General features: G+C 65.5%; 109 protein-coding genes, 2 tRNA genes, 3 pseudogenes and 1 riboswitch (2 of these 115 only partly in view). Of the genes and pseudogenes, 41 read left to right on the forward strand and 73 right to left on the reverse strand.

Going from position 1 to position 115,343, the window contains the following annotated elements; translation table 11 throughout:
• The 7 genes from LWC34_RS38310 to LWC34_RS38340 all read left to right on the forward strand — a co-directional run.
• A protein-coding gene (locus LWC34_RS38310) for a polysaccharide deacetylase family protein (protein ID WP_233730110.1) crosses the window boundary here: on the forward strand, positions 1-489 show its final stretch. It extends 597 nt beyond the left edge of the window; the window shows 489 of its 1,086 coding nt (coding positions 598-1,086); its start codon lies beyond the left edge, outside the window; it ends in the stop codon at positions 487-489.
• A 183-nt stretch (positions 490-672) separates the two neighbouring features.
• Positions 673-1,038, forward strand: coding sequence for a sigma-70 family RNA polymerase sigma factor (locus LWC34_RS38315; RefSeq protein ID WP_372496714.1), 366 nt, complete (start codon positions 673-675; stop codon positions 1,036-1,038).
• A 69-nt stretch (positions 1,039-1,107) separates the two neighbouring features.
• Positions 1,108-1,839, forward strand: a complete 732-nt coding sequence (locus LWC34_RS38320; RefSeq protein ID WP_233730112.1) for a hypothetical protein — start codon at positions 1,108-1,110, stop codon at positions 1,837-1,839.
• A gap of 76 nt (positions 1,840-1,915) precedes the next feature.
• A complete protein-coding gene (locus LWC34_RS38325; protein WP_233730113.1) occupies positions 1,916-2,893 on the forward strand; it encodes an ATP-binding protein in 978 nt (325 codons plus the stop codon).
• A gap of 28 nt (positions 2,894-2,921) precedes the next feature.
• Positions 2,922-3,314, forward strand: a complete 393-nt coding sequence (locus LWC34_RS38330) for an SCO5389 family protein (protein ID WP_233730114.1) — start codon at positions 2,922-2,924, stop codon at positions 3,312-3,314.
• A gap of 56 nt (positions 3,315-3,370) precedes the next feature.
• A complete protein-coding gene (locus LWC34_RS38335; RefSeq protein WP_233730115.1) occupies positions 3,371-5,359 on the forward strand; it encodes an SDR family oxidoreductase in 1,989 nt (662 codons plus the stop codon).
• Positions 5,360-5,388: 29 nt separating this feature from the next.
• Positions 5,389-6,219, forward strand: a complete 831-nt coding sequence (locus LWC34_RS38340) for a coiled-coil domain-containing protein (protein ID WP_233730116.1) — start codon at positions 5,389-5,391, stop codon at positions 6,217-6,219.
• Between the two features lie 32 nt (positions 6,220-6,251).
• Here the strand turns inward: LWC34_RS38340 and LWC34_RS38345 are convergent, their stop codons facing one another.
• The 3 genes from LWC34_RS38345 to LWC34_RS38355 form a co-directional block, all read right to left on the reverse strand.
• Complete coding sequence (locus tag LWC34_RS38345) at positions 6,252-7,043, reverse strand: alpha/beta fold hydrolase (protein WP_233730117.1); 792 nt, start codon at positions 7,041-7,043, stop codon at positions 6,252-6,254.
• Positions 7,040-8,692 carry an SDR family oxidoreductase gene (locus LWC34_RS38350; protein ID WP_233730118.1) on the reverse strand — a complete coding sequence of 551 codons (1,653 nt, stop codon included), beginning with the start codon at positions 8,690-8,692 and terminating at the stop codon, positions 7,040-7,042. Before LWC34_RS38350 ends, LWC34_RS38345 begins: the two co-directional genes overlap by 4 nt.
• Positions 8,693-8,775: 83 nt before the next feature.
• A complete protein-coding gene (locus LWC34_RS38355) occupies positions 8,776-9,534 on the reverse strand; it encodes a MerR family transcriptional regulator (RefSeq protein WP_233730119.1) in 759 nt (252 codons plus the stop codon).
• A 19-nt stretch (positions 9,535-9,553) separates the two neighbouring features.
• On the opposite strand from LWC34_RS38355, the gene LWC34_RS38360 reads away from it, so the two are divergent.
• Together LWC34_RS38360 and LWC34_RS38365 are read left to right on the forward strand one after the other, a co-directional pair.
• Entirely contained in the window at positions 9,554-9,946 is a 393-nt protein-coding gene (locus tag LWC34_RS38360) for a hypothetical protein (protein WP_233730120.1), read from the forward strand.
• Between the two features lie 83 nt (positions 9,947-10,029).
• Positions 10,030-12,369 carry an HAD-IC family P-type ATPase gene (locus LWC34_RS38365; RefSeq protein ID WP_233730121.1) on the forward strand — a complete coding sequence of 780 codons (2,340 nt, stop codon included), beginning with the start codon at positions 10,030-10,032 and terminating at the stop codon, positions 12,367-12,369.
• 389 nt (positions 12,370-12,758) lie between these two features.
• Here LWC34_RS38365 and LWC34_RS38370 read toward each other — a convergent pair whose 3' ends face one another.
• The 10 genes from LWC34_RS38370 to LWC34_RS38415 all read right to left on the reverse strand — a co-directional run bounded on the left by LWC34_RS38370 (position 12,759) and on the right by LWC34_RS38415 (position 21,041).
• Positions 12,759-13,472: a zf-HC2 domain-containing protein gene (locus tag LWC34_RS38370; RefSeq protein WP_233730122.1), complete on the reverse strand. Its 714-nt coding sequence runs from the start codon at positions 13,470-13,472 to the stop codon at positions 12,759-12,761.
• 37 nt (positions 13,473-13,509) lie between these two features.
• The gene (locus tag LWC34_RS38375; protein ID WP_308200198.1) at positions 13,510-13,878 is read right to left on the reverse strand and encodes an ankyrin repeat domain-containing protein; all 369 of its coding nucleotides are present in this window, start codon (positions 13,876-13,878) and stop codon (positions 13,510-13,512) included.
• Between the two features lie 240 nt (positions 13,879-14,118).
• Positions 14,119-14,192: transfer RNA gene (locus LWC34_RS38380), tRNA-Leu, on the reverse strand.
• 81 nt (positions 14,193-14,273) lie between these two features.
• Positions 14,274-15,602, reverse strand: coding sequence for an NAD(P)/FAD-dependent oxidoreductase (locus LWC34_RS38385; protein ID WP_233730123.1), 1,329 nt, complete (start codon positions 15,600-15,602; stop codon positions 14,274-14,276).
• Positions 15,603-15,685: 83 nt separating this feature from the next.
• Positions 15,686-16,189 (reverse strand): hypothetical protein, encoded by a 504-nt coding sequence (locus LWC34_RS38390; protein WP_233730124.1) that lies wholly within the window; start codon positions 16,187-16,189, stop codon positions 15,686-15,688.
• Positions 16,186-17,526: a DUF58 domain-containing protein gene (locus LWC34_RS38395; protein WP_233730125.1), complete on the reverse strand. Its 1,341-nt coding sequence runs from the start codon at positions 17,524-17,526 to the stop codon at positions 16,186-16,188. Before LWC34_RS38395 ends, LWC34_RS38390 begins: the two co-directional genes overlap by 4 nt.
• Positions 17,523-18,503, reverse strand: coding sequence for an AAA family ATPase (locus tag LWC34_RS38400; RefSeq protein WP_233730126.1), 981 nt, complete (start codon positions 18,501-18,503; stop codon positions 17,523-17,525). Before LWC34_RS38400 ends, LWC34_RS38395 begins: the two co-directional genes overlap by 4 nt.
• Positions 18,500-18,958, reverse strand: coding sequence for a DUF7269 family protein (locus LWC34_RS38405; RefSeq protein WP_233730127.1), 459 nt, complete (start codon positions 18,956-18,958; stop codon positions 18,500-18,502). The genes LWC34_RS38400 and LWC34_RS38405 overlap by 4 nt, the downstream gene beginning before the upstream one ends.
• A complete protein-coding gene (locus tag LWC34_RS38410; protein ID WP_233730128.1) occupies positions 18,955-19,590 on the reverse strand; it encodes a DUF4129 domain-containing protein in 636 nt (211 codons plus the stop codon). The genes LWC34_RS38405 and LWC34_RS38410 overlap by 4 nt, the downstream gene beginning before the upstream one ends.
• A gap of 755 nt (positions 19,591-20,345) precedes the next feature.
• Positions 20,346-21,041 carry a uracil-DNA glycosylase gene (locus LWC34_RS38415; RefSeq protein ID WP_233730129.1) on the reverse strand — a complete coding sequence of 232 codons (696 nt, stop codon included), beginning with the start codon at positions 21,039-21,041 and terminating at the stop codon, positions 20,346-20,348.
• 32 nt (positions 21,042-21,073) lie between these two features.
• Between LWC34_RS38415 and LWC34_RS38420 the strand changes: the two genes are divergently transcribed.
• The gene (locus LWC34_RS38420) at positions 21,074-22,498 is read left to right on the forward strand and encodes a S10 family peptidase (protein ID WP_233730130.1); all 1,425 of its coding nucleotides are present in this window, start codon (positions 21,074-21,076) and stop codon (positions 22,496-22,498) included.
• An 899-nt stretch (positions 22,499-23,397) separates the two neighbouring features.
• On the opposite strand, the gene LWC34_RS38425 is transcribed toward LWC34_RS38420, so the two are convergent.
• The 12 genes from LWC34_RS38425 to eno all read right to left on the reverse strand — a co-directional run bounded on the left by LWC34_RS38425 (position 23,398) and on the right by eno (position 37,726).
• Positions 23,398-25,098 carry a S8 family peptidase gene (locus tag LWC34_RS38425; protein WP_233730131.1) on the reverse strand — a complete coding sequence of 567 codons (1,701 nt, stop codon included), beginning with the start codon at positions 25,096-25,098 and terminating at the stop codon, positions 23,398-23,400.
• On the reverse strand, positions 25,095-26,870 hold the full coding sequence (locus tag LWC34_RS38430) for a S8 family serine peptidase (protein WP_233730132.1): 1,776 nt from the start codon (positions 26,868-26,870) through the stop codon (positions 25,095-25,097). The genes LWC34_RS38425 and LWC34_RS38430 overlap by 4 nt, the downstream gene beginning before the upstream one ends.
• On the reverse strand, positions 26,867-27,883 hold the full coding sequence (locus LWC34_RS38435; protein ID WP_233730133.1) for an ABC transporter ATP-binding protein: 1,017 nt from the start codon (positions 27,881-27,883) through the stop codon (positions 26,867-26,869). Before LWC34_RS38435 ends, LWC34_RS38430 begins: the two co-directional genes overlap by 4 nt.
• Positions 27,880-28,980: an ABC transporter ATP-binding protein gene (locus tag LWC34_RS38440; RefSeq protein WP_233730134.1), complete on the reverse strand. Its 1,101-nt coding sequence runs from the start codon at positions 28,978-28,980 to the stop codon at positions 27,880-27,882. Before LWC34_RS38440 ends, LWC34_RS38435 begins: the two co-directional genes overlap by 4 nt.
• 5 nt (positions 28,981-28,985) lie before the next feature.
• Positions 28,986-29,960 (reverse strand): ABC transporter permease, encoded by a 975-nt coding sequence (locus tag LWC34_RS38445; RefSeq protein ID WP_233730135.1) that lies wholly within the window; start codon positions 29,958-29,960, stop codon positions 28,986-28,988.
• On the reverse strand, positions 29,953-30,882 hold the full coding sequence (locus tag LWC34_RS38450; RefSeq protein WP_233730136.1) for an ABC transporter permease: 930 nt from the start codon (positions 30,880-30,882) through the stop codon (positions 29,953-29,955). Before LWC34_RS38450 ends, LWC34_RS38445 begins: the two co-directional genes overlap by 8 nt.
• An 85-nt stretch (positions 30,883-30,967) precedes the next feature.
• Entirely contained in the window at positions 30,968-32,617 is a 1,650-nt protein-coding gene (locus LWC34_RS38455) for a peptide ABC transporter substrate-binding protein (protein WP_233730137.1), read from the reverse strand.
• Positions 32,618-32,774: 157 nt separating this feature from the next.
• A complete protein-coding gene (locus tag LWC34_RS38460) occupies positions 32,775-33,719 on the reverse strand; it encodes a Ppx/GppA phosphatase family protein (RefSeq protein ID WP_233730138.1) in 945 nt (314 codons plus the stop codon).
• 9 nt (positions 33,720-33,728) lie between these two features.
• Complete coding sequence (locus LWC34_RS38465) at positions 33,729-34,943, reverse strand: lytic transglycosylase domain-containing protein (RefSeq protein ID WP_233730139.1); 1,215 nt, start codon at positions 34,941-34,943, stop codon at positions 33,729-33,731.
• A gap of 340 nt (positions 34,944-35,283) precedes the next feature.
• Positions 35,284-35,781 (reverse strand): DUF501 domain-containing protein, encoded by a 498-nt coding sequence (locus LWC34_RS38470; RefSeq protein WP_233730140.1) that lies wholly within the window; start codon positions 35,779-35,781, stop codon positions 35,284-35,286.
• Positions 35,781-36,440: an FtsB family cell division protein gene (locus LWC34_RS38475; protein ID WP_233730141.1), complete on the reverse strand. Its 660-nt coding sequence runs from the start codon at positions 36,438-36,440 to the stop codon at positions 35,781-35,783. The genes LWC34_RS38470 and LWC34_RS38475 overlap by 1 nt, the downstream gene beginning before the upstream one ends.
• Positions 36,440-37,726, reverse strand: a complete 1,287-nt coding sequence (gene eno, locus LWC34_RS38480) for a phosphopyruvate hydratase (RefSeq protein ID WP_233730142.1) — start codon at positions 37,724-37,726, stop codon at positions 36,440-36,442. Before eno ends, LWC34_RS38475 begins: the two co-directional genes overlap by 1 nt.
• A 270-nt stretch (positions 37,727-37,996) precedes the next feature.
• On the opposite strand from eno, the gene LWC34_RS38485 reads away from it, so the two are divergent.
• Positions 37,997-38,374 (forward strand): tetratricopeptide repeat protein, encoded by a 378-nt coding sequence (locus LWC34_RS38485; RefSeq protein ID WP_233730143.1) that lies wholly within the window; start codon positions 37,997-37,999, stop codon positions 38,372-38,374.
• Here LWC34_RS38485 and LWC34_RS38490 read toward each other — a convergent pair whose 3' ends face one another.
• Positions 38,375-39,160 carry a lytic transglycosylase domain-containing protein gene (locus LWC34_RS38490; protein ID WP_233730144.1) on the reverse strand — a complete coding sequence of 262 codons (786 nt, stop codon included), beginning with the start codon at positions 39,158-39,160 and terminating at the stop codon, positions 38,375-38,377.
• Between the two features lie 120 nt (positions 39,161-39,280).
• Between LWC34_RS38490 and LWC34_RS38495 the strand changes: the two genes are divergently transcribed.
• Positions 39,281-39,979 (forward strand): transporter substrate-binding domain-containing protein, encoded by a 699-nt coding sequence (locus LWC34_RS38495; RefSeq protein ID WP_233730145.1) that lies wholly within the window; start codon positions 39,281-39,283, stop codon positions 39,977-39,979.
• Positions 39,980-40,211: 232 nt separating this feature from the next.
• On the opposite strand, the gene LWC34_RS38500 is transcribed toward LWC34_RS38495, so the two are convergent.
• On the reverse strand, positions 40,212-43,379 hold the full coding sequence (locus tag LWC34_RS38500) for a S41 family peptidase (RefSeq protein ID WP_233730146.1): 3,168 nt from the start codon (positions 43,377-43,379) through the stop codon (positions 40,212-40,214).
• 36 nt (positions 43,380-43,415) lie between these two features.
• Here LWC34_RS38500 and LWC34_RS38505 point away from each other — a divergent pair, with 36 nt between their 5' ends.
• Complete coding sequence (locus LWC34_RS38505) at positions 43,416-44,249, forward strand: class I SAM-dependent methyltransferase (protein WP_233730147.1); 834 nt, start codon at positions 43,416-43,418, stop codon at positions 44,247-44,249.
• Positions 44,250-44,557: 308 nt separating this feature from the next.
• Here the strand turns inward: LWC34_RS38505 and LWC34_RS38510 are convergent.
• The 3 genes and pseudogenes from LWC34_RS38510 to mfd form a co-directional block, all read right to left on the reverse strand.
• Positions 44,558-45,247 (reverse strand): annotated as a pseudogene (locus tag LWC34_RS38510) (nucleoside triphosphate pyrophosphohydrolase); the annotation flags it as partial.
• A gap of 2 nt (positions 45,248-45,249) precedes the next feature.
• A complete protein-coding gene (locus LWC34_RS38515) occupies positions 45,250-46,212 on the reverse strand; it encodes a hypothetical protein (protein ID WP_233730148.1) in 963 nt (320 codons plus the stop codon).
• Between the two features lie 28 nt (positions 46,213-46,240).
• On the reverse strand, positions 46,241-49,741 hold the full coding sequence (gene mfd, locus LWC34_RS38520; protein WP_233730981.1) for a transcription-repair coupling factor: 3,501 nt from the start codon (positions 49,739-49,741) through the stop codon (positions 46,241-46,243).
• A 356-nt stretch (positions 49,742-50,097) separates the two neighbouring features.
• Between mfd and LWC34_RS59055 the strand changes: the two are divergent.
• Positions 50,098-50,676, forward strand: a pseudogene (locus LWC34_RS59055) (transposase family protein); the annotation flags it as partial.
• A gap of 40 nt (positions 50,677-50,716) precedes the next feature.
• Here LWC34_RS59055 and LWC34_RS38530 read toward each other — a convergent pair.
• On the reverse strand, positions 50,717-50,899 hold the full coding sequence (locus LWC34_RS38530) for a hypothetical protein (RefSeq protein WP_233722972.1): 183 nt from the start codon (positions 50,897-50,899) through the stop codon (positions 50,717-50,719).
• Between the two features lie 99 nt (positions 50,900-50,998).
• Between LWC34_RS38530 and LWC34_RS38535 the strand changes: the two genes are divergently transcribed.
• From LWC34_RS38535 to LWC34_RS38555, 5 genes are all read left to right on the forward strand, one after another.
• Complete coding sequence (locus tag LWC34_RS38535; RefSeq protein ID WP_233730149.1) at positions 50,999-51,478, forward strand: transposase; 480 nt, start codon at positions 50,999-51,001, stop codon at positions 51,476-51,478.
• A gap of 362 nt (positions 51,479-51,840) precedes the next feature.
• The gene (locus LWC34_RS38540) at positions 51,841-52,851 is read left to right on the forward strand and encodes a hypothetical protein (protein WP_233730150.1); all 1,011 of its coding nucleotides are present in this window, start codon (positions 51,841-51,843) and stop codon (positions 52,849-52,851) included.
• A gap of 65 nt (positions 52,852-52,916) precedes the next feature.
• Positions 52,917-55,037, forward strand: coding sequence for an AbfB domain-containing protein (locus tag LWC34_RS38545; RefSeq protein WP_233730151.1), 2,121 nt, complete (start codon positions 52,917-52,919; stop codon positions 55,035-55,037).
• 83 nt (positions 55,038-55,120) lie between these two features.
• Complete coding sequence (locus tag LWC34_RS38550; protein WP_233730152.1) at positions 55,121-58,861, forward strand: EndoU domain-containing protein; 3,741 nt, start codon at positions 55,121-55,123, stop codon at positions 58,859-58,861.
• The gene (locus tag LWC34_RS38555; RefSeq protein ID WP_233730153.1) at positions 58,858-59,316 is read left to right on the forward strand and encodes a hypothetical protein; all 459 of its coding nucleotides are present in this window, start codon (positions 58,858-58,860) and stop codon (positions 59,314-59,316) included. The genes LWC34_RS38550 and LWC34_RS38555 overlap by 4 nt, the downstream gene beginning before the upstream one ends.
• Positions 59,317-59,359: 43 nt before the next feature.
• Here LWC34_RS38555 and LWC34_RS38560 read toward each other — a convergent pair whose 3' ends face one another.
• Together LWC34_RS38560 and LWC34_RS38565 are read right to left on the reverse strand one after the other, a co-directional pair.
• A complete protein-coding gene (locus tag LWC34_RS38560; RefSeq protein ID WP_233730154.1) occupies positions 59,360-60,154 on the reverse strand; it encodes an alpha/beta fold hydrolase in 795 nt (264 codons plus the stop codon).
• Between the two features lie 61 nt (positions 60,155-60,215).
• The gene (locus tag LWC34_RS38565; RefSeq protein ID WP_233730155.1) at positions 60,216-60,968 is read right to left on the reverse strand and encodes an enoyl-CoA hydratase/isomerase family protein; all 753 of its coding nucleotides are present in this window, start codon (positions 60,966-60,968) and stop codon (positions 60,216-60,218) included.
• Positions 60,969-61,021: 53 nt separating this feature from the next.
• Between LWC34_RS38565 and LWC34_RS38570 the strand changes: the two genes are divergently transcribed.
• The 3 genes from LWC34_RS38570 to LWC34_RS38580 all read left to right on the forward strand — a co-directional run bounded on the left by LWC34_RS38570 (position 61,022) and on the right by LWC34_RS38580 (position 63,953).
• Positions 61,022-62,230 (forward strand): PQQ-dependent sugar dehydrogenase, encoded by a 1,209-nt coding sequence (locus LWC34_RS38570; protein WP_233730156.1) that lies wholly within the window; start codon positions 61,022-61,024, stop codon positions 62,228-62,230.
• Positions 62,231-62,234: 4 nt separating this feature from the next.
• On the forward strand, positions 62,235-63,599 hold the full coding sequence (locus tag LWC34_RS38575) for a class I adenylate-forming enzyme family protein (protein WP_233730157.1): 1,365 nt from the start codon (positions 62,235-62,237) through the stop codon (positions 63,597-63,599).
• A gap of 201 nt (positions 63,600-63,800) precedes the next feature.
• Entirely contained in the window at positions 63,801-63,953 is a 153-nt protein-coding gene (locus tag LWC34_RS38580) for a hypothetical protein (protein ID WP_233730158.1), read from the forward strand.
• 66 nt (positions 63,954-64,019) lie between these two features.
• On the opposite strand, the gene LWC34_RS38585 is transcribed toward LWC34_RS38580, so the two are convergent.
• From LWC34_RS38585 to LWC34_RS38595, 3 genes are all read right to left on the reverse strand, one after another.
• Positions 64,020-64,601: a Uma2 family endonuclease gene (locus LWC34_RS38585; protein WP_233730159.1), complete on the reverse strand. Its 582-nt coding sequence runs from the start codon at positions 64,599-64,601 to the stop codon at positions 64,020-64,022.
• A gap of 60 nt (positions 64,602-64,661) precedes the next feature.
• Entirely contained in the window at positions 64,662-65,255 is a 594-nt protein-coding gene (locus LWC34_RS38590) for a TetR/AcrR family transcriptional regulator (RefSeq protein WP_233730982.1), read from the reverse strand.
• A gap of 222 nt (positions 65,256-65,477) precedes the next feature.
• The gene (locus LWC34_RS38595; protein ID WP_233730160.1) at positions 65,478-66,437 is read right to left on the reverse strand and encodes an acyl-CoA desaturase; all 960 of its coding nucleotides are present in this window, start codon (positions 66,435-66,437) and stop codon (positions 65,478-65,480) included.
• Between the two features lie 255 nt (positions 66,438-66,692).
• On the opposite strand from LWC34_RS38595, the gene LWC34_RS38600 reads away from it, so the two are divergent.
• The 4 genes from LWC34_RS38600 (at position 66,693) to LWC34_RS38615 (ending at position 71,028) form a co-directional block, all read left to right on the forward strand.
• Positions 66,693-66,763 (forward strand) — tRNA-Gln (locus tag LWC34_RS38600).
• 196 nt (positions 66,764-66,959) lie between these two features.
• A complete protein-coding gene (locus LWC34_RS38605) occupies positions 66,960-68,537 on the forward strand; it encodes a GGDEF domain-containing protein (RefSeq protein WP_233730161.1) in 1,578 nt (525 codons plus the stop codon).
• A gap of 47 nt (positions 68,538-68,584) precedes the next feature.
• Positions 68,585-70,048 (forward strand): bifunctional UDP-N-acetylglucosamine diphosphorylase/glucosamine-1-phosphate N-acetyltransferase GlmU, encoded by a 1,464-nt coding sequence (gene glmU, locus LWC34_RS38610; RefSeq protein WP_233730162.1) that lies wholly within the window; start codon positions 68,585-68,587, stop codon positions 70,046-70,048.
• Positions 70,045-71,028: a ribose-phosphate diphosphokinase gene (locus LWC34_RS38615; protein WP_233730163.1), complete on the forward strand. Its 984-nt coding sequence runs from the start codon at positions 70,045-70,047 to the stop codon at positions 71,026-71,028. Before glmU ends, LWC34_RS38615 begins: the two co-directional genes overlap by 4 nt.
• A 26-nt stretch (positions 71,029-71,054) precedes the next feature.
• On the opposite strand, the gene LWC34_RS38620 is transcribed toward LWC34_RS38615, so the two are convergent.
• A complete protein-coding gene (locus LWC34_RS38620) occupies positions 71,055-71,393 on the reverse strand; it encodes a hypothetical protein (protein ID WP_233730164.1) in 339 nt (112 codons plus the stop codon).
• A gap of 197 nt (positions 71,394-71,590) precedes the next feature.
• Between LWC34_RS38620 and LWC34_RS38625 the strand changes: the two genes are divergently transcribed.
• Both LWC34_RS38625 and pth read left to right on the forward strand, forming a co-directional pair.
• Positions 71,591-72,199, forward strand: a complete 609-nt coding sequence (locus LWC34_RS38625) for a 50S ribosomal protein L25/general stress protein Ctc (RefSeq protein ID WP_233730983.1) — start codon at positions 71,591-71,593, stop codon at positions 72,197-72,199.
• Positions 72,200-72,205: 6 nt separating this feature from the next.
• Complete coding sequence (gene pth, locus LWC34_RS38630; RefSeq protein WP_233730165.1) at positions 72,206-72,790, forward strand: aminoacyl-tRNA hydrolase; 585 nt, start codon at positions 72,206-72,208, stop codon at positions 72,788-72,790.
• On the opposite strand, the gene LWC34_RS38635 is transcribed toward pth, so the two are convergent.
• The 4 genes from LWC34_RS38635 to LWC34_RS38650 all read right to left on the reverse strand — a co-directional run bounded on the left by LWC34_RS38635 (position 72,787) and on the right by LWC34_RS38650 (position 77,614).
• Positions 72,787-73,182: a Dabb family protein gene (locus LWC34_RS38635; RefSeq protein ID WP_233730166.1), complete on the reverse strand. Its 396-nt coding sequence runs from the start codon at positions 73,180-73,182 to the stop codon at positions 72,787-72,789. The two genes, pth and LWC34_RS38635, sit on opposite strands and share 4 nt — an antisense overlap.
• A 73-nt stretch (positions 73,183-73,255) precedes the next feature.
• Positions 73,256-74,026 carry a maleylpyruvate isomerase family mycothiol-dependent enzyme gene (locus LWC34_RS38640; protein ID WP_233730167.1) on the reverse strand — a complete coding sequence of 257 codons (771 nt, stop codon included), beginning with the start codon at positions 74,024-74,026 and terminating at the stop codon, positions 73,256-73,258.
• Between the two features lie 105 nt (positions 74,027-74,131).
• Positions 74,132-75,796 (reverse strand): fatty acyl-AMP ligase, encoded by a 1,665-nt coding sequence (locus LWC34_RS38645; protein ID WP_233730168.1) that lies wholly within the window; start codon positions 75,794-75,796, stop codon positions 74,132-74,134.
• Between the two features lie 48 nt (positions 75,797-75,844).
• Entirely contained in the window at positions 75,845-77,614 is a 1,770-nt protein-coding gene (locus LWC34_RS38650; RefSeq protein ID WP_233730169.1) for an ABC-F family ATP-binding cassette domain-containing protein, read from the reverse strand.
• 185 nt (positions 77,615-77,799) lie between these two features.
• On the opposite strand from LWC34_RS38650, the gene LWC34_RS38655 reads away from it, so the two are divergent.
• Positions 77,800-78,213: a DUF4234 domain-containing protein gene (locus LWC34_RS38655; protein WP_233730170.1), complete on the forward strand. Its 414-nt coding sequence runs from the start codon at positions 77,800-77,802 to the stop codon at positions 78,211-78,213.
• 1 nt (position 78,214) lies between these two features.
• Here LWC34_RS38655 and LWC34_RS38660 read toward each other — a convergent pair whose 3' ends face one another.
• The 6 genes from LWC34_RS38660 to LWC34_RS38690 all read right to left on the reverse strand — a co-directional run bounded on the left by LWC34_RS38660 (position 78,215) and on the right by LWC34_RS38690 (position 84,733).
• Complete coding sequence (locus LWC34_RS38660; RefSeq protein WP_233730171.1) at positions 78,215-79,180, reverse strand: 4-(cytidine 5'-diphospho)-2-C-methyl-D-erythritol kinase; 966 nt, start codon at positions 79,178-79,180, stop codon at positions 78,215-78,217.
• Between the two features lie 46 nt (positions 79,181-79,226).
• Positions 79,227-80,234, reverse strand: coding sequence for a methionine ABC transporter ATP-binding protein (locus tag LWC34_RS38665; RefSeq protein ID WP_233730172.1), 1,008 nt, complete (start codon positions 80,232-80,234; stop codon positions 79,227-79,229).
• 194 nt (positions 80,235-80,428) lie between these two features.
• Positions 80,429-80,517: riboswitch (SAM riboswitch) on the reverse strand.
• Between the two features lie 87 nt (positions 80,518-80,604).
• Positions 80,605-81,447: a 16S rRNA (adenine(1518)-N(6)/adenine(1519)-N(6))-dimethyltransferase RsmA gene (gene rsmA, locus LWC34_RS38670; protein WP_233730173.1), complete on the reverse strand. Its 843-nt coding sequence runs from the start codon at positions 81,445-81,447 to the stop codon at positions 80,605-80,607.
• Positions 81,444-81,986 (reverse strand): SMI1/KNR4 family protein, encoded by a 543-nt coding sequence (locus tag LWC34_RS38675; protein ID WP_233730174.1) that lies wholly within the window; start codon positions 81,984-81,986, stop codon positions 81,444-81,446. Before LWC34_RS38675 ends, rsmA begins: the two co-directional genes overlap by 4 nt.
• A gap of 80 nt (positions 81,987-82,066) precedes the next feature.
• Positions 82,067-83,545, reverse strand: a complete 1,479-nt coding sequence (locus tag LWC34_RS57320) for a resuscitation-promoting factor (protein WP_308200199.1) — start codon at positions 83,543-83,545, stop codon at positions 82,067-82,069.
• 336 nt (positions 83,546-83,881) lie between these two features.
• A complete protein-coding gene (locus LWC34_RS38690; protein WP_233730175.1) occupies positions 83,882-84,733 on the reverse strand; it encodes a TatD family hydrolase in 852 nt (283 codons plus the stop codon).
• 19 nt (positions 84,734-84,752) lie between these two features.
• On the opposite strand from LWC34_RS38690, the gene LWC34_RS38695 reads away from it, so the two are divergent.
• From LWC34_RS38695 to LWC34_RS38705, 3 genes are all read left to right on the forward strand, one after another.
• Positions 84,753-85,367, forward strand: coding sequence for a PadR family transcriptional regulator (locus LWC34_RS38695; RefSeq protein WP_233730176.1), 615 nt, complete (start codon positions 84,753-84,755; stop codon positions 85,365-85,367).
• Between the two features lie 154 nt (positions 85,368-85,521).
• Positions 85,522-86,469 (forward strand): ATP-binding cassette domain-containing protein, encoded by a 948-nt coding sequence (locus tag LWC34_RS38700; protein WP_233730177.1) that lies wholly within the window; start codon positions 85,522-85,524, stop codon positions 86,467-86,469.
• Positions 86,462-87,181 carry an ABC transporter permease gene (locus tag LWC34_RS38705; protein WP_233730178.1) on the forward strand — a complete coding sequence of 240 codons (720 nt, stop codon included), beginning with the start codon at positions 86,462-86,464 and terminating at the stop codon, positions 87,179-87,181. Before LWC34_RS38700 ends, LWC34_RS38705 begins: the two co-directional genes overlap by 8 nt.
• Before the next feature lie 331 nt (positions 87,182-87,512).
• Here the strand turns inward: LWC34_RS38705 and rsgA are convergent, their stop codons facing one another.
• The 3 genes from rsgA to rsmI all read right to left on the reverse strand — a co-directional run bounded on the left by rsgA (position 87,513) and on the right by rsmI (position 90,947).
• Positions 87,513-88,622, reverse strand: coding sequence for a ribosome small subunit-dependent GTPase A (gene rsgA / locus LWC34_RS38710; protein WP_233730179.1), 1,110 nt, complete (start codon positions 88,620-88,622; stop codon positions 87,513-87,515).
• Positions 88,623-88,655: 33 nt separating this feature from the next.
• Entirely contained in the window at positions 88,656-89,654 is a 999-nt protein-coding gene (locus tag LWC34_RS38715) for a glycoside hydrolase family 183 protein (RefSeq protein ID WP_233730180.1), read from the reverse strand.
• Between the two features lie 459 nt (positions 89,655-90,113).
• Positions 90,114-90,947 (reverse strand): 16S rRNA (cytidine(1402)-2'-O)-methyltransferase, encoded by an 834-nt coding sequence (gene rsmI, locus LWC34_RS38720; protein ID WP_233730181.1) that lies wholly within the window; start codon positions 90,945-90,947, stop codon positions 90,114-90,116.
• A 24-nt stretch (positions 90,948-90,971) separates the two neighbouring features.
• Between rsmI and LWC34_RS38725 the strand changes: the two genes are divergently transcribed.
• Positions 90,972-92,525: a dolichyl-phosphate-mannose--protein mannosyltransferase gene (locus LWC34_RS38725; protein WP_372496717.1), complete on the forward strand. Its 1,554-nt coding sequence runs from the start codon at positions 90,972-90,974 to the stop codon at positions 92,523-92,525.
• 66 nt (positions 92,526-92,591) lie between these two features.
• Here LWC34_RS38725 and LWC34_RS38730 read toward each other — a convergent pair whose 3' ends face one another.
• Positions 92,592-94,757, reverse strand: a complete 2,166-nt coding sequence (locus LWC34_RS38730; protein WP_308200200.1) for a serine/threonine-protein kinase — start codon at positions 94,755-94,757, stop codon at positions 92,592-92,594.
• Positions 94,758-94,907: 150 nt separating this feature from the next.
• Between LWC34_RS38730 and LWC34_RS38735 the strand changes: the two are divergent.
• Positions 94,908-95,825, forward strand: a pseudogene (locus tag LWC34_RS38735) (AMP-binding protein); the annotation flags it as partial.
• Positions 95,826-96,145: 320 nt separating this feature from the next.
• Positions 96,146-97,399 (forward strand): helix-turn-helix domain-containing protein, encoded by a 1,254-nt coding sequence (locus LWC34_RS38740; RefSeq protein WP_284051796.1) that lies wholly within the window; start codon positions 96,146-96,148, stop codon positions 97,397-97,399.
• Between the two features lie 556 nt (positions 97,400-97,955).
• Here LWC34_RS38740 and LWC34_RS38745 read toward each other — a convergent pair.
• The gene (locus LWC34_RS38745) at positions 97,956-98,405 is read right to left on the reverse strand and encodes a hypothetical protein (RefSeq protein ID WP_233730183.1); all 450 of its coding nucleotides are present in this window, start codon (positions 98,403-98,405) and stop codon (positions 97,956-97,958) included.
• Positions 98,406-98,495: 90 nt separating this feature from the next.
• On the opposite strand from LWC34_RS38745, the gene LWC34_RS38750 reads away from it, so the two are divergent.
• The 6 genes from LWC34_RS38750 (at position 98,496) to LWC34_RS38775 (ending at position 100,541) form a co-directional block, all read left to right on the forward strand.
• Positions 98,496-98,660: a hypothetical protein gene (locus LWC34_RS38750; RefSeq protein ID WP_233730184.1), complete on the forward strand. Its 165-nt coding sequence runs from the start codon at positions 98,496-98,498 to the stop codon at positions 98,658-98,660.
• Entirely contained in the window at positions 98,650-98,913 is a 264-nt protein-coding gene (locus LWC34_RS38755; RefSeq protein ID WP_233730185.1) for a hypothetical protein, read from the forward strand. The genes LWC34_RS38750 and LWC34_RS38755 overlap by 11 nt, the downstream gene beginning before the upstream one ends.
• On the forward strand, positions 98,910-99,179 hold the full coding sequence (locus LWC34_RS38760; protein WP_233730186.1) for a hypothetical protein: 270 nt from the start codon (positions 98,910-98,912) through the stop codon (positions 99,177-99,179). The genes LWC34_RS38755 and LWC34_RS38760 overlap by 4 nt, the downstream gene beginning before the upstream one ends.
• Complete coding sequence (locus LWC34_RS38765) at positions 99,179-99,541, forward strand: hypothetical protein (protein ID WP_233730187.1); 363 nt, start codon at positions 99,179-99,181, stop codon at positions 99,539-99,541. Before LWC34_RS38760 ends, LWC34_RS38765 begins: the two co-directional genes overlap by 1 nt.
• Before the next feature lie 89 nt (positions 99,542-99,630).
• Positions 99,631-99,852, forward strand: a complete 222-nt coding sequence (locus tag LWC34_RS38770; protein ID WP_233730188.1) for a DUF397 domain-containing protein — start codon at positions 99,631-99,633, stop codon at positions 99,850-99,852.
• Between the two features lie 161 nt (positions 99,853-100,013).
• Entirely contained in the window at positions 100,014-100,541 is a 528-nt protein-coding gene (locus LWC34_RS38775; RefSeq protein WP_233730189.1) for a hypothetical protein, read from the forward strand.
• A gap of 63 nt (positions 100,542-100,604) precedes the next feature.
• Here LWC34_RS38775 and LWC34_RS38780 read toward each other — a convergent pair whose 3' ends face one another.
• From LWC34_RS38780 to LWC34_RS38880, 21 genes are all read right to left on the reverse strand, one after another.
• The gene (locus LWC34_RS38780; protein WP_233730190.1) at positions 100,605-101,339 is read right to left on the reverse strand and encodes a DNA-methyltransferase; all 735 of its coding nucleotides are present in this window, start codon (positions 101,337-101,339) and stop codon (positions 100,605-100,607) included.
• Positions 101,340-101,476: 137 nt separating this feature from the next.
• Positions 101,477-101,779, reverse strand: a complete 303-nt coding sequence (locus LWC34_RS38785) for a hypothetical protein (protein ID WP_233730191.1) — start codon at positions 101,777-101,779, stop codon at positions 101,477-101,479.
• Between the two features lie 2 nt (positions 101,780-101,781).
• A complete protein-coding gene (locus LWC34_RS38790; RefSeq protein ID WP_233730192.1) occupies positions 101,782-102,663 on the reverse strand; it encodes an N-acetylmuramoyl-L-alanine amidase in 882 nt (293 codons plus the stop codon).
• A 57-nt stretch (positions 102,664-102,720) separates the two neighbouring features.
• Positions 102,721-102,933, reverse strand: coding sequence for a hypothetical protein (locus LWC34_RS38795; RefSeq protein WP_233730193.1), 213 nt, complete (start codon positions 102,931-102,933; stop codon positions 102,721-102,723).
• 39 nt (positions 102,934-102,972) lie between these two features.
• Positions 102,973-103,479 carry a hypothetical protein gene (locus LWC34_RS38800; protein WP_233730194.1) on the reverse strand — a complete coding sequence of 169 codons (507 nt, stop codon included), beginning with the start codon at positions 103,477-103,479 and terminating at the stop codon, positions 102,973-102,975.
• A 4-nt stretch (positions 103,480-103,483) separates the two neighbouring features.
• Entirely contained in the window at positions 103,484-106,228 is a 2,745-nt protein-coding gene (locus tag LWC34_RS38805) for a hypothetical protein (RefSeq protein ID WP_233730195.1), read from the reverse strand.
• A complete protein-coding gene (locus LWC34_RS38810) occupies positions 106,228-107,976 on the reverse strand; it encodes a hypothetical protein (protein ID WP_233730196.1) in 1,749 nt (582 codons plus the stop codon). The genes LWC34_RS38805 and LWC34_RS38810 overlap by 1 nt, the downstream gene beginning before the upstream one ends.
• Positions 107,976-108,179, reverse strand: a complete 204-nt coding sequence (locus tag LWC34_RS38815) for a hypothetical protein (RefSeq protein ID WP_233730197.1) — start codon at positions 108,177-108,179, stop codon at positions 107,976-107,978. The genes LWC34_RS38810 and LWC34_RS38815 overlap by 1 nt, the downstream gene beginning before the upstream one ends.
• Entirely contained in the window at positions 108,172-108,591 is a 420-nt protein-coding gene (locus LWC34_RS38820) for a hypothetical protein (RefSeq protein WP_233730198.1), read from the reverse strand. Before LWC34_RS38820 ends, LWC34_RS38815 begins: the two co-directional genes overlap by 8 nt.
• Before the next feature lie 6 nt (positions 108,592-108,597).
• The gene (locus LWC34_RS38825) at positions 108,598-108,756 is read right to left on the reverse strand and encodes a hypothetical protein (RefSeq protein WP_233730199.1); all 159 of its coding nucleotides are present in this window, start codon (positions 108,754-108,756) and stop codon (positions 108,598-108,600) included.
• Positions 108,734-109,069, reverse strand: coding sequence for a hypothetical protein (locus LWC34_RS38830; protein ID WP_233730200.1), 336 nt, complete (start codon positions 109,067-109,069; stop codon positions 108,734-108,736). Before LWC34_RS38830 ends, LWC34_RS38825 begins: the two co-directional genes overlap by 23 nt.
• A 10-nt stretch (positions 109,070-109,079) precedes the next feature.
• Positions 109,080-109,436 carry a hypothetical protein gene (locus LWC34_RS38835; RefSeq protein WP_233730201.1) on the reverse strand — a complete coding sequence of 119 codons (357 nt, stop codon included), beginning with the start codon at positions 109,434-109,436 and terminating at the stop codon, positions 109,080-109,082.
• A 13-nt stretch (positions 109,437-109,449) separates the two neighbouring features.
• Positions 109,450-109,851, reverse strand: a complete 402-nt coding sequence (locus tag LWC34_RS38840; RefSeq protein ID WP_233730202.1) for a hypothetical protein — start codon at positions 109,849-109,851, stop codon at positions 109,450-109,452.
• A gap of 2 nt (positions 109,852-109,853) precedes the next feature.
• Positions 109,854-110,264, reverse strand: coding sequence for a hypothetical protein (locus tag LWC34_RS38845; RefSeq protein WP_233730203.1), 411 nt, complete (start codon positions 110,262-110,264; stop codon positions 109,854-109,856).
• A 28-nt stretch (positions 110,265-110,292) separates the two neighbouring features.
• Positions 110,293-110,889, reverse strand: a complete 597-nt coding sequence (locus LWC34_RS38850) for a phage head-tail connector protein (RefSeq protein ID WP_233730204.1) — start codon at positions 110,887-110,889, stop codon at positions 110,293-110,295.
• Between the two features lie 20 nt (positions 110,890-110,909).
• On the reverse strand, positions 110,910-111,113 hold the full coding sequence (locus tag LWC34_RS38855; protein ID WP_233730205.1) for a hypothetical protein: 204 nt from the start codon (positions 111,111-111,113) through the stop codon (positions 110,910-110,912).
• A 72-nt stretch (positions 111,114-111,185) separates the two neighbouring features.
• The gene (locus LWC34_RS38860; RefSeq protein ID WP_233730206.1) at positions 111,186-112,616 is read right to left on the reverse strand and encodes a phage major capsid protein; all 1,431 of its coding nucleotides are present in this window, start codon (positions 112,614-112,616) and stop codon (positions 111,186-111,188) included.
• A 138-nt stretch (positions 112,617-112,754) separates the two neighbouring features.
• Positions 112,755-113,531 (reverse strand): HK97 family phage prohead protease, encoded by a 777-nt coding sequence (locus LWC34_RS38865; protein WP_233730207.1) that lies wholly within the window; start codon positions 113,529-113,531, stop codon positions 112,755-112,757.
• On the reverse strand, positions 113,528-114,661 hold the full coding sequence (locus LWC34_RS38870) for a phage portal protein (RefSeq protein ID WP_233730208.1): 1,134 nt from the start codon (positions 114,659-114,661) through the stop codon (positions 113,528-113,530). The genes LWC34_RS38865 and LWC34_RS38870 overlap by 4 nt, the downstream gene beginning before the upstream one ends.
• A gap of 26 nt (positions 114,662-114,687) precedes the next feature.
• Positions 114,688-114,903: a hypothetical protein gene (locus LWC34_RS38875; protein ID WP_233730209.1), complete on the reverse strand. Its 216-nt coding sequence runs from the start codon at positions 114,901-114,903 to the stop codon at positions 114,688-114,690.
• 14 nt (positions 114,904-114,917) lie between these two features.
• A protein-coding gene (locus LWC34_RS38880; protein ID WP_233730210.1) for a terminase large subunit domain-containing protein crosses the window boundary here: on the reverse strand, positions 114,918-115,343 show its 3' portion. It continues 1,167 nt past the right edge of the window; only the last 426 of its 1,593 coding nucleotides appear in the window; the start codon falls outside the window, past its right edge — the gene reads right to left on this strand; its stop codon occupies positions 114,918-114,920.

Genomic DNA, 115,343 nt, shown 5'->3' on the forward strand with positions numbered 1-115,343 from the left:
GGCAAGTTCGACGCGGTCTTCGACGCGATGAAAAGCCGCGGCCTGACCTACGACTCCAGCCAGGTCTCCGACGGCGTGCTGTGGCCAGCCAAGGAGCGCGACATCTGGGAGTTCGCCCTGCCGATGGTCCGGATGCCGGCCGTGAACAACAAAAAGGTCACAATGGTCGACTACCAGATCTGGGAGGCGCTCAACCGCTCGAAGGACGACAAGTCCAAGCGCGACGAGTACGCCAGGGCGACGCTGGAGGTCTACCGCGCGGCCTACGACGCCACGCTGCGCGGAAACCGCGCGCCGCTGTTGATCGGCAACCACTTCCTCGACTGGGCGGGCGGCGGCTTCGGTGTGGCCGCCGAGCAGTTCATGGCCGAGGTGTGCGGCAAGCCGGAGACCGTGTGCACGACGTTCTCCGACGTCATCAAGTGGATGGACGCGCAGGACCCGGCCGTGCTCGAACAGTTGCGGAAGCTGCCCGCCGCGCAAACGTAAAGGCAACTTTTCCCTGCTGCCACCTCGTCACCTTGGGCAGGAGACGAAAAGGGAGGCAGCGATGGGGGATCGCGACCAGGAGTTCGCGCAGTTCGTCGACGCGAACGCCGCCGGGCTCAGACGCACGGCTTCCTGTTGTGCGGTGATTGGCACCGTGCCGAGGACCTGATCCAGGTCGCGTTCTTGAAGGTCTACAAGTCGTGGTCGAAGGTCTCGGCCTCGCCGCTCGGCTACGCAAGGCAGACGTTGACCAACACGGTCACCGACGAGTCACGGCGGTTCTGGCGCAGGGAACGGCCGACGTACCCGTTGCCGGACGCCACGGCGGCGAGCGACGACCGGGACATGTCCATCGATTTGCACCGGGCCATGTCCGCGCTGCCACCGAAACAACGCGCCGCTGTCGTGCTGCGCTACTGGGACGACCTGCCAATCGCCGAGGTGGCGCGGCTGCTGGGCTGCACGGAGGGAACCGTGAAAAGCCAGTGCGCCAAGGGGTTGGCCTCGCTGCGGGCAATGGTCGCGGACAAACTGGAGGGACACCGATGATCGACAATGAAAAGACGGAGGCCCGGCACCTGCTCGGCACGCTGCTGCACGACGAGCCCCCAGCCCCCGGTGAGCGTGGATGCGAAGGCGCTGATCCACAAAGGCCGCCGCCACACGATGATCGCGCGGTCGAGCGTGATTGGTGGCGTGAGCCTGGCGGTGGTGGGTGTGGTCTTCGGCGCCACGCTCACTCGGCCAGAACCTGCGGAGATCCCGGTCGCCACGTCGTCGCCGCCCGTCCCCTGCCGGGTCGGCTCACCCGAGTGTCCGCCGGTCCACGTGTTCACGGAGGATCTTCGCGTTCGTACCCTGCTCGATGCCTTGCGCGCAGGCCGGTACCCCCCAGCGGGCATGACCGCGCAGGACCAGTGGACGGTGTACAGATTTGATGGTCCGACGGCGTACCAAGGCGGCGTGGCCGTCGGCGACAAGGACGGATTCGGCACCCTCAGCCTGTACATCAACAATGTCGGCGGGAACGGCACGTGCGCGACCCTCGACCGGATCGTGGACGAACGGCTGGGCGGCGGTCAGGCCATCAAGGACCTGTGGTTCGTCGACTGCCGCGACGTAACCCTCGACGACGGCGCGGCCGCCGCGATCAGCAGGTACGAGGGCCGTGACACGGGCTATCAGAAAATCGCGGTGGACGCCGCGAAACCGGACGGCACCCGGGTCCGCTTCACCATCGACAACTTCGGGCCCGCCGTCATCAAGCCTGGGAGCACCCCGACCAGGCCCACGCCCCCACTGACCGGCGATGACCTGCTCAAGCTCGTCAAACAGCTTGGTGTCAAGTAGTAAGCGGCACACCGACCGGGTGACAGCGACACACCCGACTTGCGCGTAGATAATGAAAACCGATATCAATGTCGGGGTGAAGATCGCTTTCGTCGGAAAGGGAGGCAGCGGCAAGACCACGCTCGCCTCGCTGTTCCTCCGCCACCTCGGCGCCGCCGGGCGGCCGCTCTTGGCCGTGGACGCCGACATCAACCAGCATCTGGCAGGCGCGCTCGGCGCCTCTGAGCCGGAAACCGTCGCATTGCCGACGCTCGGCGAGAACCTGCCACTGATCAAGAACTATTTGCGCGGTGACAACCCGCGAATCGCGTCGGCCGACGAGATGGTCAAGACCACCCCGGCTGGCCGCGGTTCGCGGGTTCTGCGCGTGGTCGAGGACAACCCGATCTACGACGCGTGCGTGCGCGAGATCGACGGCGTGCGGCTGGCTGTGACCGGCCCGTTCGGTGAGGATGACCTCGGCGTTGCCTGCTACCACTCGAAGGTTGGCGCGGTCGAGCTGATGCTCAACCACATGGCCGACGGTCCCGGCGAGTACGTCGTGGTCGACATGACCGCTGGCGCCGATTCCTTCGCGTCCGGCCTGTTCACCCGGTTCGATGTGACGTTCCTGGTCTGCGAGCCGACCGTGCGCAGCATCGGCGTGTACCGCCAGTATCTGGGCTACGCCAAGGACTTCGGCGTCAAGGTCGCTGTGGTCGGCAACAAGATCTCCGATGAGGACGACCTCGCGTTCCTGCGTGACCAGGTCGGCGAGGACCTGCTGACCTGGGTGTCGCGGTCGGGGCACGTCCGCGCGGCCGAACGTGGCGAAGTCCGGCCAATCGATGCCTTCGAGCCGGAGAACCGCGAGGCGCTGCGCACGATTCAGGCACTTGTCGACGCGACCGGCAAGGACTGGCAGCGGTATCAGGACCAGGCCGTGGAATTCCACCTGCGCAACGCGCACGCGTGGGCCAACGAACGTGCCGGCCGGGATCTCGCCGAGCAGATCGACCCCGAGTTCACCCTTGGGGCGGTCGCGTTGGCGGGCTCGGGCGTCAACGCTGGATAACACCAAACCGCAGAACACGGAGGTATTCATGTCCTTGGACGTGCCAACCGCGTTGCTGGAAAAGGCTGAGCGTGGCGATGTCACCGACGCCGAGTTCGTCGACTGCGTCCGTGTGTCCCTGCCATACGCGTGGGATCTGATCAGCGACGTGGCCGCGAGGGCCAAGGAGGGCACCGCGGAGTTCGCCGACAACACCACGCCGCCGCCGAGCGAGGCCGAGCGTGGCCAGCTGCTGCGCGCGCTGGCGTCCGACGCGATCCGCGGCGGGCTCGAGCGGCACTTCGGGGTGAAGCTCAGCTTCCAGAACTGCCACCGGGTCGCGGCGTTCCTTCCGTCCGCTGTGGACGGTGAACGGTACCGCAAGTTCATCTCGCCGCGTGGCCAGCTGCTCAACCAGAGCCCTGAGCTGCGCGACTGCTGACGCACGCCCCCTATGCGGCTGCCGACGCGGCCGCATAGGGGGTTTACTTACCGGTCATGGCGACCTATCTGGTGACGGGTGCGACCGGGCTGATCGGCAGGCATTTCACGCGACGCCTGCTGGAAACGGCCGACATCGAGCGGGTGTGGCTGGTCGTGCGGGCTTCGTCGCAGGACAAGCTGGCCAAACTGGTGCGCTCGTGGCCGACGCCGAACCTGGTGACCATGGTTGTCGGCGACATCTCGCAACCGAGCCTGGGCATTTCCGAACGTGACCTGACCACGTTGCGCGGGCGCGTGGACAACGTCGTACACCTCGCGGCGCTGTATGACGTGACCGCAGATGACGAGGAAAGCACCGCGGCCAACGTCGACGGAACGCGTCACGTGATCGAGCTGGCTGAGGACATCGAGGCCGGGTGTTTGCACCACGTCTCCTCTGTCGCGGTCGCCGGGGATTACGCGGGCTCGTTCTCCGAGGACATGTTCGACGTCGGGCAACGCCTGGTCACGCCGTATCACCGGACAAAGTTCGAATCCGAGCGTCTGGTGCGCGAGCAGGACGCCGTGCCGTGGCGCGTGTACCGGCCCGCGATCGTGGTCGGGCACTCGCAGACCGGCGAGATGGACAAGGTCGACGGCCCCTATTACTTCTTCCCCGCGCTGTCGCGCCTCGCGGCTTTGCCGAGCGTTCCCGTTGTCGCACCGGACATTGGCAGCACGAACATCGTTCCCGTCGACTATGTAGCGGACGCGTTGGCCCATCTCGTCGCGCAGCCTGGTTTGGACGGGCGGACGTTCCACCTGGTCAACCCGTCGCCGCAGTCGGGAAAGTCCGTCTACAACGCCTTCGCGCGCGCCGCTGGCGCGCCGACGGTCGATTTCGCACTGGGTGCTGGGCTGAGCAAGCCTTTGGTCGAGTTGGCGAAGCTCAGCGAGTATCTGCCCGGGTTCACGCTTGCCCGTGACGCGGTACTCGATCGGCTGGGCATTCCCCCGGTCGTGTTGTCGGCGCTGACGTTCGAGTCAACGTTCGAATCGGCCGAGACCCGTGCGCACCTGCCGGGACTCGAGGTTCCCGAACTGGCGTCGTACGCGGATGTGCTCTGGCGTTATTGGCGGGAACACCTTGATCCGTTCCGGGCGAGGCGATCCGGGAGGCACGGGGAACTCGACGGCAGGCGAATCGTGATCACGGGCGCGTCATCCGGAATCGGCCGGGCGACGGCGTTGAAAGTCGCGGCGGCGGGTGGAATTCCGTTGCTGGTGGCGCGGCGGGCGGCCGAATTGGACGAGTTGCGTGCCGAGATCGTGGCAACGGGCGGTCGCGCGTACAGCTATCCATGCGATTTGACTGACGCGGAGTCCGTGACCAAGACCGTCGCGCTGATGCTGGAGGAACACCCGGCCGTCGACATGCTCGTGAACAATGCCGGGCGTTCGATTCGCCGGTCGATCAGGCTGTCGTACGACCGTTTCCATGACTACGAGCGGGCGATGGCGATCAATTACTTCGGCGCGGTCCGGCTGATTCTGGCGCTTTTGCCGCATATGACCGAAAGGCGTTTCGGGCATATCGTGAACGTGTCCTCGATCGGTGTCCAGGGAATCGCGCCCCGGTTCTCGGCATATGTCGCGTCCAAGGCCGCGCTCGACTACTTCAGCAAGATCGCGGCGACCGAGACACACGGCGCCGGAGTGACGTTCACGACCGTGCATATGCCGCTGGTGCGCACCCCGATGATCCGACCTACGAAGCTCTACGACGCCTTCCCGGCGAAATCACCCGATCAGGCGGCGGACATGGTGTTGGAAGCGTTGCGTGACCGTCCGAAGCACATCGGTACGCCGACCGGTTACGTCATCCAAACCGCCTACACGCTGGCCCCAGCCCTGGTCGACGCCATCGCCTACCAGGGCTATCGGGTGTTCCCGGACTCGACGGCCGCAGGCGGCGAAGGCCGTGTCAAGTTCGGCAAGGGTGAACGAAAATTGTCCGCCGCGGCCGCCGCACTGGTCAGATTGGCCAGAGGGTTCCACTGGTAGATCTGGACACGGCGGGTAGCCTCGCGGGCATGGCTCCCGCCGATGCCCCTATACCGCTCGGTTTCGACGTGGTCCGCCACGGATACGACCGCGCGCAAGTGCAACAGCACGTCACCAATCTGGAGTCCAACCTGCGGCGGCTGACTGCGGACCGGGACAACGCCCGCGCCCAGTCGGCCGAGTTGAGCAGACAAATGGAAGCCATGCGTGCGGAACTGACCAAGTTGCACGCGCAGGTCAACGGCGCGACCCAGCCGATGAAGCAAGCCGACGAGGTGCACAAGCAGCTGCGGGTAATGCTGGAGGTGACCCGTGCGGAAGCACTGGAAATCACGGCACGGGCGCAAGCGGCGGCTGAGCAGACGTTCGCGACCGCGCAGCAGGCCTCATCGGCGTTGCGCAGCCGCTATGAGTTCCTGGTCGCCGACCTGGAAGCGCAACAAGTCCAGATGCAGGCCGAGCACAAAGCGGCGCTGGAGAAAACCCGCGCGCAACTGACGCAGATGTCGGCCGAGGCGGAGCAACGCCGGAGCACATTCGGCGAGCAGGCGGACGCGCAGCACCGTCAGGTCGAGCAGGAATTCGAGTCGGCGATGGCGGCGCGAAGGGCGGCGTTGGACCAGGAAATCGCGGACCGCCGAATTTCCAGCAAGCGCGAAGCGGACAAGCTGGTCGCGGACGCGACTTCGGAAGCTGACCGCCGCACAACGGAAGCGCAGCAGAAAATCGACCAGCTGACCGGTTTGCGGCAACGGGTTTCGGAGCGGCTGCGGGAAACCGGCCAGCTGCTCAGCCAAAGCTCGAACCTGCTCGAGCCCTTGGACACCGAAGCCGACATCATCACAGGTAAAAGCTCGTGAGTGGTTAGTCGTGTTAGAACACGACTAACCACTCACGAGACCTGAGCTGCGCGGATGCAGGTTTCCAGGATCGTGCGGGCCACGAGTTCCGGCTCGTCGTGCATGGGCACGTGCCCGCAGCGCGGCAATGTGACGTGCCGTGCCTCGGGAAGAAGCTGAGCGGCCCGGCGCGCCTGTGTGGGCCACAGGATCCGGTCGCGCGTGCCCCAGGCGACCGTGACCGGCACGGTCGGCGCGACGCTGCGGAAGAAGTACTCACGCCCGGCCCGCGCCACCGCGTCGAACCCTGGCGCAGCGGCCATGGAAGCCAGGTCCGCCAGCATGACCTCGACCGGAACCCGTGACGGGTGCCCGAAAAGCAAGCTTCCGCTCGCCATTCGCAGGGATTTACGGGACATCACGGCTACCCGGGTCCGTTCGGGCCACCGCGCGGTCGCCCGGATCATGGTGAGCAGCCCCAATGCCCATGACCTCGCGCGCGGCGTGGTCCAGAAACCCGCTGGCGCCAAGGCAGTCACCGAACTGGCATGCCCCGCGGACGCCAGTTCCAGTGCGAGCATGCCGCCAAGCGAGTTGCCTGCGATGTGCGGCTTGTCTATCCCCAGGGTTTTGAACTTATCCACAGCCGCATCCACAGCCGCGGCGACCGTGTACGGCTCCGGCAAAGACGGCGAAAGACCGAATCCGGGCAGGTCCATCGCGATCACGTCGTGCGACGCGGCCAGCCGGTCCATCACCGGTTCCCATGCCTGCCAGCGGTGTCCGATGCCGTGCAGGAGCACCAACGGGCTTCCTGAGCCACGGCGTTCGTAGGAAATAGTCATCCGTCCACCCCGATTCGTGCCAAGCGCCGGATGATTCCCGGCGCGAACCGCGAAAGGAACAGCCCGAACTTGGCCTCTGTCGTCACCGGGACGACCGCCTTGTTCGACCGCACTGAGGCCACGATCGCCGTGGCGACGCGAGACGGCGGAAACCCTCGCCGCTTGTAGAGCCGCGTGCTCTGTTGCCGCAAAGCGTCCTGTGTAGACGAATCAACGCCAACGAACGTCGTCGCGTTCGTGATGGGCGTATGCACAAGGCCAGGGCAGATCGCGGAAACGCCGATCCCGGCGGACTCGAAATCGGCGCGCAGCGAACCTGACAACGCGAGCACCGCGGCCTTTGTGGCGGAATACGCGGGCAATGCGCGGGAAGGCAAGTACGCGGCAGCCGAGGCGACGTTGACGATATGCCCGCCTTCGCCGGTCTCGGCCATGAGCGCGCCGAACACGCGGCAGCCGTTGACAACCCCGATCAGGTTCACGTCCACAATCCGCTGCCAGTCCTTTGTGGACGTATCAAGGAACGGCCCGGCGATCGCGATTCCCGCGTTGTTCACCACCACATCGGGTACGCCATGCTCGGCCACGATCGTGTCGGCGAGTTGCCGCATCGCCGATTCGTCTGTGACGTCGAGCTGATAAGCCGTAGCTCCTATCATGGCCGCGGTTTCCTTGGCGGACACCACATCTATGTCGGTCACGAGAACTTCGTCGCCTTCACGCGCGAAAGCGCGAGACGTTTCCCGCCCGATTCCACTGCCCGCCCCGGTAACCAGAACCAGGCGCTTTCCAAAGGCGCGCCGCACAGGCGTGCCTTCGACGTGCGTGATGAACTCCTCGGCCATTCGCGCGATCACCGCAGGCCGCTTGGCAGGCACCCAGTGACCGCCGATCACCTTGCGGCGCCACAGGTTCGGCACCCATTGGGGCACGTCGTCGAGCAGGTGACGGGACACGAACCGATCACGCGTCGGCATGATCATCTGAACCGGGATGCCGGTCCGCTGCTCAGTAGCCGACTTCATCCGCTGGAAGATGTTGGCGCGGTAGAGCTTCATCCCATGGACCGCGTCAGCGACGACCGGAGCCCGGTCAAGGCCTTCGATCCGGGCGAGGACCTTGCCAAAACCCAGCCGCCAGACCAAAGTCGAGACGACGGGCGTGTGAAAGACCAGCATGTACCAGGAGTGCAGCTGTTGCGCCACGACCTGTGCCACGTTGCGCGGCGTCGGACGGGCCAGCCTGCGACGCATCCAGAACGCCACGTGATCGAGACACGGCCCGGAAATCGTGGTGAACGAAGCGATCCGCGAAGTCCCGGACGTCACCGCATACCAGGCCTGCATCGAGCCCCAGTCGTGCGCGAGGACGTGCACGGGCCTGGCGGGGCTGACCGCGTCCGCGACCGCGAACAGGTCCTCTACCAGGCATGGGATCTGGTAGTCAGCGGTCGCACGCGGCCGCGTCGAAGCCCCGGCGCCGCGAACGTCGTAGGACACGACATGGAACTTGACGGCGAGCCGCGAGGCGACGCCGTCCCACATCGTGTGGTTGTCCGGGTAGCCGTGGACGAGCAGAACAGTCGGATTGACCGGGTCGCCCTGCTCGTACACCGCAAGGGACACGTCACCCGATTTGACCGTCCGCATGGCCGCTCCCGTCGCCGCTGACAACAAGGAACGTTACAACGGTCATTGACACGATTGCAACGACGAACCAATGTTTTCGCAGGTCAAATGGGGTTACTGGGAGTAGATTTACCGGATTTGATCAACGCTTCGAGCCGGTCACCGACCATGTCCGGGATGACTCGCGCGGTCGACCGTGCGACGGCCGCGGTCAGCGCCGAGATCACGACCGGCGGCAGCCGACGCAGCACGTCGGCGTAGTACGGCACCTCATCGCCGCTGGGCAGCCAGTCCTCGCCCTTCGGATCGAGCACGTACTGGCGCACCAGACCGACCATCAGCCCAGCGACATGATCGACTTCCCGCTGCAGAACCCCGGCGAGTTCGATCACCTCGTCCAGGGGCACACCCAGCTTGACCAGCTCATATCCGGCTTCAAGCAGCTGCGGGCTCGGCACGACGAACCCCATCCCCTGCCGCCGCAACAGCCCGAGCTCCAGTGCCTTACGCGTGTTCGAGGGCGTCAACTGGTTGCCGAACATGCGACGCAGCTCGCGGACCGTGATCGGCGTCGGCAGCTCGGACGACCAGGGCACTCCCATGGCCTCTTCCAGGCCGAGTACGTCGGCGAGGCTGCGTCCGGCCTCCCAGGCCGCCAGCATCTCGGCGATCTGGGCGAACGCGTATCCACGGCCGAGCATGTTGGTCACCAGCCGTAGCCGGGACAGGTGCGCGTCGGTGTAAATCGCGGTCCGGCCTCGGCGAATGGGTGGCGGCAGCAGCCCGCGATCCTGGTAGACCCGGATATTGCGCACGGTCGTGCCACTCACCCTGGCCAGGTCGTCGATCCGGTAATCCGCCACGCTGGCATGCTAGGTGGTCATGCGGATGTTGATCGCGATACTCGCCACCGTGGCCGGGGCCGCCGCGGTCGTCTACAGCCAGTTCCTGCCCTGGTACCGCGACCGGCAAGGCCGGCAGATACCACTGAACGAGCTGTGGAACGGGGTCACGACCACCACCACGGACATGGTCAACTCGCTGTTCGTGCCGATCGTGATCGCGGTCGTGCTCGCGTTGCTCGGGCTGTTCATCGGCAAGCGGTGGATGATGGCGCTCGGCGCGTTTCTCGCGGTCGTCGTGTTCGCGGTGTTCCTCGGCCAGCAGATGCAGGTCGAGGCGCTGGCGTCGCAGTTCATGCAAGGCTTCTGGAACACCGCGGGTGGTTGCGTTCTGCTGCTGATCGGCGCGATCACCCGGCCATCGCGGGCATAGAGTCCACAAAGGACCATTCCCCTTGGGGTGGTCCTACCCTGGGGTGACGCGGTCGCACGACAGGTAGGCCTACTGTCGGACCCATGTCGATTGACAACACCGCACTCGGCACCATCGACGGTGGCTTGACCTCCGCCGAAGTCGCCGAGCGTGTGGCGGCGGGCAAGACCAACGACGTACCGGCGCGGGCCAGCCGAACGGTCGGCCAGATCGTCCGGGCGAACGTGCTCACCCGGATCAACGCGATCTACGGTGTGTTGTTCGCGATCATCATGTCCACCGGGTACTTCCTTGACGGCATGTTCGGCCTGTTGATCATCTTCAACAGCGGCATCGGCATGATCCAGGAGCTGCGCGCCAAGCGGACCCTGGAGAAACTGGCGATCGTCGGCCAGGCGCGGCCGACCGTCCGGCGTGACGGGGCGACGGTCGAGCTGGCGCCCAGCGAGATCGTGCTCGACGACGTGATCGAACTCGGTCCTGGCGACAAGATCGTGGTCGACGGTGTGGTGCTGGCGGCCGACTCGCTCGAGATCGACGAGTCGCTGCTCACCGGCGAGTCCGACCCGGTCGTCAAACACCCCGGTGACCAGGTGTTGTCCGGCAGTTTCGTGGTCGCGGGCGGCGGCGCCTACCGCGCGACCAAGGTCGGCAGGGACGCGTACGCCGCCAAGCTGGCCGAGGAAGCCAGCAAGTTCACCCTGGTCAAGTCCGAACTGCGGTCCGGTATCGACAAGATTCTCAAGTTCATCACGTTCCTGCTGATCCCAGCGGGCGCGCTGACCATCTACAACCAGCTGTTCAACGTCAACGAGTCCCTCGCCGACGCCCTGCGCGGGATGGTCGCCGCACTCGTGCCGATGGTCCCCGAGGGCCTCATCCTGATGACCAGCGTCGCGTTCGCCGTCGGTGTGGTCCGGCTCGGCCAGCGCCAATGCCTCGTCCAGGAGCTGCCCGCGATCGAAGGCCTCGCCCGCGTGGACGTGGTGTGCGCGGACAAAACCGGCACGCTGACCGAGAACGGTATGCGGCTGTCCGAAGTCCGTAGCACGAACGGCGACGCTTCGGTGTCGCTCGCGTTGGCTGCGCTGGCCCGTACCGAAGCTCGGCCCAACGCGAGCCTGCTGGCGATCGCCGAGGCGTACCCCGACGATCCCGGCTGGCACACCACCGCCGTCGCGCCGTTCTCGTCCGCCCGCAAATGGAGCGGCGCGAGCTTCACCGACCACGGCCACTGGGTCCTTGGCGCCCCGGACGTCCTGCTTTCCTTCGACGACCCAGTACGCGCCGAAGCTGAGCAAATCGGCTCGAAGGGCCTGCGCGTACTGTTGCTCGGCCAGACCGATTCGCTTGAGCCGCTGGGCAGTGCGCGTGCCGCCGCGCTTGTGGTGCTGGAACAGAAGGTTCGCCCGGACGCCAAGGACACATTGGACTATTTCGCGTCCCAGAACGTGACCGTGAAGGTCATTTCCGGCGACAACGCGCTGTCCGTCGGCGCGGTCGCATCCTCGTTGAGCCTACCGAACTCCGCGAACCCCATCGACGCCCGAAACCTCCCTTCGGACAACGAAGAACTCGCTTCGGTGCTGCAAGAGCGTGCCGTGTTCGGCCGCGTCACTCCTGCTCAGAAGCGGTCGATGGTCAGCGCCTTGCAGTCGCGTGAGCACACCGTCGCGATGACCGGCGACGGCGTGAACGATGTCTTGGCGTTGAAGGATGCTGACATTGGTGTCGCCATGGGCTCCGGCAGTCCCGCTACCCGTGCTGTGGCTCAGATAGTCTTGCTGGACAACAAGTTCGCCACGCTGCCGTACGTTGTCGGCGAAGGCCGCAGGGTGATCGGCAACATCGAACGCGTCTCGAACCTGTTCCTGACCAAAACGGTCTACTCGGTGCTGCTCGCTTTGATGGTCGGGATAGCGCAGGTCAACTATCCGTTCCTGCCTCGGCATGTGACAGTGATCGCCTGGTTCACGATCGGCATCCCGGCTTTCGTCCTGTCGCTGGCACCCAACAACGAACGTGCCCGGTCAGGGTTCGTGGCACGGGTCATGCGCATGGCGATTCCGTCTGGCGCGGTCATCGCGACGGCTACTTTCATCTCGTACATGCTGGTGCACACCAAGGCCAGCAGCGAGCAGTCGGGTACGACCGCGTTGATCACCTTGATGATCGTTGCCTTGTGGGTGCTCGCGATCGTGGCGCGACCGTACAAGTGGTGGAAGGTCGCTCTGATCACCTTGATGTCGGCGGCGTCTTTGCTGTTGTTCGTGCTGCCGTTCACGCAACGGTTCTTCGCGCTCGACCCCAGCAACAACGACTACACCGCACGGGCCATCGGGATCGCGGCCGTCGGCATCGTGCTGGTGGAGATCGTGTGGTGGGTTCAGCGCAAACTCATGCCTCCGTCGGTCGAGGGCTGAACTTTCGGTGGATGTCTTGAGCGCACCGATCCTTTTCGGGTCATGCGTTGCTGACGGACCCGGCTCTTTGCTGCCTTTGACGTCCAGCCGGGTTGGCTGGGGTGATCTTCCGCGTGTCCGCCCCACCGGCACGGCGAGTCAAACTGCTCGACTCGCCACCAGCCTGGTTGCTCGCCGCCGTGCGCCGCTCGCGTTCAACACGCCATGCCGGAGCGGCAGACACGCGCGTGCACCCGTCACCGACTCCCCGCCTGCTCGCTTCGCTCACGGCGATACGTCATTGTGCTACCGGGTGCACGCCGCACATTCCAGGGCAAGCCCTCTATCCCCTCGACCAAGGCGAGGTAAACCGCCCAACCCTCGCGCGAGGTGGGCGAGCCTTCTCTTGCTTAGGCTGCTCTTCGGTCGTGGCTGGCTGGGCGGAGCCAGGGCCTGGTGGGGCCTGCTCGGCGGTCGTCTTCAGGCTTCGAATTCACCTGCGATGGGTCTTTGTCGTCTTGGCGAATCGTGGGCGCGGGGTTGTCTCCTCGCTTGTGCTCTCGTTGCACGAGGTAGAGCAATGCCACCCCCGCCACCAATGGGATGTGGGAGAGCAGGCGCGAGGCCGGGACCCCTATCGTCGCCAGGTCGATCACTGAGAACACGACCAACGCCGCCACGAACACACCCACTGCTGGCAGCAATCCGATGGCTCGTTTGGTTTGCCAGGCCGCGGCCAGCATTGCGAGCCCCAAGGCAAGGTTCCACGCCGCACCTTCGCTGATCAGGTGCGGAGTCAAGGTGGCCCCGTGCGCCGCGTGCGTGTCTGTGCCGAACAGTTGGGCCATTGCGAGGAGCAACTGGATCAGCCCGACGCCGGCCAAAGCAATCCGGGCCACGGGCCTACGTCGGGGAGCGGCCTCAGCCAGTACCGAGGACACCAGGTCCGGGGTGGGTACGAATGACCGCACCTTCACCCGGCGATTGAGGTTCGTTGCCGCCGTGTACCAGTCTTGGCAGGATGCGCATGTCTTCAGGTGCGCGTCCACCTCGGCTTCTGGCCACCCCAGGGATTCGCCGTCCAGCCGGGCGGACAGGGCCTCCGTGCACGTCCCACAGTCCATGCCTACATAGTCGCCCGTGACCGCCAGGTAGTTCCCGTCAGCCCTTGCGCTCGAACAACGCCAGCAGCTCCAGCCGCCCGAACATCCGGGCCGTGTCCACCGCAGACGGAGTTCCCGTGAACGGGTCCGCGCCGCCGTCCAGCAGCGCCGCGACCACGCCATCCTGGCCTTTGAACACTGCTCCGGCCAGTGGGGTCTGGCCTCTGTCGTTCGCTATGTTCGCGTCCGCGCCTAGTCTGACCAGCGTTGACACCGCGTTCGCGTGACCGTGGTACGCCGCCAGCATGATCAGGGTGTCGCCTGCTTCGTTGCTGAGGTTCACCGGCACGCCGCCGTCGATCAGGTCAGCCAGCTTCGATGCGTCGCCGTCCCTGGCCGCGGCGATCGCCGTCTCTTGGTCTCCCACAGTGATCAGCGTGGCACAGCGCGCTCACCGAGGCACAACGAGCGGACCGGAATGCGCAGATAACGTTTTGGAAATGTTTTGCACGGGATGAATACGACCAGTCGTCGATTGACCGCCGTAAGTGATATCAATACGGAGCGCTTTCGGATGATTGCGCGACGTGAATACGACCGACCCCGGACATGAGAACGGGTAGTCCACGTCCATCGCGTTTCATGGACATGAACTACCCGGTCAGCGTGCCCCCGACCGGATTCGAACCGGCACTCCAACCCTTTTAAGGGGCTTGCCTCTGCCTGTTGGGCTACGGGGGCGCGTGAAGCCTAAGCGTTCCGGCGCTCCCTTTGGAGCCACTTTTCGACAACTCATCCAGCTGGCCTATCGAATTGGTCCACTCAGCTCTTCGCCGCGCGGGTGAATTCGGTCTTCGGGTCGTGGATCTGCCCCATCGAGATGACCTCCCGGCGGAACACGAATGCGCCGAGCCAGTCGAACATGATGCGCACCTTCCGGTTGAAGGTAGGCATCCGCGACAAGTGATACGCCCTGTGCAGGCCCCACGCGAGGAAGCCCTTCAGCCGGATCACCCCGAGCACATCCGTAACACCTTTATACAGCCCCAGCGAGGCCACAGAGCCCTGGTACTTGTGCACGTAGGGTTTCTGCTTGCGCCCGCGCAGCGCGGCCAGCACGTTGGGCACCAGCCGCTTGGCCTGACGAACCGCGTGCTGCGCCGACGGGCTGCACGTGGCGGTCGGGTCCTCGGCGATACGCGACAGGTCCGGTACGGCGGCGTTGTCGCCTGCCGCCCACGCGTCCGCCAAGCCTTCGATCTGCAGTTCGGCCGTGCACCGGACCCGGCCGCGCGCGTCGAGCGGCAGGTCGGTGTTGGCCAGCATCGGGTTCGCCTTCACACCGGCGGTCCAGATGATCGTGTCGGCGTCGAACTCCGTGCCGTCGTCGAGCACCACGTGCCCGTCCTCCAACGACTTGGCGCGCGTGTCGAGGAAGACCTCGATGCCGCGCTTCTCGAGCACCTTCACGGTGTAGACGCCCATCTTGGCGCTCACCTCGGGCATGATCCGGTTGGACGCCTCGACAAGCACCCAGCGCATGTCCTTGGCGCTGATCGTGTCGTAGTAGCGCACCGCGTAGCGGGCCATGTCCTCGAGCTCGGCCAGCGCCTCGACACCGGCGTACCCACCGCCGATGACCACGAACGACAGCAGCTTGCGCCGCAGCTCCGGGTCGCTGGTCGACTCGGCGAGGTCGAGCCGGGACAACACGTGGTTACGGAGGTAGATCGCCTCACCGACGGTCTTGAAGCCGACGCCCCGCTCTTCGAGCCCGGCGATCGGCAGCAGCCGGGACACCGAGCCGAGCGCGCTGATCAAGAGGTCGTACTCGACCTGGTCGGTGTGCCCGTCGATGGACTCGACGGTCGCCGTCTTGGTGGCGTGGTCGATCTTGATGACGCGCCCGGTGAGGACGTGACAACGACGGAGGACTTTGCGCAGCGGCACCACGACGTGACGCGGCTCAATGGATCCGGCTGCCGCTTCCGGCAGGAACGGCTGATAAGTCATGTGCGGCTGGGGGTCGACGACCGTGACAGACGCTTCGAGCGACCGCAGTTTCTTCTGCAGGCCCAATGCGGTGTACAGCCCGACATACCCACCGCCGACGATGAGGATCCGCTTCGGCTGCTTCTTGCCCTTGGCCATGGCTCTATGGTCGCACCATCTCGCTGGCCCCGCGCGTCACCCCTGGTCAGGTGTGATCCCGGTCGCGAAGACGGCGCACCGGTTCACTGTGGACGCTTCATGATCAACCGCGTGGCGAGGACGGCGAGCGCCGTGGCGCCGAGCAACGCGGCGGCCTCCAATGCCGCTGGTGTAACGGTTTTCGGCACGAACGCGGCGGCAGCCGCCAAGCCGAAGACGATCAACTGCACGACACCGAAGCGAATCGCGGCCGGGCGCAACGCGACAACGTGAATCCGGGCAGTGCTGGGAATCACAGCGGCGAGCGCGCATCCGATGTGGACGAGATGGGTAACCGGAATCAGTGCGAGAACACCGATGTTCAAAGCATCATCGGTGATGAGGACCGCGGTAACGGCGGTGGCGACGATCAGGAACGCGGGCGCCGGAGTGCTGGGCGCCGCGGCGGACAAGAGGCCGAACAAAGCGATGATCCCCAACGGGAATCCGCCCGCGCCCTGACTGGCCAGCAAGATCAAAATCAGGACAACAGCGCACAAAACACCGGCGCGCAGCGTCCAAGCGGGCAGTCCGTTGGTGAGATTCATCGTCGTCCCCGCGCCAGCCTGCGCAGTGTGGCGGACGCCTCATCGCCCCACCGAAGCACTGGAATTCCGTGCTGCCGCAACGTTTCCAGCCGTACGGCGTGCTCGGCGCGCAATACCGTCAGCACGGCGTCACCCCACGGGTCGTCAGCGTCCGCGATGAGTGGATCCGGCAGTACATCCATTGCCAGCAAACGGGTTCCGCGCCGGACAACGGTCGCGGCGAGCTCCACCATGGCGTCGTCGAGGAACGGCGACAGCACCATCACCAGCGACCCGGCCGGTGCCTGTTGCGGACGTAACAGCGGCTTCGACGACCATCCCGCTGAGCGGGTACAGACCACCAGTTGATGCCGCAGCCTCAACAGCTGCCGCGGCCCACTGCCCGGCGCGAGGCTCAACTGTGGGCGCCCAAGATCCACGAGACCGACGCGATCGCCTTGCCGCAGATAGCTAGCGGCCAGCGAACACGCGGCCAGTACGGACGTGTCGAGCGAACCGCCCGGCCGTACGTTGTTGCCGGGCAACGCTGTCGCCCAGTCGGCTAGTTCGGCGCCCACATCCACGCGCGTATCGATGGCGAGCACGAGAGATGCGTCCGCGTCGGCGTGCCTCTCACGCACGTGCAGGACGCTCGGTGACATCACGCCGCCCGCCGACGCGGACGCACGCAACGACACGCGCCAGTCAACACGTCGTAGCCGGTCACCGGGCTGGAATACGCGGATGTCCCTCAGCTCGGTGCTGTCGCCTGGGCGCGGTGAGCGGTGCACGCCAACGAGGCTTGCTGGCCGCGGCGGCAGCGGACCGGCAGGCAGCAACGTGACCGGCGGCAGGATGGTTCTGCGCCCTTCGATGCCGACGATCGGACCGAACACTCGTAGCGCGTCAGGGCCCGCGAACAAGCGGTCCAGCCGTAAGTCGACGCCTTCACCCCACCCGCCGTGCCCCAGTGTCGTACGGACGTTCTTGACCGTCCCAGGCAGCAGATGGACGGGTCCGGCGCCACGAATCTTGCCGTGCGGCGCGCGCAACGCGACGAGTTCGACGCCCGGATCCGCGTCGATCTCAAAGACCGCCTCGGCGAATTGCCCCTGTTCCAACGCTCGCGGCAACTTGGGCTGACGGACGTCCGGCGCGCCTGGATACGAGCGCGCCATCGCCAAAATGGCGCTGATCAGCAGCGGAGCGCCGAACAGGACAAGCGCCACCTCGTGCAGCAGCACGCCCGCGACCACCAGACCGATACCGACGACCGCGGCGCGGTACATCGCGTCGGTGTTGCGCCAGCGGTTGGTGTCCCGCTGGTCGTGCATCCACTTCTGGACGCGTTTGCTCATCGCGTACTCGCTGGTCCGGGCACTTGGCCGAGCAGGTCGGTGACGACTTGGACTCCGGTCGCGCCCGTGCTCCAGGTTTCAGCGCGGAGCGTCAGCCGGTGCGCCAATGCCGCGATCGCGCATTCCTTGACGTCTTCAGGAAGCACGAAATCGCGGCCATCGAGAACAGCCAGGCACCGTGACACCAGCAGCAACGCCTGCGATCCACGCGGCGAAGCGCCGATTTCGACCGACGGATGCCTGCGGGTCGCGGCGGCGAGGTCCACGCAGTAGCGCAGCACGTCCGGATCGACGTCGACCTGCTCGACACTGGCCTGCAACTGCCGCAGACGCACCGCGTCGACGACTGGCGCGACCTCGGTTTCCTCCTGGCGACGGGCCAACCTGCGGCGAAGCACCTCGGCTTCTTCTTCGGCTGGCGGGTAGCCGACGTCCAGACGCAGCAGGAACCGGTCGAGCTGGGCCTCGGGCAGCGGGTACGTGCCCTCGTATTCGACGGGGTTGGCGGTGGCGAGGACGTGGAACGGGCGCTGCAGGACATGCGTGTGGCCTTCGACCGTGACTTGCCGTTCCTGCATCGCTTCCAGCAACGCGGACTGGGTTTTCGGTGGCGTGCGGTTGATCTCGTCGGCCAACAGCAGGCCGGTGAAGACAGGACCGGGACGGAAGCTGAACTCACGCTCGGTGGGGTCGTAGAGGTACGAGCCGGTCACATCGGCGGGCAGCAGATCAGGGGTGCACTGCAGCCGTTTGAAATCCAGACCAAGCGCTTGGGCAAGGCTGCGCGCGAGCAGCGTTTTCCCCAGTCCTGGCACGTCTTCGAGCAGAACATGGCCGCCCGCGAGCACAGCGGCCAACGCCAGCCGCGTGGTCCGTTCACGCCCGACGACAACCGTGCCGACAGCATCGAGAACGGAACGGCAGTCGGCCGCGACAACGTCCACATTGAGTCGGCTTTGGACGTCCGATGTGGTCACTTTCCCTCCAGACGGCTGAGCAGTTCGGCCAGCCGCTCAGGGGACGGCAACTGCGCGTCCCGCGTGGTGATCAATGTGTACAGTTCCTCACCAAGCACCTCGCGCGCTTTCTCATCGCTGAGGTTAATCCCCTTATGTCGCAAGGTATTTTCGGCAAGCCTGCGTAGCCGAGGTTGAACCCGTGTCCTAAAGCGACCCGGATCCCTTGCGCCCTCAGCAAGCCTGGTCGACAGCGAAGTCGCCTGATGCACAGTCAATGACTCCTCGGGCGGGGGCAGCGGCTGCCAGCTCGGTTCGGCGGTACCGAGAGTCATCAACGCCATGGCGGCGACCGCGGTGATGGGAAGAACGACGACGATCGCCCAGAACACCGGCATCGCCATCAACCAACCCGCGACAAGACCTGTGAAAACACCAATGAGAATCGCGAGAAGAATGGCTTTCCACGGCTTCATATCGTTTCCAGTGCTCGTCGAGCCAGAAGCGCATCATCCTCGGTGACACTGCCCGGTTTCCCGAATCGCGCGCGGTGATAGAGCGTCCGCAATGTCCGCAGCGCCTGCGCATCGACGTTCTGTCCGACTAGGACAGCGGAAGTGAATTCGGTCGGCGTCTGATGAGGTTTGCGCTCAATACCAGTCCGCGCGGCAGACTCCTCAAGCTCAACCCAGGCGGCAATGACCGCGTCCGATGGCGGTCCCCCGATTTTTCGATCCATTTCCGTCAACGCCCGCCGAGTGGCCTCGACCACCCACGACTCGCCCCCATCGGCAACCTTGCCCGCGATCACACCACGCATCCGCACACGTTTCCGCCGATAGAACCGGATGGTGGTCAACCCGAGAAGAAGCATCGCGAGCCCGAACAGGAACGCGGCGGCCATCAGAATCATGTACGCACCCGTGGTGTACGCCAACGCCTCGGAGGGCACCGCAGGGATGCCGGTCAGCTCGTCCGCCGATGTCGAACCGCCGCCGATTCGCAGGTCCGGCGTGCCCGTCGGAATGCCGGAACTCCCGCGCGCCGCAACCACCGCGATCAGGAGGAACGCCCCAACCGCGAGCAACACCGGCAACCGGACTTTCATCCACAGAGCATCCCAAATTCACCAGGCCATTGGAACGAATATCCGCCCTTCCCGGGTTGACAGGATCGAGTGCCGTGAAGGTCACCTTCGCGGCGTTAGACGCGCGAGGGCCTCCTTTCGCGCTTTGGATACCAATGCCAGGAACTTAAGGTTCGGGGTTCGATCGAGACTGTAGCCGGGCGCGGGCTGTTGACCTGCGATGATCGGTGGCTGGCGGGGGTGGGACTGGCCGCCCGGGCGAGGGGTGCGGGCATGATGTGACGTTCAGGGGTGTGAGGGCCGAGTTTGGTGCGTTGAGTGCAGTCAAGGTGGCCTTCACGGCGTTGCGTTCCGTGGTGGGCGGGGCTGGTGTGGCATATGTGACTGACGAGGCGATTTTTTGTCCTTAGTGGACCTTGAGGAGCTCGAAAGCGGCCCCCGTGTGGACTTGGTCAAGTCCCTGACATTGGCATCCAACGCCCCGAACCTTCCCCTCGCAACGGCCTACCGCCCGCACGGCGCCGCAGCACGCCAGCGCGACCGCGGCCATGGCAGCCTCCGCGCTGGGTCACCAGGCAAACCTGCAGGTCACCGACCTGAACACCGGTCCAGCAACGTCCGATCAGCAAGCCCGAAACTCCTGGCATTGGCGTTCAACGCCCCAAATGTTCCCCTCACGGCACACAAACTCCCCCGCCCGTCGTTCCACGTTTCCGACCGTTCCGTAACGCACGGAACATGCCTGTTCGCGGAACAGCGGGCGGCAACCTCGTTCGTCAAGGTGCAAGCTCCTTCGCCCTGAGGAGGATGGCTTCGAGCATCGCCGGGGTGAGTTTGCCGGTGAAGGTGTTCTGCTGGCTGACGTGGTAGCAGCCGAGCAGGGTGAGATCCGGGCCGTCGTCGGTGGCGGGCAGCGTGACCTCGACACCATGCCCGAACTTGGGCCGAGGCACCGGCACATGCCAATTGGCCAGTGCGGGCAAGAGCGCCTGCCAGCCGAACGCGCCAAGCACGACAACGCACCGCAAGCTCGGCCGGAGCAAGGCGAATTCACGGACAAGCCACGGGCGGCACGCATCGCGCTCGCCTGGGGTCGGCTTGTTCTCGGGCGGCGCGCAATGCACTGGGGCTGTGATCCGGACGCCGTAGAGCTCCAACCCGTCGCCTACGTGAGTCGAGGTTGGCTGGGACGCGAGGCCGACCGCGTGCAGGGCCGCGTAGAGGAAGTCGCCGGAGCGGTCTCCGGTGAACATGCGGCCGGTCCGGTTGGCACCGTGCGCGGCTGGTGCGAGGCCGACGATCCCGATTCGGGCGTCCGCCGGTCCGAAGCCGGGCACCGGTCGGCCCCAGTAGGTCTGGTCACGAAAAGCCGCGCGTTTCTCCGCTGCCACCTGCTCGCGCCAGCTGACCAAGCGGGGGCAGGAGCGGCACGACGTCACGGCTTTGTCCAGCTCGTCGAGAGTCTCCGGCACGTTTCAAGATTCTTCACCAATAAGGTGCGTGTATGGCAGACAACGAGGAGCAGCCCCAGCCGGCCGACGATCTTGTCACGACCAGTCACAACCTCGGTGACCTGGCGTATACCGCGACCGCCGGTCGGGTGGTCCTGCGCCACGAGATCCTGACCGACGGCAAGTCCAACGGGCACGTGGCCAAAGCCGAAGTCTTCATGATCAGCTACACCCTCGACGGCGCCGACGCCGCGAACCGGCCGGTGACGTTCTCGTTCAACGGAGGCCCAGGCTCATCGAGTGTCTGGCTGCACCTCGGCCTGTTCGGTCCGCGGCGGATCCTGGCCGGTGACGCGGGCAACCTCGCCAAGCCGCCGTACGAACTAGTTGACAACCTCGAAACCCTCCTCAGGCACAGCGACTTCGTCTTCATCGACCCGGTGTCAACCGGCTATTCACGGGCCACAAAAGGCGAAAAACCCGGCGACTTCCACGGTTTCACCCCGGACATAGAATCCGTAGGCGAAGTCATCCGGCTCTGGACATCCCGAAACCAGCGCTGGCTCTCACCCAAGTTCCTGGCCGGTGAGTCCTACGGAACCCTGCGCGCGGCCGGCCTCGCCGAGCACCTGCAGTCCCGGCACAGCCTGTACCTCAACGGAATCATGCTGATCTCGTCCATATTGGACTTCGGAACGGTCGACTTCAGCGAAGGAAACGACCTCCCATACGCCCTCTTCCTGCCAACCTACGCGGCCATCGCGCACTACCACGGCCTACACGAAAACCGAACGCTGGAAGAAGTGCTAGCCGAAGCCGAAGAATTCGCCAGCCGAGACTACCCATGGGCCCTGGCCCAAGGCGCCCGACTGCCAAACCGTCAGTCCATTGTAGACAAAATCGCAACATTGACCGGACTCTCACCAGACTTCGTAGACCGGGTAAACCTCCGAATAGAGCACATGCGGTTCTATACGGAAGTGCTCCGGCATCGTCGTCGAGTGACCGGCCGACTCGACGGCCGGTTCCTTGGCTGGGAAGACGACTACGGCCGCGAACGAATGACCGACGACCCGTCTCTTTCGGCCATCATCGGCGCATACTCAGCGGGACTGAACCACTACGTGCGCGCAGAGTTGGGGTACGCCAACGACTTGCCGTACGAGGTAATCAGCAACAACGTGCGCCCGTGGTCCTTTAAGGAGTTCGAGAACGCGACGGTCACGGTCGCCGACAAGCTGGCAGCGGCAATGCGCGCGAACCATAATCTTAAGGTGCACATAGGTTCTGGCTATCACGATGGCGCGACGCCTTACTACGCGGCCGAACACGTCGTAGCGCATCTGGCTATCCCGGATGAGTTGCGCGGGAACATTGAGACGAAGTACTACGAGGCTGGACACATGATGTACGTCCACGAACCGAGCAGGCTGCAACAATCCGAGGATCTCGCAACATTCATCCGCGAGTCGTCCTAATCCACAAACATACCCACCGTGCACAAGCCGGAGGCTCACCCACCTTGCGCGCAAGGTCGGGCGGCGGCTTACCTCGCCGTGGTAAAGGACAAAGGGCTCGCCCACTTCGCGTGAGCGGTTGGGCAGCACACCCACCGGCTGCGAGCCCGAGGTTCACCCATTTTGCGTGAGGGGCTGGGCGGCTTACCCACCTTCCTCGAGGGGTTGGGCGGCATACCCACCCTGGTCGAGGGTTGGGCGGCATACCGACCGTGGTCGGTACACCCACCTTGGTCGAGAGGTCGGGCGGTACACCCACCTTGGTTGAGGGTTGGGTGGTTTGCCCACCTTGGTTGAGGGGTTGGGCGGCTTAGCTCACGTTGGTTGAGGGGATGAAGGGTTGGGCCTGGAATGTGCGGCGTGCACCCGGTAGCACAATGACGTATCGCCGTGAGCGCAGCGAACAGGCGGGGAGTCAGTGACGGGTGCCCGCGCGTGTCTGCCGCTCCGGCATGGCGTGTTGAACGCGCGAGCGGCGCACGGCGGCGAGCAACCAGGCCGAAAGCGAGTCGAGCAGTTTGACTCGCCGTGCCGGTGGGGCGGACACGCGGAAGATCACCCCAACCAACCCGGCTGGACCTCGAAGCCAGCAACGGGCCGGGCCTGTCGGTATCGCCGGGCCGTAAAGAGTCGGGGCTTCCACCCGCGAGGTATCTCGCATTGCACCGCCCTGGCGCGTGTCCACCGTTCCGTCACGGTGTGTCAAACTGCTCGACTCGCTTCCAGCGCGGTTGCTTCTCCCCGTGCGCCGCTCGCGTGTTCAACACACCATGACGGAGCCGGTGGACACGCGAGGTCGCGTGCACACGCGAACGGCCGCAAACCCGGGGAGGGGTTTGCGGCCGTTGGACAAAGAGAACCTACTTCAGGAACTTCGCCCCATCGACGATCGCCTGGTAGGCGTCGATCTGGCCGTGGCCGAAGAATCCGTTGAACTCAAGGCCACCCAGGCAGGTAGCGGTCCAGTCGGCCTCACGGCCTTCCTTGAGGTAGTCGACGGTCCTCGGGGTCGGGCACGGAGTCGCCGTCGCCGTACCTTCGAGCACGCGCTCGACCTTGTCTGGGTCGAGGGACACGTCGCCATTCTTGAACTTGCCGTAGGTGCTGATGATCAGCGCTGCGACACCGGTCGCGTGCGGAGCTGCCATCGAGGTGCCCTGCAGCGCACGGTAGTACACGCCCGGCTTGTCCTTGATCACGCCGTTGTCAATGCCCTTTTGCGTGACGTTTCCGGCCGCGTCCACGAATCCCTCGGCCACGGCGACGTTCGCCGGGTAGGTCGACAGGATGTTGTTGTCGAAGCTGTTGTACCAAGGCGTACCGAAGTAGTCCCGCCGGAAGCCACCCGGCGCCGAGACCGAGATCTGCTCGGTTCCGTAGGTCGAGAAGTCGGACTTCTTGCCCGACGGGCCGTAGGCCGCGACGTTGATCACCTTCGGGTGCTCGGAAGGCATCGACTGGCAGGTCGCGTTGTCGATGGTCCGCTCGTGCGCCGTGTTGGCGGGGAAGTCCGGGCTGCCCTTGTCCGGGTTCGGGTTGCCCGAGTCGGTGTGCTCGTTGCCGTAGGCCGAGATCAGCGTGACGCCCTTGCGGTGCGCGTAGTTCAGCGCCCGGCTCACGGCCGCCTTGATCATGCGCTGCTGCGCCTGCTGCTCCGGCGTGTCGGCCGGGTTGTTGTCGCAGTTGTACAGCCAGGGGTCGACGTAGAACGACATGTTCACCACGTCGATTCCGTTGTCGGCCGCGTAGGTCAGCGCGTTCACGGTCGGCTGCAGGAAGAAGAAGCCGGAGTCCTGGCCCGCCCGCAGGTTCACAATGGACACACCGGGCGCCACACCGGACAGACCGGAGCCGTTCGCCGCCGCCGCAACGGTTCCGGCGACGTGCGTGCCGTGGCCGCCGTTGTCCACGTCGTTCGGGTCGGTGCAGCCGCGGTACTCACAAGGACCGTCGACTTCCTGGCCGAGCTCGTCGAACGGGATGTCCTTGGTGAAGTTGCGCGACAGCTTGCGGTCGAAGTTCGGCGCGATGTCCGGGTGGGACGCGTCCACACCCGTGTCGATGATGCCGACCTTGACCCGCTTGTCGCCGATCGTCTTGTCCCGCGCCAGGTCCGCGTGGATCGACGTCAGACCCCACAGCTGCGAGTCCAGCGGGTCGAGGCCGACCGGAGTCTTGGCCTGGTTCTGGGTCTTGTTGCCGTTGCCACGGTCCTGCTCGATCGCGTTGTCCTTGGCCTTCTTCTTCTTGGCCGATGGCAGCTGGCCGATCGACTGCACCTTGGCAGCCGTCAGAACCGTACCGTCACGCGAAAGTCGCTCGGTGAAGCCGTTCTCCGGCGCCCTCGCAGTCAACAGGCCGACTGCGTCGTTGCGCTCGGTGACCACACCGCCCGCGGCCTTCACGGCCTGCTCGGTCTGCGCGAGGGAGGCGCCATCCCTCGCCAGAACGTTGAAGTCGACCGGCGTGCCGGACAGCTGCGGCAACGCTGACACGGTCGGCGCAGCGACCAGTGTCACCAGCAGCGGCAGCGCCGAAAGGCCGATGATTGTCTTTCTCATAGGTAATCCGCTCCGCTCACCACTGCCTGCAAGGCGTCGACCTGGCCGGTGCCATGGAATCCGTTGAACTCGAGACCGCCCAAGCAGGTCGCGGTGTATGACGCATCGCGGCCTTCCTTGAGGTAGTCGACGGTCCGCGGGGTCGGGCACGGGGTCTTGGTCGCGGTGCCCTGCAGCACACGCTCGACCCGGTCCGGGTTCAGCAGGACTCCGCCACGAGCGTCGTAGTTGCCGAACTTGCTCACGATCAGCGCGGCGACACCGGCGGCGTGCGGCGACGCCATCGAGGTGCCCTGCAGCCACTGGTAGAACGCCAGCGTGCCGTCCGGCTTGACCTGTCGCTGAATCTTCGCGGTCACGCCTGCGGGGGTCAGGTTGCCCGCTGCGTCGATGTGTCCGTTGACCAGCGCCACGTTGCGTGGGTAGGTCGACAGGATGGTGTTCTCGCGCGTGTTGAACCACGGTGTGCCGAAGTAGTCACGTGCGTAACCACCCGGTGCCGACACCGAGATCTGCTCGGTGCCCCAGTTCGAGTAGTCCGCCTTCAGGCCCGAGGGACCGTAGGACGCGACACCGATGCTGTGCGGGCCCTCGATCGGCAGCGACAGGCAGGTGGCGTTGTCGATCGTGCGCGGGTGCGTGGTGTTCGCCGGGTAGTTCGGGCTGCTGGCGTCCGGCAGCGGGTTGCCGAGGTCGGTGTGCTGGTTGCCCAGCGACACGACCTGGGTCACGCCCTTACGGTACGCGTAGTCCATCGCACGGCTGATCGCCATCTTGATGGTCCGCTGCTCGGCCTGCTGCTCCGGGCTGTCGGCCGCGTTGTTGTCGCAGTTGTACAGCCACGGGTCGACGAAGAACGACATGTTGACCACGTCGAGCCCGGCGTCACCGGCGTAGGTCATCGCGTTGACGACCGGCTGCAGGAAGAACGAGCCTGAGTCCTGCGCGCCTCGAATGTTCACAATGGACACACCGGGCGCCACGCCGGACAGGCCGAAGCCGTCGGCAGCGGCGGCGATGGTGCCTGCCACGTGCGTGCCGTGGCCGTTGTCGTCCCAGTCGGACGGGTCGGTGCAGCCACGGAACTCACACGGACCGTCGACGACCTGCCCCAGCTCGTCGAACGGGATGTCCTTGGCGAAGTTACGCGACAGCGCACGGTCGAAGTTCGGCGCGATGTCCGGGTGCTTGCCGTCGACGCCGGTGTCCAGGATGCCGACCTTGACCCGCCGGTCGCCGATGGTGTGGTCACGCACCAGATCGGCGCGGATCGATGTAAGGCCCCAGAGCTTGTCGTCCAACGGGTCCATGCCGACGGACTGCACGGCGGACCGCGACTGCGTGTTGGCACGGTTCTGCTTGGCCTCGGCGGCCTTCTGCAAAGCCGGGCTCAACGAAGAAGCCGATGCAGCGGCTTCCTTCTCCACCACGTCCGGCTTCGGTGCGGACTTGGTCTTCGGTGCCTGGCCGACGGCGCGGCTCTTGCCCGCGGCCGTCACACCGCGTGCCTTGCTGACACGCTCGGTGAAACCGTGCTCCGGCGCGGCAACCGTGATCAGGCCGACTGCGGCGTTGCGGTCGACGACCTTGCCCCCAGCAGCGCGCGCGGCCGCTTCGATCGTCTCGATGCTTGTGCCAGGAGCGGCGAGCACGTTGTATTCGACGCTCTTTCCTTGCAGCCTCGGCAACGCCGACGCGGTCGGCGCCGTGACGGCGGTCAGTGTGGCCAACAGCGGTAAGGCCGCTATCGCCAACACGGTTTTGCGTCTCACGAATTCTCCCTTTCTGCCCCTACTACGACTTGCGCCTCAGCGAAATGACAGGCGCTCGGGTGCCCCGCCACCCGTGTGATGAGTTCTGGTTCCTCCTGCGCGCAGATATCCTGCGCCTTCCAGCATCGCGTGCGGAACCGACATCCGGAGGGTGGATCGACCGGACTTGGTACATCTCCGGTCAATCGGATGACTTCCCGCCGTCCGCGCAGTTGCGGATCAGGCACCGGCACCGCGGAAAGCAACGCCTGGGTATACGGATGGGACGGCTGGCCGTAAATTTCGTCCTCTGTCCCGATTTCGACAACCTTCCCCAGGTACATCACAGCCACCCGGTCGGAAAGGTGCCGCACCACGGACAAATCGTGCGCGATGAACACATAGGACAAACCGAAATCGCGCTGCAGGTCACCGAGCAGGTTCATCACCTGAGCCTGGATGGAGACGTCGAGCGCGGAAACCGGCTCGTCGCAGATGATCACCTTCGGCCGCAGTGCCAGTGCGCGGGCGATGCCGATGCGCTGCCGCTGGCCGCCGGAGAACTGGTGCGGATAGCGGTTGATGTGCTCGGGATTCAGCCCGACGACGTCGAGCAGTTCACGGACCTTGCCTTCCCGTGATCCCTTCGGCGCGACGTCCGGGTGGATCTCGAACGGCTCACCGATGATGTCGCCGACGGTCATCCTCGGGTTCAAAGATGTGTACGGATCCTGTAGCACAATTTGAATATCCCGGCGCATCCTGCGCAGATCATTGCCGCGCAGCTTGAAGATGTCGCGGCCCTCGAACATCGCCGTGCCACTCGTCGGCGGCTCGAGTCGCATCAGCACCTGGGCGAGTGTGGACTTCCCACAGCCCGATTCGCCGACAATGCCGAGGGTTTCGCCCTTTTCCAGGTTGAACGAGACCCCATCGACCGCTTTGACGTGCCCGATCGTGCGTTTGAACAGCACGCCGACCCGGACGGGGAAGTGCTTGACCACATCACGGACTTCGAGAATGGCCTCGCTCATGAGTCACCCCTGGTCACGCCTCGTGAGTGGTTAGCAGGGTTAGAACTGCCATAACCACTCACGAGGACTTCTTCTGCGAAATGGCAGGCTGAGTACCGGTCTCCGTCCAGCGCACTGAATTCCGGGATCTCCTGCTTGCACCTGTCCACGGCCCGTGGGCAGCGTGGGTTGAACGGACAGCCGGACGGGATGTTGGCGAGGCTCGGCGGCAAACCCTTGATGGCCTTGAGCTCCTGGCCCTTCAGGTCGAGGCGGGGCAGCGACTGCAGCAACGCCTCGGTGTACGGATGCGCCGGGTTGCGGAACAGCGAGAACACGTCCGCCTGCTCGACGATCCGGCCCGCGTACATCACCGCGATCCGGTCGGCGACCTCGGCGACCACGCCGAGGTCGTGTGTGATCAGGATCAGGCCCATGTCCCGCTCACGCTGGATCTCCCGCAGCAGGTCCATGATCTGGGCCTGCACGGTGACGTCAAGCGCGGTGGTCGGCTCGTCCGCGATCAGCAGTTCCGGGTCGAGCGCGAGCGACATCGCGATCATCGCGCGCTGCCGCATCCCGCCGGAGAACTCGTGCGGGTAGTTGCGCACGCGCCCCTTGGCATTGGGGATCTTGACGAGGTCGAGCAGCTCGATGGCACGCTTGCGGGCGTCGGCCTTGCTCATCCCACGCCGGACCCGCAGCTGCTCCTCGATCTGGAACCCGACGGTGAACACCGGGTTCAGCGCGGACAACGCGTCCTGGAAGATCATCGCGATGCCTTCGCCGCGGACCTCCATCCGCCTTGCCGGCTTGGCTTTGAGCAGCTCCTCGCCATGGAACCGGACCTCGCCGCCGAGCACGACGGCAGGCGGGATGTCCAGGATGCCCATGATCGTCTGCGCGGTCACGCTCTTGCCAGAGCCCGATTCGCCGAGCACCGCGAGCGTCTCGCCAGCGTTGACGTGATACGAGACTCCATTGAGGACACTCGCGACCCCGTCACCTGTGCGGAACTCCACCCGCAGGTCCTTGACCTCGAGCAGCGGCCCGGTTTCCGTCCCTGTTTCCTCCGGCGCCACGAACTCGCCCTTTTCTCCGTCGTACACTGTGGACATTCGATTCACCGTGACTTCGGGTCGAGGGCGTCGCGCACCGCGTCGCCGAGCATGACGAACGCCAGCACGGTGATGGTCACCAGACCGGCGGGAAACAGCAACTCGTGCGGCGAGGTCTGCACGTAGTCCTTGGCGTCGTTGATCATCACGCCCCACGACACCACCGGCGGCCGGACCCCGATACCCAGGTAGGCCAGCGTGGCCTCGACACCGATGAACGCGCCGAGCGCGATGGTGGCGTAGACCAGCACCGGCGCCACGGTGTTCGGGAACATGTGCCGGAAGATGATTCGTGGTGTGCTCGCACCGAGAGCCCGTGCGGCCTTCACGTAGTCAAGCTGCTTGGCCACGATCGTCGCCGAGCGCATGATGCGCATGGACACCGGCCACGACAGCACCGCGATCGACAGGACCACCTGCACCACGATCGTCGTCTCGCTCGGGCTGGTGCCCGGCGGGTTCAGCGTGGTCAGGATGACGATGGCGCCGAGCACGAACGGCAGTCCGGCGAAGATGTCGCCGAACCGCGAGATGAACGTGTCGGTCAGGCGGCCGTAGAACCCGGCGATGATGCCCATCAGCGAGCCGATGAGCACGGTGAGGATCGTCGCGAGCAGACCGACGAGCAGCGACGCCCGTGCGCCGTGCATGGCACGCGCCCAGATGTCGTAACCCTGGAACGAGTAGCCGAACCAGGCGTCCGCGGACGGCGGCTGGCTCTGCAGGTCCAGGTTGTTGAAGTCAGCCGGGCGCGAGGTGAAGATGCTGGGGAACAACGCCATCAGCACGATCACGACGATGATCACGCCCGAGATGTAGAACATCGGCTTGCGGCGCAGCTGCGCCCACGCGTCGCCCCACAGGCTGCGGGGTTTGCGTTGCTTCTGGGCGGAGTCGTCGACATTGGCCAGGTCGGCGGCCTCGTGGCTCGCCATGTCCTGCAGCGCCGGGCCGCCGCCGACGGAGCCAGGGTCACTCATATCGGATCCTCGGGTCGAGAACGGCGTACAGCAGGTCGACGATCAGGCTCATGATCAAGTACACCAGGACGAGCAGCACCACGATCGTGGTGACCATGAAGCCTTCCTTTTCCGCGATACTGCGGAAGATCAGCCCACCGATGCCGTTGATGTTGAAGACGCCCTCGGTCACGATCGCCCCGCCCATCAGCGAACCGAGGTCGGTGCCGAGGAACGTGATGACCGGGATAGCCGAGTTGCGCAGCAGGTGGATACCGACGACACGGCGCGCGGGCTGGCCCTTCGCGATCGCCGTGCGCACGTAGTCGGCCCGTCTGTTCTCGGCGATGCTCGTGCGGGTCAGCCTGGTGATGTAGGCCATCGAGATACTGCCGATCACGAACCCTGGCACGATCAGCTCGCCGAACGTGGCATCCGCTGACACCGTCGGATCGATGATCCCCCACTCGTTGCCGAGCACGATCTGCAGGATCGAGCCGGTGACGAACACCGGGATGGAGATCAGGAACAGCGTCGAGATCAGCACCAGGTTGTCCAAAAAGGACTTGTTGCCCTTCAGCCCGGTCAGCACGCCCGCGGTGACGCCGATCAGGATCTGGATGACCAGCGCGATCAACGCGAGGCGGACGGTGATCGGGTACGCGTTGCCGATCAGCTCGCCGATCGAGTTGCCGTTGAAGGTGGAACCGAAGTCCCCGGAAAACACTTTGCCGAGATACCCGAAGTACTGAATGATCAATGGCTGATCGAGGCCGTACTTCGCGGTCATCGCCTCGACGAACTCCGGCGGACACTGCCGGTCACCACACTTGCCTGCGAACGGATCGCCAGGCACCGCCCAGACAAGGGCGTAGATCAGAAAAGTCGTCCCAAGAAAGACCGGGACGAACTGCAGTAGGCGTCGCAGCACATAGCGACCCATGCGTCCACTCCTAGAACGTGGTGGGAGCTAAACCGCCGTCGGGCCCTGTCCGAGAATCCGGACAGGGCCCGAGCGGCCGTGAATGCTACTTGACGACGACGGACGAGTATTCGAGCTGGCGCCGGAAGTTCAGCTGGGCGGCGGTCAGCTTCTTCGACCGGGCGCCGATGCCCTTCTCGACCCAGGTCGGGATCTTCGGCAGGTCAGCCACCGCGAGCTTGGCGGCCTGCTGGTACAGCTTGATCGACTCGGCCTTGTCGGCGGTGGTGCTTGCCTGGTCGAGCAGGCGGTCCACCGCGGGGTTGGAGTAGCGCGCGTCGTTGGACGAGCCACCGGTCTTGACGATCGGGACAAGGAAGTTCTCGATCGACGGGTAGTCAGCCGACCAGTCCGAGCGGCCGAGGCCGGTCAGCTTGCTGCCGTTGACGACCTGGCGGAACTGGCCGAAGTTGGTCGCGGGCAGGAACTCGCACTCGACGCCCAGCGCGTTCTTGATGCTGTTGCACGCGGCCTCGAGCGGCTCTTTACGGCCACCGTCGGCGTTGGACATGATCGTGACCTTGCCCTGGAAACCGGTGGTGTCCCACAGCGCCTTGGCCTTGGCCGGGTCGTAGACGCAGGCCTCGCCACAGGCGCCCTTCTCGTAGCCCTCGATGCCTTCCGGCACCAGGCCGTCAGCGGGCACGTAGGTGTTGTTCAGGACGGTCTTGGTGATCTGCTCACGGTTGATCGCCATCGAGATGGCCTTGCGCACGTTCGGGTTCTTGTACTGCGCGACGTACTCCGGCACGGCCAAGCCGCTGATCGACAGCAGGTTCGCCTTCAGCACCTGGTCGCCGAGGTCCTTCTCGAACTTGCTGCCAGCCTTGGCCGACGGCGGCAGCGCCTCCATGAAGTCGAGGTTGTCCGACAGCAGGTCCTTGTACGCCGACTCCTGGCTGGAGTAGATCCGGATCGTCAGGTCCTTGAAGTTGACCTTCTTGGTGCCGCTGTACTCGTCGAACCTGGTCATCTTGATGTCCACGTTCGGCGTGCGCGAGACGAACTTCAGCGGGCCGTTGCCGATCGGGGCCTTGGCGAAGCCCTCGGGGTCAGCGAAGAACTTGTCCGGCAGCGGCGCGAACGGGTGGTAGCCGATCTTCGACGGGAACACCGAGAACGGGCCGTTCAGAGTGACCTCGAAGGTCGTGTCGTCGATGACCTTCAGGCCCGACATCTTGTCGACGGTGGGGTCCGGCGCCTTCTGCGGGCCGTCAGCACCGTCCGGGTCCTTGGGGTGGACGTCGTTGTAGCCCTGGATGTCGGCGAAGAAAGACGCGGCGAGCTGTGCGTTCTTGCCGTTGGCGCCCCAGTTCCACGCGTCGACGAAGTTCTTGGCCTTGACGTCGGTGCCGTCGTGGAACTTGAAGCCCGGCTTGAGCTTGATCGTCCAGACCTTCGAGTCGGTCGTGGTGATCGACTCGGCCACCTCGTTGTAGGTGGCGCCGTCCTCCGGCTTGAACCCGACGAGTTTCGAGTACAGGCCCTCCAGCATCTTGGCGCTACCGGCATCGGTGGCGTTCGCAGGCAGCATGTTCGTCTCCGGCTCGGTGCCGTAGATCGAGATCGCGCCGTTCGCGTTGCCACTGCCGGGGGCGGGGCTTTGGTTGTTGTTGCCGCCGCCTCCGCACGCGGACAGAACCAGGGCAAGTGCCAACGGCGTCGCCGTCAACACCACCAGCCGTGGTTTACGCATGTGTCTTCCTCCAGTACCGAACCAGCTGCTGAGATCCCGCAGTGTGAGAGGACGTTAACTTGGCCGCTGAGTAGCTTTCACCTCAGAACCAGTCACAGAAGAGTGACGATGTTGGGTTTATCCCCCAAATGGCTTAGTTCGAAAGTTGCGGACGCGGTTACACCTGCGAAAGGGCTATACCGTCCAGAATGTCATGCTCACTCACCGTGAGGTCGTCGATTTCGGTCAACCGCTCGGCAAGGACTTGGAAAATCAAGGAGCCGCCACCGATCACGTCAACCCGGCCGGGGTGAATCACCGGATTCGCGGCTCGCTCTTGGTGATTGAGAGTAAGCAACTGCTCACTGGTCTCGATCAGTTTCGGCTTCGCGATCCGGGACAGGTGAATGGCATCGGAGTCGTATTCCGGCAGTCCGAGCGAGATCGCCGCCATCGTGGTCGCGGTGCCCGCGACACCGATCCACGTCCGCGCCTGGTCGACCGGCACGACATCGAACGCGGCCCGCAGCACCTGCCTGGCCAGCTCCCGTGCCTCCTCGATCTCGCCTGCCGTCGGCGGATCGCTGCGCAGGCAACGCTCAGTGATCCGGACGCAGCCGATATCCGTCGACCTCGCGGCCTGTGGCGTCGCCTTCACGCCGTCCCAGGTGCCCAGCACGAGCTCGGTCGAGCCGCCGCCGACGTCAACGACAAGGAACGGTCCCTCGTCGGGGTCCATGTCGCCGACCGCGCCGGTGAACGCCAGCGCGGCCTCTTCGTCACCCGAGATCACCTCCGCGGGCGCGCCGAGCAAGGACTCCGTCATGCCGAAGAAGTCGTCCCGGTTGCTCGCGTCACGCGTCGCCGAGGTCGCCACCATCCGCACGCTCTCCGCGCCCTTGCGGCGCAGGATCGCGGTGTAGTCGGCGAGCGCGACCCTGGTGCGCTCCAACGCTTCCGGGTTGAGCATGCCGGTCGCGTCCACACCCTGGCCGAGCCGGACCACGCGCTGCTCACGATGGACGTCACGCAACCAGGACGTGCCGTCGTCCCGTTTGGTCACATCCGCGACGAGCAGACGGATCGAGTTTGTCCCGCAGTCAATGGCAGCAACCCTTGGCATGCCGCCAACTTACTCGGGCTTACAGGGATCCTCTTCCTCAGCGGCGGCACCGGCTGGGCTGGTCCCGCTCGACGGCGCCTCGGACGCTGAACCCGACGGCGTGTTGGACCCCGACGGGGTACCGCTCGGTGTCGGAGTCGAGCTCGGGTCGCACGAAGGAGTATTCGGCGGATTGGTCGGTGTCGACGGATTGCTGGTGGTCGGCGGGTTCGACGGTGGATTGGACGGCGGGTTCGACGGTGGATTGGACGGCGGGTTCGACGGCAGCGGCGGCTTCGGCGTGATCGTCGTGTCCACCGGCGGGTTCGTCGTCGAAGGTGGCGGCGTGGTCGGCGACGGGGTCGTCGCGACCGGCGTCTGCACGGGCCCTCCTGCCTGCGCATTCGGGTTGGTGACGCCTGTGCCGCCCGTGCCCCCTTCGATCGGGGTCACGCCGGACTCGTACGAGGTGGCCCACAACAGCACAGTCGACACATAGCTGTCAGAGTGGTTGTAGCGGAACACCGCGATCGCTCGGTTTTGGGCGTTGCTCATGTCGAGCCCGCCGGAGCACAGGTACTTGCCCGCGGACAGCGCGGCGTCGAACATGTTGTGCGGGTTAGGCACGCGGTCGCCGTTGCCGTCGGACGCGTAGGCCTTCCAGGTGCTAGGGATGAACTGGAACGGGCCGACCGCGCGGTCCCACTGCTGGTCACCGTCGAGCTGGCCGCCGTCGGTGTCCCGGATCGCGGCGAACGCGCCACCGTTGAGCACCGGGCCGAGGATCCGGTCGATGGTGTTGCCCTTGGCGTCGAACTGGCCGCGGCCGTGGTTCGACTCGATCCGGCCGATGCTCGCCAGCAAGGACCAGTGCATCTTGCAATTCGGAGTCGACACGGCCAGCAACTCGGCGGCCTTCTTGTAGGCCTCGAGCGCCTTGCCGGGAATCATCAGCGGGCCGGACGGCGTGGTGAACGGGTCGCCAGCGGACGCCAGCGCGTTCGGATCGCCCGCGATCCGCAACAGCTCGCTGGACAGGCCGTCGACCTCGGGCAGCTGGCCGGTCGCGCCGAGATCTTCCAGGTCGATACCGAAGAACCCACGGCCGAGGCCGTTCGCCTCCGGTGTGATCGAGTTGTCTTCGAGGCCCCAACCTGCGACGGTATCGCCCGCCAACGCGGCGGGCACCAGCAACAGCGCCGCTGTCACCGCCGCGAGTCCGCGCTTCTGACGCAGGTAGCGCAACACCTTCCGTCGGGCAGCCCTATTTGCAGGCGCTGGCACGAACGACACGGACCCGGCCTCCCCGGCTCGTTTGCTTCCTGTGGTGCCTCCGGTTCCCTAGCGTGCCTCATCCGCAGGAAACTTTCACGGGCTGTTTTGAATTGTCCTCGCTTCGCTCGGACGGGCTTTGTCGCCAACGCCGGTCATTTCCACCCCGCCCCACGCAGCCGACACCGCTCAGTGCCTGCTCAGCGCCGTGGCGGGGGGCGGCGTCGGGCGCGTTGCGTGGCGTAAATGACCGGCGCGACAAAGCCTCCGCTGTCAATGCTGACAGCTTGTACCTTTCATCGCTGTTAGTTCATCACCTGTTGTCGGACGCGCAGTCGCCTGAGGGCCACTGCTCGGAGATCAACCGCAGCGTTTCGTCACCGAACGGGTTCACGCCAGGTCCGCTGGCCAGAGCGTGTGCCAAGTGGACATGCAGACATTTCACGCGGCCGGGCATCCCGCCAGCGCTGACCTGCGTGCCAAGTGACTCAATCTCGTCACGTTGCGCGAGATATGACTGGTGTGCTTTCTCGTACGCCGCCGCCAGTTCGGCGTCCTCGGCCAGCCGCTCGGTCATCTCCTTCATCACGCCCTCGGCTTCGAGCGTGCTGCATAGCGATGTCAGCCGTGGGCACGTCAAGTAATAGAGCGTGGGGAACGGCGTGCCGTCTTCCAACCGCGGGTTGGTCTGCACCACGGCGACGTGACCGCTGGGGCACCGGGCAGCGACGGCCCGCAACGCGCGTGGGGGCCTGCCGAGCTGGGCCGCGACGACCGCGCGATCCGCCTCGGTGACTGGTTCGAGCTGCACTATCTGCTTTCCTTGATCGAGTCCCAGAGCGACTGGAACCACGGCTGCTGCGGCCCGGACGGCGTCGCAGGCTGCTGACCAGGCTGAACACCGGCGTCACCGGGCAGCTGGACCATGTACGGGGTCTCGCCGGGCATCACGTACCGCAGCCGTCTGCGGGCCTCTGCCTGGATCTGCGCCGGGTCCGACAGCTGCGCCTTGCGCTCTTCCAACTGCTGGACCTGGGCGGCGAGCTCGGCCTGGCGGCGTTCCTGGGTGCCGACTTCGTCCCGCTGGGACAAATACGTCCGCAAGGGCACGGCGACCGACAATGCCAACGCGGCCACCACGGTCGCCAGCACGGCGGCCCGCCTTGTGGTCGCCTGGCTCATCAGCCGTGCGGCGAAGCGGGAACGCTGCTTGGGCCTTGGCTTGGGAGCTGGCCGTCTGCGCTGCGGCTGCTCTGGTGTCTCGGCCTTGTCGGTTTTCTCGGTCTTGTCGGTGGTTTCCGAGCGACGTCCCGGCCGGGCTCGCCGGCCGGGACGCTCAGCACCGTCAGGTTTGTCCGGTGTTCCGGACTTGTCCGACTTGGTTGACCTGGCGAACCCGCGCGCGAACCGGCCACGCCGCGAAGCAGAACGCTCCGGGCGCGGTGGAACGTCGGCGGGTTCGTCAGCCATCAGCTCTCCGGGTTGAACCGCGGGAACGCGAGGTCCCCTGCGTAGCGGGCGGCGTCACCGAGGGTCTCCTCGATCCGCAGCAGCTGGTTGTACTTGGCGACACGCTCACTGCGGGCGGGCGCGCCGGTCTTGATCTGGCCGACGCCGGTGGCCACGGCCAAGTCGGCGATCGTGGTGTCCTCGGTTTCGCCGGACCGGTGACTCATCATGCTCTTGTAGCCGTAGGAAGTCGCGAGTGACACGGCGTCGAGCGTCTCGGAAAGCGTGCCGATCTGGTTGACCTTCACCAGCAGCGCGTTGGCGGCGCGCCGGGAGATGCCCTCCTCGAGCCGCTCAGGGTTGGTGACGAACAGGTCGTCGCCGACCAGCTGGACACGCTCACCCAGCTCGGCGGTCATCCGCACCCAGCCGTCCCAATCGTCCTCGGACAGCGGGTCCTCGATGGAGACCATCGGATAGTTGTCGACGAGCTCCTTGTAGTACGCGGCCATCTGCTCGGCGCTGCGCTTCTCACCCTCGAAGGTGTACGAACCGTCGTTGAAGAACTCGGTCGCGGCGACGTCGAGCGCGAGCGCGATCTCGCGGCCGGGCCGGTAGCCCGCCTTCTCGATGGCGGCGAGGATCAGGTCGAGAGCCTCGCGGTTGTTCGGCAGGTTCGGGGCGAAACCACCCTCGTCACCAAGGCCGGTGGCCAGGCCGCGGCTCTTGAGCACGGACTTGAGCGAGTGGTACACCTCCGCGCCCCACCGCAGCGCCTCGCGGAACGAGTCGGCACCGATCGGCGCGATCATGAACTCCTGGATGTCCACATCGGTGTCGGCGTGCGAGCCACCGTTGAGGATGTTCAGCATCGGCACCGGAAGAACGTGCGCGTTCGGGCCGCCGATGTAGCGGAACAGCTCGAGCCCGCTCGATTCGGCCGCGGCCTTGGCGACCGCGAGGCTCACGCCGAGGATGGCGTTGGCACCAAGCCGCGACTTGTCCGGCGTGCCATCGAGGTCGACCAGCTTCTGGTCGACGACACGCTGCTCGACAGCCTCGATACCGGTCAGCTCCGGCCCGATCTCGTCGAGCACGGCGGTGACCGCCTTCTCGACGCCTTTGCCCAGGTAGCGGTTGCTGTCGCCGTCCCGGAGCTCAACGGCCTCGTGCTCACCGGTCGACGCACCCGACGGCACCGCCGCACGGGCAAGGGTGCCGTCGTCAAGCGCGACCTCGACCTCGACCGTGGGGTTACCCCGCGAGTCGAGGATCTCGCGTGCGCCGACCTGCTCGATTACCGCCACTGGTTCCCTCCCAGCTCAAACCTCTAGTCCCCGCACAGCCTAGTGGTCACGACTGGAGGCTCGTCAGGGATCTCGACGGCCCAGCTTCCCGCTGGCCGCACGGACGGGAAGGCACTAGTACAACCCGGTACGAGCACCTTCCCGCCGCACGCCCAGCGAAAACCTGGATCCGCCGAATGTCCCCAACGAGCCTCCGGTCGCAACCACATGTCGTCTCGCCGATTGGCGATGATTGGCCTCAAGCCGGGAGAGATCCGTAAAGTTGAGTGGATGAGCGACATGGTTGCGGCATTCCGTCAGGCCGAACTGCTGGTTTCCATGCGCAGACCACTGGACGCGCTCGCCGCGCTGGCGCCGGTCCTGGAGGCCGAAGCCGACAAACCGAGCGTGCAGCTGCTCGCCGGCCGCGCCTACCTCGGGTCGGCTCAGCTCCGGCGTGCCGAGGAAGCGTTCCGCAAAGTCATCGAACTCGACCCGAACGATCACTACGCGCACTTCGCGCTCGGCCGCGCGCTGCAACGGCAAAGCCGCTACACCGAGGCGCGCCTGCAGTTGAAGCTCGCCACGGCGATGAACCCGGTACCCGAGTATCAAGAGGCGCTCAGCGAGGTCAACGCGCGCATCGCCCTGAACGAGGACGTGGACTAGTCACGGGGACTGCACAGCCCTCGCGTACGCGTCCTGGCCGCTGAACACAGACCTGGTGTACTCGACCGACTCGTTGTACGTCATCACGGCCCGCCACCACCCTTGCGCGCTGGTCAGGTTGTTGTTCCCGACCGCGCACAGATACCTCGCGGCCGTCGCTGTCGCGTCGTCGACCTGCTGCGGGTCCGCAGGCTGCCCGTCGTCGCTAACCCTTACGGCATAACGCTTCCACGTGGTCGGAATGAACTGCATCGGGCCGACCGCGCGATCCCATGTGGTGTCCCGATCCAGTGAACCCTGATCAGTGTCCTTGAGCGCACGGAATCCCGGGGAGCCGTCCAGCGGAACACCGATGATCGGCTTGGAGAGCGTGCCGTCCGGATTGATGGTGGTGTTGTTGATCCGGCCGTGAAACGACTCCTTGCGGCCGATGCCCGCGAGCATCGTCCACGAAATACCGCAGCGGGGGTTGGTGTCTCGCTGCCTTTGCTCGGCTTTGGCGTACGCGAGCAGCATCCGTTCCGGGATCTGCATCTTGCGGCTCATCTCGGGCACCCTGGCCATATCGATCGGCGGAGCCTGAAACGGCAGCGTCGTCCGAGCCTCCGGGGACAGATCGGGAACGGGAAAAGCGGTCGGCCTCGGCTCGTCGTCCTGCCGAAACACCAGGTAGGCAGCGACAAGCACACCGATAAGCAAGCCGGCGAACAAGATTTTGGGCAAGCCACGGCCTTTGGGCCTGCGTCGCTTGGGCGAAGGCGGAGCGATCGGCAGGGAGGAAGTCATCGACTTCCACCATACGCACATCGCGTGTGCACTTCGTGAGAACGCCGGGGGTGACGTTTGAGATTTCCGAAGGTTGCGGTGACCGTCCTCGCAATTTCGCCGAAGCGATAGCGTGGATTCATGAACGATCTCACCCCGGCGGGCACACTGCGCGTCTCGATCAACCTAGGCAATCCAGTCCTGGCACAGGGAACACCGCAAGCTCCGACCGGGGTGACGGTGGACATAGCCATCGAACTAGGGCGGCGGCTCGGCGTTCCGGTGTCGTTCCAGTGCTTCGACGCGGCAAAGAAATCATACGAAGCAATGGTTTCCGGCGAAGCAGACATTTGTTTCCTCGCGATAGAGCCCGCCAGGGAGGAGTCCGTCGCATTCACGGCACCCTATGTCCTGATTGAGGGAGTTTTCGCAGTGCCGGTGGATTCGGCATTGCGGACGGTGGGTGATGTGGACAGGTCAGGGGTCCGGATTGGAGTGAAAGAAGGTTCGGCTTACGACTTGTACCTGACCCGGACACTGCAAGCGGCTTCGGTGGTGCGCGGGGTCGAAGGGACAACTGTGTTCGTGGACCAGGGTTTGGAGGCTGCCGCGGGGATTCGGCAGCCGTTGGCTTCGTTCGTCGCCGACCATCCGGGGTACCGGTTGGTCGAGGGCGCGTTCATGCAGATCCAGCAGGCCGTCGGGACTCCGCGGTCACGGTCGGCCGAGTCGGTGGCTTTCTTGCGCGCGGTGGTGGAAGAGTTGAAGGGCAACGGCTTCATCGCCGAGTCCCTGCGCCGCTCGAACCAGCCAACCGCCCAGGTCGCCCCACCGGCCTGAACCCAGCCTTGTGCCTGGTCAGCCTGACGCGACCCCAAACTGTCAGACCCCTGCTGTAACGTAAAAATCAGGGGTCCCCCTGGCGAATTGCCGTTGCGGTCAGGGCTGCCTGCCGCCAGGACATCGCGCGCGGACCAAACTGTCGTACTCCACTGCTAGTGTTAAATCAGGGGGTCCCCCAGGGAATTGTTGTTGCGATGGCGGCTGTCCGACGACTCCCCCGGGGTATCAGCTACAGCTCAGGCAAGGTCGGCGGGCCGACGGCCGGGCGAGTCTCCAGTGCGTCAAACGCCAGCCGAACCGCGGTATCCAGCTGTGGGTCCCGACCGGCGGCGTAATCCATTGGCGTGGCAGGGACTTCGACATCGGGGTCGACCCCATGGTTCTCCACGCCCCAACCGGGACCCTGCATCCACGTGGCATAAGTCGGCTGCGTGACCAAAGTCCCGTCAACCAAGTGATACCGGCTGTCGATCCCGATCGTCCCGCCCCAAGTCCGCATGCCGACAACGGGCCCAAGCGCCAAAGCCTTGATCGCCGCGTTGATAACATCCCCGTCCGACCCGGTCTGCTCATCGGCCACGGCCACAATCGGCCCGCGCGGAGCGTCCTGCGGATAAGACTCCGGCCGTGTCCCGTCCCGGCTGATCTGCCAGCCGACCACCCGCCGAGCCAGCTTCTCGATAACCAGCTGCGAAAGGTGCCCGCCGCGATTCTCCCGAGTGTCAACCACAAGCGCGTCCCTGCGCATCTCCAACCGGAGATCACGGTGCAGCTGCGCCCATCCAGCCGAAAGCATGTCGGGCAGATGCAAATACCCGACTCGACCCGAAGACAACGTGTGCACGTGCTCCCGGCGATCAGCGACCCAAGCGTGATAGCGCAAAGGCGTATCGTCCAACAAAGGCACGACGACAACCCGACGCGAAGCCCCGCCAGCCGCAGGACCAACCGTCAACTCGACCGGCTTGCCGGCAGATCCTGCCAAAAGCGCGGCGGGCCCCCAAGTCCCGACAGCGCGTCCATCAACAGCAAGGATCGCATCGCCAACCCGCACACCAACTCCAGGAGCACGCAACGGCGACCGCGCGTCAGGATCCGAAGTCTCGGCAGGCAGAATCCTTTCGATACGCCAAAATCCGGCCGAATCCGGCGCCAAGTCCGCCCCAAGCAACCCAACCCGTACCCGCGGATCCGGCGAATCACGCGTCTCAGAGACATACGCATGCGAAGTGCCGAGCTCACCGTGAACCTCCCAGATCAGGTCCACGAGATCGTCGTAAGAACCCAAGCGCGGCAACAAAGTCCGGTAACGTTCAAGTTGAGCATCCCAGTCGACACCGCCCATGTCGCTGCGCCAGAAGCGATCGCGCATCAGGCGTCCGGCTTCGTTGTACGACTGGCGCCATTCCGCGGGCGGGTCGATGGTCACGCGGATCCGCGACAGGTCGATGTCGACGTTGTCCGAGCTGTCGTCATCCGCCTTGTGTTCCGACGGCATCGCGCGCAATGAGCGGCCGTCGTGCACCACGATTCTCTTGCCATCACCGCTGACCCAGAATTCGTCGAGCGCGTCGACCAAGGTCTCCGTACGGCGCTTTTCGAAATCGAACCGCACCAAGGAGGACCGAGGCGCGCTGTCGTCGCTCGACGCCAGATCATGCCCGAGTTCGCCGGACAGCGATCGTGTCATCCACAACACGCCGCCCTTCGCCGGATACAGCGACCAATACCGCGCCGCGGGCACCGGGAACGGCACGAGTCGCTCGGCGATCCCTTCGATGTCAACGGAAACGCGCGGGGTCGTCTCGTCATCCTCGGTTTTCTCGTCGTCGTCCGACTCGGTGACCGGGCGCCCTTGCAGCTGGGGCGCGAAGGGCGATGGCGTCGTCGCCGACAACGGCACGAGATACGGCAACGACCCGGTCGCGAAGTACATGTCGAACACGTGCGCGTCGTAGCGCGGATCGAAGCTGCGCGCCGACAGGAACACCAAATACTTGCCGTCGGTGGTGAAAATCGGTTCGTGATCGTCGAACCGCAGCGGCGTCACGTCCACAATGGACAAATTCGTGGTGTCGGCCATCCTGATCTGACGCAGGGGCGGCGGGCCGGGGTGGGACCATGCGAGCCAGCCGGAGTCCGGGGAGAACTGCAGGCCGGTCGGATCGCCGTCGTCCACCTTGGTGACCGTACGAATCTCGCCGGTCTCCACCTCCACGAGCAGCACGCGGCCGTCGTGCGTGACCACTCCGACCCTGCGGCCGTCGGGCGTCGCGACCAGTTCGTGGACGCGCCCGAACTGTCCCGTGCCGACGCGTCGAGGTGCGCCGCCTTCGACGGGCACGATCTCCAGCGATTCCTCGCCTTCGACATCGGTCACCCAGATGACGTGCCCAGTTGTCCCGAGGACCTGCGGAAGTCGTGCGCGCACACCAGGTTCGGCGGTCAACGCGCGCGCCGGTCCGTCCTGGTGCGTCAACCAGTGCACGGTCCCGCGTACCTCGACAGCGCTCGCGCGACCTGTGTGGTCAGGGGCGGCTTCGCCGAGCGACCATCGGGCCGAGATCGGGTACTGCTGACGGGAAACACGTGGTCCGCCAAGCTTGATCGGCAGCAGCCGTGGCTCGGCGTCCAGGCTGTCCAAGATCCACAGATCGCCCGCGGAGTGGTACACCACGCGGGCTCCATCGGTTGACGCGTTGCGGGCGTAGAACTCGTGCTTGGTGTGCTGCCGCAGATCCGTGCCGTCCGGAAGGCAGGAGTAGACGTTGCCGACGCCCGAATGGTCTGACAGGAAAGCGATCCGGTCACCGACCCACATCGGCGACACCAGGCTGGAGTCCAATTCGGACAAAATGCGGCTGAACTCGCCGGAGCCAGCCGTGTCCACCCAGAACCGGCCGACCGTGCCGCCTCGGTAGCGCTTCCACCACGCCGGATCGTCCGAATCCCGCGACTGCAGGAGCACCGCGCCATCTTCGCGGTACGTGATGTCGCCGACCGGGCCCCACGGCAACTGGCGCGGCTGACCGTCGAGCGGGATCGCGTATGCCCACGTACGGCGAAACTGTGCTTGCGACACGGAACTGATCGCGAGCACCTCGCCGGCCGGATTCCAGCCGAGTCCCGCGGTTTTGACCGAGCCCCAATAGGTCAGCCTGCGACTTTCCCCGCCGTCGACCGGCGCAACGTGCACCTCGGGCTCGACGTCCCTTGTGCTGGTCCACGCGACGTGCCTGCCGTCCGGCGAGATGCGCGGCCGGGTCACCGGAACCTGATCACCGGACACCCGCCAGGCACGGCCACCGTCCATCGGCGCGAGCCAGACATCCTCCTCGGCCACGAACGTGACAAGATCGCCGTGCACGTGGGGAAACCGCAGATACGCGTTATTCACTCGAACCAACTTACCGTCGCCGATAGGTTGTCCGGCGTGGCCGAGCAAAGTTGGCAATGGGACCCCTCGCTCTATTCGGGCAGCGCGCGGTACTACCCGCGAGGACGCATGCCGTACCCGAAAGCACTCGCGGACGCGCTTGCTGCGGAACTGGAACTGGACGGATCAGGCCGTCTGCTCGACATCGGCTGCGGTCCCGGTTCGCTGACCCTGCTGTTGGCCGACCGGTTCGAGCAGGCAATCGGAGTCGACGCAGACCCGGACATGCTCAACGAAGCCAGCCGCCTCGCAGCCGAAGCCAATGTCGACAACACGCAATGGCATCACCTGCGCGCGGAGGATCTGCCCGCATCATTGGGCACGTTCCGCCTGGTGACGTTCGCGCAGTCCTTCCATTGGATGGACCGGCCAAAAGTCGCCGCGATCGCGCGCGGAATGCTGGCGACGGACGGTGCCGTCGCACATGTCCACGCCGTAACCCACGAAGGCATTGAGGGCACGGAAGCCCTGCCGCATCCACGTCCACCGCACGCGGCAATCACGGAACTGGTGCGGAGTTACCTCGGCCCGACTCGACGCGCTGGCCAAGGCACGCTCCCGAATGGCACGGCTCGCGGCGAGGACGCGATCTACCGGGCCGCGGGCTTCACCGGTCCGCAGCACATCGAGATCCCTGGCCGGGTGCTCACCCGCAGCGCAGACGAGGTCGTGGCTGCGGTGTTCTCACTGTCCAGCGCGGCACCACACCTGTTCGGCGACGAGCTCCCGAAGTTCGAAGCTGAACTAAGGAAGCTGCTGCATGACGCCAGTCCAACCGGAACCTTCAGCGAGCAAACCCGCGAGATAGCTGTCCACATCTGGCGACCATAACCCCACGCCGTGTCCACCATTCCAACACTGTGTGTCCACCATTCCGGAACAGCGTGTCCACCATTCCGACACAGTGAGATGCACTTTGCGGCACACCGAAATCCCCGACGGGGCGCCAATGTGTATTTCGGTGTGCCGGAACGGTGGACACGATGTGCTGCAACGGTGGACACGGTGTGCCGGAACGGTGGACACGGTGTGCCGGAACGGTGGACACGATGTGCTGCAACGGTCGACACGATGTGCGGGAACGGTGGACACGGTGTGCCGGAACGGTGGACACGGCGTGGTCTAGCTGGGTCTGGGGGTTAGCTGGGCCAGTAGTGGCGCCATTCTTCTTCGGTCAGGTTTGCCGGGTCTAGGCCTGCGTCTTTTGCCGCGCGCTCGGCTGTCCGGATGTTTTCGGCGAATTTTCGGGCTACCGCGCGGACGTCGCCTTCTGGTTCTTCTCCGGCGATCTTGGCGCGGGCTGCTGTGGCGAAGAGCTGCTCGGCTGGGCTGTCGCCCGACGGCAGGAGGTCGGGTGGGAAGCCTGCGCGCGCTGTACGTTGGGCGAGTTTTGCGGCGAGGGCCAGGGCGGGGGCGCCGAGGGCGACGCCGTCGATGCTGGATTCGCGCTTCTTCTCGTCCTGCTTCAGCTCTTCCCAGCGTTTTTCCTGCGTTGCCGAGTCGCGGACCGCTGGGTCTGTCGCGAAGACGTGGGGGTGGCGGCCGATCAGTTTCGCGGACAGGGCCGCGGCCACGTCGTCAATCGTGAACGGGTCGGACGGGTCTTCCTGCGCGACGCGGGCGTGGAACAACACTTGCAGCAAGACGTCGCCGAGTTCTTCACGCAACGCCGTACGGTCGCCGTCCTCGATTGCTTCGATCAGCTCGAAGCATTCTTCGATCAGGTATTGCCGCAACGACTCGTGGGTCTGCTCCGCATCCCATGGGCAGCCGCCCGGGGAGCGGAGGCGGTCCATCACCGCCGCCGCTTCGAGCAACTTCTCGCCTGGGGTCACGGCTGGGTCGACTTGGCCTGGAAGACCGTGCTGATGTTGGTGGCCTCTTCACCGGACACGACCTTGAGGGTCACCGGGTCCCACTTGCCGAACCGCGGGTTTGGCTGCACCGGCACCACCGAGGCGAGCAACGTCAACTGCCCCTGGCCGATCTGTGCGAGCTCAACCGGCTTCAGTTCGGGGATGGTCACCTCGGCAGGCGGGGTGACCGCACGCCGTGCCTTCATGAACAGCACCAGGTAGCCGCCCTGGTTACCGGTCAGCCGGGTGGCGATGACCTCGCCCGCGGGCACGTTGTAGTACGGCGAAGCGGCCAGCGTCAGCAGGTTGCTTGGGTCCTGGAGGGCTGCCTCCGGGCCGAACACGCTGTTGAGGAACGGCTCGCCCATCGCCTCCGGCGCGGCCTGGATCAACGCGGTCGACTGAGCCGGGTTCTCGGCGATCTTGCGCGCCAGTTCCACAGCGGCGTCAGCGTCCTGCAGCACGACCGCGTCGAACGTGACGGACGAACGACCGAGCGCCCTGCGGCCAACCTCGGCCAGCGCCAGCCGGGCGCGGGCGAGGTCCTTGGGCTGGAACGCCGCGTCCACGATCGACTGGAACGGATCGCTCTGCGTCGCCCCGGGGCCGGTCAGGACCGGGATCGCGGCCTCGGCCTGCGCGTCGGTGATCTGGATGCCCAAGCGCCGGGCGGCGTCCGCGGCCAGCTGGTTGATCGCCTGCTGCCCGACGATGCCACGCGAGACCTGGTCCAGCTTGTGCTGGCGCGCCTGGTCCTGCACGGCCTGGTTGGTGGCCAGCAGGTCGTTGAGCGTCCGCTGGATCTGCTCAACCGTGGACACCTTCGCGTCACCGACGGTCAACGCGACCTTCGGGTCGCCCTGTCCCGCACTGCACCCGGCCACGAGCAGGGCCGTTGCGGTGATCATCCCGATTGAGCGGCGCATGGCAGTCGTCACAGTGGTTAGCCTCTCATAGGACAATCTGTCACCCGACTGGGGCCGGGGCGATCACCAGGCTGGCCAGGAAGTCCGAGCACCACTTGAGAAGCTCCTGGTCACGCAGTTGCGACGCACCTATCCGGCCACCGGCAGGTCCTTCCGTTGGCCGGGGCACGGTCACGGTGTTCGTAACCGCTTTGTAGTTCGCCTTGGGGTACAGCCGCTTGAGCCGCACGAGCTGGGAGTCGCGCAGGTCCAATGGGGTGAACCTGATCGACGCGCCCTGGGTGGTGACCTCGGTGACGCCGTACTGACGGCACGTCTGCCGGAACGCGGCGACCGCGAAGAGCCGCTCGACCGGCAACGGCGGCGCGCCATAGCGGTCCTTGAGCTCTTCCATCACGCCTGCGAGCTCGTCGGCGTCACGGGCCGAGGCGATCTTGCGGTACGCCTCGAGCCGCAAACGCTCGCCTGGCACGTAGTCATGCGGGATGTGCGCGTCGACCGGCAAGTCGACCCGGACATCGGCGAGCTCCTCCTCGCCTTCCGGCGCGTCGGCGCCCGCGTGCTTGCGGAACGCCTCGACGGCCTCGCCGACAAGCCGGACGTACAGGTCGAAGCCGACGCCAGCGATGTGTCCGGACTGCTCGGCGCCAAGGATGTTGCCGGCGCCGCGGATCTCCAGGTCCTTCATTGCCACGGCCATACCGGCGCCGAGCTCGGTGTTCTGCGCGATGGTCGCGAGCCGGTCGTGCGCGGTCTCGGTGAGCGGCGCCTCCGGTGGGTACAGGAAGTACGCGTACCCGCGCTCGCGGCCACGGCCGACGCGGCCGCGCAGCTGGTGTAGCTGTGCGAGGCCCAGCAAGTCACCGCGTTCGACGATCAGCGTGTTGGCGTTGGAGATGTCCAGGCCGGTCTCGACGATCGTGGTGGACACGAGCACGTCGTGTTCACGTTCCCAGAAGCCCTGGATGATCTTTTCGAGGCGGTCCTCGTTCATCTGGCCGTGCGCGGTGACCACGCGTGCTTCGGGCACGAGTTCACGGATCCGCTTGGCGGCCCGTTCGATCGACGAGACCCGGTTGTGCACGAAGAAGACCTGGCCGTCACGCAGCAGCTCACGCCGGATCGCCGCGCCAACCTGCTTGTCGTCGTACCCGCCGACATAGGTCAGGATCGGGTGCCGGTCCTCCGGCGGGGTCAGGATCGTGGACATCTCGCGGATGCCCGCGAGCGACATCTCCAGCGTGCGCGGGATCGGCGTCGCGGACATGGTCAGCACGTCCACGTGCGTGCGCAGTGCCTTGATGTGTTCCTTGTGCTCGACGCCGAAGCGCTGCTCCTCGTCGACGATCACCAGGCCGAGGTCCTTGTAGCGGATTCCGGTCTGCAGCAGGCGATGCGTGCCGATCACGATGTCGACTTCGCCGTCCGCGAGGCCCGCGATGACCTTCTCGGAGTCCATCGGATCGGTGAACCGGGACAGGCCTTTGACGTTCACCGGGAACGACCGCATGCGCTCGGCGAACGTGTTCAGGTGCTGCTGCGCCAGCAGGGTGGTCGGCACGAGCACGACGACCTGCTTGCCGTCCTGTACCGCCTTGAACGCCGCACGGACCGCGATCTCGGTCTTGCCGTAGCCGACGTCACCGCAGATCACGCGGTCCATCGGGACACCGCGTTCCATGTCCGCCTTGACCTCGTCGATCGCGGCCATCTGGTCGGCGGTCTCGGTGAAGGGGAACGCGTCCTCCAGCTCACGCTGCCACGGCGTGTCCGCGCCGAACGCGTGCCCTGGCGCGGACTGCCGGGCCGCGTAGAGCTGCACGAGCTCGGCCGCGATCTGCTTGACTGCCTTGCGCGCCTTGGCTTTCGTGTTCTTCCAGTCCGAACCGCCGAGCTTGTTCAGCGTCGGCAGTTCGCCGCCGACATAGCGGGAGACCTCGTCGAGCTGGTCGGTCGGCACGAAAAGCCGGTCCCCTGGCTGGCCACGCTTCGACGACGCGTACTCAAGCACGAGGTATTCACGAGTCGCGCCCGCGACCGTGCGCTGGACCATCTCGATGTACTTGCCGATGCCGTGCTGCTCGTGCACCACGTAGTCGCCGGTCTTGAGCGCCAACGGGTCGACGGCGTTGCGGCGCCGCGACGGCATCTTCGCCGACATGTCCTTTGTGGACGTCCCATGCCGTCCGCCGGTCAGATCCGTCTCAGTCAGCACGACCAACGCGGAATCCGGCGCGATGAAGCCGTCTTCGAGCGCGCCACGCACAACCGTGACCACGCCAGGCTCAGGCGCCTCGGTCAGACCATCGGGCGCAAAGCGCGCCGCGACCTCAGCATCACCGAGTTGCTCAACCGCGCGCTGCGCCGTACCTGTACCGGGCACAACCAGGACCGCCGCGCCGCCAGCCGCCGTATGCGCGCGCAGGTCCGTAAAGGCGCGCTCGACGTCTCCGCGATACGAGTCGACCTGCTTGATGCCAAGCGACAGCACGTCCGGCGAGCCCGTGAGCTGGCTCAGCGTCCACCAGCGACGCCCTGTCTCACGCGCGTGCGTGACGACTTCGCCCAGCTCGCGGTACGCCGAAGCACCGAGGTCGATCGGCGCCTTACCGCCACCGGCCGCGGCCATCCACGAGGCCTCGAGGAACTCCTGACCAGTGCGAACGAGATCGTGTGCGCGCGTGCGGATCTTCTCGGGGTCGACCACGAGCACGTGCGAACCCTCCGGCAGCACGTCGGTGAGCAGCTCGAGCTCGCCGACGCAGAGCACCGGAATCAGCGCCTCCATGCCCTCGACCGGGATGCCACCGGACAGCTTGGTGAGCATCTCGGCCAGGTGCTCGTCGCCAGCGTGATCAGTCGCCAGCTCAGCGGCGCGGCGCTTCACATCCTCGGTGAGCAGCAACTCACGGCACGGCGGCGCGGTCACCTCGGTGACCTTGGTCGGCAGCGAGCGCTGGTCAGCGACGGCGAACGGCCGGATCTCGCTGACCTCATCACCCCAGAACTCGATTCGGTACGGGTGCTCGGCCGTCGGCGGGAACAGGTCGAGAATGCCGCCGCGGACCGCGAACTCGCCACGCTTCTCGACCATGTCGACACGGGTGTACGCGAGGACAACGAGGCGCTCGATCAGCCCGTCGAAGTCGTGCTCGTCGCCTGTCTTGAGGTGCACAGGAACGAGTTCGCCCAGGCCAGGGGCCATTGGCTGGATCAAGCTGCGCACGGTCGAGACGATGACCTTGAGCGCCGGACCCTCCGGGTGAGCGAGCCGGTGCAGGACAGACAGCCGCTGCGCGACCGTGTCCGCGCGTGGGGACAGCCGCTCATGCGGCAACGTTTCCCACGAGGGGAAAGCCGCGACGACGTCCTTACCGAGCAAATCCCCCAAAGCTGCTGTTAAGTCGTCGGCCTCCCGGCCCGTCGCGGTCACTGCCAGCACCGTCGAGTGGGCAGCGAGCGTCGCGGCCACCACCGGGCGAACCGCGGGCGGGCCTTCGAGTTCGTAGACAGGCGCGCCAGCGGCTTCGGCGACGGCCATGACCGCGGGATCAGCGGACAGGCCGGCCAACAGACCAGTCAGCGGAGCGTGAGTCACGGAAGCATCCCCTTGCCGAAGAGTCGGACCTCAACAAGCTTACGTCGGTGGTCCGACAGACCCGGTTCGCGTCACACGTGAGGGGAACATTTAACGCGTTCAACCTGGATTCACCGAAGATCTTGGTGGGTTGGTCGTGTCGTGAACGGGCAGATGCCCTCTGACTTGGGACGATTGTTCTTATGACAGAAACATATCGGACCGAGTGAGAGGGCATCTGCTGAGTGAAAGCATCGCATACGCGTGGCGCGGTGTCGGTGAGGTTCGACGATCCGGGATTGGTGTCGCACGCGGGCCTGGTGGCGGTGATGCGGCTGGCCGAGGACGCGGGGTTGTCGGATCTGGCCGGTGAGCTGGTCCGGCTGGGTGGTTCGGTCGGGGCGAACGCGGGCGCGAAGATCAGCACGATCGTGGCCGGGATGGCCGCGGGCGCGGACTCGATCAGTGATCTGGACCTGGTGCGGCATGGCGGGATGGCGGGGTTGTTCACCGGGATCCGCGCACCGTCCACTGTGGGCACGTTCCTGCGCTGGTTCAGCATGGGTCATGTCGCTCAACTGGAGAAACTCTCCGCCCGGCTGCTGGCCCGCTTGGCGGAGCTGACGCCGCTGCTGGCGGGGGCCGACCGGTTGGGGTTGCTGGATCTGGACTCGAAAATCAGCCAGGTCTACGGGCGGGGCAAAGACGGGGCCGCGTTCGGCTATACCGGGGTGTTGGGGTTGAACACGCTGGCCGCGACCCTGACCACAGCGGCGGGCAGGCCGGTGATCGTGGCGACCCGGTTACGGGGTGGCAACGCCGATACCCGCCGCGCGGTGAGCTCGCTGGCCCGGCGCGCGCTGGGCACCGCCCGCGCCGCGGGCGCGACCGGGCCGCTGCTGGTACGCGGCGATTCCGGGTTCTATGTCGGGGAATTGATCACGATGCTGGTGCGGGAAGGGGGTCTGGTTCTCCATCACCGCCCCACAACATTCCGCGATCCGGGAGGCGATCGACGCGATCAGCGAGCACGCCTGGCAGCAGCACACCTACCGCGACCCGGTCCTCGACCCGCACACCGGGCAGCTGATCCACACCGCCCAGATCGCCGAGACCAGCCATACCGCGTTCACCAACCCGACCGTCAACCCCGGCCAGAAAACCACCGCCCGGCTACTGGTCCGCCGGACCCGGATCACCACCCGCGACGAGCAGGGCGAGTTGTTCCCAGCCTGGCGCTACCACGCGGTGTTCACCAACCTCCCGCCCGCCACCACCGAGCCCGACACCACCAGGCCCGCCACCACCAGGCCCGCCACCACCGAGCCCGACGCGGCCGGCTTCGACACGGCCACCGCCTGGCGTCTGCACGACCAACGCAGTGGCGCGATCGAACACGTCTTCGCCGAACTCGCGGCCGGCCCACTGGCCCACTTCCCGTCCGGACTGTTCGCCGCCAACGCCGCCTGGCTCTCCCTGGCCGCCCTGACCCACAACCTCCTGCGCGCCACCGCCTGCCTGGCCGGCCCCGCCCACGCCAGAACACGGCTGACCACCCTGCGCCGCCGGTTGATCACCATCGCCGCCCGCGTCACCCGCACCGCCCGCCACATCACCCTGCGGCTACCACGAGACTGGCCCTGGGCCACCGATTTCACCCGGCTGTTCACCACGATCCACGCCCCACCCCACCCCGCCTGACCCCTAACCACCCGCCTGACCAGGCCCAACCCGAAAGACCACAGTGGAAAAGCTGGGCAGACCAGCAGCTCCCGCACGACCACACCAGACACCACCGGCCCACCACCACAATCACCCACCACCACGACCACAACCCAAGATCAACGGTGAATCCAGGTTCAACGCCGCGAAGGTGACCTTCACGGCAAAACGAGGGTTACGCCGGATGCCGGAACTCCGCAACAGTGTGATCGGTTTCGCTTGCGCGGGCGCAGGACGGTCATTACCTTGCGATCTGAACGAGCCGGGGGGCTCGATGAACTGGGGGATCAAGGGTGAGACGTGCCCTAATTTGTGCTGCCTGCATTGTGGCGTCCTTCTCCGTGGCAGCACCCGTCGCTGCCTACGCGGGACCGTCCGTGACGATCCAGGCAGAGCAACCGTCTGATGACTGGATCTGGGTGAGATACCTGGCCAGCTCACATCCGTACAGCACGGTACGGACCGCCGCCTGGTCAGCATTGGTGAGCAGCAACCCGGACGCGGCGATCGCTGCGTTCCTGACGTCGGGTTACGACTACGCAGTAGAGCGCGCGCAGCAGCGTCGCGTGCGCAACATGGACTTCATCCGTCGGGTGTACGAGACGACGACCGTTGAGTACTCCCCCGAGGTGCACAACGAAGCGAAGCGACTGCTCGGTTCGAACGCGACCGACGCTGAGCGTGAGGCGTTCGTGCGTACCGGATACGAGACCGCACGATCACGCGATCGGGTGTATCGCGACGAAATCGGTGCACAGAAGCAAGCACTTGTTCAGCGCGACCGGGATTTTGTCCGGAACCTGTCCACGAACGACCCCGGGGAGCAGGTCCGCCTGTCGGCAGCCCACGCCGTGCGTCTGGGTGCGACGGATGACGACTTGGTCGAGTTTTTCGCCTACGGCTGGGCAACCGGGTCGCGGTTGGATCTTGAGGTTTTCCGGATGCGGCACGCGAACGACAACATGAAGTGGCGCAGCACGATCACCCGTCTGATCGCAGATGCCGAGGCTGCTGAGAACGCCGCTCGTGAGGCGTCGGAGGAGACCAAGCAGCAGGCCAAGGATGCTGCGGCGCGTGCGTGGCAGCAGGTGGGCACGCAGACGGAACCGGCCCGGTCGGGGTGGACGCAGGCGCAGGATGTCGCGGTGCGTCAGGCGGAGAACTGGCGGGCTGTGTTGGCCGCGGCGCAGGCTGCGATGGGTCCGAACTGGGAGTCGATCATCGATCCGGCGCGTTCGTCGGAGACCGCGTGGCTGGCCGAGCGTGACTCGGCGTCGCAGCAGGCGGCGTACTGGAATGCGTTGCTGCAGCAGGCAATTGACGCGGAACAGCGCGTCAAGAACATCAACTGACATATCTGTGACCGGCCTTCGCCAGTAGGTGGCGATCGCTTTGCCATGCCCAGAAAAGGAAAGCAATGCGAAGAACAACTGTCCCTAGCAGACGTTTAGCCCGCGGTCTTGCCGCCGTCGCGGTGGTCACCGGGCTGATGGCGCCGGTCGTCGCGCACGCGGCACCGACGGACATTCCACCAGCGGCGGCCTCGCGCAACTCCGAGGCGACCGCGAACGCACCGGCGATCCCGCAGATCGCCGCGGACCCGGCCGCGACTGAGGTGCCCGAGTCCAGCGAGGTGGAGAAGGTCCGCGCGGTCCGTGCGATCGAGGTCGGCGAGGCGACCGACGAGTGGCTGATGTTGTCGGACAAGAACTTCGTGTTCCGGGTCTTCGACAAGATCAACGCGGGCAAGTACCCGCTGACCAAGGCCGAGGCCTACCGGGTCTACAAGATCGTGGTGGAGAAGCCGGACGCGCCCGATGCGACCGCGTTCATCCGCACCAGCATTCACGACTTCGTCGACCGTGACCACCTGGAATACGCCCGCCGCCAGGAAGAAGCCCGCCTGGCCCGCGAGGCACGCCAGAAGGCCGCTGCCTTCGCCGAAATCCCAGCGGACGCGGCGATGCTGGACGGCAACGACCAGAACTTCGTGTACCAGGTGTGGCGCCGCTCCACCGGCCCGAAGGTCAAAGACGGCGCCATGACCGCGTGGGGCGGCACCGAGGCGACCTGGAAGACGTTCATCAACACGGACATCTTCACGCTGCACATCGCCGACCAGCGGGATGCGATCGAGAAGGCCAAGCAGGAAAGCGAGGAAGCCGCCCGGATCCTGGCGGCCAAGCAGGCCAAGAAGAACGCGGCCGCCGTGCTCGGCATCCTCACGCCGGAGGGTTGGCTGACCCTGTCGGACGACAACTTCATCCGGCAGCTGCTGACCACCCCGGAGCTGGCGAACCCGCGACACATCGAGGTCCGCAACGCCGCCGAGGCCGCGCTGCGCAGCAGCAACCCAGCCGACTGGAAGGCGTTCATCGACACCGGCCTGAAGGCCGCCGATGACCGGGATGCCGCACGGGAGAAGGCGATCCGCGAGGAAGCTGACCGCCAGAAGGTCCGTGAGATCAAGGCAAAGGCTGAGGCAGGCCGGGTTCGCCCGCGTCTGGTCGCCGCCGCGAACGCCGCATTGGCAGGCACGCCCGCCGACGTGACCAAGTTCCTGTCCGAGACCCAGTTCAACGTGTTCAACCAAGCACTGCGGACCACGACGCCGGGTGTGAAGGCATGGCACGTGCGCGCCGCAGGTGGCGACGCGGGCATCACGCCGGGCACGCAGAGCACGACCACGGCCGACACGCCGCTTGGCGAGGCGACCTGGAAGGTCGTCACCGGTCTCGCCGACACGAACTGCTACTCGTTCGAGTCCGCCACGCACGTCGGCAGCTACCTGCGTGTCCAGGACTACCGCGTGAAGTTGCAGGCCAGCGACGGCAGCGACGCGTACGAGAAGGACGCGACCTGGTGCCCGAAGCTGGGCAACTCCGGTTCCGGTGTCTCGCTTGAGTCCAAGGCGCTGCCGGGCCGGTTCCTGCGGCACTACGGCGCCCAGCTGTTCGCGGGCGCCAAGAGCGGCGACACCACCGGTGACCTGAACCCGCACCTGTTCGAGGTCGACACGACCTGGAACATCGTCGACCCCGACCCGATCGTCACCACGCAGATCATGCTGCGCTGGCACAACGACGACGCGTGGCGCGCCTTCGTCGGCAACCCGAAGTCCCCTGAGGTGCTCGACGGCGCGGTCCGGTACCGCGAGTTCACCAACACGGCCAGCGCCTACTGGGGCTCGGCGACCGGTGTGCGCAGCGTTTCCGGTGAGGCGCTGACGAAGTACCGCGCCTCGGGCGGTCCTAAGTGGAGGCTGCCGATCATCGACACCACCGCCACACCGGACAAGAAGGGTACGTACACCCACTTCGTCAACGGGCTGTCGATCTACTGGACCCCGGACACCGGCGCGCATCTGGTCTACGGGGCGATCCGGGGCCGTTGGGAGGCAATGGACTGGGAGCGTTCGTACCTCGGCTACCCGAAGACGGACGAGGAGCAGGTCGGAAACCTGCGCCGCAGCACCTTCCAGGGCGGCTACATCTACCACGACCCAGCGACCGGACGGACTTGGGACACCAAGCTCTGACCGATCAGGTCTGACACAAAGGGGCCCGGCACACGAGCTTTCCGGTGCCGGGCCCCATTGGCATACAGGGGGTTTACCGAGCAATGAGACTCATCCACAGAGCACTGGCGGCCGCGCTGACCGCCACGGTGTTCGCAGGGCTCGTACAGCCCGCGAACGCCGCGGTCGCGGCGCCGGTCGTAGCGTCATCGTCCACAGAGGATCCACCACCGTCGTCCGCGCGGCCGATGCCGCCGGATCCGTACAAGGAATGGGACGGCAAGTCCGGCGTCCCCGACACTGGCGACCCTCGGCTGCGGCAGTTGGTGGCCGACAATGCTGAGCTGGCCGAGGATGTCGAAGTCCGCGATGCCGCGAAGGCGGCGCTGGCCGGTGGTCGCACGGCGATCATGGCTTTCCTCAACACCGGGTTGAAGGAAGCCCAGAAGAAGGCTGCGGACCGTAAGGCTCGGGTCGCCGCGGAGAACCGTGCGGCGATTGAACCGTTGCGGGGCACGGGTGGTCCGTATCTGCGGGCTGAAGTGGATCGTGTACTCGCCGGAACCGACCTGGATCGCCTGCAGTTCCTGGCTTACGGCAAGGGAATCGCCGAGCAGCGCGACGCCGCAGCCGTCCAAAGCGCCAAGCAGCGGGCGGATGAGAACCGCGCCCGGGTAACCATGGTTCTGGCCGCAGGTGGGCCAGACGTGAAACGCGCCGCGCAGACGGCACTCGACGCCGGTGACGCCGCGGTCGAACAGTTCCTCGCGTCGGGATACCTCGATGCGGCCAAGAAGGACGCTGAGGCCCGGGAGAAGTTCCTCGCCGACGAGGAAGCCCGGATCAAGGCCGCCGAAGCCCTCTCCGAACTGGCCAAGAAATCCGCGCGCGCCAACGAGGCCCGCCGGGTTCTGATGATCCAGCACGGCAACGGCATCCGCGCCTTGCAGCGCTCGTCGAACGCCTTGATCCTGGCAGGCAACGAAGCCCGCAAGGCCGAGCAGATCTTGGCCGCGAACGACGCGGGCGGGCAGCACCCGGCCGACTCGTTCAACGGCGTGAAGGCGGAAGTCGCCCGCCAGTTGAGCAACGCCCGTGCTGCCGCGGATGACGCGAACCGGGCGGCAGTCCAGGCGCAGGTCCAGGCTGATGTGCTGGTAGAGACGGGTTTGCCGTACGGCGCGCAGTGGGCGCAGATGGCCTTTGGCATGTCACAGGCGGCCAAGGCCGCGGTCTCCGCGGTGGAAACCGCGTCGCACTCGGTCGACGCGGCTGCGTTCACCGACCAGGCTCGTAATGCTCAGGAGCGTGCCGAGCGGCATGCTGAGCAGGCTAAGAAGTGGCGTGAGACCGCTCAGGCGCACGCCAAGGCCGCAGCCGATCTTGCCGAGGCGGCTCGGGTACAGGCGGTAGCGGCTAAGGATGCCGCGGCCCGTACGAAGGCTGCGCGTCAGGCAGCTGAACGGGCTGAAGCAGAAGCCTGGGCTGCTGCGGAACGAACCCGTCAGCACCGGATCACCGCCGAGCGTGAGGCTGCGACTGCTGCCGCACAGCGCGCGATCGCGCAGCGTGAGGCGGCCAACGCAGCCGCCGCGCGAGGCCGTGCCGAGCAGCAAGCCGCTGTCGCACGCGCGATGCGTGGCGAAGCCGAGGCACAGGAAGCCATCGCACGCGGTGCACGTGACCGCGCGGTGGTAGCGGACGGCGTTGCCGCACAAGCGGAAACCGGTGCCCGTAACGAGGAACGCAACGCGGTAGCCAGCCGTGACGCGGCATATCGGGCCGAACGCGAGCAGCGCGCGGCCGAAGCACGTGCGGCAGCAATGGACGCGATGGCCGCGGCCAGCCGAGGCACGCCGCACGAGAAGGCCGCGTTCGACGCGGCGCTGCAAGCCCGTGGTGAAGCCAACACCGCCGCGGGCGCGGCCGGTGCTGCCCGTGGCGCGGCGAACGCCGCTACGGGTGCCGCCGCCGGAGCACGTGGTGCGGCAACAGAAGCGACCCGTGCAGCGGCACGGGCGCGGGCGGCAGCGTCAGCTGCAGCCGCCGCAGCAGCACGAGCGAACGCGGCAGCCAACCGTGCCGAAGCGGAAGCAGCCGCGACACACGCCGCCGCGTTGCGGGCCAACTCGGCCGCGTCGGACGCTACGTTCAACGAGGCCAAGGCTGCCGAAGCCGCACAGAACGCGGTGAACCTGGCCAACCAGGCGGCATCCGAGGCCATGAACGCCCAGATGTCGGCCGAGCGCACCAAGGCCGAAGCCGACGCGGCTGCTCAGGAAGCAGTCTCCGCCGCGACCCAGGCAAGCCTTGCGGTGCAAGCGGCTTCGGCGGCGAAGGCGTCCTCGCAGGCGATCACCCAACCGGCGAATACCGCGATCACTGTCGTGGCACCGTTCACCGGCCAGGACATCGACGCCGACTTCGTTGCAAGGGTCGCCGAACAGGCCCGCGCGGTCGGCGCCGAGCAGGCAGCCGCGGCCGAACGCCGTGCCGCAGAAGCACTTCAAGCAGCCAAGCTGGCGCAGGAGGCAGCCGACCGGGCCAAGGAAGAAGTCAAACCCGCCTACGACGCAGCCGCCGCAGCGGCCAAGTCCTCAGCGGCAGCGGCACAATCCGCCGCCGAAGCCCAAAGAGCCGCCGCCGAAGCCGCAGCGGACGGCGCCGCGGCACGGGCAGCCGCCGCACGCGCCAACCAGGCCGACGCCCAAGCCCGTGAAGACGCCCGCAAGGCGCGGGCAGCGGCCAACGCGGCAGCAAACGACGCCCGGATCGCCGGACGATCCGCATCCGCCGCCGAAGCCGACGCGGCAGCAGCACGTTCCGCAGCCGACCGGGCCGAAGCCGACGCCGCGGCAGCACGAGGAGCCGCCGACCGCGCCGAAACCTTTGCCGTGGAAGCCAACGCGGCTGCCGACAGTGCGGCAAAGCACGCCGAAGCCGCCTCGGAGGCTGCGAAGAACGCTTACAACGCCGCAGTCGACGCCGGCAAGGCCGCCGACCGTGCCGAGGAAGCAGCGCGCAAGGCTGAACAGGAGCGGCGCGCAAGCCAAGCAGCGGGGTCGGACGACCCGGGACCACCTCTGTCCGATGAGGACGAGGAGATGCTGTGGCTCGAGGGCGGCGACGAGCTGGTGCAGGAGTACCGCCGGGCACAGGACCAGGCCAAGAACGGTCTGATCGACTTCATCATCCAGAACGGTGGCCAGGTCCTGCTCGACATGATCGGGTACACCGACGCCAAGAAGTGCTTCACCGAAGGTGATGTCGCCGCGTGCCTGTGGACCGTGGTCAACGTCGGCTCGTTGTTGCTGTTGATCGCCAAGGTGCCTCAGGTGGCCGCCGCGATCACCAAGATCGTCGGTGGGCTGACCAAGTTCCTCGAAGCGTCAGCCGCCGGCCAGAAGTTCCTGTCCACCATGCGCGGCCTGGTGGCTTCGGAGAAGGTCCGCTGTCCTGACGCGCTCGCCAGGACGGTCGCGGCTCGCCAGGCGATGGCACTGCACTGCCTGATCGCGCTGAAGGACTGGATCAGCAAGCCGATGCAGTTCGGCAACAGGGAGTTCCTGCTTGACAAGAAGGGAATGGACCACATCCTGCGCCGCCACCACCCGGACTACTGGGACGGCACAGTCAAGGACAAGCAGAGCTTCTTCCCGAAGAGTATGTCCATTCCGGACATCGAGGACGCGATCAAGCAGGTCATGCAGCAGAACCGTGACGACCTGATCGCCAACGGCGGGAAACGGATGCACAAGATCTACGGTACGGTCAACGGCGTCAAGTACCAGCTCGGCCTGAACCGTGGCCGGATCGGCCAGTTCTTCCCACTAGAGGGCCAATGATCGAAGTACGCAGTTTCCTCAAGCAGCAGGACGGTTCTTTCCAACGCTACGAGGAGACCACCGTCCCGCCATCGGACTCGGACTACGTCGAAGGCGCGATCGAGCTCGTGATCGATGGCGTCGAGGTGATCGGGCAGCAGCAATGGGACTACGTGGACCAGCTGTGGGCCTACATCGCCGACATGGTCAGTGACTTGCGCGAGCACGACGAGGTCCGGACCACCTTCCCGGACATGCCGGTCGAGTTCGCGCTCCGCCGGACCGCACCGGGCCGGTTGTTGGTCAGCTGCGAGAGCAGCACGCCGACTCGTGTCCAGGCTGTGGAAACTGAGCTGGTGCAAGCACTCACTCAAGCGGGTCTCGCGTTCTTCGAGCGGATGTCCCGGCTGCTGCCGGACAACGCGGAGTCCTACGATCTCGCGTCGGAAAGCCTCCGTGAGGCAGCCAAGAAGTAACGGTTCCGCCCGCTCGGCATTCGCCGGGCGGGCGGAACCGTGTTTATTGGGATAGCCGGTTCAGCCAGGTCTCGATCACCGAGTTGAGCAAGCCGGGCGTTTCCTGGTGCGGCCAGTGGCCGAGCGACAGATACAGCGTTCCGTCCAATTCGGACCGCACACGTTTCGCCGCCCATGCCGCGTGATCCTCATGCCCGCTGGAAAAAATCGTCAGCGTCGGACATGTCATCCGGTCGAGGTACGCCTCGGTCCGTTCGCGGGTCCCGACCTCGCCAGCGCCGAGCCAGTTGCCTTGGAACGTCTCGATGACCACGTGGCTGGGCACCGACCACACCCGGCGCCGGTGCATCGCCCTGAAGAAGTCCGGGGTGTGTGGGCTGTCGGCGAAATCCATGATCGCCGCGGTGAGTTCGTGCGCGTTCTTGGTCGTCATCGTCTCGGCGGTGTGGATGAAGTGCGCCGGGGCGAAGCCGTACGCGGGCTCGACGGCGACGAAGCCAGCGACCAGGTCCGGATACTCGCCCGCGAGCACGATGCCGATCCCGCCGCCGAGAGAGTGTCCGATGACCACTACCTTCGGCACGTCGATGGCACGCAGGAGCAGCACGAGGTCCTCGGCGAACACCCGTGCGTCGTAGCCACTCGACGGCACGCTGGACTGGCCGTGCCCGCGCAGGTCGACCGCGATCACGCGGGCACTGCGCGCGAAATGCTCCAGCTGCCAGTCCCAGTCGTGCGAGTCGCACGTCCAGCCGTGCACGAACAGCAGCGTCACGGGACCTTCGCCCTCGTCGGCACAGAACAGCCGAACGTCGTCCCTGATCTGCGTGAATGGCATGTGCGCCAAGCTAGGTCGACCGGAATACGGCTTGCCATCTGGCGACATCTACTCGCCAGGCTCAGAACTTCGGCGACCGCTTTTCCAAGAAAGCGCGCACGCCTTCTGCGTAGTCCGCACTGTGCAGGGCTTCGTCGTACAACGCGTGGACGCTGTCGTCTTCTTGCTCGCCGTCGGCGATGCGGTTGATGATCGTCTTGGCGCCGCGGACGCTGACCTGGGCGCGGCCCGCGATCGTGGCCGCGAGCTCCTTGGCGCGCGCGTCGAGGTCCGACGCCGGGTGCAGCTCGTTGACCAGGCCGATTCGCAGAGCTGTCGCCGCGTCGATGATGTCTCCGCTGAACAGGATCTGCTTGGCCCAGGCTTTTCCGACCGCGTCGACCAGTTGCTTTGTCGAGGTGAAGTTGTAGACGATGCCGAGCTTGGCCGGGGTGATCCCGAATCGCGCGTTGTCCGCGGCGATACGCAGGTCGCAGGCCAGTGCGATCTCGCAGCCACCGCCGATGCAGAAGCCGTTGATCACCGCGATGGTCGGTTTCGCCAACGTTGTGATCGCGCGTTCGGCTGCGTGCACCGCTTCGCTGTAGCGGGCCGCGTCGTCCGCGCTCGACCGGAGGGTTTCGAACTCGCTGATGTCAGCACCGGCCGAGAAGTGCTCGCCGCCCTGGATCAGCAGGACACGGACGGCCGGGTCGAGCGAGCCGAGCAGGCCGGGAATCGCCGACCACATCTCCAGGCTCATCGCGTTGCGCTTGTCCGGCCGGTCGATGGTCAACGTCGCCACGGCTCCGGCCGTTTCCACCTTCACATGCACCGGACTATCGGACCACACATAAACCGGACAATGATCAGCGCATGCTGTGCATCATGCGACGACTTGGCGTGCTCCTCGTCACACTGACGGCCCTCGCTGCCTGCACAGAGTCCTCCGCGGGCCGTGTTCCGCCGCCGACCGGCGCGGCGGGCGGCCAGCCGAGCACGCCGCAGGAGACGCAGCCGCCCAAGATGAAGATCGAGACCGTCGCAGGCGGCCTCGAGCACGGCTGGGACATCGGCTTCCTGCCGGATGGCAAGGTCCTGGTCAGCCAGCGGCCCGGCAAGCTCGCGCTGCTGTCGTCCACGCAGGTCGGCGCGACCGTCACGCAGGTGCAGGCCGATTTCAGCGATGTCCTCGTGTCGGGCGAAGGCGGCCTGATGGGCATGGTGCTCGACCCGGACTTCGCCTCGACTCGCGAGTTCATCACGTGCCAGACATATAAGGAGAACGGCGTCGGCGTTGACGTCCGGCTGGTCCGCTGGCGGCTCTCCCCGGATGGGCGCAACGCGCAGCGCGTGAACGTCATGCTGTCGGGTCTGCCGGTGGCGCGTAGCGGCAGGCACTCGGGCTGCCGTCCGACCATCGCCCCTGATGGCGCCCTGCTCGTCGGCACCGGTGACACGGCCCGCCCGGCGATTCCGCAGGACCGCACGAACCTCGGTGGCAAGGTCCTCCGGCTGAACGTCAAGACTGGCGCGCCCGCTCCCGGCAACCCGTTCGCTTCGTCGCCGAACGCCAATGAGCAGCGGGTTTACACGTACGGCCACCGCAACGTGCAAGGTGTGGCGATCCGTCCGGGCAGCGGCCAGGTCATCACCGCCGAGCACGGCCCGGACAAGAACGACGAGATCAACATCGAGCAGGCGGGCAAGAACTACGGCTGGGATCCGTCCCAGGGCGGGACCGTGACCAGCTACGACGAAGACGTCCCAATGACCGACCTGCAGCGCTTCCCCGACGCGATCCCCGCGCTGTGGGAATCGGGCGAGACGACCGAGGCGGTGTGCGCGGCGACGTTCCTTGACGGCCCACAATGGGGTGCTTTCAACGGATCGCTGGTGGTGACGGCGCTCAAGGGCGCGAAAGTCCTGCTGTTCAAGATGGATGACGCCGGCAAGGTCCAGTCGGTCTCGGTGCCGCCGGAGTTCGACGACGACTGGGGCAGGCTGCGCGCGGCACGGCAGGGCCCGGACGGCGCCCTGTACATCACGACGTCCAACGGAACCGACGACAAGCTGCTGCGGGTCACCCTAGGGTGATCGCATGTCCTTCCCTGACGCGGTCTTCGCCGCATTGCGTACGGAACCGGCGAAGATCGCTGTCGAGCATGGATCGCGCGAGGTCACCAAGGCCGAACTGCTCAACCTGACCAGCCGGATCGCCGCAGGCATGCGGGCCGCCGGGGTCAACGGCGGCTCGGGCGTCGCGATGATCACGGAAGTGACGCCGGAGGCGTTGGCCGCGTATCTGGCCGCGTGGGCGCTCGGTGCCCGAGTTGTCGGGATTCGTCCGGGGTTCAGCGACAAGCAGCTCGACCACATCCTTGGCGACGGGCTGGATCTGATCGTCACCGACGCGAAGCTTCCTGCCCTTTTGGACACCGAAGATGAGCCGTTGATCCTTACTTCCCGACCGGAAAATGTGGCCCGGTTGGTCTATACCAGCGGCAGTACTGGTCTACCCAAGGCATGCGCACAGACATATCAGGCCCTTGGCGAGCACTATTCGTGGAACCCTTCGGCATGGGACGCCGCGACGGCCGCACAGGCGGCGGCGTGCGACCGATATCTGCTGTTCGGGAGCCTGGCAAGCGTTGTCGTGCAGGACTATTTGGCTTTGTGCCTATTGAATGGGGGAACCGCGGTCATTCCGCTTTCGGTCAAGTTCCCTGAAGTGCTGGCCGATCTGCGGATCACGTTCACAATCATGAACACGCCCCGGTTGTACGCGATGCTGGATTCCTTGCGTGACAACCCAATCGATCTCAGTTGCCTGCGCGGCATGCTCGTCGCAGGATCGCCTGTGGCACCACATCGGTTGCAGGAAGCCATGTCTCGCATTGGGCCCGTGATCTATCACGCGTACGGCCAAAGTGAGACCAATGCTTTGACCGTTGCCACGCCTGCCGAGATTCTTGCTGGCCACGTGGAAACTGTCGGGAAACCGCAGGGTGGCGTGGACATCGAGATCCGCGATGGCGAGGTGTGGGCGCGTAATCCGTGGATGATGCGGGGGTATTGGGAAGACGCCGCCGAGACCGCGGAAGTCCTTGTGGACGGCTGGATCCGGACCCGCGACCTCGGTTTCCTGCGGGATGGATATCTGCATTTGACTGGGCGCGCGCGGGACATCGTGATCGTGAACGGGTATCCGGTGTACGCGGGGCCCATCGAACGCGTGCTGGCGCAGCATCCCGACGTGGATCAGGCGTACGTCCTTGGGCCTTCGGAAGTGCTGCATGCCTTCGTGATTCCCTTGCCTGGCAAGGAACTATCGGTTGACGAACTGTCCTCTTTGGTGCGGGACGAACTCGGGCCGAACAGCGTGCCGTCGACGATCACATTCATTTCCGAGGTCCCGGTCGCACCGAGTGGGAAACCGGACAAGCGGGCGTTGTGGCACGACTAGACCGCGATCACAACAGGTCACCAGAAGCCAGCATTCCCTTGGTTCATGGCACCTTCATGCCACGCGATATCGGCCCCGCCGCGCTGGCCGGTATCCCCCACTCGGGGTACGTTCGATCCCGTTGTTCAAGCTTCAACTGCTTCCCCTGCCGCATCAGTGGGAAGCGACCAAGGGAATCCACAGCACGAGGGGCAGACCGAGATGGCCAAGCACGCAGCAGGACCAGGGGCACCGGCGTTCAAGATCACCGCAGCCGACCGCAACCACCCGCCGAAGCACAGCAAGGATCACCCGAAGCCGGAAGTGATGCGCGTGGTCATCGACGTCAAGAACGGCCTGAAGAAGGCCAGCTAGCCAGTGTCAGTGGTGCACCCCGGATTCGGGGTGCGCCGCCAGCCGAAGAGTCTGGCGAACCAGACGTCAGGTCTGCAGCTCCGCGAGGTCGACGGTTATGGGAATCGGCACAGCCGTGACAACAGCCGGGCCCTTGTCCTCGATGAGGTTCTCGACCACATACCGCCCGTTCTCCAAGCGGTACGCCGTCAGCCGGAGTCCACGAAGGTCATCCTGCTCGATGGTCCAGAGAAACGGCACACCCGCGCCCGCATAGCCAGCCATCTTTGTCTCACGCTCGGCCCTCGGGTTGCCTGGCGACCACACTTCGACGGCGAGAATCAGTGCTTCCGGCGGAAAGCTCACACCGACCGGCTTACGGTCCAGAATCACCACATCCGGAATCAACGCCGTCCGCCATGCCGTCGAAATCCGCACATTCACAGCCAGAGCGACATTCAGGTCGGTGCGATTCGCTGCACGAAGGGCGTCCCGAAGCAGCACGCCCATGAGAAACGCGGCATCTTGGTGTTCGCCGGAAGGTGCGGGAGTCAAGTGGAGGTATCCAAACATCAGCTCGAGGCGTGACCCATCTACCGGAGGGTCCAGTGCCAGCCAATCCTCAACGGTGTACGGGCCGATCATCGGGTGCTCCAGAGCTACTGACACGCACTCCACCTCCAACCTCGGCTCCATCTCAGTGTCCCATGTCCGGCCAACTGGGAAAACTCAGCGGCGGACCTTCGGCTTGTGCTCCAAGTGCGACAAGCCGTTCCACGCCAAGTTGACCAGGTGCGCGACCACGTCGGTCTTTCGCGGCTTACGAACGTCAAGCCACCACTGCCCGGTCAGCGCGACCATGCCGACCAGAGCCTGGGCGTAGAGACCCGCCAGCTTCGCGTCATAACCACGACTGCTGAAGTGCACGCCGAGAATGTGCTCGACATGGCTGGCGATGTCGGAGAGCAGACTGGAAAAGGTCCCGGTGGAACTCGCCACGGGTGAGTCACGTACGAGAATCCGGAACCCGTCGGTCGACGTGTCCACGTAGTCAAGCAAAGCCGTCGCCGCGTGTTCGAGCAGCGTCCGGGGATGCATGTCCTCCGACAGCGACTCCGTGATCGCGGACAACAGGTAGTCCATCTCACGGTCGACGACCACCGCGTAGATGCCTTCCTTGCCGCCGAAGTGTTCGTACACCACCGGCTTGCTCACGCCGGCCCGGTGCGCGATCTCCTCGACCGACGCGCCGTCGAAGCCCTTTTCGGCGAACAGGGCCCTGGCGACGTCGAGCAGCTGCCGCCGACGCTGGGTTCCGGTCATCCGTACCCGCGTCGGCGGCACTGCCCCGTTAGATCTCACCCGGACACACTAGGCCCTGTCCCAAATGCCCGATCGCGATAGCCGGGCCGGATACGGCCCCTGGCGCCACCGCGGCAACGCCCAAAGACAACCAGTATTCGCGACGTCGCCGCGGCGACGCCAGGAACCGCCCCGATCCCGGCTCTCATCGACCGGGACATTCGGGACAGGACCTAGGCCAAATCAGTCCTTGCCGACGGACAAACGGGCGAGGCGCTGTTCGGTCGGCCAGCGCACGTCGTAGACCCAGCCGAGCTTCTCGAACAGCCAGATCACGCGCGCGGAGATGTCGATCTGGCCGCGCTGCACGCCGTGCCGCGCGCATGTCGGGTCGGCGTGGTGCAGGTTGTGCCACGACTCGCCGCCGGACAGGATCGCCAGCGGCCAGAAGTTCGCCGCTTTGTCCCTGCTCTTGAACGGGCGCTCGCCGATCATGTGGCAGATCGAGTTCGTCGACCACGTGATGTGGTGCAGGATTCCGACGCGCACGAACCCGGCCCAGAAGAACGCGGTCAGCGCGCCCCACCACGACATCGTGATCAGTCCGCCGAGCACCGCGGGCAGCAAAAAGGTCAGCGTGGTGAACAACACAAAGAGCTTGTTGACCTTGACGAGATCCTTGTCACCCATCAGGTCTGGGGCGAAGCGCTCCTTGTTCGTCACGTCCTTCTCGAAGATCCAGCCCATGTGCGCGTGCCAGAAACCCTTGGCCAGCGCCCACGGCGAGGTGCCGAACAGCCACGGCGAGTGCGGATCGCCGTCCCGGTCGGAGAACGCGTGGTGACGGCGGTGGTCAGCGACCCAGGTGATCGGCGGCGACTGCACGGCCATGCTGCCCATCACCGCGAGCAGGATCCGCGTGCCGCGCTTGGCTTTGAACGAGTTGTGCGTGAACAACCGGTGGTAGCCGACCGTGACGCCAAGCAACGAGAACCAGTAGAACGCCACAGCCAGGATGACGTCTACCCAGGTCAACCCCCATCCCCAGGCGAGCGGAACAGCCGCGAACACCGCTACGAACGGCAGCACGATGAACGTGTACACCGCGATCTGGGTCGCCATGTTCCGCTTGCCCTCGAACATCGGCTTCGGGCCTTTGTCGCCCGCAGCCGGATCCTCGGTTTTGTCGAGGGTTGTTGTCATTCGCCCACCTCACGCGTGACTTAGGTCAGCCTTACCTACGACGTCGTAACTTACGACAGGGTAGGTTGCCGCGAGCCCGGTGCGCCACCCTGCGGACCGTAATTTCGATCGCCTTACCACTCCTACGAACTACCCACGTGTGACGCTGCTAACGCCCATTCGGGTAGTCCCGTAGAACAAATTCCACCGGGTGTCTGTCGCCCGCCAACCCCACTCGTGCGACGATGTCCAACCGTGAGCCTCATCGGCTGACGGTCCGCCGTGGTGTAAAGGCAGCACCTCAGATTTTGGTTCTGATGGTCCAGGTTCGATCCCTGGCGGCGGAGCGGTAGAGCAGGACAGCTGAACAAGGGTTGATGGGCAGGGGGTGCACCGCTGCGCAACGAGTCGGACGAGGAGCACCCGCCCGCGCTGGATGAGAAGTCCGACGCGTGGCTGGTCGGTCGCGCCAGTGAACTACTGGCGATCACGCAGAGCGCGGGACTTGCCGAGCAGGTACAGAACGTCGACGAGGTCGACCTCATGCTTGCCGAAGCCCAGCACCGCGGCGAGCCGCGGATGGTCGCGCAGCTTTTGCGTTCCGCCGTGGCGGTCCGGCTCACCACATCCGGCCTCGCGCACACCGCTCAGCCCTTGCTCGACGAGATGATGCTGCACACCCGCAGGCATGGCCTGCTGGTGCTGGAAGCCGACGCGCACGCCCTGCTCGGCCGCCTGATGCTGATGGACGGCGCCGAGGACATCGCCTTGACCGAGGCCGCGGTCGCGCTGGCCATGCTCGACGACGACCTGCCCCCCGACGTGATGCTGGGCAGACGTAAGTGGGACATCCTGCTGGCGTCCACCCTGATGGATATCGGCCTCGTCCTGACCCAACTCGGTGTCTACGAGGAAGCCGACCAGGTGATGAACCGGGCAAGCCGGTGCATCAGAGACTCAGCCGGACCGCACCAGATCGCGGTCCACTTGATCCACCGGATCCGCCTGCTGGTCGGATGGGGACTGCGCCTCGAACGCGTCGACCAGTCAGAAGTCGCACAGGAGAAGTTCGAGACCGCCGCGGCGATCTCACTGGCCGTCGAAGGCCCCTTCCGCGAATCGCTCTTCCCGCGCAAAGCCGACCAGTCCGCAGCCGAACAGGTTCCGGTCGTCGCCGCCGCGATCGCGCTCGCGCAACCGTCCGCTGAGCACGTCGAGCGGCTGTTCGAGATCAAACCGACCGCCAAGTACGCCCGTGAGTTGATCATCACGTCGGTCGCGTTGGCGCGCTGCCTCGAACAGACCGGCCTGGTCGCCGAAGCCGTCGATGTCCTCGCCGAAGCGCGGGAATTCCTGGTCGAGGACCCGTCCGAGCCGACGCTTCGGCTGTGCCTGATCCGTGAGTTCGCGCGCTTGTCCGGGCCGGATGGCGGCGAGCGCACCATGAGCGCGCTGGAGAGTTACGCGCAGGAGCTGGAAAGCCAGCTCTGGGAGATGCGCGAGTCGCGTAAGGCCACGCTGAACACTCGCCGGGAGCACGAGCGGCTGACCCGTAAGCACGGCGAGACCGAGAAGCAGGCGCTGCAGGACCCGTTGACCGGCCTGCCAAACCGTCGCGCGCTCGACGACCGGCTCGAAGCGTTGTCCGCGAGCGCGAACAACCACCCGCTCGCCCTCGCGTTGGTCGACCTTGACGGGTTCAAGGAAGTGAACGACCAGTTCTCACACGCCGAAGGTGACGACGTGCTGCGCGTGGTCGCAAGCACGGTGCGTGACGCCCTGCGCGGCGGGGACATGGTCGCGCGCTACGGCGGTGACGAGTTCGTCGTGCTGCTGCCGGGAGCGCCGCTGCACGCCGCCGAGGCCGCGTTGAACCGTGCCGTGACTGCGGTTTCCAAGCTCCCGCATGATCTTTCCCACGGTGTGACGTTGTCTGTCGGTGTGGTCGCGTTGCGTCAGAACGAGACCGCCGCGCGTGCGCTCGCGCGGGCCGATGCCGCGATGTACGAAGCGAAACGCAGCGGCGGCAACGGAGTCTCCGCGGTGACCATGAGCACCGAGACCGCGCAGTCAGGGCGAGTAGTAGACGACCCCGCGTGGGTCCTCCCGGAGGCAACGTAGGATCGTTACCTGGTGTTATCCGAACGGATTCGGCAGGGAGATCGCTGATGCCCCAGGGTGGGAACGCCCAGCTCAGCACCGTTGTACTCGCCGCTGGCGAGGGCACTCGGATGCGCTCGTCGACCCCCAAGGTGCTCCATCCGATCGCTGGCAGGCCGCTCGTCGAGCACGCCGTGCGCGCAGCCGCCGGGCTTGACCCGGACCATCTCGTCGTCGTGGTCGGCCACGGCAGGGCTGCGGTCACCGAGCACCTCGAAGGCCTGGCGTCCGCATTGGACCGCAAGGTGACCACGGCCGTGCAGACCGAGCAGAAGGGCACCGGTCACGCGGTGTCATGCGGTCTGTCGGAATTGCCGGGAACCTTGAGCGGCACCGTGATCGTCACGTACGGCGACGTGCCTTTGCTTGAGACGGAAACGCTTTCGGCATTACTCGCCGAACACTCCTCGTCCGGCAACGCGGTGACGGTGCTGACCGCGGTCGTCGGCGACCCCACCGGCTACGGCCGGATCGTGCGTGACACCGACGGCGGCGTGACCTCGATCGTCGAGCACAAGGACGCCGACGAGGACCAGCTGGAGATCACCGAGATCAACTCGGGGATCTACGCCTTCGACGCCGAAGTGCTCGTCGATGGTCTTTCCCGGATCCGCACCGACAACGCGCAGGGCGAGCTGTACCTCACCGACGTGCTGAGCATCGCCCGTGGCGACGGCCGCCGGGTCGGCGCGCTGGTGTGCGTCGACGCCTGGCAGGTCGAGGGCGTGAACGACCGCGTGCAACTGGCGAAGCTCGGCGCCGAGCTCAACCGCCGGATCCTGGACCGCTGGATGCGCGACGGGGTCACAGTGATCGACACCGGCAGCGTCTGGCTGGACGCCGGAGTCACGCTGGCCAGGGACGTCCTGCTCGAACAGGGAGTCCAACTGCGCGGTTCGACCAGCGTCGGCGAGGGCGCCACCATTGGTCCCGATACGACGCTGACCAACGTGACCGTGGCCGAGGGGGCGAAAGTCATTCGTACTCACGGCTCGGATTCCGCCATCGGCGCGGGTGCGTCGGTCGGTCCGTTCGCCTACCTGCGGCCAGGCACGTCACTCGGCGAGAAGGGCAAGATCGGCACCTTCGTCGAGGTGAAGAACTCCGAGATCGGCACGGGAACCAAGGTCCCGCACCTCTCGTACATCGGCGACGCGACGATCGGCGAATACAGCAACGTCGGCGCCGCAAGCGTCACCGTGAACTACGACGGTGTGAGCAAGAGTCGCACGACGATCGGCTCACACGTCCGCACCGGCTGCGACAACATGTTCGTCGCCCCGGTGACGGTCGGCGACGGCGCATACAGTGGTGCCGGCACCGTGATCCGGCGGGACGTCCCGCCGGGCGCGCTCGCAGTTTCCGGCGGTCCGCAGCGCAATCTCGAAGGCTGGGTGGTTTCCCGGCGTCCGGGCACCGCGGCCGCTGAAGCGGCACTGGCCGCACAAAAGGTCGAGGAGCAGCAAACATGAACGCCAAGTCCGGGACACCGAAGAAGCACCTGATGCTCTTCTCCGGCCGTGCTCACCCGGAGCTGGCCGAGGAAGTGGCGCGGGAGCTCAACGTCGAGATCACGCCACAGGCTGCGTACGACTTCGCCAACGGCGAGATCTTCGTGCGCTTCAACGAGTCGGTACGCGGCACGGACGCGTTCGTGATCCAGTCGCACACCAGCCCGATCAACCAGTGGATCATGGAGCAGCTGCTGATGGTCGACGCGCTCAAGCGCGCGTCAGCCAAGCGGATCACCGTGATCATGCCGTTCTACGGCTACGCGCGGCAGGACAAGAAGCACAAGGGCCGCGAGCCCATCTCGGCCCGGCTGATCGCGGACATGTTCAAGACCGCGGGCGCGGACCGGATCATGACGGTCGACCTGCACACCGCGCAGATCCAGGGTTTCTTCGACGGCCCGGTCGACCACCTGTTCGCGCAGAACATCCTGGCCGACCACATCAACAAGACCTACGGCGACGCCGCGGACATCACCGTGGTCTCCCCGGACTCGGGCCGCGTGCGTCTCGCCGAGAAGTGGGCGACGCAGCTGGGTGACCGGCCGATCGCGTTCATCCACAAGACGCGCGACCCGCTGAAGCCCAACGAGGCCGTCGCCAACCGCGTCGTCGGTGAGGTCGCCGGGCGGCTGTGCGTGCTGGTCGACGACATGATCGACACCGGTGGCACGATCGTGAAGGCGTGTGACGCGCTGATCGACGCGGGTGCCTCGGACGTGGTGATCGCGGCGACGCACGGCATCCTGTCCGACCCGGCCTCCGAGCGCCTGGCCAACTGCAAGGCACGTGAGGTCATCTTCACCAACACGCTGCCGATCCCCGAGGAGAAGCGCTTCCCCGGGCTGACCGTGCTGTCGATCGCGCCGCTGCTGGCCCGGGCGATCGAGGAGGTCTTCGAAGACGGCTCGGTCACCAGCCTCTTCGACGGAAACGCCTGATCAGACCTCGTGAGTGGTTAGTCGTGTTAGAACACGGATAACCACTCACGAGGTCTGATGTTGTCGGGACAACGCTGCTCCAACATCGGCCAGATCCGGGAATCCTCCATGTGGTGGTGATGGTGCGACGAAGTGGTGACCGAGGCGATGTGGTCGGCGACGAGCTCGGCACGGTCCTTCCTGGTGGTGTTGATGACCAGACCGGCGGCGAGCAGGAATTCGCGCCGGAACATCCGGTGCACCATCGCCATCTCACGGCCGTCGAAATAGGCGGCCATGCCGTGCGGTGTTGCCCTCGATCCAGCGGAAAACCGCTGGTGACGCGCTGGACGGCGGAAGCTCGCCCGCACGTGGACCCCGGTCATTGTGCCGACGTAGCCGGGACCCCCGGTGTTCGCGGGTTGAAGCTGGCGTAAACTATCCGGGTTGTCTCGGCGAGGCCGGGTTCTTTGAAGAACTTGGCGTGATCGACGCGGCTGGGTTGGTAGCCGTGTGTCTTCACGCCTGCCTCCGCCGCGGTGACGACCCCACTTAGCCTTTTGTGTTGAAGGAGAGCATCACCGTGTCCGAGGTCCGTCTTGCCGCCGAATCGCGTACCGAATTCGGCAAGGGCGCCGCACGCCGTACCCGCCGCGCCGGCAAGATCCCCGCGGTGCTCTACGGCCACGGTTCCGACCCGAAGCACCTGGCTCTGCCGGCGCTCGAGTTCGCCCGTGTCGTCCGTGAGCACGGCCAGAACGCCGTACTGACGCTGGATGTCGACTCGAAGTCCGAGCTGGCGCTGACCAAGACCGTCACCACCCACCCGATCAAGAACTACATCGAGCACGTCGACCTGCTGCTGGTGCAACGCGGTGAGAAGGTCAGCGTCGAGGTTCCGGTCGTGCTGACCGGTGACCCGGCCGCCTCCACCCTGGTCACCCAGGACCTGACCACGATCACCGTCGAGGTCGAGGCGCTGCACATCCCCGAGCAGATCGAGCTGTCGATCGAAGGCGCCGAGGCAGGCACCCAGATCACCGCTGCCGACGTCAAGCTGCCGCGGGGCGCCACCCTGGCGACCGACCCCGAGGCCCTGGTCGTCGCGGTCAACCCGGCCCCGACCGCCCAGCAGCTCGAAGGCGACACCGGCGAGGCCCCGGCCGAAGAGCCTGCCGACGAAGAGGCCTGATCAGTCATGAGCGAAGGGCCGGGAACCGTGGTCATCGTCGGCCTCGGCAATCCCGGCCCTCGCTATGCCGCCAACCGGCACAACGTCGGCTCGATGGTGCTCGACGAGCTGGGTGACCGGGTAGGCGGAAAGTTCAAGGCCCACAAGGGTCTCGCCGACGTCCTCGAAGGACGACTCGGCACCAGGCGGGTAGTGCTGATGAAGCCCCGCTCGTTCATGAACGTCTCCGGCGGCCCGGTTTCCGGGGTGGCCAAGTTCTTCAAGGCGGATCCGGCGGACATCGTCGTGCTCTACGACGAACTGGACCTGCCATTCGGCACCGTGCGCCTGAAGCTCGGCGGCGGCGAAAACGGCCACAACGGCCTGCGGTCCATCTCAAAGTCCTTGGGTACAAAGGAATATCACCGGGTTCGGATCGGCATCGGCCGCCCACCCGGCCGGATGGACCCAGCGGACTTCGTGCTCAAGGACTTCTCGGTCATCGAACGCAAAGAGCTGCCGTTCGTGTTCGACCGCGCGGCCGACGCGACGGAAGCCCTGATCAGCCACGGCCTGGAGGCCGCGCAGAACACGTTCCACGCCTTGAGCTAGAGCCGCACCTCGGGGATCGTGGCCATCAGCGCACCCAGCTCGGGGTAGTCCTCGAACTTCTTGCGAGCCATCGCCGTGATCTTCTCGCTGAGCCCCGGATCAAGGTCGTCGGACAACCGAACCCCGGCGAGTCGCCCCAGGTGCGGAAAGATCTGCCACTCGCCGTCGATGTTCACCGGGTCGTACAGGTAGCGCTCGAGTGCCGCCAAGTCCTCGATCCCGACGCAGTAGGCGTGCGTGTAGCCCGCCGCCGGGTCCCCGAGATCCTGGCCGGCCGTGCCGAACAACGTCGACGGCATGGACGCGGTTCGCCTCATCAGCGCGAGGACCTTCTCTTTGTCCGCGTCGGATGTCCCGTCCTTGAAGCTGAACCGCAGCATGTGAACGATCACGCCAGCCTCCCCTTGATTGACCCCATAAGGTCAACATACTGATCATTGAGGAAGCGGGTCGCCAAGCCGACAGTCAGGCTGGCGGCACCAACTCGAAGTAGCGCTTTGTATATCCCGCAAGCGGAATCCTCCGCCACATTCCCAGCAACAAGTCCGACGCCGTACCGCTGACCTCAAGCAGGACTGGCCCGCTGCCTTCGCCGAGCCGGATCTCGTCGCCTTCGACCTGCACGGTCCAGTCGCCGGGGCCATCGGTCTGGCGGAACCGGAACCGCTCCCCCGACCCCGCGGGAGCGTTCACGATCCCCCGTCGGAATGGCGCCATGAACTGGAAATGCAGGCCGATCGCGTCCACAGCGAGCTCAGTGTCGATCGGTTTGGCCGCTCCGACGGCGTTCTCGGCATCCCATCGGTGCACGGCGGCTTCCAAAGTCTGCGCCCGCAGCCAGAAATCCACGGTGTGCTCCGGCGACCATGTCCAAGTCGGCTCATCAAGGGAAGTGGAGGCGAACAGGTCCGCCAGCTCCGAAGCGCCCGAAGCGAACCAGTCGACCAGCGAGACAGGCACCGGGCCACGGTTGGGTTCGTGCTGTGGCATCGGCCAGCCTGAAGTGTCCGCGGGCAGCCCCAGGTACTTCAGGTCACGATGATCCGGTGGCGTCGAATGCCGTCCTGCCACGGTGAGGATCACGTACCGCTGGACACTTCCCAGGTGTGCCACCAGATCGGCCACCGACCAGTCGGGGCATGACGGCACTAAAGGCGTCTCGTCCGCGCCGACTGACCGCCGGGCCGCGGCCTCGAACGCAGCGCACTCGTGCCGAAACCGGGAAAGATAGTCCACCCCAAGATCATTCCACGGTTCCGGCACTCCGGGCACGGCCGTCCGGGAACCGCCCGGGTTGGTGAAGCCGGTCTGGCCGGCTTCACCAACGGGCGAACTGTCTGATCAGGACTCGTTCTTGCGAATGCTCTCCGCCAACTGCTCTCCGGCCGCAGCCCGGCGCAACTTCCCAGACGGCGTCTTGGGCAACGATCCTGGCGACAGCACGAGCACTGCCACCGGCCGGGCCTCGACAGCGTCGAACACGCGGGCGGCGACTTCCTTACGCAGCCTGGCTTCCTCGGCCGAGTCACCGGCCAGTTTGGACTCCACGACCACCGCGAACCGTTCCCGCCTGCTGCCTGCGTCCAGCCGGACCGCGACCGCGTTGCCCGCACGGACGCCTTCCACGCCCGTCGCGGCGCGTTCGATATCCGTCGGGTAGATGTTGCGGCCACCGAGGATGATCACGTCCTTTTCCCGGCCGCACACCACGATCTCGCCATCGATCGTGTATCCGATGTCTCCTGTGGACATCCAGCCTTCGGCGTCCTGAATGGACTTCGGGCCGTCCACGGTCAGATATCCGGGAGTCACCGACGAACCGCGCAACTGGATCTCGCCGACCTCACGGTTGCCCCGGATCTCGCCTTCAGGGTTGATGATCCGCGCCTCGATGCCCGGCAAAGCCTTGCCAAGCACGGCAAACGACCGGACGCCCGCCGCGGGCGAGACCGGAACCGCGAGTCGGTCAACCTCAAGCGCATGCGGGTCGATGTAGTCCAAAGTCAAACCGGTGAACAGCGGCGCGAACGAAACCGCCAACGTGCATTCCGCCATTCCATAAGCCGGAAAAACGCACTCTGGCGGCATGTTGAACCGCGCACCCGCGTCAGTGAAGCCCTTCACCGCGGCCGCGTCGATCGGTTCGGCGCCGTTCAAAGCCAGTCGCAGCGTCGAAAGGTCGTAGGCGCCGTCCTCAGCGTTGCCCATTCGGCGGCCGACCATGGCGTACGCGAAGTTCGGCGCGGCCGTGATCGTGGCGCGGTAACGGCTGATCAGGTCCATCCACAGCAAAGGCGCGCGCAGGAAGTCCGGCGGCGTCACCTTCACCAGGTCAATGCCGAGGGTCATCGGGGTTGTCAGGAAGCCGACCATGCCCATGTCGTGGAACAGCGGGAGCCACGACACCATCGTGTCGTTCTCCCAGTCCAGCGCGGCCTTCTCGGACATTGCCTCGATGTTCGCGAAAAGGTTGCCGTGCGTGATGCGCACAGCCTTCGGGTCAGCCGTCGAGCCGCTTGTCAGCTGCAGCAACGCGTGTACGTCCTCGCCGACCTGGACCGGTTCGGCCAGTGGCGTTCCGTCGACAAGATCCGTCAGCAGCCGGTACGGGATGCTGTGCTGGGTCAGCACCGGCGCGAGCTGGTCGAACGGCGCGCCGAGCAGCACCAGCTTGGAATCGATCATGTCGAGGACCTTCAGGGTGTCCTCCGCCCACACCGCCAGATCCGTCCGCGGCGTTGGCTGGTGCAGCATTGTCACGCTGCCGCCGGACAACCAGACCGCTTGGATCGCCGGTGCGATCAGCACGGGATCAGCCGCGAGCACAGCGACCGCGCTCTGCGCACCGAGACCGCCTTCGACCAACGCGCCCGCCATCTTGCGGGCTTCCTGGTGCACCTGCGCCCACGTCCGGCGAACGGGATCGCCGGGTTCCCCGGTGACGATCCCTTTGACCTGGCCGCGGGTGGCGGCATTGCCCAGCAGGGCGTCCACGAACCGACTCATAGCGCCCAATCTAATTGGTCCTGGCTGGTTACTACCGACAACGACCCGCTACTCAGCGCTGTCGGCGATCTCCAACCAGCGCTCCTCGACCTCGCCTTTTTCCTTCACGACGTCCCTGAGCTGGGCATCAAGCTCAAGCAGCCGGTCGGGATCGGTCGCGGCCTCGGCGAGCGCGGCGTGCAACTCGGCTTCCTTCTTGGTCAGCTTGTCCAACGACCGCTCCAGCCGCGCCAGCTCCTTGCCCGCCGCGCGCTGATCAGCCGCGCTGGACTTGGGCTTGTCGGCCTTTGGCGCGGGCGCCGCCGCGACAGGTCCGGCCATCGTGGACCGGCGTGACAAGTACTCGTCGATGCCGCCGGGCAGGTGCTTCGCGCGGCCGTCACCAAACAGCGCGTACACCTCGTCGCAGACGCGTTCGACCAGGTAACGGTCGTGCGAGACGACAATGAGCGTGCCGGGCCACGAGTCGAGCAGATCTTCCAGCTGCTGCAACGTGTCGATGTCCAGGTCGTTCGTGGGCTCGTCGAGCAGCAGCACGTTCGGCTCGGCCATCAGCAGCCGCGACAGCTGCAATCGACGCCGTTCACCACCGGACAGATCGGACACGGGCGTCCACTGCCGATTGGCCGGGAACCCGAACTTCTCCGCCAGCTGTGACGCGGACAACTCCTGCTTTCCCAACGTGACCCGGCGCGCGATCTCCTCGACCGCCTCAAGAACCCGGAGTTCACCGGGCAGATCGGCGAGTTCCTGGCTGAGGTAGCCGAGCCGGACGGTCTGGCCCTGGATCCGCTTACCGGTCTCCGGCTCGGTCTCGCCCGCGAGCAGCCGCAGCAAAGTCGTCTTGCCGGACCCGTTCACACCGACAAGACCAATCCGGTCACCCGGGCCAATCCGCCAGGTGACGTTATCGAGCAATTTACGGTCAGGGACGCTCAGACTGGCGTCCTCAAGTTCGAGCACGGTCTTGCCGAGCCGACGCTTCGCGAACGCCGTCAGCTCAACGGAATCCCGCGGCGGCGGCACGTTCGCAATCAACGCCTCGGCCGCTTCGATGCGGTACTTCGGCTTGGACGTACGCGCGGGCGCACCTCGTCGCAGCCACGCGAGTTCTTTCGCTGCCAGGTTGCGGCGCTTCTCCTCCAGCGTGTCCGCCAGCCGCGCACGCTCGGCGCGCGCGAACACCCAGTCCGCGTAGCCGCCTTCGTACTGTTCGACGCTGCCGTTCTGCACTTCCCACGTGCGCGAGCAGACGGTGTCGAGGAACCAGCGGTCGTGCGTCACGACAACGAGCGCGGTCCGCCTGGCGAGCAAGTGATCCGCCAGCCACCGCACACCCTCGATGTCCAGGTGGTTCGTCGGCTCATCGAGGATCACCAGGTCAAGGTCCTGAACGAGGGCAGCGGCCAACGAGACCCGGCGCCGTTCACCACCGGACATCCGATCGAGCGGAGCGTCCAACCCCAGGGCCGAGATGCCGATGCCGTCGAGCACCGCACGAACCCGCGCGTCCGCGGCCCACTCGTGCTCAGCGTTGAACTCCAAGGGATCCAGCACGGCATTGCGCACGGTCCCGCCCGGCGGCAGGTCTGTGCGCTGGGTCACAACGGCCATCCTCAGGTCCCGTGCTCTGCTGACGCGCCCGGTGTCCGCGGGCTCGATACCCGCGAGCACCTCCAGCAGCGTGGTCTTCCCGCCGCCGTTCAACCCGACGACCCCGATCCGGTCGCCCTCACCGACGCCAAGCGAGACGGCGTCCAGCAACGGCCGGACCCCGTAGGACTTGCTCACTGACTCCAGATTGACCAGATTGGCCATCTACCCGCGCTTCCCTCGTGACTGCTTGCCCTACGAGGGTATTAGGCGCCGGTCGTGGCTGACGAAGCCGCGCGGCTTTATTGCTGGTTGGTCACGAGAAGGGCTCCGCAAGGACACTTTCCGTAACCGCGATCGCGGCGCCGAGTATTCATACCTGGCTCACGTTGCCCAGGAAAGGAATCCTCGTGCACCCAGCCCCGTCCGGCCGGATGATCAAGCAGCGCAACGCTGTCCTGGTCTGGCTCGTCTGGCCGTTCATCACGCTCGGCATCTACAGCTTCGTGTGGTACTACAAGATCCACCGCGAGCTGGCTGACTTCCACCGCAAGCCCGACTCGCCGGTCGTCGGGCCGATGCTGGTGCTGCTCCTGCTGAGCTGGACGATCATCGCGCCGCTGGTGTCCATCTACCGGACCGGGGAGCGGATCGCCTATGCCCAGCGCCGCTCCGGCATCCAGGACACCTGCAGCCCGGTCGTCGGCCTGCTGTTGATGTTCGTGCTCGGCCTTGGCGTGCTGTACTACCAGATCCAGCTGAACAAGATCCCCGAGCGCTACGGCGTCCCGGAGGGCACTGAAGTCCAACTGATCGCCGCCTAACTCAGGCGTGCACCTCCGGCGGGGCTGGACGTGGTGTTTCGTCGCCACCGATCACGCGGGCGCCTGGGACGGGGCCATGCGCCACGCGAACGGTACGACACACACCGGCCCCTGCGAGCTCTGCCGCCACCCGCAGAGCCGATTCGCCGTCGGAGCACAAGAACGCGCAAGTCGGGCCGGAGCCGGAGACGGTTCCGGCCAGCGCGCCGGCGTTGACGCCCGCGCGCAATGTGCGGCGAAGCCCTGGCCGCAACGAGATCGCGGCTGACTGCAGGTCGTTGCCAAGCAACAACGCCAGTTGACGTGGGTCGCCGGACGCCAGCGCCTCCAGCACCGGCTCGACCGCGCCGATCCGTGGCGGGTCGCCGTCTTCGCGCAGGCGGTCGAGTTCAGCGAAGACCTTGGGCGTGGACAGGCCACGCCGGTCGAACGCGATCACCCAGTGGAACGTGTGCCTGGTCAGCACCGGGATCAGGTTCTCGCCGCGGCCCGTGCCCAGCGCTGTGCCGCCGTGCAGCACAAAGGGAACATCGCTGCCGAGTTTCGCGGCCACTTGGGACAGCTCGTCCCGGCCGATTTCCAGCCGCCACAAGGCCGCGAGGCCGACGAGCGCCGCCGCGGCGTCCGCGCTGCCACCAGCCATTCCACCGGCGACCGGGATGCCCTTACGGATCACCACGCGGATCTTGGGCTCGGTGTGGTCCTTGCCGACGTATTCCGCCAATGCCTGCACGGCCTGCCAGGCCAGATTGCTCGGGCCAGTCGGCACCTCGTCCGCGCCTTCGCCGATCACCTCGACACCGGGATCGTCGGTCACCGCGACCGTCACCTCGTCGGTCAGCGACAACGCCTGGAACACGGTGTTGAGTTCGTGATAGCCGTCTTCTCGCACATCGCCGACGGCGAGGTGCAGATTGACTTTAGACGGCACACGCACAGTGACAGGCGGGGGAACGACAGCGAGCACTACGTCAGCCTACGTGTCCTCGCACTCGCCGTCGTTCACATGCCCGTTATGCCGCTACGACGCCCCGCGGGCCAGCCAACTGCTGGTGCACGATTCCACCGCGCTCGCCGATCCAGCCCAGCGCGCCGTCGGAACGCTCGCCGCGCAGTCCGATCCGGAATCGGGCGACCGGAGTCTCACCGAGACGGGTCAGTCCGCCGCCGAGAACCGAGACCTGGACACCGAAGCGGGACGCGGCTTCCGGCAGCAACGCGCCGACAGCGGCGAAGCCGATCAGCACGATGTCCGCGGTGCGGTCGTGTCCGACCGAGCCGGTCTCGTCGATCACCGGCAGAAGTTCTTGCACCACACGGCTTTCCGGGTCGTGCAGCAGGTCGAACAGGTTGCCGTGCTCCAGCAGCTTGCCCGAGTCAAGCAGCGCGATGTCGTCGCAAATCCGCCGCACCACAGCGGTGTCCTGCGTCGCGACAAGCAGCGTCACGCCGAGTTCTGCCCTGGCACGGTCCAAAACCGCAAGCACGCCCGCGGCGCCATCGGTGTCGAGGTTCGCGGTCGGGTCGTCGGCCAGCAGCAGACCTGGTTCTCCCACAAGGGCTCGAGCAACCGCGACACGGCGACGCTGTCCGGCGGTCAAGTCGTCCGGATATGCGGCGGCCTTGTCGGTCAAGCCAATCAGGTCAAGCAACCGACCGACGCGCGCTCGGCGTTGCGGTCCGTCCACACCGGACTGCTCAAGCGGCAGCGCGATGTTGCCAGCAGTGGTGCGCTGCTTGAAAAGCTGCGTTTCCCCTGTCACGAAACCGATCTGACGCCTCGTGGCGCGCAGGCTTCTCGTGTCGAGAGCCGCGGTGTTCAAGCCGTCCAACCGGATCGCGCCGGTGTCCGGGCGTTCCTGCAACGAGACCACACGGGCCAAAGTGGACTTTCCAGACCCGGTCGGCCCGACGACGCCGAGCGCGGCACCGGCGTTGACTTCGAGTGAGACGCCGTCGAGTGCGACGACGTTGCCTGTTCGGCTCCAGAAGGATTTACTGACGTTTTCGATGGTGATCACGGTTACTCCTGCGCGCAGCACACGGCCCGACCGGGGTCACGGTCGTCCGATGTCCTTTAAGGACCGTCCTGGTCGGACGGGGGCGATTTCGGGTGTAATTGAGAAATCAGGCGTTGTGGCTACGACATGCGGTGACTGTCCGCCTGCCCTGGTCTATCACCCGGCGCTGCGTCAGCATCTTCGCGATCATGTTTCCTCCATCGCTCCTGGCGGTAGCACCTGCCCTCTCGGGTGGTTGCTGCGGCGTCGCAGAGCCAGGTCTCTCGGCCGCTCGGGATGGATGCACTTGCATTCAAACCGACGGGACGCCCGTAATGCAAGCCTTGGGCAGCACATCACACCGACGGACCAGAGCAACTGGCCCGGACGTTCACAGATCGTGGTCGCTTGCTTCCAGAATGCGAGAAAAGTCGGCGACGGTGAGTTGTTCGCCACGCAGGCCAGGATCGACCCCGGCGGCGGTGAGAATCTCGGCGGCCTTCGCCGGTGATCCAGCCCACGTCCCCAACGCGGCCCGTAGCGTCTTACGCCGCTGCGCGAAGGCCGCGTCCACCAGCTTGAACAGCCGCTCCCGGTCCACGTCGGCAGGCGCAGGCCTGCGGACGAACCGGACAAGCGCGGAATCGACGTTCGGCACCGGCCAGAAAACCGACCTTGACACCGTGGCAGCCCGCTTGGCCTCGGCGTACCAGGCCATTTTAACGCTGGGCACGCCGTACGCCTTGCTGCCGGGACCCGCGGCCATCCGGTCGGCGACCTCGGCCTGAACCATCACCAGCCCGGTCCGCAGGCTCGGCAGGATCGCCAGCAGGTGCAGCACGACCGGCACGGCCACGTTGTAGGGCAGATTGGCCACCAGAGCCGTCGGCTCACCGATCTGCTCCTGCGTCACTCTCAGCGCATCCGCCTGGACCACCGTGAGCGAACCCTCCGGCGCGCGTTCGGCGGCCGTCTCGGGCAGTTTGGCGGCCAGTACCGGGTCGATCTCCACCGCGATGACCTCACGGCAGGCAGGCAGCAGCGCGAGCGTGAGAGAGCCGAGGCCGGGGCCGACTTCGAGCACCACGTCGTCCGGGCTCAGTTCGGCGGTCGTCACGATCCGGCGGACCGTGTTCGGGTCGTGCACGAAGTTCTGGCCAAGCTTCTTGGTCGGCCGGACATCCAGCTCACCAGCCAGCCGCCGAACCTCAGCGGGGCCAAGGAGCGAAGTCACCGGTCGAGCTTACTCAAGGCATCGGTGAGCCAGGCGTCGTACCAGTCATCGAACCTCTGCGCGCCGCTGACCGGACCCCAGAGCCCCTCCCCCGATTCCCACATCCTGCCTGCCAGTTCACCGGTAGTCACCAGAGCGGCGAACCCACCACAGCCAAGCTCGGCGATGGCGATGCACCCCGGGACCGACCCGATAGTCAGGTGGAACGGGAAACTCGGTGGTGAACGGCGCTGCCATTCCCGTTGTTCAGCACGCATTCGCTTGCCATCGGCCAGCGTGAACGGGAACTGCCCGCCGGGTTCAGGAGTCCCGGCTTCGTCTCGCGTGAGCTGGATGCCGTACTCCGGACCGGCGCCGGTCCCCACCGTGAGCAGGAAGTTCCGGAAGGCAGGCGGGAACGGCACGGTCATCCACCGCTCGAACTCCTCGACCTCGGCCTCGGACATCGGGCTGCTGCGGTACTCGTGCTCATCGGCGCCGAAGACCGTGAAGTCCTTGTCGAGTTCCCGCAGCCGCGCGAGCCTGTCCACAATGTCCACGGCCGCATTCTGCCCGTGACAACACCTCGTGAGTGGTTAGGCGAGTTCTAACTCGCCTAACCACTCACGAGGTGTTTCGACTAGCGGGGCAGGCCGAGCTTTGAGGCGCAGTGCGGCCAGGAGCGGTAGCTGCCGTTGTTGGCGTCCCGCAGCTTGGTCGCGATGGCGATCTGCTGCTCACGGGTGGCCAGGTTGGCGGTCGGCGCGTACGCCCCACCGCCATAAGCGTTCCACGTGGACTTGTTGAACTGCAGACCACCGTAGTAGCCGTTGCCGGTGTTGGTCGCCCAGTTGCCGCCGGACTCGCACTTGGCGAGGCGGTCCCAGACGTCGCCGCCGGTGACCGGCGGGACAGCGGCCCTCTTGGTGCCGACCTTGACGACCTTCTTCACCGGCTCCTTGGTGACCTGCTCACCAAGCTTCTCTTTCGAGATTTCCTTGCCGTTCTTCATGGTCACCCGCCAGGTGACCATTTTCTCGCCGGGGGCACCGGCTTCGACGACGGTCTGCTTGCCGTAGTCCATCGTGTCGTCTTTGATCTCCTCGACCGGCGGAGCCACGGTCTCGGCCCGGTTGACGACGGTGACGCCGCTGCGGGTGATGGAGATCTGGGCGCCGTCGGTGATCTTGACGTCGGACGCCATGTTCACCGAGTCCTCCGGACCCAGCGAGGTCTGCATCTCGCGCATCAGCTCGTCCACGGTGACCGCGGTGGTCTGGATCTGCTGGGGCGCGTTGCCGCCGTCGAAGACGGTGACGTTCTTGAGCGTCCTGATGTCGACCGACATGCCTTCCATCGGCATGACCGCGTTCAGGTCACCGGAGATCTTGCCGTCCATCGGCGCACCGGCCTGGCGAAGGCCGTCGCCGAGGGTGCGCGCACGCACCCACATCTCCTTGGCTTCGCCGTCGACGCTGTACTTCAGCAGCTTGCCGCGCTGGACAACGATCTTGCCGTTGTCGCCGACGGCCGCGTTGGGCGACGGGCTGATGGAGTCGTGCTCACCGGGAACGATGCCCTCGTCCTCGAGGATCTCGCCGACCGTGCCCTCGTAGGTACGGACGTTGTGCTCGACGCCGTCGATGTCCACGGTGACGGACTTGTTCATCGCGATCGCGGCGGCACCACCACCGGTCAGCGAGACGAGCACAGCGGCGATCGCGCTCTTGAGGAACGTCTGCTTCCACTTGGTGACCGCGGTCCGCAGGCCAGCGGGTTCCTCGCCGCTCTTCTTCGGCTGCGCGAGCGTCCGGTCGCCGGAGAGGTCGTCGGGGACGTCAAGGATCGGCGGCAGCATCGTGGTCTCGGCATTGATCAGCCGGATCAGTTCGTCGACGTCAACGTCGACGGACGCCATCAGCTCATCTGCCTGCGGACCGAGCGCCGCGTAGATGTCCTGCGGGACTACCGCGATTGAATCCGAGTACTCGGGGTACTCCGAACGCCACTGGTCCTCGGCTGGGTCCAACGTGGCGGTGGCCGTTGACGGCTTGGCGACGGGCGTGAACCAGTCGGTGTCGACGTCGAAGCCGTCTCTGGGATGTTCGCTTTCAGTCACAGGGTCGTTCCTCCGGGAGGCGCAGCCGACACAGGTGGCGCGCAGTTGCTTGAACTCGTCGAGCTACTACGGGCCTGGCTGTTCCTCCGTGTACGTCCGGCGCGGGGTGCGCCTTGCGTTCAGTCCGACTCCCTTAGCCAACCACCGACGCTTTCCGGAAATATCCCGGCCCCGACGCGCGCTGGTTCCGACTGCGGGCTGTACCCGGCGGTAAACCACCCACTGGGTACGGTCACGGGACCGTAACGGGTCCCGAGAGGTTGCGCAAACACCCCGAGACATGTTGTGACTTGCACCACAGCACGAAAGACGCATCCGTTACGCCAATCGGGCGACTTAAGCACCGCCCGAATCGTGGGATGTCACAGAGAGCAGTCGAAACACCCGGTCAGCCGTGTCCCGGACGGCGGCAGCGACGTCACTCACATCCTCCCCGCGGAGTTCTGCCAGGTCCCGAAGGGTGTAAGCGGCGCAATAAGGCTCATTCGGGCGGCCGCGGAAAGGATGCGGGGTGAGGTAGGGCGCATCCGTCTCGACAAGCATTTGGTCAAGGGGAACCAGCTGAGCCGCAGCCCTGAGCTCCTTCGCGTTGCGGAAGGTCACCGAACCGGCGAAGGAGAGGATGTAGCCAGCGTCGACGCACTTTCGGGCGAATTCGACATCCCCGGAAAAGCAGTGGAAGACCACCCGTTCGGGCGCGCCCTCCTCATGCAGGATGCGCATGATGTCGTCGTGCGCGTCGCGGTCGTGGATCATCAGCGGCTTGCCAACCCGTTTGGCCAGGTCAATGTGCCACCGGAACGCCTCATGCTGAGCCTCAGGCGGCGAATAGTCCCAGTAGTAATCGAGACCGGTCTCCCCAATCGCGACAACCCGCGGCCGCTTGGCGAGCTCCTCAAGAACAGCCTTGTCCTCATCGGTGAACTTGGCAGTCCGCGTCGGATGGACGGCGGTAGCGGCGAACACCCGCTCGTCCCACTCGGCCGCGTCCGCGGCCCAAACCGCGGCGGCGAGATCGTCAGCGACCGTGATGACCCTCGCGATCCCAACCGACTCGGCCCGATCAAGCAAAGTGGACACACCTTCGGCGTCCTTGGCACCACAAGCGTCCAAGTGCGTGTGCGCGTCGACGGCCGGCACGGGCAACGGCTCAGGCAGCGGCGGCCGCTCGCCTTTTCGTGGGGTCACGGTGAAATAGCCTAATAAGGTGTCGGCGACGCGATTGCTCGTGCTGGGTACCGTCCGGATGCGCGGAGAAGCGCACGGGTACCAAGTGCGCCAGGACCTGTTGATGTGGGCAGCGGACCGCTGGGCGAACATCAAACCCGGCTCGATCTACCACGCACTCAAGAAGCTGGCGGCCGACGGCCTGCTCGAAGAAGTGACAACCGAGGAGAGCGAACTCGGCCCGGAGCGAGTGGTCTACCGAATCACGCAGCAAGGCGAAGGCGAGTTCTACTACCTGCTCAGCAACGCCCTCAGCAGCACAGAATCGGGCTCGGCGATGTTCAACGCCGGGCTACCGTTCATCACCACGCTGGAACGCGGCAACCTGCTCGTCCTGCTGAAGAGCCGGATCCAACAGACCAGAGGCGCCGCCGACAGCATCCGGGTCCTGATCGACGAATCCATCGCGCCGGCCGACGGGCAGCCAGGCAAACCTCCGCACGTGCGGGAGATGTTCACGTACTGGCTGGTCACCATCGACGCGGAACTGAACTGGCTGAAGGACATGGTGGCGAGGATTGAGAGCGGCGAGTACACGCTCGCCGACGACAGCCCGGAAGCCTTCGGCAACCCGCCGACCAAGCCCGCCGACTAGCCCGGCGGCCTTCAGACCCAACTACGTCGCTGACTCCCCCCGTCAGGCAGTCCTACCCACAACGCCAAGAGCGTTGCTAGTCAAGTTTGACTAGCCCGCACGCCTCTGCCACACTCCCGCTAGTCAAACTTGACTAGCAATAGGGAGGAAACCAGTGATCAAGGCACGCGGCCTCGCGCGCCAGTTCCGGACCCGAGGCCAGACGGTCGAAGCGGTCCAAGGCGTAGACATAGACGTCGCGCCCGGCGAACTCGTCGGCTTCCTAGGCCCGAACGGCGCGGGCAAGAGCACAACCCTGCGAATGCTCACCACTCTCTTACGCCCAACCGCAGGCGAAGCCCGAGTCGCGGGCTGCGACCTCCTGACCGACCCAGCCGGAGTACGCAAGCGAATCGGTTACGTAGCCCAAGGCCACGGATCCGGAGACGACCAGAAAGTCATAGAAGAAGCCACCCTCCAAGCCCGCTTCTACGGCCTCCCAATCGGCAAAGCACGCCACCGGGTCAACGAACTATTCGAAAGCCTCGAGCTCACCGAGTTCGCCAACCGAACGGCAGGCGCACTGTCCGGCGGACAGAAGCGTCGCCTCGACATAGCGATGGGTGTCCTGCACATCCCGCGACTGCTGTTCCTCGACGAACCCTCAGCCGGTCTCGACCCGCAAAGCCGCAGCAACCTCTGGGGCCACATCCGAGCGCTGCACAAGTCGGGCACCACGATCTTCCTGACCACGCACTACCTGGACGAAGCCGACGCCCTCTGCGACCGGATCATGGTGATCGACCACGGCAAGATCGTCGCCGAAGGAACCCCGGACGAGCTCAAGAGCCAAGTCGCGGGCGATCTCGTCCAGTTCGACACCGACACGCCATCGGTCGCCGCCGAGATCACGGCCAAGGTCGACGACGCCAGGGAGCTCCACGTCGAAGGCAACACTGTGCGGTTCCGCGTACCGAGGGGTGACACGGAACTGCCCGGCTTGCTTCGCGCGCTCGACCAGGCGGACGTCGCCCTGTTGTCGGTTCAGGTCCATCGGCCGACGCTCGACGACGTCTTCCTGACCATGACGGGCCGTTCTCTGCGGGAGGCAGCAAATGCGTGATGTCTGGCTGGTGTTCCTGCGCAGCATGCGCCCTTCGTTCCGCAATCCGGTTGTCATCGCGTTCGGCGTGGGGCAGCCGTTCCTCTGGCTCGTCCTGTTCGGCCCGTTGCTCCAAGGTTCGTGGCAGTGGTTCGTCCCCGGGTTGATCATCCAAATGGGACTGTTCAACACCGCGTACGCCGGTTTCAACCTGATCCCGGAAATCCGGTCTGGCGCGCTGGAGCGGTTGCGTGTCACGCCGGTCAGCCGGACGGCACTGCTACTCGGCCGCGTGCTCAACGACGTGCTGCTGCTGATAATCCAGTGCTCGCTGCTGCTGGCGCTCTCGACAATCTTCGGCTTCCGCGCCTCAGTCGGCAACGTCCTCATCGGACTGCTTTTCGCAGTCCTGATGGGAATCGCGCTCGGCTCGGTGTCGTACACCTTGGCGCTCAAACTCAAGCACGAGTATGCGTTCGCGCCCGTGATCGGCTCAACTGTGATGCCCGTGATGCTGCTGTCCGGCGTGCTGTTGCCGATGGACCAAGGCCCGCACTGGTTGTACGTGCTCTCGCGGATCAACCCGTTCAGCCACATCGCCGACGGCACCCGTGCGGTAATGGCCGGAAACCTCGGCTCCAGCTCCGTTCTGTTCGGCGGCGTCGCGGCGATCGCGCTTGCCGTGGTGGCGTTGGCGTGGGGAACGCACTCGTTCCGCCGCGCCAATGCGTGACGGCTAGCTCCGTTGACTGCTTCGATCACCGCGTACGGCGCCTGCAACTGGGTCAGCTTGGTCCGCTGAAATCCGGCAGCGGCGAGCAAAGCGTCGAATTCGGACAGTCCGCGCTCCCGGCCGGACAGCATCGCGAGCATGTTCATGTCCATCAGCGCACCGATTCCCGGGTCGGCGGTCTCGCCGAGCGGATCTCTTCCCTGCCACGAAATCGGTCGCCCACCTGGTCCCGCTTGAGCTGCACGCCGAGTTCACGTTCAGCCTGGAAATGCTGATCGGCGGGCTGACTCGGTTACGGGACGGGGTCGAGTAACCGAGTCAGCCCGCTCGCTCACGGCCGGTGCCTGCCAGCCTTGCGCATCTCCTTGTGGATCGTCTTCCACCGGCGATCGCGCTCCGCACGTACGCGCGCGTCCGTCCGGCTGGCGATCCATTCGGCTTCGCGGTTGAGCTTGAACCAGCTGTCCAGCCTGCGTTGCGGCAGTTCGCCGGTCTCGATCGCTTCGATCACCGCACATCCGGGCTCGCCGATGTGCGCACAGTCGTCGAACCGGCAGTTCTCGGCGAGTTCCTCGATGTCGGTGAACACCGATTCCAGGCCTTCGCCGCCCGCGGCCAGCGACACCCTGCGCAAGCCAGGCGTGTCGATGATCAGGCCGCCGCGCGGCAGAACGAACAGTTCACGGTGGACGGTCGTGTGCCGTCCACGACCATCGGATGCCCGAACCTGTTGCGTCTCCATCACGTCGGCCTGCGCCAATGCGTTGACCAATGTGGACTTCCCGGCACCGGACGGCCCGGCAAGCACCGCGGTCCGGCCAACGCCGAGATAGGACGCGACGATGTCGACGCCGTCACCGGTCACCGAACAGACCGGATGCACGTCGACACCGGGCGCGGCGCCCATGACGTTCGAGACGATCTCGCCGATCCGCTCGCCGACGAGATCGGACTTGGTCAGCAGCACGACCGGCATCGCACCGCTTTCCCATGCCAGCGCGAGCAAGCGCTCGATCCGGCCGAGGTTGGGGTCGCCACGACGCCCTTCCAGGCAGGACGGTTCGACGACGAAGATGACGTCCACATTGGACGCCAAGGTCTGACTGAGCGAATCCTCAGCCACACCACCGCGAACCAACGCGGCGCGGCGCGGCAACACCGTGACGTTGGCGCCGTCCTGCACCGCGACCCAGTCGCCGACGCAGGGCAACGTGATCCGTGCGGAGTATTCGATGTGCTGCTCTTGGCCATCGACGATGACCACCGCGCCACTTGAATGGACACGGGCGATCTTGCCGGGGACCGATCCGGCGGGCAACTCGGCGGCGAAAGTGTCGTCCCAGCCGAGCGTGGTCAGGTCAAGCGAAGTCAACTTCGGTGAACCCTTCGAGAGATGAAACGGGAAGAAGACGTGCGGCATCGACAAAGACAGCCATGCCAAGTCACCTCCCTTTCTCTCGAAGTCAGGGCCACCCTAGACGGTGTCCGTCACGGGCGCATCCGATTTGAGCCGGGTCCGCATCAGCTTGACGTTGTACGGCCCCCACTGCGACAAGGTGAAATAGATGTCCGGCCTGTCGTTGGCCCATGGATGCAGGTAGCCGCCGTAGGGCGCGGGATAGTCGTTGGCGCCCGCAACGACCTGCCCATCCGCCCACGGCCCAGTCAGTTCCGGCGCCCAACGCAGCACGATCGCGGCACGGTCCTCGTCGAGGTGCAGCGCGATCCACTGGCCGAAGTGCGTGTTGTAGGCGACGGACATCTCACCGACCGGCCCGCTCATCACCGGCGTCGCTGCGAAGGGATCCTTCACCCAGTCGTTGTGGGACCAGTAGCTGTAACTCGACGGGCTGAGCACCTCGTATCGACCGCATTTCCCCAGGTAGGCAGGCCCAAATCGGCCGTTTGTCGTACCCATGAGGTAAACATGATTCTCATCAGCAGCGAAGGCACAGATCTGAAAGGGGTGATCGCCCTTGGGTGAGTTAGGCCAGCGTGCGCCTGGCGGCTTGGTCCAGGTGTCGCCCCCGTCGGCGGACACGGCAATACCCGCGTAGTTCGTGTCCCACCCTGTCTCGCGCCACTTCCGCACAGACATGTAGTGCACGTAGTTGTAGCCGCCGACGGCGATACCCGAGTTCGGGATGACGGTGTGCTCGTCCACATGACGGTCCCGCTCGATGAACTGAGCTGCCATCCCGTCCGCCCTTGGCACAACTGAATCAAGCCGCAACCCGGTCTCGAGGTCCCGGTTGCTTGCGAACGCGAGGACATTGCAGCGCCAGTCGGAACCATCCGGCGGTCCGGCACCATGCCCACCCCACCCGGCGCCGTAGGTGTCCCCGAAGGCAACGAGCAGACGCCCCTGCCCGTTGTCCCAGAGGATGCCCAAATCGGTGCCATGGATGCCAAACCTGCGCGTAATGGCGCCGGTGACAGGTGCGATCTCCTCGGTCGTCAGCACGCGGACCATGCCGCCACGCTAGGCGCAGAAGTGAAGGCGCGCAGGGTTGAAGGCTGGTGCTGGCCAATGGCCTGCCGCCACGCCGAAGCCTCGGCACGGACCACTTGCCCACGGTCAACCACGGCTGCCGCGTTCGCCGGTGAGGGCGGAGCGGCCCTGGCCGACGGCCTTGGCCGACCGTGCCCGGATGCCGGGCGACCACAGCGGCCGCTTGCCACCACGCCGGTGTCCTGTGTCCGGCCTGCAGTGGTGGGCGCATGGACAGTCGCAGCAATGGCAGCCGCAACTGCTCGTGCACGGACATGAGAGGCAGGCGCAGGATCATGGCCAGCTAGCCAATGGCCTTCCCGCACGCCCAAGGCGCAATGCCCGGACAGCTGCCCGCGATCGCCACGGCCAACCACAGAGCTACTCGTGCAGGCATCAGAGCCTCGCGCAAGGCCATGGACTGGCCTTGCGCGCGCAGAGTCAGAGGCTGGCGTCGTACAGCGCCTTCTTGCTGACGCCTGCGGCCTCGGCGACCTCGGCCACCACGGTCTTCAGGCGTTCGCCTGCCTCAACCCGGGCGCGCACCTGGTCGACCAAGGCTGGGATGTCCGTGGCCACAGGCGCGGCGGGTCCGACGACCACGGTGATCTCCCCACGGACGCCTTCGGCTGCCCACGAGGCAAGTTCAGCCAGCCCTCCTCGGCGGACCTCCTCATAGGTCTTGGTGAGCTCACGGCACACGGCCGCAGGTCTGTCCGCGCCGAGGACCTCGGCTGCTTGCGCCAAGGTGTCGGCGAGGCGGTGCGGTGACTCGAAGAAAACCGCTGTCCGGCGTTCGGCGACGAGCTCCGCGAGCCAGCGACCGCGTTCGCCCGGTTTGCGGGGCGCAAAGCCTTCGAATGTGAACCGGTCGCACGGCAGGCCGGACACTGCGAGCGCGGTCGTCACCGCTGACGGGCCAGGCAGGCATGTCACCGGCAGGTCGGCGGTGATGCACGCGGTCACAAGGCGGTACCCGGGGTCCGAGACGCTTGGCATGCCCGCGTCGGTGACCAGCAGGACCGTCTGGCCTTCCTGCATGGCTTCGATCAGGCCGGGGATGCGGCCGGTTTCCACCGCGTCGTAGAAGCTGACTACCCGGCCGGATGGTGGCACGCCGAGGGCGGTCGCGAGTGCGCGCAACCGTCTGGTGTCTTCGGCGGCGATGACGTCTGCCCCGGCCAAGGCTTCGATCAGCCGTGGTGAGGCGTCACGGGAGTCACCGAGTGGAGTGGCTGCGAGCACGAGTCGGCCGGAACCGGATACGGGGTTCACACCATTCACCCTACGATCGCGCCCGTGACTGCCCTCGTGACCGGGTCCGACCACAGGTCGGGCGACCATGTGGCGGAGGAGGCCAACCGGACGCCAGCCGACCCGGCCGCGAGCCTGCTCGGCAAACCGATGCCGACGGACCGGCTGCGTGGCTGGCTGGTCGCGGGCGCGCTCGCCGTGATCGGCGGGGTCGTCCGGCTGCAGAACCTCGGCTATCCCACGAGCAACGGCACCCCGGTCTTCGACGAGAAGCACTACACGCCACAAGCATGGCAAATGCTGCGCAACGGCTGGTACGAGGACAACCCAGGCTACGAGCTCACAGTCCACCCGCCGCTGACCAAGCAGCTGATGGCGATCGGCGAATGGCTGTTCGGCTACAACGGCTGGGGATGGCGGTTCACCGGAGCCATCCTCGGCACGTTGATGATCCTGATGATCGTCCGGATCGCCCGCAGGCTGACCCGGTCGACCCTGCTCGGCGCGGTCGCCGGAGTCCTGATGATCAGCGACGGCGTCCTGCATCTGATGAGCCGGATGGGGATGCTGGACATCTACATCGCGTTCTTCATCCTCGCGGCGTTCGGCTGTGTGCTGCTCGATCGCGACCAGATGCGACAACGGCTTGCCATCGCGATGCGCGAGGGCTGGGTCAACGACTCGGTTTACGGGCCGCGCATTGGCTTCCGCTGGTGGCGGTTCGCGGCAGGCGTCAGCCTTGGTTTGGCGTGCGCGTCGAAGTGGGGCGGCCTGTACTGGATCGCGGCATTCGGCCTGATGACCGTGATCTGGGACGCCACCGCCCGCCGCTCCGCGGGCGTTGCGAGCCCATGGGTCGGAGCTCTCCGCCGCGATCTGCTGCCGGGCCTGTGGGCGCTGTTGGTCATTCCGGTCCTGGTGTACCTGGGCACGTGGTGGGCGTGGTTCGCCAGCGAGACCGCGATCGACCGGCATCTGGTGACCAGCTGGTGGGGACCGTTCGGACCGGCGCTGCGCTCACTGTTCGACTACTCCGCCAACGTCCTGAACTTCCACACGCATCTGGTCACCAATCCCAACGACCCACACGCGTGGGAATCGAAGCCATGGACGTGGCCGATGGGCCTGCGCCCGATGCTTTTCCACTGGGATGGCACAACGACCGGGTGCGGCGAACAGTCCTGCGTCAGCGCGACGATGCTGATCGGCACGCCCGCGATGTGGTGGCTGGCGTTCCCGATGCTGGCGTGGGGCCTGTGGCGCATGTTCGGCAAGCTGGACTGGCGCTATGCCGCGGTGATCGTGGCGTACTTGGCTGGCCTGCTGCCGTGGTTCATCAACCTCGACCGGCAGATGTACTTCTTCTACATGACGCCTGCGTCCGCGTTCCTGATCCTGGGACTCGTGTTGCCGCTCGGCCATATCCTCGGCAGAGCCGACGACGGTTACGAACGCAGAGGCACCGGACTGCTGGTCGTAGCGATCTACGTGGGCCTGGTGGTGGCGAACTTCATCTGGCTGTGGCCGATCCTGAACGGCGACTCGATCACCAACGCCCGCTGGCAAGCCGAACTCTGGCTGCCCTCCTGGCGCTCATAAAAAAACCTCGTGAGTGGTTATCAAGGTTAGAACCTCGATAACCACTCACGAGGGGTTGCTGGGGTGTCAGGTGCCGAAACGCCTGGTCGGGTTGTGCCGCTTCTGCTGCGTTGGCCGGGTGCGCTCCGGGTCAGGCTGGGGCGGAGGCGGCGGTGTCTGCTGGGCGGGTGGGCGCGGCGGCGGGTTGGTGGACTTTGTCCGCTCGGGATCCGTGAACGAAGTCCTGTCCGGATCCGTGAACGACGTCCGATCAGGGTCCGTGAACTTCGTGCGCTCGTTCTCACCTTCCGAAGGCTTGGTGACCTTGGTGCGATCAAGCGCGGCGATGTCCTCGCGTTTGACGACCTTGGTGACCGGGCCGTCCTCGGCGTGCCCGCCCTTGGTCAGCCAGCCGCCGGTCTGCCGGATCACCGTGTCGAGGGTTGGCCGACCAGCGGGATCTGGGCCCAGCGCCGCCGAAATCAAGCGCAAGTGCACGCTGCTGGCGGGCAGATGCGTGATCCGCTCGGCCTTGGCCGCTGCCATCAACGCAGCCATCGGGTTGTCGCGGGTGCCACGCGGCGGCTCGCCGGTCAGGGCGTATGAAACGGTTGCGGCGAGCTGCCAGGCGTCCGATGCGGGCGTCGCGGGCGAACCCGCGGCGGTCTCGGGCGCGAGGAAGTCCGGAGTGCCGACCATCATGCCGGTCTTCGTCAGCGTCGAATCACCCTTTGACCTGGCGATACCGAAGTCGATCAGGTGCGGCATGCCGGACGGGTCGATCATGATGTTGGACGGCTTGATGTCCCGGTGCAGCACGCCCTTCGCGTGCGCGGCCGACAACGCGCCCGCCATCGTCACCCAGAGGCGTGCGGCGGCGAGGTCGTCGAGCTTGCCGTTCTCGTGCACGGCGTCAGCGAGCGGCAAGCCCTCGATGTACTCCATGACAATGCCGAGGCCGTCTTCGTCCTCAACGATGTCGTAAACACGCACACAGTTCGGGTGCCGGACCGCGGCGAGAGCACGGGCTTCGCGCAGCATGCGCTGCTCGGTCTCGGCGTCGGGGGCGTGCGCGATCTTGACCGCGACCGTGCGGTCGAGCTGGGTGTCCATCGCGAGCCACACCGTGCCGAAGCCGCCGTGCCCAAGAGCCTTGATCTTCTTGAAACGGCCACCGCTGCGGGTCCACATGCTGTTCGCACTGTTCGCGCCGGTCATCGCCCGCGTGGCTGGCTTCGGCGCGCCGACCGGTGCCGCACCGCCGAGCGGGAACGGCATGGGGCCAGGCGTGTCAGCGAGTTTGCCGGGCTGCTGGCGTCCGCTCAGCAATTCCTGACCGGGCGCCTGGCCGGACAACAACGCAGGTGGCACGCCGTCCGGCCGGTACGGCGGAGGCGACGGTTCGGGCACGTAAGGCGGAGGTTGCTGCTGCGAAGGCTGGCGCTGAGGAGGAGGCGGCGGCGCCTGCTGCTGGTTGTGCATCGAGGGCTGCTGCGGGGGCAACTGCTGCTGCGAAGGCTGCTGTTGCACGGCAGGCGGCTCCTTCTCCTCCTGGACCGAGCGGTTGATGGTGCTCCAGCTCGGCGCGCCGATCACCAAGATCGGGATCAAGCCGAGCACGGTCGCGGGCACCATGCCCAACCACAGCAAAAACGCGACATTGGCCTGAAAGGCGACGCTGAACAAAGCGAACGCGACGAACGACAGCCAGACCAACCTGCCCGGCCATGTCGGACCACGCCGGAACGCCGCACGCGCCTGCAGGATCACGAAGAACGCGGCCACCGCGGGCAACACCACGAGTTTGGCGATGTTCAGCACGAAGTCCACGCCGTCACCAGGCCTGGTCAGCAGGTCGTAGACGATCGGCCCGAGACCGAGGTACTCGGCCTGCGTGCCGATCACCGCGTGCTGCTCGGAGCCGAACGTCGACGCGAAGCTGACGCCGAAGGTGTCACCGTCGGTCGCGGCGCCTCGGAAGATCGCAGAGATCCCGTTGGCCATCAGCCACGGCAACGCCAGCGCGAACACGATGCCGATCACCGCGAAAACGCTGATCGTGACCGAGTTGTAAGCGTTCCCTGTGCCTTTGCGGATGACAGCGATGCTGAACGACGCGACGACCGGGAAAATACCGATCAGAAATCCGGCCGCCATGGTCGCCCATACCCACTCGCCTGGCCAGAACCCAGGCCCAAAGACGGTATGCGCGAACGACAACAAGTCAGCTGCCATTCGTACGAACCCGTCCACGGTTTCCCTCCTCGTGCTTACTCACCCGATGTGAGCACTAACCCAACCCACCATATGTCCAGCGGCGCTGGAGCGGTTAGGCAACCGTGGCCCCGTGCTCTTCCAGACGCGCCGTGGGCAACGAGGTTGCATAGGTGGCAGAGTGACTCCATGGGTGACTACCGGGACGCATATCACCGCAGCCTGACCGACCCAGACGGCTTCTGGCTCGCCGCCGCCGAGGCGATCGACTGGGCCAAACCGCCGGTCAGCGCCCTCGACTCCGGTAACGCACCCTTCTACCGCTGGTTTAACGGCGCCGAACTGAACACCTGCTTCAACGCGCTGGACCGCCATGTGGACAGCGACCGGATCGCGTTGATCTACGACTCGCCGATCACAGGCAGCAAGGCCACGTTCACCTACCGCGAGCTCCGCGATGAGGTCGCGTTGTTCGCAGGCGCCCTCGCGAGCTTGGGTGTCGGCAAGGGCGACCGCGTGATCGTCTATATGCCCATGGTGCCACGTGCGGTGGTGGCGATGCTGGCATGTGCCCGGCTCGGCGCGGTGCACTCCGTGGTATTCGGCGGATTCGCGCCGAAGGAGCTGGCCAGCAGGATCGAGGACGCGAAGCCGAAGGTGATCGTGGCGGCGTCCTGCGGAGTCGAGCCGACCAGGGTGGTCGCCTACAAACCGATCATCGACGAAGCACTGTCGGTGACCGAACACCAACCCGACCACATCGTGATTACCCAACGACCGCAGCAAACTGCCGAAATGGGCCCGCGCGACATCGACTGGGACACCCTCGTAGCTTCCGCGGAGCCGCATGATTGCGTGAATGTAAGCGCAACAGACCCGCTGTACATCCTCTATACGTCCGGTACAACCGGGCGCCCCAAAGGCGTGGTGCGTGACAACGGCGGACACGCGGTGGCGCTGGCATGGTCACTCAAAGCGATCTACGACATCGGCCCTGGTGATGTGTTCTGGACCGCCTCGGACGTCGGCTGGGTCGTCGGACATTCGTACATCGTCTACGCACCATTGTTTGTCGGAGCGACAACTGTGCTCTACGACAAGAAACCCCGTTGCTGGGCACTCCGAGATCAGACGCTAGGTAACGAGTTTTCTGTTGCAGCGTAAGCAGAACTACACGTGTCGACCACCGTTGGACCACATTTTGCCCCCATGTCGTCCCTAGCGAAGATCAAGACCGCAGCGGCCGAACTGGCGCTTGGTGTCGTCAACGAGCCTTAGGCGAACCTACAGCGGCCGAGCACGGATGGACGCGACTGCCGACCGGGGCCGTGGGTACCCTGGGAGCTGCACCTCTTCGCGGAGGGACGCCCCCGGTTTGGCCGCCGGGGGCACGCGAAGAGGCCATACTCCGCGAAGAAGGTTCTGCGATGACCAACGCACCGAAGCCGCGCCCTGAGCCATCCGAGATAGGCCAGAACGCCCGCAGAATGCGAGTGCGTCGAGGCTTGACTGTGGAGGCCGCCGCAGGACTGGCAGGCATCAGTAAGGCCTACCTCTCGATGCTTGAGAACGGCCACCGTGCATTCGAACGCCGCGGCCTGCTTGAGGACGTCGCACGTGCGCTTGGTTGCTCCGTCACAGATTTGACTGGTCAACCGTACGCACTTGGCGACCGCGATAGTGCTGAAGCCCTCGCCACGCTCTCGCCAATTTCGATCGCGCTCTATGACGTTTCCCTAGATGACGTGCCGGATATGCCAACGCGGCCAGTTGACAGGCTGGCCCAGTGGGCTGCGCAGGCGAACGAGCACACGGCGAACAGCCGGTATGGAGCTGCAGGTCGCGACCTGGGCGTGCTGTTGACCGAGCTCCACGTGCAAGCAGTCATGGGGGACAGCGACGCCCAGCGTGCTGCGCTTGCCGCTCTCGTTGAGGCGTGCTTTGTTGCCTCTGGAGTGGCACGCGCACTGGGAAATCCGGATCTTGCGATCATGGCGGCCGGCCGGGCGGAGGACGCTGCAGGACGCCTGGGAGAGCCTGGACTTGCAGCATTCGCGGCCATGACCAGTACGAGTGCCTTTAGTCGACTTGGATCTCGACGCCGTGCAAAGAAAGTCGCATCCAGCGCCTTGACCGCAGTGGATTCGGTGATCGACCCGACCGCAGAAGACACATCGGCAGCGCAAGCAGCGGGCATGTTGCACCTGGCGTCGGCGCAGATGGCCGCGAAGGATAACCGTGCAGACGACACAGCGGCGCATTTGGCCGCGGCGCTTGAACTGGCCGAGCGGACCGGCGAGCAGAACCGATTGTGGTTCAGCTTTGGTCCAGCCAACGTCCGTGCTTGGTCGCTTTCTACGGCGGTTGAACTTGGCGACGGTGTAGCGCTGGCTGAACAGATCGAGCGCACGCCGGGATACGACGAGGGTCTAATTACGGACGACCGCCGCGCGGCGCTGCATTTCGACCTCGCGCGTGCATACCTGCAAGCCGATGGCGCGCGAGACGCTGCAGCTTTGCGCCATCTCGACGAGGCGGATCAGATTGCGCCTCTACGAATACGACATGACCCGGTTACACGAGAGATCGTTCACAAACTGGAGCTGCGTGCTCAGCAGCGTGCTTGGCAGTTGGACAGCCTTAAAAATCGCCTAGGTATGAGTCGGTCAGTCGCACGCTGACGCGCCTTTTCGCGGTGAGCTTGAGCTAGCGCCCATATGGGTGAACCTAGTCAGGTGTTCACAAGCTGTGAACGCCGCGTTCAAGATCAGACATAACGTCGCTTCCCGCAAGCAAACAATGCATTTCGGGGAAGGCGATGCACGATGTGGCACCCAGGCTGGGCGACTGCGCCTACCCGTCGCACACTCCGGGCTCCCGCAGCTCGGAAACAGCCTGCGGCCGACAATCCAGAGCACCGTGCATGCGTGTCGGCCGCAGGCGCTCGGGCTGCAGGTATCCAACTGCCGGTCCAACATCGTTCATTGCTCAACACCACCGGCAGCTTGTGATGGTTCTGGCGCTCATCATTTTTGCCGCCACGTTCCTGTGGGTCCCCGCGGTCTGGGGATGGCAAGCACTGCGTGACTGGTGGACCAACCCGGATCGCGCGTTCTGGCGCCGGGTCTGGCTAGTCGAACACGATCTCGCTTTCCTCACCTCAGAGCGGTCCGCACAAGCGGATCGGCCCGCACCCGTGCCCTTTACCGGGCACGTTGATCACCCGGGTGCGGGCTCTCAACCTCCCATCGGCTCCGCTGTGGCGACGGCCAGCGTCGAGCCGCCCGCGCCGGGCAACCCGATAACTGGCGCGGGCACAGACCGGGGCTCCGTCACGGTGGGCAGCCACGACGTCGAGCCCCAGCCCGCACCCGGTGCTGCCTCACCCCTCGGGGCCCCGGGTGCGGGCCCACTACCCCTGTCCGCCGTCTTGCCCACGCCCGGCGGCGGGCAGGGCTCCAAACCCCAGGCTGCGCCGACGCACAGCAGCCTGGACCGGACCGTTGTCAGCCCGACGCGGCCAGCGCCATCGTCCGCGAGCAATTGGCGGCAACCCCCTGGCGAGAAGGCAACGGTCCCCCTGCCCACCGTGCTCAGTGCGAACAACACCTGCGGTGGGCAGGGCCACCAGCTGTCAGTCGACGCCACCATCACGCCCCCCAACACGACGGCGGCGTCGGCTGACACCAAATGTCCTCTTGTCCTGGAGGACCTTGGGAGAAACGCCGTCGAGGCAGCCCAGCCAGCCGCCTCGACGGCACCCAGGAGGCGAGCGGCATGACCGACACAGATGGACCCGACTTCACGCCGACCGAGATCGAGGCCATTCGCGCCGACATCGACAGCCTCGTCCATCAACTTATCGAAGTAACCGGCCTGACCCGGGATGAGTTCCGGCAGATCATGCTTACGGGACAGCCGGGAGCGTCGGATGATGTCTGACATCCTGCCGCCGCTCAGCCCCGACTGGAACAACCCACAGCCCTACGACGGTCCCACACACGAAGAAACCCGCGTTTTCCAGCAGCTTCAGGTCACCGCCGACGTCATCCGCGAATGGGTCGCTGGCGCCTACGTCGTGGGCACCACGCCCGAGGCATGGACCGAGCTCGGGGCACGCCTGGCCGCGACCGCCGCCATGTGCACCCGCCTCGGCGACGATCAGGCCCGCACCATCGAACCCGGCAAGTCATGAAGAAAACCCTGTTCAGCCGGACCGTCCCCTGCACGGACGCGTTCGGCCACGAAACCCACGCCAGTGTCACCGTCTACACCGACTTCACCCTGCGCGTCACCACGCCGATGTCCGGCGCGGACCTGACCAACGACCAAGCCGACAAGCTCGCGGAAGAAATCCAGGCTGCAGTGCGGAAACGATCTGTCGCCCGGCAGTTGCACTTTTCGCGCATGGAGTCCGAAGCCGAGATCGCCGTGTACGGCGACGAACCCGAGGAGAGCTGATGTGGGACCTCGGCGTTTACACCAAGCGTGAGATGGACGAGATGGCTCGCGACCTCGCCGAAGAGGCGCGCCTGGCCGCGACCACCACCATGAGTACCCGGCTCGGCCAGGACCCCGGCTCGGCCAGGACCAAGCACGCACCGTCGATGAGAGGGCTCCGGATGCTTTGGATAGGTAACACTGGCCCACTCGTCCCGGTGCCACCTGAGGTGCTCGACCTGATCAAGCGGCTACTCGACCTGACGAAGCAGGCGCTAGCCCCGGACGCCACAGAAGACGTGCGTAACCAGGCTCGGCAGGTTCTTCTCGAACTTGACTCGCACTGGCTGTCTCTCAGCGGCACGAGCCAGGACGGCTCCTGATTTTCACGGCACCCCTGCCGTGATCGTTGGGTGGCTGGCGCGCACGCCCCCAACACCCCATCTCAACTACAAAACCAAGGAGATACGCGTTGTCGCATCTATCAGTGGTCCCTGATGACGTCGAGTGGCGCAAGGCTAAGGCGAGCGTCGGCCAGGGAGGCTGTGTCGAGCTAGCGGCCCTGCCAGGCGGCGAGGTCGCCGTCCGGAACAGCAAAAGGCTGGAACAAGGCGTCATCACCTACAGCAGGACCGACATGGTCTTGTTCGTCGCCGCTGCCAAAGCCGGTGAATTCGACGACCTGATCGCCTGACCCCTTTGCGTTGAACGCCGAGGGCCCGGGGCACCGCGAAGCTTCTGGGCCCTCGGCCAGTAACAACACGTATGTGTACGTCGATCCACTAGGACGTCTGTGCAGTCAGCGTGTGGCGTCACGCGGCACTATCCAGCCGCCACGCCACCGAGAGGGGAACCATGCGCCACCTGATCGCGATCTGTGCCATTCCGTTACTGGTAGCCGCGTGCACCGCGCCAAAGGTCAACACCGGCGCAGTGTCCGACGCTTCCAGCGGGGCACAGGCGCCGGTCGCTGAGCAGAAACCAACACCGACATGGGGCCAGAGACACACGTGGCCGAACGGTCTCGCTGTCGAGATCGCCAAGCCAACCGACTGCAAGCCGGGCAAATACGCTCAGCCGGAGGGCGCAAAGCGCGGAATCAAGGTCAAAGTCACGGTCACGAATGGGACCGATGCGCCGTTCGAGACCTCCGTGCTGACTGGCATGGATGAAGTGCAGTTCGCGGGCGCCAACGCTGAGTTGCTCTTCGACAGTTCGGGGCCGTGCAAGGCGGGCATCGGTTTGGAAACCGCGACAGTGTTGCCCGGTAAGACATACTCGTACGAGGTCGCCTACGCCGTTGGGGCCGAGCCGGGCGAACTGCAGATCACGCTGCAGCCAGCCTTCGGTCAGGACAAGGCAGTGTTTGTCGGCCAAGCCTAAATGTGCCACGAAGGCCCCGATCCCGCTGTCCTGTGCGGGATCGGGGCCGATGTGTTACACGAATCACCCGAGCGTCTTCGCCGCAGTGATCCGTTGATTGGCGACCTCGTGGTACTGCGCCGAGAGTTCGATTCCGACGAATCCCCTGCCTGCCTGGATAGCCGCGACGCCGGTACTCCCCGATCCGGCGAATGGATCGAGGATGACGCCACCTGGCGGGCAGATCTGGACGAGTTCGGCGAGCAGTCCCTCGACCGGCTTCTGCGTAATGTGGTGTCGCTGGTGGCCGCGCGGCTGGCTCGCGCTGAACAACCCCGGCAGGTACACCTCGCGGGATGCGTCGAACTTCCCATTGGTGCCCCACAAGATGTACTCGGCTGCCGCCTTGAACCCGCCGCGGCGCGGCCGGCTGATCGGCTTGTGCCAGACCAGTGTGCCTTGCCAGATCCATCCAGCGACCTGCAGGGCGTCGCTCATCATCGGTACCTGCCGCCAATCGGAGAACACCAGCAGGTGACCACCTGGCTTGGTGATCCGCAGACAGTCCGAGAGCACTAGCGACAGCCACGCAAGGAAACCGCGTTGATCGCGGTTATCGCCAGTGAAGTTCGGGTGACTTTTGCTCGCCACGCAACCACCGGACACGTACTTCTCCAGCGCAGACTGGTTTCTACGCTCGGATGCGGTGCGACCGCCAGAGTTGTAAGGCGGGTCGGTGATTACCGCGTCGACCGAGTCGTCGGTGAGGGTCGGCAGCACGGCGAGCGAGTCGCCGCGGTGCATGTCGACGTTGAGCATTGATTCTCCCCAGGTGATGTGTTCCAGTGGATGTTCGGCTCCTTGATGTCCCTGGGGAGGCAACAAGCGAAGAAGGAGCCGACGAAGCCCCTGCCGTCGCAACGATGCGCGGCCGGGGTTTCGTATCGCTTAGGCAGTCAGGACGGGTTGGCCGTCCTGTCGACGACCAGCGGCATGCCGTCATGGTTGCGAGGTTCCGCCAGCGGGGTCACATGTGGTTCAGCCTGACGAGCCACACGAAACGCGACTAGCACGGTCGTGACGGCGGTGATCACGCCGGGGATCGCGCCGAGCAGGCCAGTGAGTGCGTCGCCCTGCGCGATGGTGAGCACGCCGAAACCTACGAGCGCGGTCACCAGCGAGCCGAGCACGCCGAACACCTTGGACGCGCTCGCGGCTGCGTCCCGGATGGGGTGTGGGCGCGGTTCGAGACTTGTCATGGCTAGCTTCCTTCCTGCGGGGCCGGGCCGGTCACCCGGACGTCGACGGTGACGGTCTCTGCCATGGCCTCCCGGACCGCTTGGCGGAGTTCGTCGGGAGTGACGTCGCGGTCGTTCGCGACGGCGTCGGTGAGGCGGTCGACGGCGGCCAGCAGCCCGGCCTGCTGCGTGTCCGCCTTGGTCTCGAGAGCGTCAAGGCGAGCCTTGATCGCGCCGGTGTGGCCGTCGGTCGCGGCGAAGAGCCAGCGCAACAGGAATTCGCCCGCGACTGGTGGCTCGCCGGGGTCGTTCGTGCGACGGATGCACGTGTTCAGCAGCTTGTCGACGACCAGCTGGGCGTCAGAGTCGGTCAGGGGCATGTCGTCCTCCTCGGTGATCGGCGGCCCGGCCGCCAAGGCGTTGATGTGGCCAATGGCGGCGTATGCGTGCCTTCCTGGGCAGCCAGTGGCTTTGACGTCGCGGTGACCGCCGTTGAGCCGCGCCGCCGTGATCCAGCCGCGCCGCTTCGCTTCCTGCAGCAACCACGCCGCCGCGGTTAGTTGCGCGTTGGACGGGCGCAGGTTGTCGTAGTTGCCGACGAAGCAGATCGCGCGAGCTCGCGAGTTCCGGCCGCCGGTGTGCGTGCCGAGCCTCCCGACACTGTGGCCCTCGAACACCCTGCCGGACTCGGTGATCAGCCAGGTGTAGGACATCCCTGTACCGAAGCGGCTTTCGCCGATGGCTTCTATGGTGCGGATCCTCGCGGCGTCGTGCTCGAACGTGACGTTCGGCCCGGGTGAGCTGGTAACGCTGTGGTGCAGCCACACCTCGCTAGCGGGCAACGGTGCCGAGCCGGATCCGTTGTCATGCCTGGATCCCCATTCGGCGCGGAGAATGACGCGCACTGTTTTGTTACCTCCCTTGTGATAGCAGCAGTGTGCGGAACATTGATCTAAACGTTTTCACCACATGTATCCGAAATCGGCCGGAGCTGGGCGAAAGTCAAAGTCGTCCAACGTCACCGGCGGATCTTCGGGCGTCTGCCGGTTCCACGAGTCGACGATCCACCCACGAGCCTGACGTTGGTCCATACCGTTGGAATTGATCTCCATCCGGTCAGGACACACGTAGCAGTGCATCGTGCCCAGCCCGGTCGGCCCGTTAAAGTTCGGCATGAGGTGCTCATACACAATGTGCACGTTGGACACTCCTAATTAGAGGTTGGTCCCAGTGTTACCCGGGTCGATCCCCATGTCCCATACCAATAGATCCATTACTCGAATGCCGTCTCCGAAGATGCTGGACGTTCCTGAGCCGCCTACGCGAGCCACACAGACCAACAACTTGAGCGTCAAATCCGCATTCGGCGTGATGAAACCGACCACGGGGAACGGCGCGGTCGGGTGCGGCGCCGCGACCGCCTGAGCGCCCAGGATGGCCGGGCTGGACGCTGTTGGCGTGGAACCGTTCACAGAGTGGGTAACCTTCACCAAAGTAAGGTCACCGTTGGTAGTGCTGGTCGCGTGGCACAGCGGGATGTCCACCCGGTAGCGGTGTCCAGCCAACACATCCACGGTCAGCGAAGTCACACCGACGCCGGTCGCGCTGGTTGTACCTGGACTTGAGTCTGTACGTTGCGCGCGGGCGATGACGTGCGCGATGCGGTCGTTCATGCTATCGGCGAACAGTTTCTCGCCTGCAAAGAACAGCGGCGCAGTCACTCCATCACCGTCCTAAATAGACTGACTTGGCCAATGTCACTGCCGTCCCTGCGGTATGGGTCTTGATCACACCGTTGACGGACCGCACCACGGTGAAGGTCTGTACCGCGCCGGTCCCGCTGATCGCGGTCACGGTCACCTCTTCACCGCCGAACTGTGCGTTGAAAGGGAAGTGCGCTGCGTGGTCGGTCGAGTTGATCCAGCGAGTCACGCTGTGGTTCGCCACATCGACGATGGTTTCCGTGATGGTGAGGTCTTCGGCGAGGCTGCTGTCATCGTGCTCAAGCCGGTCTTCGTCAAGTACGAAGATCCGGTACCCGGCGTACGGCGTCGCGTTGAACTTGATCACGTGCAGGTGCGCGGTGTTGAAGGTTTCCGTGTAGCCCTGGATCATTTGGTCGATCGGCTGGTACCGGTCGATCTGGGCGACATTGGTGATGACCCCTCGGTCGCCGATGTCCGCGGCGAGCACCCGCGCAGCGACTCCGGAGACCGTTGGTGCCCGCAAGTTCACGGTCATGCTGCGAAAGCGGGCATCAATGATGGTCCCGAGGTGCCGCACCCAGGTCGCAACGTCAGCGAGCTGGTGGGGCCTGTGGACGTTCGCGACGACGGACACCTCGTACCGGCCGACGCCGTCCGGGTCTTCCCAGGGCGAGTTGACATTGAGCGGCCCGGACAGCTGCACGGCGCGAAACTCGCTGCCGCCGGGTTGCCGGGCCGTGACATCATTGATCGTGGCCTGGTCGTCTTCCAACGGCAGCAATGGCGGCGCTACCTGCTTCGCCGCGTAGTCCAAAGTGAACCGGGACTCTTGGGCGTAGAGACTCTGCCGTGTGCGGAACAGCAGGCCGAAGGTGGACAGGAACTCGCACAGGATTCCCTGCTCGGCTTCGGCGCACTGGAACAACAGGTCGAGAAGAGTGTCAACCTGTTGAGGACCCATTGGCGCGGTGGTTGACACGTTGCCAAAGATTCCACTCGGGATGTTGTTTTCCCGACACAGTCGTTCGAACCGTCTCCCGGCAAGCTCTCCCGCCCACGCGTTGAGCTCTTGCAGCTGGTCGAACAAGCTTGTGATCTGCCCTTGCACGGTGATGTGTCCAAACGCGACGTCGGTCATGACGCTGCCGACGGCGATGTTGACGTTGACGGCTCGGCCGATGGTGCGGTTGGCCAGAGTGGCTGCGTGGAAGAACCCAGCGGGAGCGCCGACATCGAAGATCAGCAGGTTGTAGTCGACGTCGGACCCGTCTTGTACCAGCTCAAGAGATACCAGGGTGAGCTTGCCGTTTCGTCCCACCAGCTGGATTCCTGTATTCAGGATCTCGGCATCCGCTTTGTCGTAGGCTTTCAGGACCAGGCAACCGCCAAAGTCAGTGTCATAGGAGACTTCCCAGCGCGGAGCGGTTCCTGTGTCGTACATCTGGCACAGGATCGCGCCGTCTGTCGTACCGGATGCGGGGATGGACATCAGGAAACGGACCTGAATCTTGCCCGTCGGCGTATAGTTCGGAACCGGCCCGTACCAACGGCTTTGCTGCACCAACGGCAGCGGGGCCGAGCATAAGAACTTGGTGAACGATGCCAGGTCGACGTTGCCCGCGATGATGGCCATCGGTGGCCCGCCAACAGCTGATGACAGTTGGGTGGCCCCTGGGCCGTCCTCACACGGCCAGTAGGCGATCGGCGGGTTGTCTACCTCTGTCTCGTATGCCCGGCGCAATGTCGACTTGAGCGGCGAATCGCCTTGCCCCAGCCGCCGTAGCGGACCCTCCACTTTGACCGATGCCCGCTTGTTGGTGTGCGACTCGTCCCAGTCCTGGGTGATCTCGGACAGCTCACCAGCCATACGCATGACCCGGACGTCCAGGTTGTCGTATGTGAAGGTGATCGGCTTCGCGTTGGTGTTGCCGCCTGCGACTCCGGACCGGATACCGACGGAACCGGGCTCCATCAACGCGTTGAGATCATCCTGGTCGGAGACGATGGCGTGCCACGTGAACGGCTCCGGGTCGGTGGCCGGCCACACCTTCCCGAAGAGCGTGCGACCCTCGATCATCGCCGCGATGCAGACCGTTTGCCCATTGGTGTGCGTGAGGCTTGGCACGGTGATGGTGCTGGAACTCAGGATGTGTTCCGAGCCGCCGAACAGGCGAAGCACCCGCAGTTGGTATTGCTCGTCCGTGGTCGCGATCACGCGCATTTGGTAGTAATTCAGGTGATTGATGTAGCGCAGCATGATCGTGGCAGGCTCGATCGGCCCTCCCGTCACATCGGTGACTGTCGGCGTGTAGTTGATCCGGACGTAGACGTTGTACGCCGTGAAGTTCGTGAGCCACGCGTTGACGAACGTGGCTGTGGACGCGACCCGTTGCGTGGCCGCGGATCCGTTGACCGCGAACTGTGACGCCGTGCCCTGGATTGACCACGGGTCCCCGGACGACGAGGTGCCCCACCCGTTCGATTGGATCCGGGTGAATTCGTCATTCGCAACCCTTAGGCTCACTCGGAACGGAGTGTTGCGCCCTAGCAGGCCGTAGTAGGCCCCAAGCGGGTTGCGTGGGTTCCAATCCCCGGTTGTGTTGTCTAGGCGCATAGACAGCCTGCTGGGCGCCACTTTGGACTGCTCGTTGGATCGTCCCCTGGTGATGCTCACCGGGTCGCTCTGCCGCACCTGGTCGGTAATGTCGGTCCACCCGTTGAGGTAAGCCTCAACGACCAGTTCGCGCGGGAACCTCAAGGCCATCATGTGCTCCTGACGGCTTGGATCTGACCTGTGCGGATCAGATAGTCAATCAGTTCTGCAATGCCCGAATCCGCGCCGCTGGCGACCTTGAGCGCCACGCCGTCACCACCCGTGGAAGCGTTGGCGGGCAGGACAGTTTCACCGGCCTGCAGGATGCGCATCTGCTCTGTTCCTGGCGCGCCGCCGACCTTGCCGCCGGTGTGCATGCGCGGTACCCGCCCGATGTACGGAACGTTTTCGAAGGGGTTGACGATGTTGATGTTGTGGATCGCGGTGTTCAGCCGGTCAATCGTCCAGTTCAGCGCATCGATCGCCATGTTCCCGGCGGCCCGGAATGTCCGGCCGACCACGTCACCCATGAGGCCGAGCGCTCGGCCGACCTTGTCCGGGATCGACTCGAAGAACCCGATCAAGTCGGTCCAACGGTCCTCGATCCACTGCACCGAGTTGCTCACCGAGGTCTCGATCACTGTCCACAGCCCGATCCAGAAGTCCCGGAATTCGGCGCTGCGCTCCCATAGGGACACGATCGCCACGACCAGCCCGGCGAGCAGGGTCACCAGCAGGATGACCGGGTTGGCCATCATCGCGGCGTTCAGCAGCCACCAAGCGCCAGCAGCGATCGTCAGCCCGGTCGCCAACGGAGCAAGCCACTCGACGTTGTCGGCGATGAACCCGGCTATGGCCTCGAGCCCGGGAGCCAAGAACTCGATCACGGGGACGAGCTCCTCGGCGAGGATCTCGACGATGCGGGTGAACAACTCCAGTAGCGGCGGTAGAAGTGGGGCCAGCGCGTCGAACGCGGGCAATGCCACGGAGGTGATCGCCTCGCCGATCCGTGCCAGGGCTTCGCCGATCGCGCGCAGAACCTCTTGACCTTGCTCGGAATTGACGATGCGGTTCAACCCATCGAGCAGCGGACCGAGCGCACCGGCCGCGCCTCCGGCTCCGGCCGAGATTCCGCGAAAGACGCCTCCGACGATGCCAACGATGTCCTGCAGCGCGTCCCAGATGGCCCGCAACGCGTCTCTGCCGTTCTCCAGCCACTCCGCCAGTTGGCCGGACTCCTTGGCCTCCCGAACCCAATCAGCGAACGACTGCGCCAGGCCACCAGCGTTCTGGGTCATGCTGCCCAGACCTGGCACGCCGACCGACACCAAGTCGATGAATGCCTGGGTAAGGGGCGCCACTGCCTTACGGAGGTTCCCGGTCGACAAACCGGCGCCATCCAGAGCAGCCTTCAGAACCTGCATGTTCTGCGGCAGCTTGACCACCTTGGTTGCTTCTGTCGCCATGCCACCGATCTGAGTCACGATGTTCTGCAGCGGTGCACGAAGTTGCGGCAGGATGCCCCTCAGGTTGTCAACCGCGGGATTGAGAGCCCGCTCGAACGACGACGACACAGCACTCTTGAGGCCATCGATCGTCGGACCGAGGCGGTCGAACGCTCTGGTCGCGCCATCCGCGCCGAGCTTGACCGCGGCCATCGCACCGGCGGCAGCCACTCCGATCGCAGGCAGGGCAAGCAAAGCACCGGATGCCGTTGACAAGGCACCCATCGCAGATGTCACGCCGGTGATCGCTGAACCGGCCGTGCCCAGGTTGGTTGCCATGGACAGCATCGACGCACCAGACCGGCCCACTCGGTCGGACATCGAATCGGATGCCGCGCCGACTCTTGCCATGGCCGCGGTGAGACGCTTCTCGTCGCCCGCGAAGGTCAGCGTGACGGTGGGTTTGCTGGCCATCAGGCACCGCCCATGATCTGGGAGATAACCGCGCCGACACCGCCTCCGGCGGTGGCTGCGAACCCGGCAGCGATCCACAGTGCACGCTCAAGCTTGCGAATGCGTGTCTCGTGGTCGTTGAGTTCTTCCCGGTGCTGCGTGAGCGCCAGGTCGAGTTTGGTCTCGATCCGCGTCAGCCGATCAGTCACCAGCTCCTCACTCATGGGTCACCTCCAGGCCTGCGTCCTTGGCAACCTCGACTAGAGCGGACAGGAGGATCGCGCGGACCTTGTCGCGGTTCTTGGCATACCCCGGGTACAGGTAGCGGCCTTCCTTGATGAACTGGCGCCGGACGCTGCCTGCACGACCGACCCGGCCGCCGTAGTTCAGCCAGGCAAAGTAGGAAACGCTTTTGCTGCCACCAGAAACGCGCGCCATGGTGCGGGTACTACGAACCTTGACGCTCGCTGCGGCTCGGCCGGTCTTGCGCGGTACGCGTGGCTGCGCCCAGTCGACGACCACCCCGGCCGCTTCGTTGTTGGCGAGCCTGAGCCCTTTCGGCAGACTGGCGTTCATCTGCCGGAGGTTGCGGTTGAATTCGTTCAGACCGCTGATCTTGATCGGTTCGATGTCCATCGTGGCTCACCGCCTTCGCGCCAGTTCGTCGCGCTGGGCCTTGCGTCCGTAGTAGACGCTCCACCACACGAACTCTCTGTTGGACATCTGCCTCAGCTCCTCGACCGTCCGGCCGAGCTTCTGGGCAAGGAAGAACTCAAACTCAACGCCGTCGCCGTTTTCCATGGCGAGGTACGCGGCTTTTCTGCGCGCCCTCGTCGAATCCGGAAAGCCGGGCGATGGCGTCCATGACCGCCACGCTGTCACCTGCGGGCGCCCCGTCGAGCCATTGGCCGACCTCGTCCGCGGTCATCTCGGGATCGACTAGCGCGCACGCGATCATGCCGTTCTCATCGGCCGTACCGTCTTTTTCGGTGTACTGCCTGACTTCTGCACGTGTCAGACCGCGTACCGTCACTGCGCCGATGTATCCAATTGGGACCTCATCGGTGTCGCGATGCTGCTGTTGTCCTCGGGCGAGCAGAATTGATTTGTCCACGGTGGCCCCTTTACTTGTTTCGTTCGACCTTGAGAACCGCGACCGTGACACCCGTGATGGCTGAGTAGTCCCACCAGATCCGGCCGTCTGACGGCTGGGTGTAATCGGGTGGGAACGGCCCGATCGTCACGTCGCCGGTGTTCGCCGGAATGGTGTGCTGGCGGCCGCCGTTCGCCGCCACGACGCCAGCCAGTGTTGACGGGATCAACACGGTGACGGTCTTCGGTGACGCGTCGGTGTTTCTGACGCGCAAGAACGTCGAGCCGTCATTGATGGTCATGTGGCCGTCTGCGATCGCCGCAGTGAACGTCGGTGTGCGGGTGGTTTGACTGTTGATTGCCTCGGCGGCAATGGCGGTGCGTGCCATGCGTTGTTGCCCCTTACGCCTGGTTCGTGCTGACGACGTCGTCGGAGAACGTGAGCTCCGCTGTCCACATGCGCATGTCCGCTACCGGCGCGGATTCCTTGTAGGACTTCACCAAGGCATTCACGGTGTCTTGCGGCTTGCCTGTACCGGTTCCTTCGGCACGGTGGACCAGTGGAACAACGTTGCCTACCAAGGGTTTGATGACCTTGCGTGGACCGTTGGGGCCGTTGTCATGGACGCCCGAGATGGTGGCCGTACCGCCCTTGAGGCCACCTGCGAACACGTGACTGTTCTTGCCGTACGTGGTCACGTCATGTTCGTCGGCGGATTCCTCATACTCGGTGTTGTTCGTGAATGCGGACAGGTCGACCGCGTTCAGGCTGACGTACGTGTCTTTGGCATGCGTAAATGCCATGGTCACTCTCCTGACCCGGTGATGTTGATCGTGAATTCGGCGCCCAGGTAGTCGATGGCGGCGAACTTGTAGACGGCCAGTTCCGCTTGGCTCACATGCACTGTGTCCATCGCGGAGTACATGCCGGACTCCAGCAACGCCTTGACGCTCTGGCGTCCGGATCCGTCAACATATGGAAGAAGGTTGCGGACAGACGCGCGATTTTCCGCTCGCCCAACAAGAACAAGCGCCGTCAGCCTTAGCGAATCCATGCCCCGGCCGTAGGTTCCGTCGTAGTCGACAGCCTCGGGCAGATCCAGCAGGAAGGTTGGCGGGCTGATTTTGTCTGGCGGATAGGCGAAGCTGCGCGGGATCAACGTTCTTGCCCGGTCCGCCAGCGCTTCCATGACGTCGGCGAGATTGATCAGACTCACCCGCCTCTGTCTTAAAGGGACGGTGTGGTTAGCCGAACCCTGGGAGTTGAAAATGCTCGATCAGGCTTTGAACGTCCGGGTCGCGGCGGGCGAGACTGACCACCCAGTCCTGACTCCCCATCACGCCACCCGGAGAGTCCTTGCGGGCGAATAGCCTGCGAGACAAGATCAGGCACGCCTGCTCGATGTCGTCCGGAACCGCCGACCAGCCCCACTTCGCGGTAATCCGGACCCGCTGGCCAGGCATCGAGGGCCAGCACCGTGTGTCGAGGGTGAGACCGGTGATTGGCCAACCGCCGACCAACGCGTCCTCGGGGTACAGCTCGTAGTCGGTCACCGGGGTCCACGTGCTCTTCGATCCGGTTTCGACGATCAGACCGGCATCGGTCGCGATGTCGGGGACGAGCAACAGTTGTTCGCCGTTGTCGAGCTCGACCGTGCGCTTGTCGGTCCGGAGCTTCCGGGCGGACACGTTGTCGTCGAGCGAGAACCGGCGGCCGGTGACAGTGTCGATCGCCCGCGACGCACCGTTGAGGTTCTTGGTGAGCTGGTCGTCATCGTCGGTATCGGTGATCTTCAGCGAGTCCTTCAGAGTCGCCAGGTCGGCGTAGATCGTGATGGCCACCGTTCACCTCCCGCGCGGTGTCAGTCGCGGGTCTGCTGATTGCGCCCGGTCGCGGACTTGGCCTGCTTGGGCGGCTCGCCGCCACGCAGCACGATCTGCTCGTCGATCTGCGCGACTCGGTCTTTCAGTCCACGTTGGACGTATCCCTGGCGCTCGTGCAGCAACGCGTCGATCATGGGATCCTGCGGCTGCGGCTCGTCGGCATTCTTGATCTCGTCGCTCACGTACTTTCCTTTCAGGGCATAGCAAACAGGGAGCGCCGATCAACGGACGCTCCCTGCTGCAATGGGTTTCGATCAGACGCCGGTGAAGGTCGGCGGGATCAGACCAGTACCCGCGACCTTGCGCGCGTGCGCGTAGCGGGTGTGGGTGAAGGCGTAGTAGCCATAGACGACTAGCAGAACACCGAGACTCGCGGCCTTGGTGTGCTCAGCACGGATCAGCAGCGGCGCGGCCGGGTCCTCCCACAGGTGGAACTCGTTTTTGTCGCCGACGTAGATCTCGTCTTCGTTGGTGTTGACACCCAGGTTCGTGGCGATGTTGTTGTCCACGATCACCGGAGTGCCGTTGGGCAGAATGCCGCGGACGCCACTTCCGTACCGTTCGGCGTAGTTCGCACCGATCGTCTTCTCGATGATTCCGGGCTGGCTGATGATCGGCCACTTGGTGCTCATGGCGTTCTGCAGCCAGTACCAGCGTCGGGAGTGCATGACGGCGATGTTCTCGCCGGACGCCACGTCGAGCAGGGCACCCTCGACTCCGGCGAGAGCCTCGATTGTCTTGGGGTACAACTCTTCGACAGTCGGGGTCGCGTCGGTGTAGGTGACCGCGGTCGCGACGTTGGTCAACCCGACGCTGGCCAGGTTGAGGAGCTTGTTGTCCACGTTGGCGTGATACCGCTTGTAGAGGTCCTCGATGATCGTGTCGTCGATGTTGACGCCACGGTCCACGCCCTGCCGCGAGACGGTCTGCTGTCCTGCTGCCGTGCGGACGGGGAAGGTCAGCAGCGAGTCGTCGTAGTCGGTCTCGGACACGTTCGCGTTCTCCGCGGACTGGTCGTCGACGCTGGTTCCCGTTGTGCCACGGCCAAGGTTCACGGTCATGCCGGTCGGGGGCAGTTCGTGAGGACGGCACGCGTCTGCGAACGGCCGCCCTGCGGTGGCCATGGGCGCGAACAGGTCGACCAGATACTGCGGGACGACCAATCCCGCGAATGCGCCGGTGCCGACCGCGCGCTGCTCCTGTGCACCCGTGCCGACGGCCCGGTCCTGGGCACCGGTAACGGCGACCGAGCGCTCGACGGTCTCTTCCTCCATGTGGCGTGCCAGCCGTGCCTGCGCGCCGTACTCACCGAGGAATGCCGACGCCACATCGCGCGCAAAACGGACGCCGCGGGGATCGACATCGGGCCGGTAGGTCCTCTCCTCCGTACCGACTCGCGCCACCTGGTCGTAGGCCGGGCGAGGAGCGCCCGGGTTGACCTCCCGCGCCAGCCGGTCGGCGGCGTCGTCGCGAGCCAGCTCGGCCTCGAGGTCGGCGACTCGCACCTGCATCTGGTCCAGCTCGGCGTCCAGACCGTCCTTGGACCGGCGCAGTTCGGCGACCTTGTCCTGGTCGGGGTTGTCCTGTGCGCGCAGCTCGGCGAGCTGCACCGCGAAGCCGTTGCGCTCCGTCAGCTTGGTGGCCATCTGGCCCCGAAGCTGAGCGATGAGCTGGGCGAGCGTCATCGTGACGTCGTCCTTTCTCCCACGTTCAGCGGGAACTCGGGTAGGGGTGATGGCCCTGCGGACAGCAGGCGGTGACACCCGGACCGGGCCCGTGGCGCGGTGCGGGGTTCCTACGCGAAGCTGCAGGGAAGGCGCGCGTCAACGAATGACGCGCAGCCGCGTGTCCTCATCAGTGATCAGGGCACGCGGAGTCCTCGGTGGTGTCAGCCGGGCGTTCAGCTCGGCCAGTGCGGCGCGGGCCTGCTCGTCGCTCAGCGACCGAATCAGCTCGACCGGATCGGCGGCGCGCAGACCGGCGCCAGCGGTATGCGGGTTGGCGCCGTAGCCGACGATCGCGACGTCGCCGCGATGGATGTCCACGTCGTTGATGTGGTACTCCATCCAGTCCGGCGACCATTGACCGGCGGTGATCCGGAACTTGAACGACATCTCGTCGATGTCCCGGCGCCGGAGCTTCGGAACGATGTACTGCACGTCGTGGTCGTCGGGATCAAGGTCGGCCTCGACGAGCAGCCCGGTGTCGTCCTCGGCCAGCTGGAGCGTGCCGTTGGTCGTCCGGGCGATTCGCCGCAAGTCCTGGTGCTGCAGGACAAGCGGGACGTCAAGATCGGACCTCGCGAGGGACGTCGAGAACGCGCCCGGCGAGACCAGCTCGGTGTACGGGCCGAACATGTCCCACATCTCGTATCCAGCGTCAGTCACGCTGGCATACCCGCGGAACTGCAGGCCCGTGCTACCCGCCTCGCGGATCTCCAAGTCCCGCACCCGCACGCTCACCCGCGCTGGCGCGTTGTCGTCCTCAGCGCAGCGTCGCCGAGACGGCCGATCAGCGGGCGCGCGGTAACCGCGGGCACCGTCGACGCGGGCCTCACCGGCCCGAGCCGTCGCCGCTGTCCGGAGTTCCTCTTCGTTCACGACGTCGCTCCTGTCGCTGCGATGGTCGGAGTTGTCTTTGGCGCGCCGAAAAGCCGATCGAACTCGCTGAGTTGCTCGTCGGTGAACGGCTGGCGGTTCTGCAGCGCCCGCGCTTCGGACGGTGCGAGCATCCGGTCCCTGATCTGCTGGCCGAGCATCTTCGCGCGGGTTTCCGGATCCATCCGCATGATGGCGTCGCTGTTGAGCTTCACGAACCGTGGTTTCGGCAGCAGGTCGCTCAACGCGGTTTCGCGCCGGAACACCGCCGGACCGAGATTCATGATCAGCAGCTGCAGGTTGCGCTGGCTGATCGACGCATAGGTGACTGACTGGCCGGACACGGCCGCGTCGATCAGGTCAGCCGGGCAGCCGAAGAACCGCGCGATGTCCGGGATTCCATGCTCCTGCGTGTTGATCCACATGGCATCGCTCTGGATCGCCTGCAGCGGCTTGTACTCCCAGTCGCTACCGTGCACGAAGACATCACCCGGGCCGACCGTGGCCTTGAACCTCGACTTGATGTCCTCGGATTCCTTCGGTGTGATGGTCTTCGCGGTGTTCTTCAGCTCGGCCGCCGGTATGGCCCCGCCACCGAACCAGTCCAACGCGAACTGTTGCGCCGAAAGGTATTGCTGGATCGTGTACGCGGCGTAGGACGTCGGCGACAAACCGATCGGCAACCCCGCGAGGGTGAACTGCTTCTCGTGCCAGACCTCGTGCGGCAGATAGGTTTTGCCGCGGAACCGGTAGGTCTCGATCTCGCCGTCGCGGATCTGCACGGAGGTGTATGCCAGGTCCTGCAGCTCGACACGTGCTGGCAGGCCGAGACCATCCCGCGCGGTGATCAGCCCGAACACGTTGCCAGCTCGGTCGAGGTCGACTTGGCTGGAATACATCCACTCATGAACCTTGACTCGCGCTCCGCCAGGGCTGATCAGCACGGGCGGTTTGGTCACCTCGATCTGGATGTCGCCGAGCATCCGATAGGCATCGATCGGCATGGTCGAGATCAGGTCGGCACGCAGCCGCAGACAGGCCCAGACGGCACTGTGCCGCATCGCGGTGTCGTTGGTGACCCGAACTTTGCCCGCCTTGCCTGATGGCATCCTCTGCGGAATCAGATCGGTCACCGGTGGCACTGAGCGGGAGAAGAGGCTCACCGATCACCCCCACGCATCCGGTTGCGCCACCAGGCCGGAGCCATCTGTGGCCGAACAAGCCACGTCGCGACACGGACACCCGCCAGCACGACGCAGCCCGCCGGTGCCGCGGCGGCCCACCCGATCAGCGGGAACAATGCGGCCCCGATGCCGAACGCGATGAGCGCCAGGCCCACGACGTCCAGCAGGGTGGTGATGCTGTCCGGCTTCACGAGCACACCCCCTCTCAGCCGATCGAGTCGAGTACGTCGTAGTCGTCCTCGACGGCCAGATGTTGAAACCGTTCCCAAGCGGCCAAACCCAGTGCGCCGCCGTACATCGGGCTGATGTCTGCGCTCGATACCTTGCGCCCGAATGCAATCGCGCCGTCGCCGAGCGACCGTGTCCGGGCGCCGACGATGGCGTCGGCCATCACCTTTTGTCCCAAGTGGACTAGGCTGCCGGTCTTCACGCGAGTGCTGAATCCGCCACATGCCGCACCGATCTCATGCAGGCTGGGAATCCACAGGTTGCCGCGCTGGAACTTGTCCATGGGGGCCCGCACGATTCCGGCCTTGCTCAGAGGGGTGATCAGCTCACCTGCGCGGGACTTCTCGTCCAGCACCCACGCGACCGGCCGTAGCGTCTCGGCCAACTCCGCGGCGAAGGCCGG

Source organism: Kibdelosporangium philippinense, from assembly GCF_021390435.2.
Taxonomy (GTDB): domain Bacteria; phylum Actinomycetota; class Actinomycetes; order Mycobacteriales; family Pseudonocardiaceae; genus Kibdelosporangium; species Kibdelosporangium philippinense.

Excerpts from the sequence above, each read along its gene's own strand:
- LWC34_RS38330 (WP_233730114.1), top strand. The coding sequence starts at position 2,922 with ATGTCCTTGGACGTGCCAACCGCGTTGCTGGAAAAGGCTGAGCGTGGC.
- LWC34_RS38335 (WP_233730115.1), top strand. The coding sequence starts at position 3,371 with ATGGCGACCTATCTGGTGACGGGTGCGACCGGGCTGATCGGCAGGCAT.
- LWC34_RS38340 (WP_233730116.1), top strand. The coding sequence starts at position 5,389 with ATGGCTCCCGCCGATGCCCCTATACCGCTCGGTTTCGACGTGGTCCGC.
- LWC34_RS38345 (WP_233730117.1), bottom strand. The coding sequence starts at position 7,043 with ATGACTATTTCCTACGAACGCCGTGGCTCAGGAAGCCCGTTGGTGCTC.
- LWC34_RS38350 (WP_233730118.1), bottom strand. The coding sequence starts at position 8,692 with ATGCGGACGGTCAAATCGGGTGACGTGTCCCTTGCGGTGTACGAGCAG.
- LWC34_RS38360 (WP_233730120.1), top strand. The coding sequence starts at position 9,554 with ATGCGGATGTTGATCGCGATACTCGCCACCGTGGCCGGGGCCGCCGCG.
- LWC34_RS38365 (WP_233730121.1), top strand. The coding sequence starts at position 10,030 with ATGTCGATTGACAACACCGCACTCGGCACCATCGACGGTGGCTTGACC.
- LWC34_RS38370 (WP_233730122.1), bottom strand. The coding sequence starts at position 13,472 with ATGGACTGTGGGACGTGCACGGAGGCCCTGTCCGCCCGGCTGGACGGC.
- LWC34_RS38385 (WP_233730123.1), bottom strand. The coding sequence starts at position 15,602 with ATGGCCAAGGGCAAGAAGCAGCCGAAGCGGATCCTCATCGTCGGCGGT.
- LWC34_RS38390 (WP_233730124.1), bottom strand. The coding sequence starts at position 16,189 with ATGAATCTCACCAACGGACTGCCCGCTTGGACGCTGCGCGCCGGTGTT.
- LWC34_RS38395 (WP_233730125.1), bottom strand. The coding sequence starts at position 17,526 with ATGAGCAAACGCGTCCAGAAGTGGATGCACGACCAGCGGGACACCAAC.
- LWC34_RS38405 (WP_233730127.1), bottom strand. The coding sequence starts at position 18,958 with ATGAAGCCGTGGAAAGCCATTCTTCTCGCGATTCTCATTGGTGTTTTC.
- LWC34_RS38410 (WP_233730128.1), bottom strand. The coding sequence starts at position 19,590 with ATGAAAGTCCGGTTGCCGGTGTTGCTCGCGGTTGGGGCGTTCCTCCTG.
- LWC34_RS38420 (WP_233730130.1), top strand. The coding sequence starts at position 21,074 with ATGGCAGACAACGAGGAGCAGCCCCAGCCGGCCGACGATCTTGTCACG.
- LWC34_RS38425 (WP_233730131.1), bottom strand. The coding sequence starts at position 25,098 with ATGAGAAAGACAATCATCGGCCTTTCGGCGCTGCCGCTGCTGGTGACA.
- LWC34_RS38435 (WP_233730133.1), bottom strand. The coding sequence starts at position 27,883 with ATGAGCGAGGCCATTCTCGAAGTCCGTGATGTGGTCAAGCACTTCCCC.
- LWC34_RS38440 (WP_233730134.1), bottom strand. The coding sequence starts at position 28,980 with ATGTCCACAGTGTACGACGGAGAAAAGGGCGAGTTCGTGGCGCCGGAG.
- LWC34_RS38445 (WP_233730135.1), bottom strand. The coding sequence starts at position 29,960 with ATGAGTGACCCTGGCTCCGTCGGCGGCGGCCCGGCGCTGCAGGACATG.
- LWC34_RS38450 (WP_233730136.1), bottom strand. The coding sequence starts at position 30,882 with ATGGGTCGCTATGTGCTGCGACGCCTACTGCAGTTCGTCCCGGTCTTT.
- LWC34_RS38455 (WP_233730137.1), bottom strand. The coding sequence starts at position 32,617 with ATGCGTAAACCACGGCTGGTGGTGTTGACGGCGACGCCGTTGGCACTT.
- LWC34_RS38460 (WP_233730138.1), bottom strand. The coding sequence starts at position 33,719 with ATGCCAAGGGTTGCTGCCATTGACTGCGGGACAAACTCGATCCGTCTG.
- LWC34_RS38475 (WP_233730141.1), bottom strand. The coding sequence starts at position 36,440 with ATGGCTGACGAACCCGCCGACGTTCCACCGCGCCCGGAGCGTTCTGCT.
- LWC34_RS38485 (WP_233730143.1), top strand. The coding sequence starts at position 37,997 with ATGAGCGACATGGTTGCGGCATTCCGTCAGGCCGAACTGCTGGTTTCC.
- LWC34_RS38490 (WP_233730144.1), bottom strand. The coding sequence starts at position 39,160 with ATGACTTCCTCCCTGCCGATCGCTCCGCCTTCGCCCAAGCGACGCAGG.
- LWC34_RS38495 (WP_233730145.1), top strand. The coding sequence starts at position 39,281 with ATGAACGATCTCACCCCGGCGGGCACACTGCGCGTCTCGATCAACCTA.
- mfd (WP_233730981.1), bottom strand. The coding sequence starts at position 49,741 with ATGGCCGTCGCCGAAGCCGCTGGCGCGCCTGTCTACGAACTCGAAGGC.
- LWC34_RS38530 (WP_233722972.1), bottom strand. The coding sequence starts at position 50,899 with ATGGCTGGTCTCGGCGATCTGGGCGGTGTGGATCAGCTGCCCGGTGTG.
- LWC34_RS38545 (WP_233730151.1), top strand. The coding sequence starts at position 52,917 with ATGCGAAGAACAACTGTCCCTAGCAGACGTTTAGCCCGCGGTCTTGCC.
- LWC34_RS38550 (WP_233730152.1), top strand. The coding sequence starts at position 55,121 with ATGAGACTCATCCACAGAGCACTGGCGGCCGCGCTGACCGCCACGGTG.
- LWC34_RS38555 (WP_233730153.1), top strand. The coding sequence starts at position 58,858 with ATGATCGAAGTACGCAGTTTCCTCAAGCAGCAGGACGGTTCTTTCCAA.
- LWC34_RS38560 (WP_233730154.1), bottom strand. The coding sequence starts at position 60,154 with ATGCCATTCACGCAGATCAGGGACGACGTTCGGCTGTTCTGTGCCGAC.
- LWC34_RS38570 (WP_233730156.1), top strand. The coding sequence starts at position 61,022 with ATGCGACGACTTGGCGTGCTCCTCGTCACACTGACGGCCCTCGCTGCC.
- LWC34_RS38575 (WP_233730157.1), top strand. The coding sequence starts at position 62,235 with ATGTCCTTCCCTGACGCGGTCTTCGCCGCATTGCGTACGGAACCGGCG.
- LWC34_RS38580 (WP_233730158.1), top strand. The coding sequence starts at position 63,801 with ATGGCCAAGCACGCAGCAGGACCAGGGGCACCGGCGTTCAAGATCACC.
- LWC34_RS38590 (WP_233730982.1), bottom strand. The coding sequence starts at position 65,255 with ATGACCGGAACCCAGCGTCGGCGGCAGCTGCTCGACGTCGCCAGGGCC.
- LWC34_RS38595 (WP_233730160.1), bottom strand. The coding sequence starts at position 66,437 with ATGACAACAACCCTCGACAAAACCGAGGATCCGGCTGCGGGCGACAAA.
- LWC34_RS38605 (WP_233730161.1), top strand. The coding sequence starts at position 66,960 with ATGCTTGCCGAAGCCCAGCACCGCGGCGAGCCGCGGATGGTCGCGCAG.
- glmU (WP_233730162.1), top strand. The coding sequence starts at position 68,585 with ATGCCCCAGGGTGGGAACGCCCAGCTCAGCACCGTTGTACTCGCCGCT.
- LWC34_RS38615 (WP_233730163.1), top strand. The coding sequence starts at position 70,045 with ATGAACGCCAAGTCCGGGACACCGAAGAAGCACCTGATGCTCTTCTCC.
- LWC34_RS38620 (WP_233730164.1), bottom strand. The coding sequence starts at position 71,393 with ATGACCGGGGTCCACGTGCGGGCGAGCTTCCGCCGTCCAGCGCGTCAC.
- pth (WP_233730165.1), top strand. The coding sequence starts at position 72,206 with ATGAGCGAAGGGCCGGGAACCGTGGTCATCGTCGGCCTCGGCAATCCC.
- LWC34_RS38645 (WP_233730168.1), bottom strand. The coding sequence starts at position 75,796 with ATGAGTCGGTTCGTGGACGCCCTGCTGGGCAATGCCGCCACCCGCGGC.
- LWC34_RS38650 (WP_233730169.1), bottom strand. The coding sequence starts at position 77,614 with ATGGCCAATCTGGTCAATCTGGAGTCAGTGAGCAAGTCCTACGGGGTC.
- LWC34_RS38705 (WP_233730178.1), top strand. The coding sequence starts at position 86,462 with ATGCGTGATGTCTGGCTGGTGTTCCTGCGCAGCATGCGCCCTTCGTTC.
- LWC34_RS38715 (WP_233730180.1), bottom strand. The coding sequence starts at position 89,654 with ATGGTCCGCGTGCTGACGACCGAGGAGATCGCACCTGTCACCGGCGCC.
- LWC34_RS38740 (WP_284051796.1), top strand. The coding sequence starts at position 96,146 with ATGACCAACGCACCGAAGCCGCGCCCTGAGCCATCCGAGATAGGCCAG.
- LWC34_RS38750 (WP_233730184.1), top strand. The coding sequence starts at position 98,496 with ATGACCGACACAGATGGACCCGACTTCACGCCGACCGAGATCGAGGCC.
- LWC34_RS38755 (WP_233730185.1), top strand. The coding sequence starts at position 98,650 with ATGATGTCTGACATCCTGCCGCCGCTCAGCCCCGACTGGAACAACCCA.
- LWC34_RS38760 (WP_233730186.1), top strand. The coding sequence starts at position 98,910 with ATGAAGAAAACCCTGTTCAGCCGGACCGTCCCCTGCACGGACGCGTTC.
- LWC34_RS38765 (WP_233730187.1), top strand. The coding sequence starts at position 99,179 with ATGTGGGACCTCGGCGTTTACACCAAGCGTGAGATGGACGAGATGGCT.
- LWC34_RS38775 (WP_233730189.1), top strand. The coding sequence starts at position 100,014 with ATGCGCCACCTGATCGCGATCTGTGCCATTCCGTTACTGGTAGCCGCG.
- LWC34_RS38780 (WP_233730190.1), bottom strand. The coding sequence starts at position 101,339 with ATGCTCAACGTCGACATGCACCGCGGCGACTCGCTCGCCGTGCTGCCG.
- LWC34_RS38785 (WP_233730191.1), bottom strand. The coding sequence starts at position 101,779 with ATGACAAGTCTCGAACCGCGCCCACACCCCATCCGGGACGCAGCCGCG.
- LWC34_RS38795 (WP_233730193.1), bottom strand. The coding sequence starts at position 102,933 with ATGCCGAACTTTAACGGGCCGACCGGGCTGGGCACGATGCACTGCTAC.
- LWC34_RS38805 (WP_233730195.1), bottom strand. The coding sequence starts at position 106,228 with ATGGCCTTGAGGTTCCCGCGCGAACTGGTCGTTGAGGCTTACCTCAAC.
- LWC34_RS38810 (WP_233730196.1), bottom strand. The coding sequence starts at position 107,976 with ATGGCCAGCAAACCCACCGTCACGCTGACCTTCGCGGGCGACGAGAAG.
- LWC34_RS38815 (WP_233730197.1), bottom strand. The coding sequence starts at position 108,179 with ATGAGTGAGGAGCTGGTGACTGATCGGCTGACGCGGATCGAGACCAAA.
- LWC34_RS38820 (WP_233730198.1), bottom strand. The coding sequence starts at position 108,591 with ATGGACATCGAACCGATCAAGATCAGCGGTCTGAACGAATTCAACCGC.
- LWC34_RS38825 (WP_233730199.1), bottom strand. The coding sequence starts at position 108,756 with ATGGAAAACGGCGACGGCGTTGAGTTTGAGTTCTTCCTTGCCCAGAAG.
- LWC34_RS38835 (WP_233730201.1), bottom strand. The coding sequence starts at position 109,436 with ATGGCACGCACCGCCATTGCCGCCGAGGCAATCAACAGTCAAACCACC.
- LWC34_RS38840 (WP_233730202.1), bottom strand. The coding sequence starts at position 109,851 with ATGGCATTTACGCATGCCAAAGACACGTACGTCAGCCTGAACGCGGTC.
- LWC34_RS38860 (WP_233730206.1), bottom strand. The coding sequence starts at position 112,616 with ATGACGCTCGCCCAGCTCATCGCTCAGCTTCGGGGCCAGATGGCCACC.